This is a genomic window from Nitrobacter hamburgensis X14, assembly GCF_000013885.1.
GTDB lineage: Bacteria > Pseudomonadota > Alphaproteobacteria > Rhizobiales > Xanthobacteraceae > Nitrobacter > Nitrobacter hamburgensis.
The window spans coordinates 1,305,746-1,421,088 of record NC_007964.1 but is presented as its reverse complement, the minus strand read 5'-3'; the positions used below and the strand labels follow the sequence as shown (position 1 = coordinate 1,421,088).

Below are 115,343 nucleotides of genomic sequence, written 5' to 3'. Positions count from 1 at the left end.
GACGCTGACCATAAGCTATCGCTAGAGAGAATATGGTTATGACGCCGGTAACAAACGCGATCACAATGATTGATTCGGTTGGCATGCCGATCTCCCTTTTTGATTTCGACGGGCCAAGAATACATTCAACTCACACGCATGTTTTTCATCTAGCGCAAAGACGCCGTTATTCTCTCACACAGGATGCTCTGCGGCGTCAGGAATGGATATCTCTTCGCAACTATGCGCTGCGGTTTTGCTGACGCTGGGAGATCGACTTGGTGATGGAGTGAGCACAACGCCTTATTGATCTAGAACAAATTATACAAATAGAAGGTATGTTAAATGAGCGAACTGCCGGTGGAGACTCCGGCGACATCCGGACCCGCCGTGGGTCCGTTCCTCCTCTGACTCGGCCCGACGCTTCACGGCGTCGGGCCTTTCTTTTTGGCTGCAGCTCGCTTCGCCTTGAACCGTCCGGTTTTGTCGACCGCGGCTCACTGATCGGCGGCGACGCGGGCCATGAACTTGTCGATAGAAACTGATGCGGGCGATAAACCGGCCGTCGTTTCGACTATTGCTTCTTCACGAGGCCAAGGCCGGGTTATGGCGCGCCATGCAGGGCTCCCGGCGTGAGGACCGTTCCGCTTAGCCGGCGCATTGGCGAAGCGCCTCGAGATTCAGAATGTCGATGTGGCGGTGCGAGGAAATCTGAATCACTCCGACTCGCCGCAGCCGCGTGAGCTCGCGCGAAACGGTTCCAATCGTCAAGCCGAGAAAGTCGCCAATTTCGGTGCGCGTAAGCGGAAGATCGAAAGCCGTAGCGACGTTGCCCCCTGCAAATGGATCGATCTGCCGAACCATCATCATAAGAAAGCTCGCTACCTTTTCGTGTGCCGTCTTTCGTCCAAGCGCCAGCATCCACTCGCGACCCTGATCGACCTCACGCAAGGCTTGGTGCAGCAGTTTCGCTTCGAGGGCCGGATTTTCTTCGAGCATCTTCCGCAGCGCGTTCCTGGTTATGCTGCAGACCTCAACATCCGAACAGGCTTCGACCCGGACAGGGCTCTCATCTTGATGAAGTCGTCCGACGAAATCGGGCGCGAATTGAAGTCCGACGATTTGTTGGCGACCATCGGCTATAGTCTTGGTCAGCTTGAGCACGCCGCGCATGACATTGGCATAGGACCTGATCGGCCCCTGCTCCTGCAAGAGAACGTCGCCGGCGGATACCTTCGCGACACGCGTGAGTTTGGCGAAATCCACTAATTCGTTGGCGTTGAGCGCGCCGCACATACCCTTGTGCCGTACATCACAGCTCTGACAGAGCCTCGGCACATCGGAGTTATGGATATCCTTCCGGGGCGTGTTCATACTTCTCTAGCTTGAGGGTAATCGTCTGCAGAATTGAGACACCGTGACGAGCTGCCGGTTCTCCGGGACGGACCCTGCATCCCATAAACTTTCCTGTCTTTGCGATCGCGCAAAGGCGGGCCTGAATTATTGCGCTACCGCAACCTCATCTTACCCCGGTGGGGCGCGGGACGCGTTCCTCATTCGGACCAATGTAGGGGCAATGCACAGCGGCTAGTTCAGAGACGAGAAGGATCGAGAGTCCCTCGGCTTCTGTTTTCGATGTATAAGCCGATATGTCCCTCAGTCCGCGCTAGACGCTCGGCGCGCATGATCGCAGAGTTTTGCGCTCGTGCATTCAACTGCTTCGCGTGGCTCGGGCCCGTCTTCGCCAGCGCCAAACGGCAGCGCTACGTAATAGGTTACATCAGCCATGGTTGCGTCACCCGAATTGCGCGCCGACATAAAGCGCTAACAGTGCAGCAAGAACAGCGACCTGCTCATAATGCAGAGGGAGATGACAGCAATGGCCGTTCACCACGCCAGCCCCGGAGAAGTTTTTGACCTCGCGCCATTGGGCTCGAATCTGAAGGATGCGCGGACAACCGCCATCGTCAAATCGGAAGCCTTCGAAGTCGTACGCCTTGTCGTTCACGCCGGCGTAGATATCAAGACGCACCAAGTTGATGGCCCCATCACGCTGCATTGCCTGGAAGGCCGGGCATTGCTCGGCTTGCCTGAAATTACTCTTGAACTTTCCGGCGGCCAATGGGTGTATCTCGAAGGGGGCATCCCGCACTCGATTCGGGGAATCGAGGATGCCTCGCTGCTGCTCACGATCCTTTTCATTTCTGGGAGTTCGGGAGCATCCCCACGGAAGCACGCGTCAAGGTAATAGGGTGGTGTGAGGCTATGCCCCCCGGATATGCTCCGCAGCCGCGTGCGGATGCGGCCTTCTCGGTGGAGATAGAAGCGTAGCTAAACGATGTATGCAGCCGCACAGGCCCGTTACGGCTTGCTCAAATCGTCCGGCACTTCGCCAAACGACCGCAACACAACAGCTTCCCCAAATTCACCGCTGGCCCGGATCGCCTAACCTGCAACGCAATAGCGCTCCATGAGCGTCGAGATTCTTGGGAGAAGTGGTATGACCAACACCTCCATCGCACTCACCCTAATTGGCGGGCCAACCATCCTCATCGAGGTCAACGGCTTTCGTCTCCTGACCGACCCGACCTTTGATCCGCCTGGGCTCTATCAAACGGCCCCGGTGCATTTTGAAAAACTTACCGGACCTGCACGCTCAATCGAAGAAATCGGAATACTCGACGCGGTTTTGCTCAGTCACGATCAGCATCTGGACAACCTCGACCGTGCCGGGCGGGCAATGCTGCCCGATGTGCCTGTTACGTTGACGACAAAAGCCGGCAGCGAGCGTCTTGGCGGGAATGCGATTGGTTTAATGCCTTTCGAGGCTTACGAACTTGAGAAGCCGGACGGAAGGCGGCTTTCCATTGTCGCCGCTCCGGCGCGGCATGGTCCGATCGGCATCGAGCCGATTTCGGGTGATGTCATCGGCTTCCTGATCGGGCTGCACCAACCGGGCGACTGCTGCTACGTGACCGGGGACACAGTGTGGTTCGACGGAACGGCGGAGGTTGCCCGCCGATATACGCCGAAGGTCGTTGTGCCTTTCGCAGGCTCGGCCGAACCAAGAGGACGCTTCCATATGACCATGGACAGCAACGACGTCCTTTCGCTTGCGGCGGCTTTTCCGAACGCCGTCATCGCGCCGGCTCACAACGAGGGCTGGGTCCACTTCAAGGAAAGCGCCGAAGACCTCGAGCAAAGTTTCAGCACGCTCGGGGTTTCGAGGCGGCTGACTGCGCTTGTGCGCGGCGAACCCGTGCAGTTAGCAGTTTGACCATCGCGTCAATCTTCGAACATTCCCCTGCCCGCAGTTCGTACGCCATTCGTTCAGCACTACGTATCGCAGCGTTCTAGTCACCGACGCACATAATAGGCAGGTGTTGACCTAAGAAAGGTCGCCAAACGTTAGCGAGCACCACCAAAGCAAAAAAGTTCCGGCACCAGTTCTTACATACGCTCGATTAACTATTTCACTGGATGGTCGCGCGAGACATCTTAACTAAGCAATCCTGCTTTGTGCAGTGGAGTCGCCATGCGTCGGTTTTCGGTTCTTATGATCGCGGTTGGGGCTGTGACCGTGGCAAGCGTCAGTGTCATCGCGGTCACGGCAAAACATTTTCTCGGCTCAACCGCCGTCGAGATGGCCTCAACCGCGAAGCCGGAACTAACCACCGGCTCAATTGAAGCGCGTTGGCCCAAACCAGGCGTGGAACGCCAGCCTGCAGTCGCCGAAGCTGCACCGGAAGTCGCTGCGCCGAAAGTCGCTGTGTTGGATGCTGAGCCGGCGCCGGAGCCCGAAAAACGAGTGGTCGTGGCCAAGCCCACCTGCAACAACCCGAATGCATTAGGCGTGTCACGCACGGTGCAGATCGACACCACGGGTGGACCTGGCTTCGGCATGTCGCAATATCGCGATTACGATTTTCTGCAGCCTGGCGAAGTGGTTCTGACCTTCGATGACGGGCCCTGGCCAGTGACGACGCCGATGGTGCTGGCGGCGCTGAAAGCCGAGTGCCTGCAGGCCACCTTCTTCCCGATCGGCAAGCACGCTACCTGGCACCCCGAAGTGCTGAAACAGGTGATCGCGGCGGGCCACACGGTGGGCTCGCACACCTGGTCGCACCAAAATCTTGCCAGTAAACCGCCGCAAGAAGCCAAGGATGAAATCGAGAAGGGTATGAGCGCCGTGGCGATGATGGCTGGCACACCGATCTCGCCGTTCTTCCGCTACCCGCAATTGCGGCAAACCGCCGATCTCAAAGCTTACCTTGCCCAGCGCAATGTCGCGGCATTCTCGATCGATATCGATTCGGAAGACTTCAAGATTAAGAAACCCGACGTGCTGGTGAGGTCGACGATGGCCGCACTGAAAAAGAAGGGCAAGGGCATTATCTTAATGCACGATCTGCATAAGTGGACCGCCCTTGCTGTGCCCGAATTGCTGGCCCAGCTCAAGGCGAATGGCTACAAGGTTGTCCACGTCCGCGCCAAAGACACGCTCGCCACCCTACCGGAATACGACGCGATGGTTGCGGCTGCGATGCAGCCAGTCAAATCAAGCAACGCACGCGCGATCTCCGCAGTGGTGCAGACCGTCGACTGAAGGCGACGGCGGACATACGAGCGTAATTCCGCCATGCTGAGGCTTATTTGTACACGGGAATCTCCCCCTTGCTTGCCTTTTCCATGTCCGCGACCGCTTCGCGCCAATACGCCACAACAGCGCTCCAATCCACATCACTGCGAAGGTACGGGAAATCTTCGTCGTCAAACATCACATACTTATCGACGATTGAACGAACCTTGTCGCGGCTAATGGAGGTCCCGCCGCCATTTGAGTAGGCATGTAAATCATGAATCGCAGCGAGTATGTCGTCAGTCAGCAACGCGGCCGCGAAAACCATTTCAAAGTCCATCTTCTAAAGTCTCCATGGGCGGAATACCAGCGCGCTCCCTATCACGTCAGATCAAGACAGGCGAGCGCGTCAAACGCGACGGCCTGTGGCACGTCTACGAGTTCGCGGTGCAGCTAGACGCGATTCAGTTTTGGCACCGCTTCGACGGTGACTTCGCGGCGACGAGTTCATCTATCCTGATGGGCCGAAAGGCTTGCCGCAGATTCGAGCTGCCGTCCGACAAACAATCTGTCTCGACACCATGACTATCGGGCAATGCCTTCTACGGCAAAGATATGAAACTTCCCGTATTGCTCGCCAATTTTCCGCGCTTCAAGATAGGCAGGGGAAGTGTAAGCGGCCTTTGCCTTGTCTAAACTATCAAACATAGAGACCACAATTCGCGAGGCGGGTACCGCGCGAGCAATGGCAATCGTTTTTCCGCCAGACGCGAGCCTCTTTTGACCACTGTCAGCTAAGGCTTTAGTCGCTAGAGGCGCGTACTCTTTCGCGTATGCCTCGGCATTTGTAACTTTGAAAGCCAAGGATCAAGCGAAATGACAGCCAACCGTCTTCTGATCGCAGCGATTGTCACGCTCGTTTCGTCGCCTGCTCTCGCCGAAACGATTATCGGCCAAGCATCTCTCATCACATTCGCCTATCAGGCATAGACGCACCCGAATCTTCCCAACTCTGTCGTGGTGACGATAGCCTGCAATATCGCTGTGGTGCCAAGGCGGCGAACGCACTTGACGAGTATCTTGCGGGAAGGCCCGTAAGCTGCGAAGGCGTCGGCCGGAGTCACCGCCGGCCAACAGTGTCACTGTCCATCCGCTTGATGGCCGGCGGATTCCATACACCAGTCAACGCCTCCGACTTCGGCGCATAGAGACGCATGGTGAGATTGAACGGGCCTTTAGGTGCAGGCAGCCAGTTGGTTTCGTGATCGCTGCCGGGATTCTCGTTCTGGACGTAGAGCGTCAACGACCCGTCGGCGTCGCGCTTGAACGGCATCCAGCTACTAACCGCAAAGCGATTAGCCGGATTCGCAACCTGGAAGCCTTCATTGTCATATAGGGTGACAGACCAGAATGCGCCGACCGGCGGCAGCGCGTCTTTAGCGAAGCGGATGATGTACTTGTTTGCACCGTCGAGCGGTTTTCCGTTTTCATCGCCGATACTGACCGGGTAGATCGCATCTTCCGGCAGATTAGCACCAAGTCCAATCTGCGCTACGATCGCACGCTTCAAATAATAGGTCCCGTAAACGCCCATCGTGTCAGTATTCATGGACCAGTAGTTTGCTACGCGCGCCAATGTCGGGACCTTCCATGCCATCAGCTTGTGACCTTGTGCCGGCGCGTCTTCGATGGCTTTCCTTGCGGTTGCGTCAACTTTGGTAATGTCGAAGCTCCTGCCCTGTTCGAGGCCAATCCGCTTCATGCGCGCAATAATCGGCTCATCGGTGATGTGCGGCGGGTTGACTTTGAGTAGCTCGGCTGCATACGCAAAGAACTTATCGCCCGCCATCGTATCAACTTGCGTCTTCGGCGGAGTCTTGACATCGACGCTGGGGTCGATGGTTTGCGTGACGGCGACCGGGGGTTTGCCCCATCCTGATAGCGGCGTGATCCTGTAGCCCTTCTGTACTTCGTGGACTGAGGCATAGTCGGCGGGACCATCTGTCCTGGTGCGACCGATTATCCAGACATGGGGCGTCGGCGCATTGATGCGCGTAACGCCCTCCGGCACGCTCCCATTCCAGCCTGGAGGTGCAACCAGGAAATTGGCCGCCTCGGTGCCTGTCGTGCGCGATCCTGGCGACGCGAACACATCTGTCCACATGTCGAGCATCGGTAGCAGGTAGTAGCGGCCGCCGGTATCAGGAACCGAAACGATCATGGGCTCGCGCGTCAGGTCCAGCCAGGCGCTCGAGTACAGCGTGTCGAAGTTGGGTCGTACCACTGCCCTGGTGTCCGCAGTGGGGTAGGCCTGGATATTATTGAACGCGTTGGGAGCGCCGCCGATACCTGCGGTCTTCGGATCGGAATTGTTGAGCTGCTTGCGCGTCACGTCCATCGTCACGAGCGGATAGAAGTAGACATACGCCTCCACAGCGATAGCTTGTGCCTCGTTCGCGAAAATCGATTGGGCAGCGCTCGGAGCCAATGTCGAGACTATAAGGGTTAGACCCGACAATACCGCAGCAAGCGACGACAGATGCTTGTTCATGATGGCTCCTTATGGATATCCCCGAGAGGACGGCTGGAGCCAAACAAACAACGAAATACAGCCTTTTGGTTGATCTAGATCAAGGAACCCCGCCACGGGTCAAAATGCGAAGAACGGTTACGGCACAGTTCGCTCACCCGGTCGGAGATGATCAGGCCGTCACCTTGTCCAAGGAAAACCTGACGCGATTTAGAAGCGGCTGGGCGCGGGCATTTCTATGCTCACGGCTAGTGGTCCCCCTCGCACCACTGTTCTCGCAGGAATACATGCCTGCTTGCCGGCCTCGCGGTTGCCGACCGCTCAACCGGCATTGTCTTACTCCCCGTCCTGCTGTGGGAGATGTGGCTCGGTCGCGATCAGAAGCCATTTTTCCAGCAGCGGCGCTCTGTTCTTGAATGCGACATTGTTTGCCCGTCAAATCTGGATCGGGTGAATGGCTCTCGACCGTCATCACGGTGGGACAATGTCTTTGACACACCGCCGCTCTGTCGGACGATCCGCCTCTCGGCTGTGCCACGCGGTGCCAGGGCTACGGCGTATCTTTCTCGACAAACTTGATGGTTGAAACCGGCCACTTGCCATTGTGCCCCCGGACCGAAATGCGCAAGCCGTGAATGTCGTCGAGCCAGACGTGCTCGACCGTCCCGGCCTTGCCGTCTGTGAGCACCACGGTCTTGCCGACCAGTTCGGCTTGGGCCTCGCCGAACGCGCGAAGAATTGTTGACGCGTTACGCGTGGCATCGGGCATCGTTTCCTCCAACGATGGCGCGATCTGGCCCGCTTGGGCGACGGAGTCGGTCTTTCACGCGACCGTAACCGTTGATGATCATCGGACACTGGAAGATGTGGGGATGGCTCTCGTCCGCGACCACTATCCGATCCCTGTCTGGGCGCGAGACGCCAGCCATTCGGTTTGTTACGCCGCCGATATGGACTCTGTGTCAGTAGCGAGCAATTCGGTGGGGCTTGTGGTGGGATTAGACAAACCAAACCGGCAACGGTCCGGCTTGCCGATTTTACTGTCTAATATCTTATTGATATTGTTTGTCTTTTGGTACAGTTGGGTGGGCTCGAACCACCGACCTCCTGTTCCACAGACAGGCGCTCTAACCAACTGAGCTACAACTGCATCATGCTCGCGCCCTGAAAAACGGGTTGCGAACGGGGCGGAAACTAGGTGTAACGCCCTGCTTTGGCAAGGCCGCAACGATCCGTTATCGAACCGGCCGCTTAGTTGTTTCTTGCGTCCCTGCGAAAACAGCAACCCGCGACCCTTCGGCATTTGCCTGCCGATGCCAATGGTTCGGCTCCTGCGCAGTATCGAGAGCATTCGGTGCACCGGTCCCCCGCGGGAGACAGCACTGAAACGACAAAACCCGGGCCGACCCGCCCGGGTTTGTCGCGGATCGCGAACGGTCCGTTCGATCAGGCGGCCGGCTGGAACAGCTTTGACGCGCCGGTCTTGATCGGCTCGGCGGTTTCGACCGCGATCTTCTGGGTCAGTTCGGCCAGTTCCTTGGTCTGGGCTGCAAAGGCCTGGATCTGCTTGCGGGTATGGGTACTCCACACCTCAGTCGCATCGGACAGCGACTTCGCGCCGACCAGCTCCTGCAAAAAATCGAAGCCGGCGTTGGCATTGGCCTGACCGAAGTCGAGCAGCTTGGTGGAATAGGTGTGTGCGCCCTTGCTGGCGGCGCTGAACACGGCCTCGATGGCGCCGTTGCCGCTCTGCGCGGCTTCCTTGAATTTCGCGTAGTTGTCGCGGGCCTGCGAAACGCCTTTTTCGGCGAATGCGCGTACCTGCTCGGGGACTTCAAACGGATCGGTTGTGCTGGCCATGACAATACATCCTTCGCATCGGGTGAAACCGGTGTGACCCTGCAAACGGCCATTTGCCCTGGAATCGGCTGGATCGGCGGAAGCGGACCACGGATGCCCGAATCCCGAGATCGTCGATCCCGAGTGCCGGGCAGGCAACTCCTATCCTTATACCATGACAGTTTTGTGCATTGCAATATATATTGCGGCGCGAAACGGCGTTCCGAAGGCTCGAAGGAAAGATTCGAAGCGCTCGGTTTCGAGCCGTGGCATGGCCTCAGCTTTTGGGCTTCCCTGTGTCCATCGCGGCCCGGCCCATGCTTTGCCCTATTTCGCTGGCCTGCTCGCTCAGCGCCCTCATCTGACTCTGCACATAGTCGGTGTGCAGCCGCATCACCTCGGAGAGATCCGTGGCGCGGACAAGGTTCTCGGCGTAGTCCAGCGACGCGGTCACGTTCTGCTGGGCGAAGGAGATCGCCTTGCTGCTGATGTCTCGAACGCTGCCGCGAACGGCCTCGTTACGTTCCTCGATCGAACTGGCGGTCTGCTGGGCTCCGCTGAGAAAGCTCTCGAAGGCCTTGCGCGCCTGCTCAAAACCGGCTTCGGCCATTGATCGCATTTCTTTCGGAATTTCGAAATGGTCACGCCCTTCATCACTCATGGTCGCCACTCCCTGTTGCACGCCCGCCCGCTGGTTTCTTTCGCGGGTGTCTATCGTGAGCCCCTTGCTCCCTTTTGCAACACCTCAACGTGCTGCGGGCCGCAGAGGTCCATGACCGCCGGCCAAATTAAGGTTATCCGGGCTTTAGCGGGGATTACGGAGCAAGAGCCCTCAGTCGGGCCGGACGCGATACTAACGATCTGTTAGGATTATCGCCCGTGAAAGCCGACATGCGTAGCCGCGGCAGGCAACAACCAGAGGCGTCGAACGCACGGTGCCCATGACCAGCGCCGATTTCCAGATGCAGGGAATAGCCGATCCACGGCTGGCCGTTCATGCGGCGAGCGCCCTGCCGGCGTGGCTGTGGTCGCTCGACGGCGCCCGCATCCTGTGGGCCAATCCGGCCGGCGTCTCCGTGTTCGGTGCCGTTCACGCCCCCGCTCTCGCGTCGCAGAACTTCGACCCCGCCGATCCGCACCGGCGTCAGGTGGCGCAGATCGCGGGCCGGCTGCCGCCAACAGGCACGGTGCGGCTTGAACGCCTGCGCGGCTTCGGCGCCCCACTCGGCCGCCTCATCATCTGCGCCTGCGCGCGGCTGAATTTCTCCGACGGCAGCAGCGGCATCCTCATCACGGCCACGGAGCCGACCGGCCGCGCCATGCCGCTGGTCGAACGATTGCAACGACTGATGGACGGCGTCGATACGCCGATCGCCGTATTCACGCTCGACGGTTTGCTGGTCGGCGCAGGCGACGCCGCGCGGCCGCTACTCGGCTTTCGCAGTCTGACCGAGGCCGGGCTCGACGGCGTACGCGAAGACGCGCTGCGTATCGGCCGCGCCGAGACCTCGATCGGACCGGCGCACATGGTGCTGCAACGTGTCGGCAGCGGCGTCGATGTCGGACTTGTCGCCCTGCTGGCGCCAGCCGCCGCAGGCCGCTCCGCCCCGCTTCACACGCCGCAAGCTGTCGGGTCGGCGGGGCATCCCGTCGTCGAGGGGCTGTCCGAACCGGACGATACCCCGTCGCCCGATCACTCGCCGCAGATGCGCCGCCATCCCCTGCGCTTCATGTGGCGGATGGATGCCGAGGGCCGCTTCTCGCTCGGGTCCGACGAATTCACCCGCGTGATCGGCACGCGAACCGCCGCGGGCTTTGGCCGGTTGTGGAGCGAGATCACGGAGGTGTTCGGACTCGATCCCGACGGTCGCGTTGCGAAAGCGGTCGCCACCCGCGACACCTGGAGCGGCATCACGCTGCTTTGGCCCGTCGACGGATCCGGCGCGCGTTTACCCGTCGAACTGTCGGGGCTGCCGATTTTCGATCTCGCACGCAATTTCGCAGGCTATCGCGGTTTCGGCGTCTGCCGCGATCGCGAAGGTCTTGCGCGCATCGCAGCGCATCGGCGTCACGAATTTTTATTCAGCGAGACTTCCCATCCGCTGCCGGCGAGCACATCGACGTCTCCCGACGCAGCGCTCGCCGCTCCCGACTCCTTGCAACCAGCAGAACCGGACACCGTTGTGGAAACGCCCAAGAATGTCCTGCCGTTCAGGTCCCCGACCGACCTGAAACCGCCTTCGCTCACCCCTGTCGAGAACAACGCCTTCAACGAACTGGCGCGCCAGCTCTCGGCGCGGCTGGAGAGCGAGCCGGACACCGCCGCGCCCGATGCTGTCGCCGAACAGCCGGTTGCGCCGGAACCACCCCCACCCCCGGAACCTCCGCCGCAACCACCCGATGTCACCGGACCGCAGGCGGACGGATCGTCTTTGTCCGAACCCGCACCGCAGGCCGGCAGCGCGGGTGACAGCCTCGATCACGATGATTTTGGATCGAATCGATCCAAAATCATGAACGTGATCGATTCCAATATTATTTTAGAGCGGGATGCGGGCGGAAAACCGCTGCACACTTTTCCTCATCCCGCTCTAGTGCTCGACCTGCTCCCGACCGGCGTGATGATCTACCGGCTCGACCGCGTACTTTACGTCAACCCGGCCTTTCTCGCGCAGGTCGGCTACGACGGCCTGCTCGCGCTGGAACAGGCCGGCGGGCTCGACGCCCTGTTGGTCGAATCCGGCATGCCCGCCGCCGACAGCACGCCGGCCACCGGCTCTCCCGTCACCATTTCGGCAACGCCGCCGTCAGGCCCACCGCAGCAGCCGATCGCCGCCCATCTCTTCGTGATTGCCTGGGACGGCGAGCCTGCACATGCGCTGATCTGCGCGGGTGCATCGGCGCCCTCTCCCGTAGGGCACGCCACTGCCGAGGAGCTGGGCGCCATCCTCGACACCACCGCCGAAGGCATCCTGATGTTCGACGACGGCGGGCGCATCACCGCCTGCAACCGCAGCGCCGAAGCGCTGTTCGGCCACTCCGGCGACAGTCTCACGCAGTTCAATCTCGCCGATCTCTTCGCCCCTGAAAGCGAGGGCGCGGTGCGCGACTATCTCAACGGCATCGTGGGCAACGGCGTCGCAAGCCTGCTCGATCACGGCCGCGAGGTATTGGGCCGCGTGCGCGAGGGCGGCTTGATCCCGCTATCGATGACGATGGGCCGGACGCAGGCCGATGGCCCCAACTTCTTCGCCGTGTTCCGCGACCTGTCGCAGGCCAAAAAGATCGAGACCGAGCTGTCGCAGGCGCGGCGGCAGGCCGACCGCGCCGCCAACGCCAAGGCCGACGTGCTGGCGCGGATCAGCCATGAAATCCGAACGCCGCTGAACGCCATTATCGGCTTTGCGGAGGTGATGACGGACGAAAAATTCGGCGCGCTCGGCAACGAACGTTACGTCGAATACATGAAGGACATCCGCGCCTCCGGCGAACGCATCATCGCGTTCATCGACGACCTGCTCGACCTGTCGCGGATCGAAACCGGCAAGCTCGATCTCGCCTTCGTCAACCAGAACCTCAACGAACTGGTCGAGCAATGTGTCGCGGTGATGCAGCCGCAGGCCAATCGCGAGCGTATCATCATCCGCACTTCGCTCGCCCATACGCTGCCGCCGATCGTGGCGGACGCGCACGCGCTGCGCCAGATCGCGCTCAACCTGATCGGAAATTCGATCCATCTCGCCAACGCCGGCGGTCAGGTCATCGTCTCGACGGCGCTCAACGATTTCGGCGACGTCGCACTGCGCGTGCGCGACACCGGGCACGGCCTCAACGAGAACGAGCTGGCGGCGGCGACGGAGCCGTTCCGCACGCCGGCGCCGAGCGATCAGGCATCAGAAAGCGCCGGCGTCAGCCTGTCGCTCACCAAGGCGCTGGTGGAAGCCAATCGCGCGCAATTCAACATCAGGACCGGGCCGCATTCCGGCACGCTGATCGAGGTGGTGTTCGCGCAAGCGAAAGCACTGGCTTCGGAATAGCCACGGCCGCTGGCCCGCTGGCCTCTGACATGTCTGTGGCGTATAGTTGCGAGACTGGTCACGGAGCCCGGATGTCGACGTTCTCAGGCAAATGTAGTCTGTTTTTAGCGGCCGCACTCTGCCTGAGTTGGTCCGCCGCGCGCGCTCAAGGAGCGCCCGTGAAATACTGGATTCCATTTGGACCGTTCGGCTTCGGCGGCGGCGCCGCTGAATCCACCGGCGTGGAGACCTACAGCAACTTTCCAAGCTTTGACGTCGAACAAGCCGACAAGGGCGGATTTTCTGTCCGAGCCTACAGCGCCCCCGCCGGCCCGCTCGCGGGCTTCGGTTGGAACAGCATCGGCGGCGCGTTCGGCAATTTCGGTTCGCTGTCTTATGACAGCACGCAGCTCGGCTACAGCTTCAAAGGCGCGGGCAATATGCCCGTGACGGTGTTCGGCGGTGTCGATACTCTGAAATACGGCCCGGACGCCTTCAACACGATCACGTCCTTCAGCCCCAGCGCCGGCGCGGCAGCCGCTTCCGGCGTCCACGCGGGAGTCGAGATCCGGCCGACGTCCAACCTCAGTCTGTCGTTGTCGGCCGGCTATACGCAATTCCAGCCCGGTCTTGCAGGCGGCGACATCAGTTCGAGCCTCCTGCCCAGAGAACTCGGCGGACGGCGTTAGACTCCGTCACTGTCAGATGGACGCTGGACGTTGGTTCTCTTTCACCTTTCCCCACCGGGGAGAGATGGCGATCTTCCTTACCTGGCGAGTGCTCAGTCCGAATTGAAGAAGCTGGCAAGGCATGGCGTTGCAGTTGCGCTTCAGCCGTCATTCAGCGCGACGCGGAATTCGCCTTCGGTCTTCGCCTTGACCTCGTCCAGCGTAACGCCGTCGGCGAGTTCGATCAGCACCATGCCGTCCTTGCCGTGCTTGTCGATGGTGAACACTCCGAGGTCGGTAACGACCATATCGACGACCTTTTCGCCGGTCAGCGGCAGCGTACACTGCTTGAGCAGCTTGGGGCCGTCCTTGGCGGAATGCTCCATCACCACGACGACTCGCTTGACGCCGGCGACGAGATCCATCGCGCCGCCCATGCCTTTGACCATCTTGCCGGGGATCATCCAGTTGGCGAGATCGCCGTTCTGCGCCACCTGCATCGCGCCGAGGATGGACAGGTCGATATGGCCGCCGCGCACCATGCCGAACGAGTCGGATGAGGAAAAATAGCTGGTGGTCGGCAGTTCGCTCACCGTCTGCTTGCCGGCGTTGATGAGGTCGGGATCCTCCTCGCCCTCATAGGGAAACGGACCCATTCCGAGCATGCCGTTCTCGCTCTGGAGCTGAACGTCGATACCGTCGGGGATAAAGTTCGACACCAGCGTCGGAATGCCGATGCCGAGATTGACGTAATAGCCGTCGCGCAGCTCCTTGGCGGCACGCGCCGCCATCTGTTCGCGGGTCCAGGCCATGGGGGCTCCTGTGCTTATCCAATTCCGCCAATCGGGTCGGCGTTCATTTCATTTCGGCACGATCTGGTTCGGAAAACCGGAAGGCCACTTTCGGGATCATGCCGCCGGTCGCGGACGGGTGTTGCGGAATTCGATGTGCTTCCTGGCGGCGCCGACCTCGACGATACGCTGGACGAAGATGCCGGGCGTGTGGATGTGATCGGGGTCGATCTCGCCTGCGGGCACCAGATGTTCGACTTCGGCGACGGTGACCTTCGCCGCTGTCGCCATCATCGGATTGAAGTTCCGCGCGGTCTTGCGATAAACCAGATTGCCGGCGGTGTCGCCCTTCCAGGCGTGAACGATGGCGAGATCGGCGAACAGCCCGCGCTCCATCAGATATTTCTCGCCGTCGAATTCCCGAACTTCCTTGCCTTCGGCAATCAGGGTGCCGACGCCGGTCTTGGTGAAGAACGCCGGAATGCCGGCGCCGCCAGCGCGGATGCGCTCGGCCAGCGTGCCCTGCGGATTGAACTCGAGCTCCAGTTCGCCGGCGAGGTACTGCTGGGCGAACAGCTTGTTTTCGCCGACATAGGACGAGATCATCTTCTTGATCTGACGCGTTTCGAGCAGGCGGCCCAATCCGACGCCGTCGACGCCGGCGTTGTTGGACACGATTGTCAAGTTCTTCACACCGGAGTCGCGGATCGCATCGGCCAGCGTCTCCGCGATGCCGCACAGGCCGAAGCCGCCGGACATGATCATCATGCCGTCCGTGAGGGTGCCGTCGAGGGCCGATTTGGCGTCTGGGTAAACCTTGTTCATGGGGGCGACCTGAAGGAGGAAGGCGCCGCCTGCCAGCGCGCCGGGCACGATTGATGGCGCGTATTAGGGCAAAATCCTCGCGGTGCGTCAATTGGCGGTATGGGCCGTTCTCACGGCCTTGAAAGCGTCAAGAAAACCAATCAAGTTGCGGGCGCGCCGGACCGGTTCCCGACCGCTCGGCGAGCGTCACTCAACCCCGGATATGTCATTAGACGATGGCCCAAGGAATGAAGCGCCTGGGAATATCGGTCGCGGCCATTCTGGGAGTTGCGCTGATCGGGCTGACCGGGCTGATCTCCATGTCGCGGCTGCTCGACCGCGACGCCTTGCGCCAGGCGGTGGAAACGCAGATCAGCGCCGTAACAGGCCTCGACTTCGTCGCCGACGGCCGCATCGACGTCTCGGTTTTTCCCGGCAGCTATGTCTCGTTCCATGATGTCCGCATCAAGGGCAGCGACGCCGGCGCTCCCGCGCTCAGTGTCGATGTGCTGACCGCCAATCTGCGCCTGCTTCCGCTGCTGATGCAGCGCTTCCAGATCGCCGACATCATGTTGTTGCGCCCTCACATCCGCGTGACGCGCGCCGCCGATGGCCAAAGCAACTGGATCCCGTTCGTGGAAACGATCGCGCGAACCATGAAGCCCGGAGCCGACAGCCCGGTCTCATTCTCGGAAATCCGGGTCCAGGATGGCGAACTCAGCTATGAGGATACCGCCAACGAGGTTTCCGAGAAACTCGGCGACATCGACCTGTCGCTGGCCTGGCCCTCGATCTCCCGCTCGTTCGCCGCGACCGGACAGTTCGACTGGCGCGGCGAACGCATCGACGGCAGCATCAGCCTCAGCGATTTTCTTGCCGCGCTGTCCGGCGAACGATCCGGCCTGAAGGTCAAGGTTGCCAGCGCGCCGCTGAAATTCGCGTTCGACGGCACGGTCGCGAACCCGGTCAGCCTGATGATGGAAGGTACGCTGACCGCCGACAGCACCTCGTTGCGCGAGGCGCTGCGCTGGATCGGACAGCCTCCGCCCGGCAGCGGCGGGTTCGGCCGCTTCGCGCTCAAGGCACGCGCCAGCATGATCGGCGCATCGATCGCGCTGACCAACGTCAACATCGAGATCGACGGCAATGTCGCCGAAGGCGTAATGACCTACGCCAACAACGGACGGCAGACCCTGCAGGCGACGCTGGCAGCCGGCGCGCTCGATTTCACGCCCTATGTCCAGACTATCCGTCTGCTCGCCAGCGGCGCCCGCGACTGGAACAGACAGTTGTTCGATCTGCATGCGCTGTCCGCAACCGACCTCGACATGCGGCTTTCGGCGGCGAAGGTTACCGTCGGCTCGACCCGGCTCGGCAAAACCGCACTCGGCGCCAACCTCCGCAACGGAACGCTGGCGCTCAGCATCGGCGAGGCGCAAATCTATGACGGAATCGCCAAAGGATCGTTCGGCATCTCGCGTGCCGACGCGACCGCCGACGTGAAGGCGCAGTTTCAGCTCACCGACGTCGATCTGCAAGCCTGCGCCAGCGATCTGTTCGGCACCGGCAGGCTCTCCGGGCGGGGCAACCTGAACGTTTCGCTCGAGGCCAAGGGATCGAGCCCGTTCGGACTGGCGCAATCGCTCGACGGGACAGCGACCCTGACCGGGCACGACGGCGCCATCAGCGGGTTCAACATCGAGCAACTGCTGAAGCGGCTGGAGCGCCGGCCGCTCTCCGGCGGCGGCAATTTCCGCAGCGGCAAGACGCCGTTCGACACGCTGAACATCGCCCTCAGTTTCAACGACGGCATCGCAACCGCGACCGATGTGCGCGTCGAGGGGCCGGCCGCGCGTCTCATCCTCACCGGCACAGCCTCGGTGCCGGCGCGCGACTACGATCTCAAGGGCATCGCAAGCCTGACGCCGGCGGCGAATGCCGACAATTTCGACCTGCCGTTCGTGATCCAGGGACCGTGGGACGATCCGCTGATCTTCCCCGATCCGGAAAGCCTGATCCGCCGGTCCAAGGCGTCGGCGCCGCTGCTCGATGCGGTCAGGGACCGCAAGACCCGCGACGCGGTCCGCTCGGTGATCGAGCGTCTGTCCGGTCAGAAAGAGGTTCCCGAAGCGGCCGGTCCAGCCGCCCCGGCAGAGCCCGGAACGTCGCGCACGAACTGACGCTGCTCGCTGCAAGCCAAGACTCGTCGGCCCGGCCTCACAACGGCGCTGCGCTTTCGCCCTGCCGGCTCGACAGTTTCGAGGCCAGCGATGCGGCGATGATGACGACCGCGAGCAATCCGATGATCAATGTGCAGATCGCGTTGACCTCGGGCTTCACGCCGAGGCGCACCTCAGAGTAGATCCGAATCGGCAGCGTCGTCGAGCCGGGCCCGGTGGTGAAACTCGCGATCACCAGGTCGTCCAGCGACAGCGTAAAGGCCAGCATCCAGCCCGCGGCGATCGACGGCAGGATCAGCGGCAGCGTCACTTTAACGAACGCTCGCAGCGGATCGCAGCCGAGATCCATCGCGGCCTCCTCGAGGCTTCGATCGAGCGATCCGAGTCGCGACTGCACCACCACGGCGACGAAGCACATGGTCAGCGTGGTATGCGCGATCGTGACCGTCCAGAACCCGCGCTCGGCATCGACCGCAACGAACAGCAGCAGCAAGGACAGCCCGGTGATCACCTCGGGCATCACCAGCGGCGCGTACAGCATTCCGGAGAACAGCGTGCGCCCGCGGAAGTTATCGGCGCGCGTCAGGGCTACCGCGGCGAACGTGCCGAGGATGGTGGCGGCCGTGGCCGAGACCGCGCCGACCCGCAGGCTCATCGCGGCCGCGGACAGCATCGCGGCATCGTTGAAAAATTCGAAGTACCAGCGCAGCGACCAGCCGCCCCACACCGTCACCAGCCGCGAGGCGTTGAACGAATAGATCACGAGAACGACGATCGGCAGATACAGAAACGCCAGCCCGAGCGCGAGCGAGGTGACGTTGAACGGCGACAGTCTGGCGAGCGCTGGCTTTGCCATCACCGCCTCCCCTCGAGCTGGCGGCGCTGCATCCGCTCATAGACGAGAAGCGGCGCCAACAGCAGCACCAGCAGCACGACGGCGATCGCCGACGCCACCGGCCAATCGCGGTTGGTGAAGAATTCCAGCCACAGGGTCTGCCCGATCATCGGCGAATCCGATCCCGCCAGCAGATCCGGAATCACAAACTCGCCGACGATGGGGATGAAGCACAGCAGCGCGCCCGCGGCGATACCCGGCAGCGACAGTGGAAACGTCACCAGCCAGAACGTCGCCAGCCGCGAACTACCGAGATCGGCGGCGGCCTCCAGCAGCGCCGAATCCATTTTGGCCAGCGTCGCATAGAGCGGCAGGATCATGAACGGAAGATAGGAATAGACGATACCGATAAACATCGCGGTGTCGGTGGACAGCCACACCACCGGCGCCGACACCAGATGCAGCGCCAGCAGGACCTTGTTCAGAATACCGTCGTGCTGGAGGATGTTGATCCATGCATAGACGCGTATCAAAAACGAGGTCCAGAACGGCACGATCACCAGAATCATCGCGAGCGGTTGCCACCGCGCCGGCAGCCGCGACATGCCGTAGGCGATGGGATAGCCGACCGCGAGCAGGATTGCCGTCGATGTCAACGCGACGACAACGCTTCGCAGGTAGGACAGGATGTAGATATGGTCCGACGCGAGCAGCCTGAAATTCTCGAGCGACAGCGCCGCGACGGCAGTTTTGATGGCGGCCATGCCCTGGGTCGGATCGAACACCGGCAGATAGGGCGGCTGTGCGATGGCCGTGTGGGACAGGCTGATTTTGAGCACGAAGCCGAACGGCAGCAGGAAGAACAGCAGCATCCACAGAAACGGCGCGACCGACGCCCTGCGGGCCGGAACCGAGAAAAGACGCCGCCCGCTCATCGGTCGAGCACCACGCAATCGTCCGGCGCGAACCACGCCACCACGCGCTGCGCGGCATAAAAGGCATCGACGTCGAGCCGCGCGGTGTTGGCGACCGACGCGCACAGCAGCGTGCCGCAGTCGAGCCTGACCTGATAGCGGGTCTGACCGCCGAGATAGCTGATGCCGGCGACGACGCCTTCCAGGCGGTTGATCTCCGCAGCTTGGCCCCCATCCGGCGCCCCCTCGCGCCGCGACAAGCGAACCTTCTCCGGACGGATCGCAACGCAGACCTGGTCTGCCGTCAACGTCTGCAAGGCCGCCGCAGCGGTCACGCGGCCGGCTGACTGTGTCGCGACCGTCACGCGGCCGGCGTCGCGCGATTCGACCTTGCCCTCGATGATGTTGATGCCGCCGACGAACCCGGCGACCCAGCGCGAATTCGGCGCTTCATAGAGCTGCCGCGGCGTCGCCACCTGTTCCAGACGCCCCGAGTTCATGACCCCGATGCGATCCGCCATCATCATCGCTTCCTCCTGATCGTGGGTGACGATGATGAAGGTCATGCCGAGCTGGCGCTGCAGCCGCATCAGTTCGGCTTGAGTATTGTCGCGCAGCTTCTTGTCGAGCGCCGCGAGCGGCTCGTCGAGCAGCAGCAACCGTGGACGCCGCGCCAGCGCGCGCGCTGCCTCTGCCCGCCCGAGAGCTGGTCGGGCTTGCGCTTTTCCATGTCCTCGAGCTTCACCAGCGCGACCATTTCCGCAACGCGGCTCGCGATTTCCGCGCGCGGCAAGCCCGCGCGCTTCAGCCCGAACGCAATGTTGTCGCGCACGCTGAGATGGGGAAACAGCGCATAGTTCTGGAACATCATGTTGACGGGACGTTGATGCGGCGGAACGCCGGCGATGTCACCGCCATCAAGGAGGATTCGCCCGGTATCAGGCGTCTCGAATCCGGCCAGCATCCGCAACAGTGTGGTCTTGCCGCAACCGCTCGGCCCAAGCAGCGCGAAAAACTCCCCTGCCCTGATGTCGAGCGACAGCCGATCGACCGCGGTAAATCCGTCGAAGCGCTTGACGACCGCATCGACCTGCAACAGCGGCGTGCCGGCCAGCCCGGCCGCATCGGGGCTAAGTCTCGCCTCGTCAGTCATTCCATCCCGTCTCGTTTCGTGATGAAGGTCCGTGATCCGATTCCAGCAGTCGCAATTTCAGCGCGCCTCCTTGCGAATGGCGGAATCAAACGACCACCGGCAATACACGTTGCCGGCGGAGTTTTGGATGCGGCATTCGCGCCCGGAGATTGCGCTTGAGTGGGCAGCGAATGTCAAATCCGCTCCACTAGAGCCTTTTCGCTTCTGATGGAGTCAGAAGCGGGCTCTATGATTTTGATTTGACGCGTTTTCTTCACGCGAACCGGTATCCACTTCGCTCGAAAACGCTCTATTCTAGCGGTGAATGCGGTCTCAGCCGGCCTTGCGGCGGATCGCTTCGGGAATGCGGGGCGGACGCCCGACCAGGGTGGCGTAATGCGCGATCGGCTCCGGTTTGCCGATGAAAAAGCCCTGGACCGCGTCGCAGCCCTCGTCGGCGAGGAAGCCGAGTTGCTCCTGCGTCTCGACGCCTTCCGCGACGATCGATACGTCGAGGCCGTGGCCGAGGCCGATCACCGCCCGGACGATCGCCGCGGACTGCGGATTGCGTCCGAGATACATGACGAACCCACGGTCGATCTTGATCTTGTCGAACGGGAACGCCTGGAAGTAGCTCAGCGACGAATAGCCGCTGCCGAAATCGTCCATCGCGATGCGAACGCCCAGCGCTTTCAGCCGCCGCAGCAGCGCCAGGCTGCGCTCAAAGTCCTCGATCAGCACGCCTTCGGTGATTTCCAGTTCCAGCCGGCTTGGATTGAGTCCGGTTTCCAGCAGAATAGAGTGCACGAGGCCGACCAGGTCGCCGTGAATGAACTGCACCGGCGACAGGTTGACCGCGATCTGCTTCGGGCTCGGCCAGGACGCCGCCTCTCGGCACGCCTCGCGCAGAATCCACTCGCCCATTGCCACGATCAGGCCGCTCTCCTCCGCGAGCGGAATGAAATCGCCGGGCGGAACGAAGCCGCGGGTCGGATGACTCCATCGCGTCAGCGCCTCGAAGCCGATCACATCGTCATCAACGAGCTTGCGGCCCGTGCGTGCCTGCGGCTGATAGTGCAGCGACAGTTCGCCGTTCCGCATGGCGTTCGACAGATCCCGGTGCAGCACGCGGCGATCCCGGATCTGCCGATCCATTTCCGGTTCGAACACGCAGATGGAGCCGCGCGATTTCGCCTTGGCGCGGAACAATGCGACGCCGGCATTGGCGAGCAGCGATGCGGGATCGGTCCCGTCGCGCGGGAACAGCGAAATGCCGGTGGTAAGGCCCGTCCGGACGGATTTATCATCAATCAGAAATTCCGGAACCATTGCCGCGACGATCTGTTGGGCGAGCGCCTGGCCAACGGCGGGCTGCTTGCCATCAATGATCACACCGAACTCGTCGCCGCTGAGCCGGGCAACGAGGCCGCCATGCGCCGCGCTCTGAATGCGGCGCGCCACCTCGATCAGCAGGCTGTCGCCGACCGCGTGGCCGAATACGTCGTTGATCTCCTTGAGGCCGTCAAGATCGAGCGACAGCACCGCGAACTCATCGTCCGTGCCCTGACACGCCTCGATCATCTGCGACAGCGCTTTCAGGAACGCGGTGCGGTTCGGCAGATCGGTCAGCCCGTCGTGATAGGCCATGTGCGCCATGCGCGACTCGGTCTGGCGACGATCGGTCACATCCTCGTTCGTCTTGATCAGATACTGCGGTTCGCCGTCATCGCCGCGCACCGTAACGCGGCGGGTCAGGAACAACCGCAGCCCTTCGCTGGTGCGGATCGGGTGCTCTTCGGTCAAAAGACCGCCATTCCCGACCGCCATTTCGTCGCGGGCAACGATCAGCTTCGCATCGCGCGGACCGAAGATATCGGATGCGGTCAGCCCGATTGCATCCTCGCGGCGGCGATTGAGAATCGTCTCGGCCCGGCGGTTGGCGAGCAGGTAATGGCCGTCGCTGGCGCACTGAACGATCAGCGACACCGGAATGTTGTCGACGACGGTTTCGAGGAACTTCTTGGCGTTCTCCAGCTCGCGCGACAGCGACTTGCGCTCGGTCACATCCTCGAACAGGGCGATCAGAAACACCGGCTGACCGGCCTCGTTGCGGGCGACCACCTTGTTATTGGCGAGCGTGCGCTTCTCCGAGCCCCGCTCAAATACCATTTCGCTGTAGTAATGACTGTCGGGCGAGGCCAGCGCGACCTGGTCGGTCGCGGCGATATTGGCGGCCGTCTGGGGTTGGAAGATTTCATCGGCGCGCCTGCCGACGATGAAATCGCGCGAGACGCGGGAGAAACGCTCGAAGGCGCGGTTGACCAGAATGTAGCGGCCGTCTTCGATACCCTTGGCGGCGATACACACCGGCACGTTGTCGATGACCGATTCCAGAAACTGCTTGGTGGTCGCCAGTTGCCTGGCGAGCTTGCGCTGCTCGCTGCAATCCTCGTGCGTCGCAACCGAGCCGCCGTTCGGCAGCTTGAACCGCTTCACTGCGATCAAACGCCCGTCGGGCAGTTCGGTGAAGAGGCCATCGCAGGCATTCGACAATCGATAGAACTGGTCACTGCAGGCGTCGAGCACACCGCGCGCGCGCCGCAGATCGCCAAGTTCGGGGTCCGTCATAGCCGGGCGGATATCCGATCGAAGCAATCCATAGATTTCGAGATAGCGGTCGTTGCAGAAAATGATCCGCTGACGCGAATCCGTCATCACCACGCCCTGGTTGAGATTGTTCAGCCCAGAGCTGACGAATGCGTGTCTGCGCAGAGAGCGCCTGGCCTTGCGCAGCACGGACGTCACCCAGATGGCGGCCGCCGCCAAAAAGGAAACGGCAATAAAGCCGCCGGTGAAAATTTCCCAAGCCACGCCGGCATCGGTCCCGGTAATATGATTGTCCGTCGACAATCCGATGGCCGCAGCCCACGCGCTCGCGGGCGCCGCAGCGACAGCGGCGTATACGAGCCCCACCGCAGCAGCGACGCTCTTGCCGCCCTTGCCGCCCGCCTGCCAATCCTTGCCAGTCATCGCGCACCCGAGATTTGCCGGCAGAGTGTCTGGCCTCACGGGTTTGAATCAGGTAAATGCTTACCCCCGCGATGGGAAAATGCGACCTGGATTGCACAATTGCTCTCTCATGATTAATACCCGGCTAATGGGAGACCGGCCGCGCGAATTGCACCGGTGCGCCGTGAGAACCGCGGGAGCGCTCTCTTTCACCGCAAAGCTTTCTCACGACCTCACCGCGAAACCTCCTCACAGCGGTCAGAAATCGATCCAGGCCGCGTATGGACAGGGTTGAGTGCGTAGTCGTCGGCGCAGGCGTGGTCGGACTTGCGATCGCGCGACGACTCGCGCGATCCGGCCGTGAGGTCATCGTTCTCGAGGCCGCGGACGCGATCGGAAGGGCAACGTCGTCGCGCAACAGCGAGGTGATTCACGCCGGCATCTACTATCCCGCCGGCAGCCTGATGGCGCGAACGTGCGTCAGTGGCCGGCGCGCACTTTATGCGTATTGCCGCGAGTACGGCATTCCATACCGCAATTGCGGCAAGCTGATCGTCGCGACGACGGAGCGGGAGGCCGGCAGGTTGCGGTCCATCAGGGCACACGCCGAGGCCAATGGCGTCGAAGACATGCAACTCCTGAGCGGCGACGACGCCCGCACGCTCGAACCGGCGCTGCACTGCGTGGCCGCGCTGCTGTCTCCATCGACGGGTATTATCGACAGCCACGCTTTTATGCTGGCATTGCGCGGTGACGCCGAGCGAGACGCTGCGGCGTTCGCTTTTTACACGCCGCTGTTGCGCGCCAAAACGACGCCACACGGGTTGGAAATCGAAACCGGCGGCGACACGCCGATGACGCTCGCTTGCGATCTGCTGATCAATGCCGCCGGCCTTGGCGCTGCGGCGGTGGCGCGCAGCATCGAAGGCATGCCTGTGGACCGGATTCCACCGGCTTACCTCGCCAAGGGAAACTATTTCAGTTGCAGCGCCCGCACGCCGTTTTCGCGCCTGATCTATCCGGTGCCGGAGCCCGGCGGCCTTGGCGTGCATCTTACGCTGGACCTCGCGGGGCAGGCCCGCTTCGGTCCCGACGTGGAATGGATCGACACTCCGGACTATGATGTCGATCCGGCGCGGGCGACGCGGTTTTACCCGGCGATCCGGCGCTACTGGCCCGAACTGCCCGATGGCGCCCTGATCCCGGCCTATTCCGGAATCCGGCCCAAGATCGTACCGCCGGCCGTCGCGCAGCAGGATTTCGTGATCGAGGGGCCCGCCGACCACGGCGTGGCCGGGCTGATCAACTTGTTCGGGATTGAATCGCCCGGCCTGACGTCGTCACTTGCGATCGCGGACCATGTCGCCGCGCTGGCCGGGAGGTAACCCAGACAAGCCCGGCTTCGGCGCGCGGACCGGCAGCAATCAATCGGCGGCGGCGGCAGGCGCCACGGCCCCTCAAAGGCAGGGAATGCGAGAGTTTAGTGGAGGGTCCCGACCGTACCGAGTTTCAGTCTTTCGATCTCGTCCCTAAGCATGAGTTTACGGCGCTTCAATTGGGCGATCCTCAGGTCGTCGGTGGAAAGATGCCTGCGGGCATCGTGCAACTCGCCTTCCAGGATCCGATGTTTCCGTTCCAGTTCAGCGAGATGCGCCTGAATTGCCATTCGAACCTCCTCGGTAGGATTAACCTCAGATTCGCTTCGGATTCTTGAGTGTACATGAACCGTGGCGGCTGTCGATGGGACAGAAAAGCGCGTCAATAATATTTGCGGGATTATCAGAAATGGACGGTGAGCGCGGAACCCGGCGACTTGCGCGGCGCGCGGGCAAGGGTGATAACTCGCAAGGGTGATAACTCGCAAAGCTGAAACTCACAACCCTTCGCAAACTCTTCGCGATTCAAGTCAGTGCGTCATCATGGCCGACGAAGAACAGCGCGAACTCGGAGCTGAGCTCGCCCGGCTGCAACAGGAACACCGCGACCTCGACGCCGCCATCGATGCCCTGCATCAATCGCCCGCGCCCGATTTGTTGCGGCTGCAGCGGTTGAAGAAGCGCAAACTGCAACTGCGCGACCGCATCGCCTTCATCGAAGACCAGATCACGCCGGATATCATTGCCTGAAGCCGACCGCGGCAGGCGGGGCGTGCAGAATGCGATGCCGGCGGCGCTCGAAAAGTTGTCGCGAGTGAATGGCAACGCAGCCTGAGCGTTCCGCTGATGCGACCGCCTCTCAATCGCCCCGCCGCTGCGCCTTGCGGACGTACATTGCGCAGTCGGCCTGCTCCAACGCCGTGCCGGCGTCGGCGTGCGGTCCGAGGATCGCGACTCCGATCGATGCGCCGGCCGTGATCGGCCGCCCGCGGAAAGTCAATGTCAGCCGGTCGATGGTCTCTTCGAGCACCGACGCCTTGGCTTTGGCGTCGGTCTCGCTGAGATTCCACAACAGCAGCGCGAACTCGTCGCCGCCGAGCCGCCCGATCAGGTCGGAGGATCGCACGTGTCGAGACAGCGCCGCAACCACGGCCTTCAGCACCGCGTCTCCCGCCGCGTGACCGAGAGCGTCGTTGATGGGCTTCAGACGATCGACGTCGAGCACGAACAGCGCACCACTCGCATGATAACGCCGGATATAGGCGACCGAGCGGCGAAGTTCGCGTTCGAAGCCGCGGCGATTGAGGACGCCCAGAAGAAAATCGGTCTCCGCGAAGGCCTCAAGATCCGCGATCCGTTCCTGCGCCGCCGCGAGCTGGGATTTGAGGCGGCGGATGGCGCCTCTGGCGTCGGCCGCGACGTCACGTTGTACCGTTTGGCGCTTGGGTGAGAGCGCCGCCAGCCGCGCGGCAGGTGCGGCCTTGCGGCGGCTCGCCTTGCGTTTCGCGGCCGTGGAGGTGGGCGCTTTCGGTGTCTTTTTCATCGTCACAAGGCTTGCCGCCGTTCACCAAGAAAGGATAGTTCATTCCCGGCTGCTTGCCTCGTCAAGACGCACTCCTATAATCCGGGTTGTATTTCTGGATTCCCGAAAGAAAATACTGAATGACCGCCGTCGCCATCATCATGGGAAGCCAGTCGGACTGGGAGACCATGCGTCACGCCGCGGAAACGCTGACCGCGCTTGACGTGACGAGCGAGACGCGAATCGTGTCCGCGCACCGAACACCGGAAAGGCTGTTCGCATTCGCCAGGGGCGCCAAGGCTGAGGGCTTCAAGGTCATCATCGCGGGCGCGGGCGGCGCCGCGCACCTGCCCGGCATGACGGCGTCGCTGACGGAGCTTCCGGTGCTTGGTGTACCCATCGAATCCAAAGCACTTGCCGGGCTCGACTCGCTGTATTCGATCGTGCAGATGCCGGCCGGCATTCCGGTGGGAACGCTCGCGATCGGCAAGGCCGGCGCTATCAATGCGGCGCTGCTGGCGGCGAGCGTGCTCGCCCTCAACGACCCGGCGCTCGCCAGCCGCCTCGCGGCATGGCGCAAGCGGCAGACGGATGCGGTGAGCGAACGCCCGGAGGGATCGGCGTGAGCGATTCTCGGCGGGTGACGCTTCAGCCGGGCGACACCATCGGAATTCTCGGCGGCGGACAACTCGGCCGGATGCTGGCGTTGGCGGCGGCGCGCCTGGGCCTCAAGTGCCAGGTGTTCTCGCCAGATCCGGACTCGCCGGCGTTCGACGTCGTGCAGAACGCCACCTGTGCCGAATACGCCGACGTCGAGGCGCTGGAATTGTTCGCAGCCGACGTCGACGTCGTCACCTATGAATTCGAGAATGTCCCGGCGGCGACCGCGATGGTGCTCGCCGCGCGCCGGCCGGTGCTACCCAACCATCGCATTCTGGAGACGGTGCAGGACCGGCTGGTTGAGAAGAACTTCATCACCGGACTCGGTATCGGCACCGCCGCCTATACCGACGTGGCGTCGGCGGAGGCGTTGCGCGAGGCGATCGAAATCATCGGCCTTCCGGCGGTGATCAAGACCCGCCGCTTCGGCTACGACGGCAAAGGTCAGGCCATCATTCGCGAGGGAGACGATCCCAGCCAGGTGTGGGACGATCTCGGCACCAAGGCGGCGATCCTGGAAGCCTTCGTAGCGTTCGAGCGCGAGATTTCCGTGATCGTCGCGCGCAGCGCCGATGGCGGCGTCGAATGCTTCGACGTGACCGAGAACGAGCATCGCGATCACATCCTGAAATATTCGCGCGTACCAGCGGCGATCCCCGATACGCTCGCCGCTCAGGCGCGCGACATCGCGCAAAAGATCGCGATCGCGCTCGACTATGTCGGCGTACTGGCCGTCGAGATGTTCGTGGTGCCGGGCGCCGGCGGGCCGACGCTGCTCGTCAACGAGATCGCGCCGCGGGTCCACAACTCCGGGCACTGGACGCTCGACGGCGCCTCGATTTCGCAATTCGAGCAGCACATCCGCGCGGTCGCCGGCTGGCCGCTCGGCAAGCCGGTCCGGCACGGCAGCGCAGTCATGACAAACCTGATCGGCGACGACATCCTCGACTACGGGAAGTGGCTCACCGTGCCGGGCGCAGCCGTGCATATCTACGGCAAGGGCGCGCCGCGCCCCGGCCGCAAGATGGGCCATGTCACCGAGATCAAGCATGTCACCGAGGTCAAGGGCCGCGGCTGACGATGGGACGCGTTGTTCGGCTTACTCCGGACCTGTCTTGTCATGCCCGGACTTGATCCGCGCATCCATCTTCCCAAAAGGATGAATTACCGGGTCATAGGCGAGCGCAGGCGATGCCGTTCTTCGCATAGGCGAGCGAAGCGACGCCGTCCTTCGAACGGCCATGCCCGGCAATGACACGTAACGCTATTTTCCCGCGACGACGCCTTCCGGCTCGTCGCTGAGCGCGCGATAGACCACGCCGCCGATGACGCCGCCGATCAGCGGCGCCACCCAGAACAGCCAGAGTTGCTGCAGGGCCCAACCGCCGACGAACAGCGCCGGACCGGTGCTGCGCGCCGGATTCACCGACGTATTGGTGACGGGAATGCTGACGAGGTGAATCATCACCAGCGCGAGCCCGATCGCCAGCGGCGCGAAACCCGCCGGGGCCCTGCCGTGGGTCGATCCCATGATGACAAACAGGAACATGGCCGTCATCGTCACTTCGGTGATGAAGCCGACCATGAGGCTGTAGTGACCGGGCGAGTGCTCGCCGTAGCCGTTCGACGCGAAGCCCTTGGCAACATCGAAGCCCGGAGCACCACTGGCAATCACATAGAGCAGCGCCGCCGCCGCGACCGCGCCGATCACCTGCGCAATGACGTACGGCACCACCTGGCCGGCCGGAAACCGGCCGCCCGCGGTCAGACCCACCGTGATCGCCGGGTTGAGATGGCAGCCCGAAATGTGCCCGATCGCGTAGGCCATGGTGACGACGCTCAGACCGAAGGTAAAAGCAACGCCCAGCAGTCCGATGCCGACCTGCGGAAACGCCGCCGCGATGACCGCGCTGCCGCATCCCATAAAAGTCAGCCAAAAAGTGCCGATCAGTTCGGCCGCGTATTTCCTGACATCCATGACACGCCTCCCTTGGTTGGGGATCAACCATCCCGATCAGGAACCATAGAAACGTGGATGTGAAGCATTCCTGACCCAATAGCGGCCCTTTTCACCTGAATTTTCGACGTTTTACCGCGGATCGAACCACCGCCCAACGGTGGACATCCGCGCTTTAATCTGGTACATCCGCGGCCTCGACACTGAGGGCTCGGCCTTTGTCGGCCTTCCGCTGTCTGACGAATTCTCAATTTGTACAATTAAAGAGGATGCCGCGTGCAGGTTCTCGTTCGCGATAACAATGTCGATCAAGCCCTCAAGGCGCTGAAGAAGAAGATGCAGCGCGAGGGGATTTTCCGCGAGATGAAGCTCCGCGGTCATTACGAAAAGCCCTCTGAAAAGAAGGCTCGCGAAAAGGCCGAAGCCGTGCGCCGCGCCCGCAAGCTTGCGCGCAAGAAGATGCAGCGCGAAGGCCTGCTGCCGATGAAGCCGAAGCCGGTTTTTGGTGCTGGACCCGGAGCAGGTCGTGGTGGCCCGGGTGCCGGTGCGCGCCCGCCTCGCTAAAAACAGACATTCGATTTGAATACGAAAAACGCGAGCCCCGGGGCTCGCGTTTTTCGTATCGGCGAAGTGTTTGTCAGGCCCGCGACTAGAGCCTTTCCGCTTCTGATAGAAGCAGAAGCGGGGCTCTATGATTTTGGCTTGACGCGTTTTCTTCACGCCAACCGGTATCATCCTCGGGTCAAGCCCGAGGACATGCTTCGCTCGGAAACGCTCTATCGCGGCAGCACTGTCTGGAAGACCGATTTCGCGGCCGAAAGCATGTCGTCGGCGACCGTGGTATGGGTGCGCATCGCCGGCGGCGCCACGTTGGCCTCCAGATCGAGCGGTCGCGACGCTTGTGGAATATCCGCGGGCGGAACCGGCAGCCGCGCCCGGTCGCCGCTGCTGACCTGCGATTCCTCCATCCCCGTCGCGGCGGGCGTGAGCATTTCGACAGCCGGCGTCGACACCCGGATCGCAGGCGGTAGCGGTTGCATCGCCGGCTGAGGTGCGGCGCGCGTGACCTCCTGCAGGCGCGGCGACGTGGATTCGACCGGCTGACGATCGGTGTCCTGCTGCGCTCGAGAAACCTCTGATCGAGGACGCGACGCCTCGACCCGCACGGGCGCATCGTTCGCACCGCGCAAGCGATCGATCGCGGCACGCGCAAGATCGTTGGCATCGCGATGATCGTCCGGAACCGAGGCCGTCTGGGTCGGAGCAGCCGGCGTGGGCGTGACCTTGGCGGCGGCTTTCTCGCGCCGCGCCGTTTGATGCTTTTTCGCATCAGTCGGCAGGCCCGCGGTTTCCGTCCTCTTCTCCGCGGGTTTTGCCGCAGCCGTCTCGGGCTGGACCTTCCCGGCCTCAGCCTTCGCGACCGCCTTCTCGGAAACACCCTTCGCCCGAACCCCGGCCTCGGAATTGTTGCTGGCGGCCTTATCGGGCATCACGGCGGGCGCAGCAGCCGTTAGTGGCGCGTCGGCAGGCCTGTCGGCGATGTAGTGGTTGACGATGTAGGCGGCTGTCACTGTCGCGAGGACAGACGGCAATATCTTCTCAAAGAAAAATTTCAAAGCGAGTATCAACATGACCGGCCTCTCCCACGCTGTCTGATGGGAAAACTTTTTGGCCGATTAAGGGATCAATCGCGACCGACCGGTGGCAAGTGGGTGATAAGCTGTAACGTTTCGTGTCCGTTATAGCGTTTTCGAGCAAAGCATGTCCTCGGGCTTGACCCGAGGATGGATGCCGGTTCGCGTTTGATCCAATCAAAGCCGGAATAGCTCCAGTGTCAGAGCGACTCGATCCGACCGAACGCCATGAAGCCGGTAAGGTCGCGGCCATAAACCGGTTGCAGGTCGGCCGGCAGCAGATAGCGGTTGATCAACCCGCCAACGCCGAACCTGGCATGATCGGTGCGGATGAAATCGTAGATTCCTCCGACCGAGACTTTGCCGACGACGAAAGCCCCTCTGCGAGGCCGGCAATGTGGTGGGTCGGTTCATTTTCCGCGACCCGCTCCGCACGCATCCTGCTCGCGGTAACGCCGGCCGTTGACGGGACGAAGGTGATACCGAGACCGGTCGCAGCAGCGAAAAACCAAACGGCCAGCGCACGAAAAATCCACGCCGACCGGCATTGAAAGGTGCCGGCTCATAAAGCCGGCAAGCGGCTATCTGGCGCGCTTACGAACGCTCTTTTTTGCCTTCTTCACCGTCCTCTTCTTTTTGACGACTGTTTTCTTTTTGACGACTGTTTTCTTCTTGGCGGCTGTTTTCTTCTTGGTGGCTGTCTTCTTTTTGACGGCCTTCTTGGGAGAGAGGTAGACGCCGACCTTCTTCGAGGAGCGTCCGACCGCCTTGACCGCAGCGCGGAGCCTTGCGGGCGTCACCTTGAACCTCTTCGACCAGTAGCTGACTTCGTACGGCTGGCTCAGCGCTATCAGCGCCCGATCCTCCGGCTTAAGCTTTTGCAGCTTGAGGTAGGCTTCGACCTTCCTGGCGGAGCGGCCGGCAGCCTTGACCGCGGCCTTCAGCTTCAACGGCGTGACTTTGAATTTCCTGGACCAGTAACGGACCTCGTAGGCCTCACTCAACGCTATCAAGCCGCGGTCGCTTCCGCCTCGCTTCGCCTTGTTGTCAGCCATATCGGCCTCCCGCTGTTGAGTATCGCCGTATTACATTCCCTTGACGATATTCTCCGTCATCTTCTTGGCGTCGCCAAGCAGCATCATCGTATTGTCCCGATAGAACAGTGGATTGTCGATGCCGGCGTAGCCCGATGCGAGCGAACGCTTGATGAACATCACGGTGCCGGCCTTCCAGACCTGCAACACCGGCATGCCGTAGATCGGCGAAGACTTGTCTTCCTCCGCCGCCGGGTTGGTGACGTCGTTGGCGCCGATCACGAAGGCCACGTCGGCCTGGGCGAATTCCGAATTGATGTCCTCAAGCTCGAACACCTCGTCGTAAGGCACGTTAGCCTCGGCGAGCAGCACGTTCATGTGGCCGGGCATGCGGCCCGCTACCGGATGAATCGCGTACTTCACCTCGACACCCTCCTTCTTGAGGTTATCGGCCATTTCGCGCAGCGCGTGCTGGGCCTGCGCCACCGCCATGCCGTAGCCGGGCACGATGATGACCTTCTGTGCGTTCTTCATGATGAAGGCGGCGTCATCCGCCGAGCCGAGCTTGACCGGCTTGACCTCGCCGCCGGCGCCACCGCCGGCCGCGGCGGTCTCGCCGCCGAAGCCGCCGAGGATCACCGAGATGAACGAGCGATTCATCGCATGGCACATGATGTAGGACAGGATCGCGCCGGAGGAGCCGACCAGCGCGCCGGTAATGATCAGCGCCGAATTGCCGAGCGTGAAGCCAATGCCGGCCGCCGCCCAGCCGGAATACGAGTTCAGCATCGAGATCACGACCGGCATGTCGGCGCCGCCGATCGGAATGATCAAGAGAGCACCGAGCAGCAGCGCCAGAATCACGATCAGCCAGAAATCGAGCACGCTGCCGGACATCACCAGCCCGACGACGAAGAACACCAGCGCCAGAGCGAGCACGATGTTGATGATGTGACGCGCCGGCAGGATGATCGGGGCGCCGCTCATGCGGCCCGACAGTTTCAGAAACGCGATCACCGAGCCGGTGAATGTCAATGCGCCGATGGCGACGCCGAGCGACATCTCGACCAGACTCTGCGCATGAATATGGCCCGGCGTGCCGATGCCGAAGGCTTCCGGCGCATAGAACGCGCCCGCGGCCACCAGCACCGCGGCCATGCCGACCAGCGAGTGGAACGCCGCGACCAGTTCCGGCATCGACGTCATCGGCACCCGGCGCGCGATCACCGCGCCGATGCTGCCGCCGATCGCGACCCCGAGAATCACCAGCAGCCACGCCACGCCGTCGGCGGGCGGATGCGACGCGAGCGTGGTCGCGACCGCGATCGCCATGCCGATCATGCCGAGGAAATTGCCGCGGCGGCTCGACGCCGGGCTCGACAGCCCGCGCAGCGACAGGATGAACAAAACACCGGCGACAAGGTAAAGCAGCGCGGAGAGATTGGCGTTCATCTAACTAAGAGCCCCTCTTCTGTCATCATCCGCGAAAGCGGATGATCCAGTCATCCGAAACGGTCATGACTAGAGCCTCGCTTCTGATTGAATCAGAAGCGAGGCTCTATGATCTTGATTTGACGCGTTTTCTTCACGCGAACCGGTATCCACTTCGCTCGAAAACGCTCTAGACAGGCAGTCACGACCTATTGGATGCCCCGCCTCCGCAGGGCTTGACGACATTTATTTGAGATCCCCGCTCACTTCTGCTTCTTCTTGTACATCGCCAGCATTCGCTGGGTGACAAGAAAGCCGCCGAAGATATTCACGCAGGCGAACACCAGGGCGACGAAACCGAAGGCCCGCGCCCAGCCCGATCCCGACGAGATCATGCCGACGCCGACGGCGAGCAGCGCGCCGACCACGATCACCGACGAGATCGCGTTGGTGACCGACATCAGCGGCGTATGCAGCGCGGGCGTCACCGACCACACCACGAAGTAGCCGACGAACACGGCCAGGACGAAAACCGACAGCCGGAACACGAAGGGATCGACGGCCTCAACGATATGTTCCATGGGGACGTTCCTATTCGTCGTTCCGGGGCACGCCAGGCGACGAACGCCTCGCGTTCGCGCCGATGGCGTGCATCGGGAATCCGCTGGTGAACCCGCGCGGCATGCCCCACGGGATAACCCGTTCGCCGGCTGTGCACCTAATCGTCATGCGCTTTTCGGCTGGAAATTCGGATGAATGACCGCGCCATTCCTGGTCAGCGCGGTGGCCTTGACCAGTTCGTCGTCCCAGTTCACCGCGAGCGCCTTGGTCGTCTTGTCGACCAGCGTCTCGATGAACGAAAACAGGTTGCGGGCATACAGGCTCGACGCCGATGTGGCGACGCGGCCCGCGACATTGGTAAAGCCGACGATCTTCACGCCATCGAGATCGACGATCTTACCCGCCTTGACGCCCTCGATGTTACCGCCACGCTCGACCGCGAGATCGACCAGCACCGAGCCCGGCTTCATCGAGCGCACCATCTCCGCGGTCACCAGCTTCGGCGCCGGGCGTCCGGGGATCAGCGCCGTCGTGATGATGATGTCCTGCTTCTTGATGTGCTCAGCGGTCAGCGCCGCCTGCTTGGCCTGATACTCTTTCGACATTTCCTTGGCGTAGCCGCCGGCGGTCTGTGCGTTCTTGAACTCCTCGTCCTCGACCGCGAGGAATTTGGCGCCGAGGCTTTCCACCTGCTCCTTGGTAGCGGGACGCACATCGGTCGCGGTGACGACGGCGCCGAGGCGGCGCGCGGTGGCGATCGCCTGAAGGCCGGCAACGCCGACGCCCATGACGAACACCTTCGCGGCCGGCACGGTGCCGGCTGCGGTCATCATCATCGGAAATGCGCGGCCGAACGACTCGGCCGCCTCGATGACGGCGCGGTAGCCGGCCAGGTTTGCCTGACTCGACAGCACGTCCATCACCTGGGCGCGCGTGATGCGCGGCATCAGTTCCATCGCGAATGCCGACACGCCGGCATCCGCTATCGTTTTTAGCGCCGCCTCGTTGCCGTAAGGATCCATGATCGCGATCACCAGTGCGCCACGCTTGTATTGCGCAAGCTCGCTGGCTTCCGGCCGCTTCACCTTGACGACGACGTCGGCATCCTTGAGCGCATCAGCGCTGACCACAGCCCCCGCGGCCACGAAGTCCGAATCAGGCAATCCCGACCTGATTCCGGCGCCCGGCTCGATTGCGACATCCGCGCCGAGCGCCTTGAACTTCTTCACCGTATCCGGCGACGCCGCCACCCGCGGCTCGGACGGATCGATTTCCTTCGCTATGGCAATCTTCATGATGCCCCCCGCAGTCAACTGCTGCGCACGATTAAAGCACCAGCCACATTGCTAGCGAATGAAAATCCCAGACGGCCCGACAATCAGGTGAGGAAGATCGCCATCAACGAGACAATGACAATCACGGCCGCAGTGCCGTACGTCGACGCTTTGATGAACGTCTTATATGTATTCTCGTGCGCCGGGTAATCCATTCCGTCCGCCGTCGAGTAAACGATTTCGCCATGATCAGACACGTCAAGTCTCCTGCCAAGGTTAATCTGCCCGCGAGGAGTTAGCGCAATCGGGAAGACAGAGCAACGGTGTGGCGATCATGTTGGCGAAGTCATCGTCCTTTAATGTACAAAATGTACAAATCGAGCGGCTCGAGCCGACAATTGCCTGATTTTCGCGCTCAGATCCCACCGTTTGCCTGATATTTGGACAGGGTGGCCGCGCCCTGAGTCGGCCGGGGACCGGAATCATGTCCAGCCCGCCTTGCCATTTGGCCTCCAGACGGGCCGTGCGCGGCATAATAAACAGCTTAAGGTTGATAAAAACACGCTATAGTTGTAATGCTCGATCCAAGCGATCTACGAGCTTTCCGGTTTGTGGGCTTTCCGGTCCTACTCACTGCGCCATTTTGCCACGGGCGCTCGGGGCAGCCAGTGCGGCGCGCTGAATAGGGCTCTTTGTTCCGGCAAACGGCAACGCGCGACTCAAGGCCCGCGGCGACATCTGTTCGCGCGAGTGCAATGACGCACGGCGCTCCACTCACGGCCAGTTGTCCCCGATTCGGCGCGTCAGACCCTTCTCGCTTGTTAGAGCGTTTTAGAGCGAAGTGGGTAGCGGTTCGCGTGAAGAAAACGTGTCAATTCAAAATCATAGAGCCTCGCTTCCGATTCCATCAGAAGCGAAAAGATTCTGGACGAGACGAAAAGCAGGCCAATGGCCTATCTCATCGTCTCCAGCTCATCGATCATTCCGGCAATGACCGACAATCCACCGTCCCAGAATTTCGGATCCCTGGCGTCGAGCCCGAACGGCCTCAGCAGCTCGGAATAGTGCCTGGTGCCGCCGGCGGCGAGCATCGCGAGATAGCGATCGGCGAACCCTTCGGACGCGTGCTCATAGACCGCGTAGAGCGAGTTCACGAGGCAATCTCCGAACGCATAGGCGTAGACGTAGAACGGCGAATGGATGAAGTGCGGAATGTACATCCAGAAGGTCTCGTAGCCCGGCCTGATCTCGATCGCCGGCCCGAGGCTTTCGCCCTGCACACTGAGCCAGAGCTGGCCGATGCGTTCGGCGGTCAGTTCGCCGTTCTTGCGCTCGGTGTGGACGGCGCGCTCGAACGTATAGAACGCGATCTGCCGCACCACCGTGTTGATCATGTCCTCGACCTTGCCGGCCAGCAGCGCCTGCCGCTGCTTCGCGTTCTTCGTCTGCGCCAGCAGACGCTTGAAGGTCAGCATCTCGCCGAAGACTGACGCGGTTTCCGCAAGCGTCAGCGGCGTCGGCGCCATCAGCGCGCCGTTCTTCGCCGCCAGCACCTGATGCACGCCGTGACCCAGTTCGTGCGCGAGCGTCATCACGTCGCGCGGCTTGCCCTGGTAGTTCATCAGCACGTAAGGGTGCGCCGACGGCGTGGTCGGATGCGAGAACGCGCCCGGCGCCTTGCCGGGACGCACCGGCGCATCGATCCAGCGATCGGTGAAGAACTGTTCGGCGATGCCGGCCATTTTCGGCGAGAAATCGCCATAGGCGGTCAGCACCATCTTGCGCGCGTCGGTCCACGGAATGACGCCGGTGGCGGCGAACGGCAGCGGCGCGTTGCGGTCCCAATGCGCGAGCTTCTTCTTTTTGAACCAGCGCGCCTTCAGCGCGTAGTAGCGATGCGACAGCCGCGGATAGGCCGCGCGCACCGAGGCCACCAGCGCATCCACCACCTCGCGCTCGACGCGGTTGTTCAGATGGCGCGAATCCGCGACGTCCTGAAAGCCGCGCCAGCGGTCGGAAATATCCTTGTCCTTGGCGAGCGTGTTGGTGATGAGCGCGAAGGTTCGCTCGTTGGCCTTGAACGTCTTCGCCAACGCCTGCCCGGCCGCCTTGCGCCTTTCGGGGGAGCGGTCCTGCAACAGGTTCAGAGTCGGTTCGATCGCCAGCTCCCTGGTCCCGACCCTGAAGCGCAACCCGGCAATGGTCTGGTCGAACAGCCTGTTCCAGGCGGAATAGCCGGTCTGCGACTTCTCATGGAAGAGCCGCTCGACACGATCCTCGAGCTGGTACGGCTTGTCCTTGCGGCTGTCCTCGATCCACGGGCGGTAATGCCCAAGCTCCGGCGTCTGCATGGCGCGCTCGATCACGTCGTCGTCGATGCGGTTGAGTTCGAGCGCGAAGAACAACAGATGCACCGAGGCCGTCGTCAGACGCTCGGAGACGTCGCCGTAGAATTTCGAGATCGCCGGATCGACGCTGTCGCCGGCGTGGATCAACCCCGCATACGAACCGAGCCGCCCGGCGAGATCGTCGATCGCCTCATAGCGCCGCACGGCGTCGGCCAGCCACGCGCCGCCATCGGGTTTCGCGGTCTCTTCGGCGAGCTTGCCCTTGTAGTCGGCCTCGAACGCCTCGCAGTCCGCATCGACCTTGTCGAGATCGCGCGTCACCTCGGGCGCATCGATTCCGGCATAGAGGTCCGCGAGATTCCATTCCGGCAGACGTCCCGCATCCGGTTTCGCGACGGCAGCCTTTTTCACGGCGGGCTTGCGATGAGAGGCGGGGTTGCGGGGGGCGGCGGGTTTGCGTGAAGCGGAGGGAGAACGCGAAGCCATTATCGATCCAGACTTTCTCAGGAAGAAAACTGTTGCATGACGACCGGGCGGCAAACCTTAAGAGCGCGTTAATCCCCGTCCGCCAGTGTGCCCCGATTCGGTACAGATAGTTGTAGCGTGCGGGGAATGCCATGACTGCCACCATTTTGATCGCGGACGATGACGCAGTGCAGCGCCGACTCGTCGAAAACATGGTGCGGCGGTGCGGCTATGACGCGATCGTGGTCGAGGGCGGCGATGCCGCCATCGCCGCACTGACGGCCTCCGACGGCCCCGTCATCGATGCTCTCATCCTCGACCTCGTGATGCCCGGCCTCGACGGCATGGGCGTGCTGGCGAAAATCCGCGAAGCCGGCATCAGCGTCCCCGTCGTGGTCCAGACCGCGCACGGCGGCATCGACAACGTGGTCTCGGCGATGCGTGCCGGCGCGCATGACTTCGTGATCAAGCCGGTCGGCATCGAACGTCTGCAGGTGTCCTTGCGCAATGCGCTCAACGCCAGCGCGCTGAAGGGCGAATTGCGGCGCGTCCGCCACAGCCGCGAGGGCCGCCTCAGCTTCGCCGACATCATCACGCGCAGCGAGACCATGGCCAACGTGATGAGGGTCGCGAGGAAGGCCGCGAGTTCGTCGATCCCGGTCCTGATCGAGGGCGAGTCCGGCGTCGGCAAGGAGCTGTTCGCGCGCGCCATCCACGGCACCGGCGAGCGCAGCGCCAAGCCGTTTGTCGCCGTGAACTGCGGCGCGATCCCGGACAACCTCGTGGAGTCGATCCTGTTCGGCCACGAGAAGGGATCGTTCACCGGCGCAACCGAACGCCACACCGGCAAGTTCGTCGAGGCCTCCGGCGGCACCCTGTTTCTCGACGAAGTGAGCGAACTGCCGCTGACCGCACAGGTGAAGCTTCTGCGCGCGCTGCAGGAAGGTGCGGTGGAAGCGGTCGGCGGCCGCAAGCCGGTCAAGGTCGACGTCCGCGTTATCTCGGCCACCAACCGCAGGCTGCTCGATCGCGTCAAGGCGGGACAGTTCAGGGAAGACCTGTTCTATCGCCTCCACGTGCTGCCGCTGACGATCCCGCCGCTGCGAACGCGGCGCGACGACATCCCGAACCTGCTGCGGCACTTCCTCGCGCGCTTCTGCGCCGAGGAAAACCGGACGATCAACGGCATCAGCGGCGAAGCGATGGCGGGGCTGTCGCAGCTCAACTGGCCGGGCAACATCCGCCAGCTCGAAAACGCGGTGTACCGCGCGGTCGTCATGAGCGAGGGCGAGCAGCTTGGCCTCCCGGACTTTCCGCTGATCGGCGCGCAACCCGCGACAGACGCCGAGGCGAACGAGCCATTGATTATGGAGCCGATGCTCCGGCGACCGTCGCCCGACGTGGTCTCCGGTAATGAAATACCCATAGCGCCGCTGCCTGATGCAGGCAGCCTGGCGATGCTGACTTACGACGGTGAAATACGTCCGCTTGAGGAGCTGGAAGCAGACATCGTTCGCTTCGCGATTTCACACTATCGCGGACAAATGTCCGAGGTGGCGCGTCGGTTGAAAATCGGGCGGTCCACGCTCTACCGCAAACTCGACGACATCGCCGCGAAGGAGGAACAGTAACAAGCTCCAATGCATTCGCATCACAAGGGTTGCGTTCGAATCACAGGAGAGTGACAAGCTTGAACCGTTGCGGGGCGGTGACAGACTAACGGAAAACACCTTCCTGAAACGCACGGTGCGTTGCCAATAGCTAATTTTGAAGTCAGTTTGTCGTGAGCTGCCCCTTGCGGCGCTGGCTGCCCGAATCGAGCGCGTATAACGTCCGCGCATGAATCGTGAAAAGCCGAATCAAGGCTCACGAAAAAAGCTTGGGCGAACGCAGGACAAACCATCAGAAAATTGTTCCACGCCGGGACAGTTTCACCCAAGGGGTGCGAGAATGCGAGACTATTCGACTAACCGGACCGGATTCGACCGGATCCTGACGGTCCTTGCCGCGACGTTTCTAACGGTGTCCACCTCGGCAGCATTTGCCCAGACCGACATCGCGAAGAAGAGCGCCAGCGAACTCGCAATCGACGCCGCAATTCCGATGCCGGAGCCCGCGAACGTTCCGCCGCCCACCGCAGCCGATTTCAAGATGGACAATGTGCCGCCCGCGCCCCCGATCGTCGGCGCGTCGAAACCGGCTGACCACAAGACCTCCGATACGACAGCGACCGATACGAAACCGGCTGATACCAAAGCGGCCGGCACTGCGGATTCCGAGGCGCCTTCGAACGTGACGGCTGCCTCCGACACAAAGGCCTCCGGCGCAACGACGACTTCGTCCGACACCAAAGCTTCCGACAGCAAGGCGGCTGAGACAAAACCAGCGGATGCCAAACCGGCCGATGTCGCGGCCACTCCTGCGGACGGCATCAAGACGAACGAAGCGACCAAGGACGAGCCGAAGAAGGACGCGACCGCGACGATCACGCCCGCCGCTACGCCTCCAGCGGCGACCGCCACTGCGCCGGCAGCCAAGCAGCCGGGCGAACCCGTGAAGGCCGCGAGCAATGTCCCGCCGGCGGATCAGCCGGTGGCCGAAAAGCTGCACGAATTGCTCGATACCAAGGCCACAAAACTCTTCGACCGCAAGGCCGAGCGAACAGCAATCGAGACATTCTACGCGGCGCGGAGCTATGCGCCGCTATGGACGGAAGGCGGCACACTGAATGCGCAGGCCAAGGGCGTGATCGCGCGTCTCAAGGACGCCGCGGCCGACGGCCTCGATCCCGCCGACTATCCGGTGCCCGACTTTGCCGCAGCGTCATCGCCGGACCAGTTCGCGGACGCCGACCTCAAGCTGACCGCGAGCATGATGAACTACGCCCGCCAGGCCCAGAGCGGCCGGATGCACTGGTCGCAGGTCGGCGCGGATATCCAGTATCCCGAGCATCCCATCGATCCCGAGCAGGTTTTGACGAACGTCACCACCGCGAAGGATGCCTCCGCGGCGCTCGACAGCTACAACCCGCCGCAAAAACTCTATCGCGAGCTGAAGCAGAAGCTGGCCGAACTGCGCAAGACGTCGGAAGGCCCCGTGGTCGAAATTGCCGAAGGTCCGAGTCTGGTGTTCCGCAAGAATGCCGTGATGGAGGATCCGCGCGTGCCGCAGATTCGCGCCAAGCTCGGCGTCACTCAAAATCCCGACGATGCCCACTTCGACGCCGATGTCGCTGCCGCCGTGCGGGAATTCCAGACTCGCAATCACCTCCAGCCCGACGGCATCGCGGGCAACAACACGATCCGCGCCCTGAACGGTCCGAGGAAGGGTCACCAGATCGACACCATTATCGTCAACATGGAGCGCTGGCGCTGGCTGCCGCGCGAACTCGGCGCTCCGTCGCTCGGCAACGCCTACGCCATCCTGAATATTCCTGACTACACGCTCAAGGTGATGCAGCATGGCGCGCAGCTCTGGAGCACCCGCGTCGTCGTCGGCAAGCCGGGAATCCATGCCACGCCGCTGCTGACGGAAACGATGAAGTACATCACCGTCAATCCGACCTGGAACGTGCCGCCGTCGATCATCTACAAGGAATATCTGCCCGCCTTGCAGCAGGATCCGACCGTGCTGGAGCGCATGGGTCTCAAGCTGGAGCGCGACCGCAACGGCGGCATCCACATTTCGCAACCGCCCGGCGACCGCAATGCGCTGGGCCGCATCCGCTTCAATTTTCCGAACAAGTTCCTAGTGTATCAGCACGATACGCCGGACAAATACCTGTTTGCCAAGGAGAAGCGCGCTTTCAGCCACGGCTGCATGCGGGTTCAGAACCCCGATCAGTATGCGGCGACGCTGCTCAATATTGCCCTGCCGCAGGAGCACTACACTCCGGAGAAAATCCGAGGCATGTATGGCCGGAAGGAATTCGACATCAAGTTCCCGACTCCGATTCCGGTCAACATCACCTATCAGACCGCGTTCGTGGATCATGCCGGCAAATTGCAGATCCGCCCCGACGTCTACGGCAGCGATGCCAAGATGCTGGCGCTGCTTCGCAACCCCAAGGGCCGCGATCTCGAAGCGGTGATCGCCCATGCCCAGCCGAACTATTCCCGCCCCAAAGGGGACATCCCGCAACAGGGCGTCGCCTTCAATGAAAACCGCGGGTTTGGCGGCGGTTTCGACAACGGCGGCCCGTCGTTCTTCGAGCGGCTGTTTGGATTCCAGACCCCGCCCCCCCAGGTCGAGGACCGCCGCCGCAGGATTTGGCGCTAGCCTCACGATCTGTCGAAAGGCAGGTTTAGTTGATTAAAAACAAGGGCTTCATCGCAGGATGAGGCCCTTTTAACGTTAACCATTATCCACCCCTTCCCAACCCCCTGGCTCTTTTCTGCCACAGTCGGCGGGCTAGTTATCCTTTAGGAGCAGGCGAGTTAAGGTAAATCTGGATTTAACCCTCCTGTCCTACGACTTGAGTTTAGCCCTTTCACCACACGGGGTCGTGGAAGGGTCCCTCGACTAAATCGTCCTCCGGGTGGGCTCATACGTGCTTGCTGGTTTTGCACGCGTTTTGAAATCGTTGTCGATTCCACGCGCCGGTTATCACATCGGCCTGTCGTCGCTTCTGCTGCTGGCGGGCGCGGGATCGGTGCATGATGCCGCCGCGCTCAACGAAACGCGCACCCTGTCGTTTCATCACACCCATTCCAGCGAAGACCTGACCGTCACCTTCAAGCGCAACGGCCGCTACGACGAAGCCGCGCTGAAACAGCTCAATCACTTTCTCCGCGACTGGCGCAGCCAGGAGCAGACCACCATGGATCGTCACCTCTTCGACATTCTCTGGGAGGTCTACCGCGATGTCGACGCCCGGCAGCCGATCAACATCGTCTCCGCCTACCGCTCCCCCGCCACCAATGCCATGCTTCGCCGCCGCTCCAAACACACCGGCGTCGCGCGCTTCAGCCAGCACATGCTCGGCCACGCAATGGACTTCTTCATTCCCGGCGTGCCGCTCGAAAAAATCCGTTTCGCCGGACTTCGCCTGCAACGCGGCGGCGTCGGCTTCTATCCCAAATCGGGCTCGCCCTTCGTTCACCTCGATACCGGACATGTGCGGCACTGGCCGCGCATGACCCACGACCAGCTGGCGCGCGTCTTCCCGAACGGCCGCACCGTGCATATTCCCTCCGATGGCAACCCCCTGCCCGGCTATCAACTGGCGATGGCCGACATCGAGAAGCGCGGCCAGAACGCGGATGAAGACGGGGCGGTGAACAGCAAGCCGTCGAATTTCCTGCTGGCGCTATTCCGCGGCAAGTCCGCCGACGAGGACGATGAACCGGATGGCGCGCCGGCTGCACGGCCGGCAAACCAGACCACGGTCGCCTCCGCAGCACCGGCTGCGTCGGCCGACCCGGTCCCGCTGCCCCGGGCGAAGCCGCCCGCGGCCTTCAGGCTCGCATCCGCTGACGTCCTGACCGTTCCGGCCGCACAACCCACCACGAAACAGGCCGCGTCCGGCAAACCCCAGACCCCGGCCGACATCATCAATGCCCGCGGCTTCTGGGATGAAATCCCGTCGGCCCCGAAGCAGGCCACGCCGCAGCAGGTGATCGCGGCGATCAGCGCCCGCCAGGCACTCGCCAAAGCCGACCCGCAACCGACCTCCAGCATCTCCGATACCTTCCAGGCGCTGGCCTATGCGCCGCCACCGGCGAAGGACGTCCGCCGCGCACGAATCGTCGCGGCGACCGCATCGATCCCGCCCGTCCGGCGCGCCGCCCCCGCGCGCAATCCGATGGCCGTCGGCGGCGTGACCACCGTCGTCGCCAAAGGCGCACAGGGCCAGGGCACGGTCGTGTCCACCTCGCGCCGACTGGCGCCAGCGGCCACGCGCGACAGCGATGTCTGGATGCGCGCGATGATCCTCGCCCCGAGCGCGAGCCGCACGATGTCGGCAACGGCCCTCGGCGACCAGGACATGACGTTGATGCAGGTCTATTTCGAAAAGCCGGACCGGGCGATCACAATGACCTTCTCCGACAATCCGCAGATGGGAATCGTCTGCAATCGATTTACCGGATCGGCTGTCGCCAGCCTGACCACGACGGCGCTCGCTAATTGAGCCGTCATGCCCGGCACTCGGGCCCGGCCCTTGCCGGCCCGAGCACAGGTCCATTGTGCCGGGCATCCACGTCTTAAACCTTGGACTCAGATCAAAGACGTGGATCGCCGGGACATAGGCGAGCGAAGCGACGCCGTTCTTCGCACAGGTAAGCGGAGCCGACGCTGTTTTTCGAACGGCTATGCCCGGCCCTGACGCGTTGGGATATCAGACCGCCCTTCACAGCATTCCCAGCGCCTGCATGTAGGTCTCCAGGATCGTTTCCTGCTCGGCACGCTCGTTGGCGTCCTGCTTGCGCATCCGCACGATCGTCCGCAGCGCCTTGACGTCGTAGCCATTGCCCTTGGCTTCGGCATAGACGTCGCGAATATCGTCGGAAAGGGTCTTCTTCTCTTCTTCGAGCCGCTCGATGCGCTCGATGATGGCCTTGAGCTGGTCCTTCGCGAATCTGGTCGCGGGCTCTTCCTTGGCGGCGACAGCGGTGGCCATCCTGCTACTCCTGAAATCAACCGATGATAATGGAATGTGAGCTTGGACGCGCAGGCCCCATCACACTTGAAGGCCGACACTCCCGAGCGGCGCGCCTGGCGTCAAGGCGGCATCGCGCTCATCCACAGCAGACCCACAGGCTGCGCGGCGACAGCCCGCCCAAAACGATCAGTGACCGCTTTGGCTCTTCTTCATCGCTGCGAGCTGGTCCGGCGTCGCCGCGCCCTGATGTTGCGCCTTCCAGGTCTCATAGGGCATGCCATACACCGCCTCGCGGCTGTCGTCCTTGGTCATGACGGCCCCTTTCGCGTCGGCGGCCTCCTTGAGCCAGTTCGACAGGCAGTTGCGGCAGAAGCCGGCGAGGTTCATCAGGTCGATATTCTGAACATCGCTACGGGATTGCAGATGCGCGACCAGACGCCGGAATACCGCGGCTTCCAGTTCCGTTTTTGTTTTGTCATCAATAGTCATGGGCCGATCTCACCATCGCCTGTCAGGACAGGGTTAAGTTGGAACTTGTCATAGATTTTACCATATCGCGGCGCAAATAGGATTTTGCAGGCTGGAAAAAACGCACCTTGGCGTTAAAAGCCGGTTCCAGCCGTTGACAGGCCGCGACGGTCACGCGAAATCACGGCGAAACGATTTGCCCCGCTAAATGACAAAATCAGACCAATGCCTTCCTCCACCGTTCTCGCGGCGCGTGAGCACTGCGGGCCTCTTGCCTGCGCTCGGCATCCTCGTCGTCTGTCTGTGGTCGGCGCCCGCGGCAGCGGACTTCCGGCTCTGCAACAACACGCCGGGCCGCGTCGGCATCGCCCTCGGCTACAAGGACGCCGAGGGCTGGACCACCGAGGGCTGGTGGAACGTCTCATCGCGTGCCTGCGAAACGCTGCTGCGCGGCACGCTCATCGCACGTTATTATTATATTTATGCTCTAGATTACGACCATGGCGGCGAATGGTCGGGACAGGCTTTCATGTGCTCGCGCGATAAAGAATTCACCATCAGAGGTACCGACAATTGCCTCGCGCGCGGTTTCGACCGCACCGGCTTCTTCGAGATCGATACCGGCGACCAGCGCGCGTGGACCGTGCAATTGACGGAGTCCGGCGAACACGGACCGCAGCGCGTGCCAGGGTTGCCTGCGCCGGGCGCGGTTCCGAGTCTGCCCGATCCCGCGGGCGGAACGCCTCCAGGCGTAGGACTGACGCCAGATGCGTTGCCCGGACGCAAGCCATGAGACGTCTGCGCCGTATTAAGATCCTCGCCACGCTCGGACCGGCTTCATCCGACAGCGCCATGGTCCGCCGCCTGTTCGAGGCGGGTGCCGACGTGTTCCGCATCAACATGAGCCACACCACGCATGACAAGATGCGCGAGCTGGTGGCGACGATCCGCAATGTCGAGGGCAGCTACGGTCGCCCGATCGGCATCCTGGTCGACCTGCAGGGACCCAAGCTCCGGATCGGCTCGTTTGCCGATGGCCCCATCCAGTTGAGCAATGGCGACACGTTCGTGCTGGATTCCGACAACAGCCCCGGGGACAAGACCCGGGTTCACCTTCCGCACCCGGAAATCCTGGCGGCGCTGCGCCCCGGTCACACGCTGCTGCTCGACGACGGCAAGGTGCGTCTGATCGCCGAGGAAACCTCGCCCGGGTGCGCCGTGACCCGCGTCGTCGTCGGCGGCAGGATGTCCGACCGCAAGGGGGTCAGCCTGCCCGATACCGATTTGCCTATGTCGGCGATGACGCCGAAGGACCGTTCCGATCTCGACGCGGCGCTGGAAGCCGGCGTCGACTGGATCGCGCTGTCGTTCGTGCAGCGCGCCGACGATGTGGCCGAAGCCAAGAAGATGATCCGTGGCCGCGCCTCGGTGATGGCCAAGATCGAGAAACCGCAGGCCATCGACCGGCTGCCCGAAATCATCGAAATGGCGGATGCCCTGATGGTCGCGCGCGGCGATCTCGGCGTCGAACTGCCGCTCGAACAGGTGCCCGGTCTTCAGAAGCAGATGACACGGCTGGCGCGGCGCGCCGGCAAGCCGGTCGTGATCGCGACGCAAATGCTGGAATCGATGATCCTGTCGCCGGTGCCGACCCGCGCCGAAGTCTCCGACGTCGCCACCGCAGTTTACGAAGGCGCCGACGCCATCATGCTCTCCGCCGAGTCAGCGGCCGGAAAATACCCGGTCGAAGCCATCGCGACCATGAACCGGATCGGCGAAGAGGTGGAGCGCGACCCGACCTATCGCGGCGTGCTCAACGCGCAGCGCCCCCAGCCGGAGCCCACTGTCGGCGACGCCATCGCCGACGCCGCCCGGCAGATCGCCGAAACACTCGACCTCTCCGCAATCATCTGCTGGACCAGTTCCGGGTCGACGGCGCTGCGTGTGGCGCGCGAACGTCCGAAGCCGCCCGTGGTCGCCATCACCCCGAACCTCGCGACCGGCCGCAAGCTGGCGGTGGTGTGGGGCGTGCATTGCGTGGTCGCGGAAGACGCCCACGACCAGGACGATATGGTCGATCGCGCCGGCTCGATCGCTTTCCGCGACGGATTTGCCAAGGCAGGCCAGCGCATCATCATCGTGGCGGGTGTGCCGCTCGGCACGCCCGGCGCGACCAACATGACACGCATCGCCTTCGTCGGTCCGAACGGCGAAACCGGCGTTTAGAGCGTTTTCGAGCGAAGCATGTCCTCGGGCTTGACCCGAGGATGGATACCGGTTCGCGTGAAGAGAAGCTCACACTAGGCTAGGGTAGCTGCCGCATAGGGCGCTGATGTTCGCCTGTCGGCTCGGGCCGGCCAACAAGCCGTTGCGGCGCGGCAGCCATCTGCTCGATCTCGCGGACGACCAGACCCGGCACCGCGTTCTGCACCATATGCCCGACGCCGGGCAGCACGATCAAATTCGCGCCGGGCACCGCCGCGGCGAACGGGCGCGAATGGATGTCGAGCGACACGGTCTCGTCCGCATCCCCGTGGATAACGACCGTCGGAACCTTGATGGCTGCGTAACGCGGCGCCTGCCCGGCGACCGCCGCCTTGAGCATGACGAGATCGCGCGCATTTGCAAGAAACTCGCGTGGCCTGAGCACCAGCGCAATCGCGGCGGCCCTGACGTAATCGAGCGGCATGGCCTGCGGCAGGAAGACGCTGCGCGTTCCGGGCCGGACCAGTGCCAGCCCCAATGGCAACGTGATGGTGTAGGCCAGCAGCGGTCCGATCACCGGTGTGGTGACGACTTTGTTGTAGGCGCCGACCCCGCCCGGCCACGGATAGGCGACCGGCGCCAGCATCACCAGACCGGCGACGCGTTGCGGATAGTTCAGCGCCATCAGCGAACCGAGCGAGCCGGCCCACGAATGCACGACGAGGACAGCCCCGGTCACGCCGAGCTTGCCGAGCGCCTCCTCGATCATGCGAGCTTGAACCGAGGGCGTGGAATCCGACAGCCGGTCGCGGCTGCTCCAGCCATGACCCGGCCGGTCGATCAGGATGACGCGACGGTTTTTCGCCAGCATGTCCCCGACCGGCAGGCGCATCGTTTCCAGATTCGAACTCGCGCCATGGATCATCACGACCGGCGGCACATCGCTATCGCGCGGCCCGATGTCCACGACGTGAATTCGCGCCCCGGCGACGCCGATTATTTTGCCTGCCGCTGAATGCATGCGGTTGAGGACAAGCACGCCGGCCTGCGTAATCAGCGCCAGAGCCGCCAGCGTCGCGGCGATAACGACAACGATCATGAATAAAATCAGAAAGACCTTTCGTACCAATGAGATAAGGCGGAGCGCGCGAACCTCTTTCGAACCGCGATACCAGCGAGAACATCGAGCATCCGGGATTGGGCCCGGCGCGCTTCGGCCTTCCGCCCCAATCAGGCTTGTTTATCCACATTATCCACAGGAACACGAATCGGCTCGCAGAAATTATTCATATTCTCGCTGGAGAGTGAGGCGGCTTGAACCGGAGTGTATCAGATGAGTTTTGAAGCAGGCGAAGCCGTGATCGACGAGATCGTGGCGTCATGCGACGGCGACATTCGCGGCGCGCTGATGGCGCTGCTGATGGTCAACGAGCGGCTGGAGGATGAGCTGCAGCGGCTTTACGCGGCGGCGCGCGAAGGCAAGACATTGCATTAAAGCGTTTTCGAGCGAAGCATGTCCTCGGGCTTGACCCGAGGATGGATACCGGTTCGCGTGCGTTAAATCAAAATCACAGAGCCCCGCTTCGCTTCTGTTCCGTAGAAGCGGAAAGGCTCTAGATTGGTCGTGGCCAAAGTCAGCACCGCGGCGCGCTGACACGCGCGCCGAGACTACGCCAAACCACGCTGCGGTCGCGGGCCTCCTCTGCGGACCCGCAAATATCAGATATCGCGCCCCTCGACCTTTTCGGTCAGCGTCTTGACCAGCTCCCGCACGTTCGCGAGATGGGGATTGACGGCGAGCGCCTTGCGGAAGGCATCGAGCGCGCGCCTGTCGTCGCCAAGCTCCTGCATGATCATGCCGAGACCTGCGAGCGCCCCGAAGTGGCGCGGCTCGCGGATCAACACCTGCTCGATGTCCTCAAGCGAACGCTGGTAGTCGTTCCGCATGTAGTACAGTGTCGCCCGCTGGCTCCATCCCTCGATGTAATCGGGATGCAGATTCAACACCGCGTCGAGCAACTTGAGCGCAATGCCGAACTGTTGGGCGTCCGTCGCAACCTTCACCCGCTGCATCAAAAGTACCGTCGTGTCGCTCGAAGTCCGACTCCACAGCGCCAGGATCCGCGCTTCGACATGGCTCGCGCTCTCCTCGTCCGGTGCGGCCTTGAGAGCGCCGAACAGGAAATCGAGTCCGCGGACCTGATCCTTGGGGATTCCCGGTAGCTTCGAGGTCGGCTCCGGCAACTCGTTGGGCTGAGCGGTCTCGGGCGGCGCAAGCTGCGGGCCGCTGTGCGGCGGAGCCTGGGCGGACGCGACCGCAGGCATCAGGGCTCCAGCGACGGCGAGCAGAATTGCGAGGCAAAACCACCCGATCGCGGGGAATCTCTGTGGCATTCGCGAAGTCCAGACAATCAGGCGAGCTTCTCAAGCGAAATACTATAGCGTTTTCGAGCGAAGTGGGTACCGGTTTGCGTGAAGAAAACGCGTCAAATCAAAATCATAGAGCCCCGCTTCTGATTCCGTCAGAAGCGAAACGCTAAAAATACAACGAAACGCGCCGCAAAGCGCAGGCGCGTCGAAGAGCTGTGATGACGGATTACGGACGACTGTGGCGCGATGCGCGTGAATCAGCCCTGACGAGCCTTGAAACGGCGCTGGGTCTTGTTGATCACATAGACCCGGCCCTTGCGGCGGACCAGACGGTTGTCCCGATGACGCGCACGCAGCGATTTCAGCGAGTTACGGACCTTCATGGGAACGTTCCTGATTTTCCAAAGGCCGTATGCGACAGGCCGAAAACAGCAAAACATGATCTTCCCGGCTCGCGGCCAAGCCGCCCGGACGCGCGATTTCTAAGCCATGGAGCCCGGCGATGTCAATCCGGACAGGCCGATAACGGCCTGTTTCGATGCGGAAATCTTCCGCGCGGATCATGGACAGGCAGGGCCACCTCGATTCATCCCGATTGCCGGACAGGCACTCGCTGCCCTGAAAGGGCGCAATGCCGAGAGCTAGGCCAATCGACATTCAGTGTGGCCAGATCATCCTTCACATGTCGATTCGCGTCCGATTCGGGTCATCCGGTGGTGGAGAGCGAACTTAACGGTCCGCATGCAGCGATCTATCGCGCCATTGCCGGGCGTATACGTGACCAGCTCCAGGGTGCGACCGCCGCTTTGGGAATCCTGAATGTCGATTGGCCCTAGGTCCTCCAGTCCGCAGCCGCGCGCGGCCTGGCGTGAGGTCAGACGTCACCCGTGACGCGATAATTACTGAAACACTGCGTCGAATAGCTGCGGCCCGATAGCTGCGGTGCTGCGATGGCTTTTGCTGACCTTGGCAGCGTCCTGCGTTGAGGCTTTCAGATATTCTGGTCGATGATTGGGAGAAGTACCGGCATTTGTGGATCGCCCGGGGCGGCCGATGGGTGATGCATGTCACCGCTCACTTGGGCTTTCGTCACAACCACTGTCATCGTATGGGTACAATGGATTGGGCGGGAATATCGATCTCGACCCTCAGTCCATCAGCTTCCCAATGCCGTTCGACCTTGCCGTGCATCTGCCCTTCCACCATCAGCGTGAGAAGCTTCGACCCAAAGCCTCCCAAGGTGGATGATCCATCGATCGCTGTCGATCCTGTTTCTTTCCAGGTCGTCTGCAAGCGGCCACCCTCCAACTGAGTCTTGAGTAGAACGTGGCCATCCGGGACAGAAAGGGCGCCATATTTCGCAGCATTGGTGGCAAGCTCATGAAAGACCAGCGCGAAGGATGTTGCGGCGCCCTCGCTGAGCGGGACGTCCTCTCCCTCACAGAACAGCCGTGATCCATGCGCGCCCGCATAGGGACTGAGAAGGCGTTGCACGAGCGCTTGGAGAGTCTGCGCCGCCAAAAGCGCTGATGTAGGCCGCACGAAATCATGAGCCTTGCTGAGCGCCATGATCCGGCCGGTCAAATCGGTAGCGTAGGTTCCGACGTTCTGCGCAGAGCGCGCCGACAGATTGACCAGCGCGCCGAATATGGAAAACAGATTCTTGATGCGATGATGGAGTTCATGCGCGATGATTTCACGCTCGACAGCAATGAGCTTGACTTCATGAATGTCAGTGCTCGTGCCAAACCAGCGGCTGATGTGCCCGTTCGCATTCCGCTGTGGTAGGGCCATGACTAAAAGCCACCGATACACGCCGCTATGGTGACGGAAGCGGTATTCGATCTCATAGGGTTTGCCGGTCTCCCGCGAATTGCTCCAGACGGCGAAGACCCGCTCCCTATCTTCGGGGTGAATGAGATCTTTCCAGATATCGGCGTCGGCAGCAGGGTTTAGCCCGGTGAATTCGTTCCATCTGTTGCTGAAATAATCGTGTCGTCCATCGCCGTCGGAACTCCAGATGATCTGCGGGATGGTGTCCGCAAGGGTACGGAAACGCACTTCGCTTGCGATAAGCGCAGCGTTTGCCTCCACCTGTGCGGTCACTTCCACCGCGACTCCCGGGAAACGTACGGGTTTGCCTGCGGCATCATTGATCACCCGACCGGATGCGAGAACCGAATGCATCTTGCCGGCACTGTCGGACACACGATATTGCGACCGGAAATCGGCGCCGGTCTTGATCGCGGCATCGATTTCGCGGATGACACGATCGCGGTCGTCAATATCAATACGCTCTGTGAATGCCGCGAGCGGAGTGCCCTCGGAACTTCGCGCTCCCTCGATACCGAACAGCTTTATGAATCGGTCATCGACCATGACCATGCCGGTCGTCAGGTCGAAATCCCAGATGCCGATCATGCCCGACGCGTCGAGCGCCAGCTGCAGCTGCTCTTCCGAGCGCTGGAGAGCTCGCAGAGCGCGGACCTTCTCGGTTGTTTCGAACGCATGGACCAGTACGGCGCTGTGGGTGCCGTCACCTTCGATCACCGGTGTGAAGTCGAGATCGAACCAGGCGGTTTCGCTGCCGCCATTGCGGTCGATCTTGAGGATCCGATCACGAAATGAGGGTGCCTCTCCAGCCGCACATAGAGCGATGATTTCACGATAGAAATCAGAGGCGTCGGGCAGGACGTCGAGCACCGACCGACCAAGGCCATCGGCGCCGATTCCGCCGAAGATTGTCTTGATCGCGTCGTTGTAGATCAAGACCCCGGTCGGTCCTGCAAGAATGGCGAGAGGAGTCGATGCGGAGAAAACAAGTCTGGCTGTAGCTTTCAACGATTCCGGCCAGTCGTCGATCGGGCCAAGGTCAGTCGCGGACCAGTCAAATTCCAGCGCTCGGTCTAGCATATCGCTTTCGGCAATCCGTCGGCTTTTATCGCGCAATGGCAAGGAATAAAATATCCAGCATCATAACCCTCTTTCAGCAACTCGAGAGTCCCCAAAAAGTTTCAGGCAGCCGCTACGGCTGGCTCAGGCTTGCCGATGAGAGATCATGGCAGGGCACTGTCTGGACGTGGAACGTCAACGTGGCGCTCCCGATCCCGCCACGGTGCAACGGCTCTGCTGATGGTCAGGAAGAAGCCGAGTTTAAGACCGCGTGGGAGCGGTTCTATGCGAGCCTGACGCCAGATGACATTGCCTCGTGAGTACCTCGCCGAGGCGAATGCGTCGTGCTGCTCCAATTCGGTCGCCGCCGCACCAAGTCTCGCTATGCCGATGACAAGGCTGTGGATGACTTCGCACGGGTCGCGAAGGATCAGGGCTTGCCGCTCGAGACAACGACAAGCGGCTGGCCTATCTGCTCAGCAGCGACGAGGACCCGACCGGGAATTTGAAAGAGATCGCTAAGCTGTTAAGGTCTGCAACCAATTCTGGATTCAAGTTGTGAGGATCGATGCTCTTTCTTATCGTTGTGGCTTTGGTGGCGACCTACTCGATATCGCGGCTGGTTCGGCTGGCTGCCAAGAGGTGGCCGGACACAATCGGCAAGGCCGTATTCGTCAATGCCGTGAGCGCTATAATTGTCATAGTCGCGGGAGCGTTAGCCTCCGCAGCAGACGGCAGCCAGCCGCAATTCTATTTGGCGTTCTTGATATACGGCGGCGCGCAACTGATCGTGCTGACTTTTGATGTGGTCCGGCTAGTCAGATAAAAACCCCGCCGGCCGGAGCGACGCCGTCAAAACAAAGGTCTGAAGTTCTTCGTGGGTCGTCAGTTCTTGGGGTTGGTTTCATCCACTGCTGGTAAGGTCGTCCCGTTGCCCGCCTTTTGAACCGCCGATACCAGCGCGCTGACGCTGATAAACGTTGCCACGGTTAGAATTGCTGCCATGACGGTGTTAATTTTCGTTTCGCTTTTCATGTCACCCCTCTCCTTATAACGAGCGGTGCGCATTTCGCTGGGCTCCCTTGCCGAATGCCCAAGATCGCTATCTCCACGCTATCGAACGCGCGGATTCCTGCCGCACGACGATTCAGTCCCTAACGCCGTTGCTATGCATTGTTCATAAGTCGAAAATTGGCAGTTGCCGGGGTAGCCCCATTTTCCTCCCTGTAAGCAATAGGCACCGTTTTGGGCCATCATGAGTGTGCTGGCACCAACCAATGTTCCGACGCCTAGGATTATTAACAGGGCAAGTCTCACGTCGTCTCTCCCTTCTACAATCCAACAGAGAGAAAGCGCGCAGGTTCCAAGAATGTTCGGATTGTAAAATCGATAGAAACCCCGATCCCAGGACCCGAATTGGCCCGCTGTTGCTCCCCTGTCCGGCGGGTTTTGTGGAAGGACGTTCATGCCGACTTGGGAACACATCGCGCTATTTCGCGTTGATGCCGGATGCTGTGCCGGTATGTGGGCCCTGGCTGACGCAAGGAACATTGTTGGCGCCACCATGTAAGGATCATCATGGATGAAGACAGGGAAGACCCAATGCCCCAGGGACCGACTGACAATCTGTTCCTTTTCGCAGGTGGTTTTGGACTTATAGCAGTCCTCGTCGCGGTAGGATTTATTGTGGCGGCCAGCCTCGGACTTTTACGCTGACAGTACCACATCACGAACGGCCGGCTGTCGATGTCTTAGGCCCGTCAGCTGCCCGGTCGGCTTTTTTGCAAGATGGCGAGAGACCGCTAAAACGAAAAAAGCCGCCAGCATCCCGAAGGACACCGGCGGCAAGTTGTGGAGAAACAGGCCCTGATGGGGCCGAGCCGGGCAGGTTGCCGGGCGATTAAGTCTGGCATGGCTGAAGGCGATCGTTCTTGAGCTATCGCAAACCGAGAGCGATCTCGTCCGGCGCCGCTGCTCATTCTCCGCCCGCTCAACAGCACAGTTCGCCACCTCACGACTTGAGATAGGCGGCCCCCCGCCGCGCACCGCGCATCCTGCCATGTCGGCCTCGGTCGGGCCGTATGGGCCACAGCCAGCCACGACGACCAACGCCACGGCGGCCCGAGATCAGGATGGCGGCGTGGAGGATCATCAGCAGCCCTCCCATACGCCGTCGCGGAGCCAACCGTGCCAATGGCCGACGTGATGCGGGATGATCTTGCCGACAAATAGAGCGACGCGCCGCAACCGCAGTATCGCCGCGGACAGCTGGCGGGACCCCTCCGTCCACCCTCCCCGCCCCTTCGGCCATGACGCGGCGGAGACCGGGACTTATCCGTCTCGCGCCTGCACGATCTGCAGGTTTGCGCCTGACCTGCACCACCTGCACTTTTGTGCTGAACCTGCTGATATCGCAACGGCCTGCCGAAAATCGAACGATCTGCAGATCGCACGGCCTCATGACCGGATCGGAGCAGCCGACTGATTGCCGGGTTCAGGCCGGTAATTGTCGTGCCCGTGTTTGGACCTGGCATAAGACGCAGACGCATAGCAGCGTCGCCAAAATGACAATAACTCATATGGCTTCTCCTCAGATATACTTTAGAGGCTGGTTAGTAGTGTCTCCGGCAATGGGGCTGCCGGCCTTAATACCCTTTGGCTGACAGCCCCGATCTTACCTACCGCGCCGGCCGGATTGGCGAACAGCCGCGGAATAAAGTGGCCCCCTCACCAGACAAAATGCACGCAGAGCTGCTGCGTCACGACCTTTGTGTCTTTATTCACCGATCGTTTTTACAATTAAAATCTTCGACCAGATTTCTATCAAACTGGTATATCGAGGTAATGGCGGCAAAGCTGGAAGACGTCAGACGGGGCGCCTGCAAGCGTCTTATTATCAATATACCGCCACGCCACCTCAAATCCCATGCGACGTCCATTGCCTTTCCAGCATGGTTGTTGGGACATGACCCGTCTAAGAGCCTGTTTGGAAAATCAGGGATGAGCGTTTCTGCGGATGAGGACGCCGCCGATGAGATATGGATCATGGCGGTTGAGACATCGATGCGACGTTCGTAATCACGCACGAGCCGGCGCCAGCGGATCATCCAGCCGAAAGTCCGTTCGACGACCCAGCGACGCGACAGGACTTCGAAGCCCTTCTGCCCGTCGCGGCGTCGGATAATTTCGAGTACGAACTGCAGATAGACGGCTTTGTCCATCAGTTTCAGTCGGTCGTAGGCGGCGTCGGCGAACAGATGTTTCACCCACGGCCAGCGTTTGCGGATCGCATCGAGGATCGCTTGCGCGCCTGCGCTGTCGCGTCCTCCTGTAAGGATGGCACCTCTCTTTAGGAAAGACCGTCCCTTCTGTTATCCGTCAGCCGCTGGCGTCAAGCCATTTTGTAGGCGTTACTTAATAGCGCCCATAGTAAAGTCGGTCACAAAGCGGGTGACGAAGAAATTATAGATAATCGCGATTGGGACGCTCGCAATCAGGCAGGCTGCCATCATCGAGCCCCAGAAGTAGACATCGCCTCGTACAAGAAAGGTCGGCACGCCGACACTCACCGTATAGCTCGACGATGCGGTGATGAACGTGACGCCATAGACAAATTCTTGCGTCACCAAGGTGAAGGCAAAAATAACCGCGGTCAGCATCCCCGCGATCGAAATCGGCACCACAACCTTGACGAATGCGCCAAAACGGCTCAGCCCGTCGATCATGGCCGCCTCCTCAAGATCACGGGGGATCGCCTTGAAGAAGCCCATCAGTAGCCACGTGCAAAACGGCACCGTGAAGCTCGGATAAACGAGGATGAGCGACCACACCGAATCCTGCAATCCCAGCATCGCGATGATGCGCGAGAACGGGATAAATAGAATCGTCGGCGGCACCAGATAGGTGAGGAATATCGCCACGCCCAAGGTTTGCGCCCAGGCGCCAGTCATGCGCGCGAGCGCGTAGCCTGCCGGGACGGCGAGCAAGAGCGTGATGATGACGACGACCACTCCGACGAAGCCCGTATTCAAAAGCCATTGCAGATATTGGGTATCTTCGAACAGCACCGAGAGGTGCCGGAGCGTCGGCGGGCTGTTGAACAGGTACGGATTGTTTTGAGTATTGTACAGATCCTGGTTGGTTTTGAAGGTGGTGATCATCATCCAGTAGAAGGGAAAGGCGAGAAAGGTCACAAAGAAAACGAGCACGGCGGCGTGAGCGGCCTTGTCAGCAATATGTCGCGCGCGGGCAAATTCAGGGGCCATCCTACGTGACCTCGGTGCGTCCGGCCAACCACAGGAACAGGATTGCAACGCCGGCGAGGACGGGGAAGAGGAACAGCGAGATGGCCGCTCCTCCCGCCAGATCACCACCTTGAATTCCTGTAAAATAGGCCCAACTGGCGATAACCTGTGTGGTGTCGTAGGGACCTCCGCGCGTCAGCACGAACACCACAATCATGTCGGTGAACGTAAAGATGATGCCGAACAACAGCGCCACCAGCGTGATCGGCAGAATCAGCGGCATCGTGATCTGGAATTGGTGACGCCAGAAGCCAGCGCCATCCACCTCCGCCGCGTCATGAATATCCCGCGGAATCGACGACAGGCCGGCGAGGATAATGATGGTCGCCAGCGGCAGGATGCGCCATACGTTGACGATGATGATCGATGCCCTTGCCAGAGTCGGTTCGCCAAGCCAGATCGGCCATTCGTTGGGCCCAAGCAGACCGACCGCGCGCGCGGTCCAGTTGATGACGCTATAGATCGAATCGAAGATCCAAAGCCAGCCGATGCTGCCAAGCGAGATCGGCGCCACCCACGGCAGCAGGATCAAAAACCGCACCAACCATCTGCCGCGGAAATCAACAATAAGCGCCGCCGCCAAAATGTTGGCGAACACGAGGACGAAGAACTGAGAAACGGCTGTGATGACAATCGTATTCTGCAGCGAAAGCCAGAACGTGCTGCTCTCCACGATGCGCCGGAAATTTTCCAGACCTACAAAATGCATGTCCTGGCTGGCGACTGTCACACTCGACACGCTGTAGTAGAGCGAGAGCAGGAAAGGAAACCCGACCAGAAGAACGATGTAGAGGATCGCGGGTGCCAGCATGGCGCGCCACAGCCAGCGATCGTTGTCGGCGAAACGTGACAGGGCGCTAATCCGGACGCGGGTTTTGCCGGCAACTCCTGTGGTCGTGGAGGTCATGCGGCGCCTCCGTTCACGCGCTTGCCGCCTTCGCGCTCAAAGCGCGCGATATCCTGCCGCCGCACGGTGAAGTCGTAGACGTGTCCGGCATCGATGTGCGTGCGAATGTTCGTTGGGATCTTCGAGATCAAACGCGTCTCGGGCGTTCGACCATCGATCAGGCCATAGACCAGGCGCTCGGCGCCGAGGTACTCGATGCGGGTGATGCGGAACGCAAAATCCACGTTGTCGCCGTCAGGTTCAACCTCTTTCGGCAGGAATGCCTCTGGCCGGAATCCGATCCAGGTCTTGCCGTCCTCGATCATGTTCATCGGTGGCGATCCAATGAAAGTGGCGGCAAAGATATCTGCCGGATGGCCATAGATTTCATGCGGGGTACCGATCTGGCGGACACGGCCCTGGTTGAGAACGGCGATGCGATCGCCCAAACCCATCGCCTCGGCCTGATCGTGAGTGACGTAGATGGTGGTGGTACCCAGGCTGCGCTGAAATCGCTTCAGTTCATCCCGCGCGGAATTGCGCAGCTTGGCGTCGAGATTCGAGAGAGGTTCGTCGAGAAGAAATACCACCGGCTCGCGCACCACCGCGCGCGCAAGCGCGACGCGCTGGCGTTCACCGCCCGACAACTGACGCGGCTTTCGATCAAGGAAGCCTTGAATGCTGAACATCTGCGCCGCCCAAGCAACTTTCTTGCGGATCGCATCCCTCGGCATGCCGACCGCACGCAGCGGAAACGAGATGTTCTTTTCGACGGTGAGGTGCGGATAGAGCGCATAGCTTTGGAATACCATGGCGATATTGCGTGCGCGCGGTGGCAACTCGGTCACGACGTCTCCGTCAATCACGATATCGCCCGAGGTCGGCCGCTCGAGGCCGGCGATCAGGCGCATCAACGTCGTCTTGCCGCAGCCCGATGGGCCGAGCAAAACTAAAAATTCGCCTTCCTTGGCGATGAGGTTGATGCCGTCGACGGCGCGAACCCTATCGAAAAGCTTGGTGATGCGCCGGGTTTCCACAATGGCCATCAGTGAGTCTCGATTGCTTCAATCTGCGAATCCGTTCGCTAGAATGGCTTCGGCCCAAACATGGTCCGAGGGAGACTCAGAATCCCGAGTTCCCGTCGTCAATGCGCGGCGAGACGATCAAATCATCTTTCGATCTTTCCATTTGGCCCAGATCGCCTTCATCTTGGCTTCCGCCCGCTTGAGAGCGTTCTCCGGAGTTTCGGCGCCCGCGGCAGCTTCTGCGAACATGGTATTGATCGCCCAGGTGTTGAAAGTTTCGTCGATCGCGGCGTTGGAGTAGCCGGGATAGCCGACGTTAGTTGCCCAATCGAGCACGTCCGAAAGCACCGCGTACTTGTCCGGCGGCACGGCCTTGGAATCCCTGGAGATGATCTGTGCCAGGTCGGGAACGGTCTTCGAGAAGCAGGGGAAGTTGTAATACTCGCTGGCCATGAAGCCCTGCTTGAAGTTGTCGATGTAGTCGACCAGGAACATTTTTGCGCCGTCAATGTTTTCGGAGAATTTCCAGATCACGTAGCAATCCATCACGTGCTCAAGGCCGATCTGCCGAACCGAGCCTTTCGGCGGCTTGGCGAGCGCAATCTTCTCGTGGATCGGCATCTTGTCGTTTTCGCCCGTGCGCGTGACCGAAATCGCGTTCAGCACCAGAGATGACCTGCCGGCGAGCATCTGCCGATTGTTCGACGACGGATCCCACGCGAAAACTTCGGGCGTTTCCGTTTCCTCGAACAGCGCTTTGACGAATTTGAGGGCTTCGAGGGTTTCCTTGGAATTGATCGCGAGATTGCCATCGACGTCCTGCTCGTGCGCGCCGAATGAATACATGATCGCGCGCATTGCCATCGCGGTGTCGAGCTCGGCGGAGAGGCCGATGCCGACCGGGATTCCGGTCTTGTCCTTGATCTTCTTGCCGCCGATGCGGACATTGTCCCAGCTATCGGGCTTCATGCCGACGTCGCCCCAAAGATCCGAGCGGTAGTTGACAGGATCGGGGACGAAGCTGTCGGAGAACGCGAAGTACTTCCGGGTCTTGGGGTTGTAGGTACTCTTTACGGCGAGATCGATCGGCTTGCCGTACTTTTTCTCGCACGCGTCGTAGACATCCTTCATGTCGACGACCTGCTCTTCGTAAACCGAAGGCGGGGCGAGGAACATCACGAGGTCATGCCCCTTCTGCGCCGATACTTCCGCTGCCGCACGCGAAGGGATCAGGCCGAGGTTGATGTTGTCGACGACCACTTCGGTGCCATGCTGGGCGCCCCATTCCTTGATGTAGGTGTTGTTGAACCACTTGTCGTAGCCGGGGACGAAGTGGCTCCACTGCAGGATCTTCAGCGTCTTGGCCGCACGAGCCGGCGCAACATGGAAGAATGGGCCGACGGTGGCGGCCGCACCCACAGCGGTCTTGATGACGTCGCGGCGCGATAGGCCATAGCGACGAGATGCATGGGATGCCATGTTTTCCTCCCATTACCTGATTTTCAGCGGGAGGACGTGCGCTTGCCTAGGCGGTCGAGACAAGCTCCCGCTGACATTAGCTCGCCATAATTATCCCACGGCTGACAACACGACAACAAACCGGCGTGATCTCTTGCTGGGTAACTCGAATTTGTTCCTATCGACTTAGAGGCCATTTTGAAAATCGGTTGATGGAGGTTTTGCGGGCTGTCGATCACCGCCCCGGAGGGGCTCGTCTCGCGTCCGGCCAGTTCGCGATCCAGCATCAGAACCACGTCGTGAACCGTCTGGAAGAGAAAGCGCCGCGCCAACTCCCGAAACCAGCCGTAGACCGTCTGCAACGCTCCAAACCATAAACGTCGAAATGATGGGCATGGATATCAAGGCGCCCGAACTGGTCGATGCGGCCAAGACGGTCATTGCCGAGATGTCGAAGCTTGCAGCGCCCTAAAGCACGATGAGATTAGCTTCGATAGCCTGAGTTTGCGAGATAGTTAGAGCCATTTCGTCGACCGCGGGCCGACCGCCAGATCGACCGGCAGTTCCCGGCCGTTTGTCCAGATTTTCAGCTCCGAAAGACGCTCGACGTCGCTTCGAATCTGTCCCCCCTGCTGGGTCTGCTTTATTCGCTTCATCTGCTCCTCGACCGTCGCCGTCGGAGGAGGCAGGCCATTGATCCGCGCACGATCTTCCAGATCTTTGATGGATTCCTTCGCTTCGGTCAGTAACGCCACCTTGTCCTTCTCCGTCAGGGCGATGAACTTCGCGCCGAGACCCCGCGCAGAGGCGACGCCACTCTTGGCCTCGAACACCGCGACCGCGTGCAAACGGTCCTTGACGAATCGGACGGTCATTCCGTCGGCCAATCGGCAGATGGTCGACATCCTCAACGCGGTGCTGACCGACGGACTGTCGGCAGTCGAGGCGGCTTGCGCCGAGGCAATCGCCCACGGTGTCCATTCCGCCGATGTCGTTCTCAACATCCTCGCCCGCCAGCGTGAGCCGGCGCCACCAGCCAACATCCTCACCCTGGCGGCACTGACCTTGCGTTATGCGCCGATCGCTGACTGTGCCCGTTACGACAACCTCAGGAGACCGGTCTGATGGAACGCACTCAACTCTTCGACCTCATGAGCGAACTCAAGCTCTATGGCATGAAGGCCGCCTTCGACGAGATCATGGCGACCGCCGTCAAGCGCCAGCACGAACCGCAACGCATTGTCGGCGACCTGCTCAATGCCGAGATCAACGAGAAGCAGGCGCGTTCGATCAAATACCAGCTCACTATCGCCAAGCTGCCGCTCGCCAAGGATCTCGATGGCTTCCAGTTCGAGGGCACCCCTATCAACCAGACGCTGGTCAATGATCTCGCCGGCGGTGGCTTCATCGCCCAGCAACGCAATGCCGTTCTGGTCGGCGGTGCCGGCACCGGCAAGACCCATCTGGCCATCGCCATCGCCCGAAGCTGCATTCGATCCGGTGCCCGCGGGCGCTTCTACAACGTCGTCGACCTCGTCAATCGTCTCGAGATCGAGACCCGCAACGGACGCCAGGGTCGTATCGCCGAGCATCTGACCCGAATGGACTTCATCGTCCTCGACGAACTCGGCTACCTGCCATTTGCCCAATCCGGCGGACAACTTCTGTTCCATCTCGTCAGCCGGCTCTACGAGCGCACCTCCATCGTCGTCACCACCAATCTCGCCTTCGGCGAATGGCCCAGCGTGTTCGGCGACGCCAAGATGACCACCGCGCTGCTCGATCGTCTGACCCACCACTGCGACATCGTCGAAACCGGCAACGACAGCTGGCGCTTCAAAAGCCGCGACGATGATCAAACAACCCGCGCTCGCTCCGTCTCCGCAATCCCGGCCAGCTCCGACGGACCGAGCGCTACCGCTAAACCCCGTCGATCAAAGGGGTCAAATTTGGACGCCAATACGGGGTCAAACTTCGGCGCCGATTGACATGAGCGGCAGATCTTTCGGCATCGCCTTCCATTGGCAGCCGGTCGACAGCACATAGAAGATCGCGTTTTACACCCCGCGTACATCGACCGAACGGCGGCGTCCGCCTCGTCGCGCCGGCGGGATCATCGGAGCAACAAGCACCCACTCCGCATCACTCGAATCATTGGGATACCGAAGGTTGCGCCGCTCGGCCGTCAAACGGTGTTCAGGCTTCCACATCGGGGGCTCCTTGTCTCGAATTGCTCCGAGAAAGGGAATCACAACCAACTCATCTGATGACTCAAGTTCTTCCTGGATCGGCTCTCAGCGAAATGAGATCGCATTCACCAATCTCCGCATCGCCGCCACTCGGGGCCGGCCGCGACGGTTCTTGCAGGGCATATATGGGGCGATCATCGCCCGCTCTTCGTCTGTCGTATCGCTTGCATAACGCAGCCCATCTCGACAATATTTCGGGCGGGTGATTTCAGTTCAAACCAACTTGTGCCCCCGTCGTAGCTCGCAACCACGATTGAATCACATGCGACTGAAATCACTCAACTTAATTTCGGAAATCCCTGATCCGTCTCAAATCATCTGACGACGGACACGAGCGACTGATTGTGGTTGCCGGACATCTCCGCGATAACAAACGGTGGATGGCCCGCTCCGATTTTGCGATTCGCGATGGTGATTTCTTGGCGAAACGATGTCAGCTCCTTAGATCGGTTTCTGTTGAATGTGAGAGTTGATTTTCATGAGCTCCGGGTGCGCTTTCAGCAAAGCCTTTAAGCCCGGGTAATCCATCTCGGCCGCATGATGGTCTTCAATCAAAAGTTTGGCGAGTTTGAAGTCGTCGACGGTGTCGACGGTGATGCGCCAGTCGCTGAGATCTTCTTCATCCGTGCAGTGCTCGTGGCGAATATCTGGCATCGACGTGCGAATACAACCTGTCACATGCTCGCGCTCGGACGGAAGCCTGGCATGCTCCGCGGCGAAGTCGAGCGAGCGTCGGGAAAAAATTTCGAAATCCATGCCGCGAGGATAGGTCCGCCTTTCGCCGTTCGAGAGATAAATGGACTCGCTCTTCAAGCCCAAATAGACGTCGAGGCCGGCGCAAATCACGTCTGGACAGATGAGTGGGCAGTCCGACGTCACGCGGATTACGTGGCGAGCCTCGTGTGCGCGCGCCGCTCTTTGGTAACGTTCCAGTACGTCATTCTCACTGCCGCGAAATACCGGAACGTCGAGTGCGGCGCAAAGTTCGACAACGGGACCGTCGGAGAGATTCGTTGTCGTCGCGACGATCACGGGCACGCCGACATCGGCGAGGCGATCGAGATGCGTTTCAAGAAGTGTACGTTCCCCGGCGCGCATCAAGATCTTGCCCGGGAGACGAGTGCTCGTCATGCGCGCCTGAGTGATGATTACAACTTCATTCGGCATCGTAGAAACCGAGACCGGCGTTCATCACATAGTCGACGTCTTCGTCAGATGGCTGCGGGAACATCGGCAGGCTCAGCGTGGATTGTTAATAGAGCGATGTGTTCGCAAGTTTCGGCGGTCGATAGCGCTGTTAAGCAGATCAAAGTCGTTTTGGACTGCTAGCACGATATATCCTCGAAGGCTGTGCTCTCCTAACATCGTCAAACGCATTCCGGCAATCCTGTGAAATACTCAACCTGGCAAGCCTATCGATGTAGCGCGCCGATATTCCAAGGATTCGTGAACGTTCCGTTCCAAATCCCGGCTCGATCGGTCTTTGCTAGCTGCTCCGCTTTATATCGACCCTTGGAGGACTTCGCATAGTCGACGGCATAGCCGCTCCGTAACAACCGCGCGCCAATATCTTGGCGGTGTGCGTAGTGCAGATCGCAACGACCCGCTGATGCTGTATTGGCGGATTAATCAGGACCGCTTTTCCATCAGGAACCACGTCAGGTCGTCAGCAGGGAATGCCGGGTCTCGATGATAGATAAACCCGTAATCGACAAGTTTTAAATCAGGGTACTTGTCCATCATCTCGCCGGCAAAATCCCGCTTCCACAAACGGCCACTGTGACCGCGATAGCTGATCTCGACCACGGAGGGATTGTAGTACTCCGCCACGAGGACATAACGATTGCTGGCCTCATAGAGCCTTTCATAGGCCACCGGCAACATGTCAGGATTGATGTGGATCAAGACACCGGCGGTAAACGCCAGATCGACGCTTGACCACTCGACTGGTTCGAACAACGTCGTATTGGAAGCAGCTATTCCGGGTATCGTCGCTAGCCTTTCGAAGGCCTGGCTGTTTATTTCGATGGCTTGGAACGTTGCGTATGGAAGCAGGGTCTTGAGGGCCAGAATATTAAGGCCGATGTTGGCGCCAAGCTCTCGAACCGACCGGACATTGCTGCATCGCTGGACAATTCGAGCAAACATCGCGATTTTGGCGGCCAGCACTTCCTGACTTTGATTCCGGTCGATGTAGTTGTCGCCAAACTCCCCGGCCCAGAATTCCTCTTGTGCTGTGATCCGGGTCATACGTGCTAGTTCCCCTTGAAGTTCGCATGGTCCTTACAACCACAACGAGCGGCGGACCATACTATTTTCGATAGTCCCATGGATTGATGAACTTGCCTTGCCATATTCCAATGCCCGCCGGCAGCATATTAGAGTATTTTTGGATTGAACTGACTCGTGCTGGGATTCACGGGAAGGCTTTTCCGGTTCAGGATTCGGCGCTCCTGATTACCAGCCCGCGGCCTCTACCCTCACGCTGAGGCGGTCTATCGAAAAATTCTGATTCTGCCGATGTTCCCGACGCTGTCTGAAACTGACCAAGAGTACATCTTCAGAACCGTGGCCGCACTGAAGCACCTTTGATGAGATCTGGAGACCGTGCATTGTACGCACTCTCGTCACGAACCTGCTGAAGACCAACGTTCCTTCCATTGGATCTGGGCGTGCAGGAGAGCTATTAAACCCTCGGCAATGTCAGGCGAGCCGCGGAAGAGGCAAATGGAAAAGGCTATTATGGATCGCGAGCAGGTCAGGGCTCATTGGCGGGATTGGGCATCGAAATTCGGCACCGCGCTCGGCGCCACCACCAGAACCGGAACCGCGAAGATGCTCGAGATCGACGCATTGGCGCGCCGAATGTCTGCGATCGGGCTCGGCGATGCGCCGGCACACGTTCTCGAAGTCGGTTGCGGCAATGGCTTGAATTGCTTTGGCCTTGCCGCACAATTCCCGCGCATGCAACTCGACGGCATCGACTATACCGCGGAAATGATCGACGCCGCGCGTGAAGCAGCCGTTGCCAACGGCTTCCAGGACAGGTCCAGCTTCCGAATCGGCAATGCGCTCGAACTTTCGGCGGCGTCAGGATTGCTGGCGCAATACGATGTCGTTTTTACCGATCGCTGCCTGATTAACATCGAATCGGTCGAACTGCAGATGCGTGCCATCACCGACCTTGCCGCAAGGGTGCGGGAAGGTGGACATCTGATCATGATCGAGAATTCGATGGCGACCTATGATCGGCAAAATCATTGCCGCACCTTGCTGGACATGCCTGCGCGCACGCCCGCCGAATTCAACCTGTTCTTCGACGAAACACGCATCCTGCCGCACCTCAAAACGCTCGGCTTTGAGGTCGAGATCGAGGATTTCATTTCGCTTCACGACCTGATGCTCTATGTGCTGGTCCCGGCTATCAATGGGGGCACCGTAGATTACGACCATCCGCTGGTCCACGCGGCAACCCAGCTCAGCATAGCGGTATCGGCGGAGATATCGAGCGCCTTCGGCGCCTTTGGGCAAGGCCGGATGTTTGTCTGTCGGAAACCTTGATGCCGGAAGCTGACGCCAGCCCGCTCCACAGCGGCCTATTTCTGGATCTTGACGGCACGCTCGCTGACAGCCTGACGGCGCTGAAAAACGTCTACCGTTCCTTCCTCGCCTCCTTCGGCGCGAGCGGCGACGAGGTCGAGTTTCAGCGGCTCAACGGACCGCCGCTTGGCGTGATTATCGAACGGCTGAGGATGGCTCACAAGCTGCCCGGAACACCGGCCGATCTCCTGCAAAAATACTCAGCCATGGTGTCGCAGGCGCAGCAAAGCGCGCGTCCCGCTGCCGGCGCATATGAATTGCTAGCGCACGCCCGGACGTGCGGGTTGAAGATCGCCGTAGTTACGTCGTCGCCCAAATTGTCCGCGCAAAGATGGCTCGCATTCGGAGGGCTCGCCGACAAGATCGACGATGTCGTCGGCGGCGATGAGGTAAGCGCAGGCAAGCCCGCTGCCGAACCCTACATCAGGGCATTGAGGCGGCTGAATTGCTCGGCCGCCCTGTCGCATGCCGTCGAGGATTCCCGCATCGGCGCGATGTCGGCAGTTGCCGCGGGGCTCAAAACGTGGGCATTGGCGCCGCCGAACGATCGCGCCGGGTGGCCCGGTCAGGTCGTGTTCATCGAACGTCTCACCGATCTCCTTGGAAGAATACCGGCATGCTGAATGTTCACCTGCTTCAGTCGGAGCCGAGAGTAACGCTGGGAGCGGCAGCGCCAACCATCGGCCCAGACATCGAGGCGCGCGTGGGCGAAATCTGGCAGCGCGAAAAAGAGCTGCGCTCCCACGATCTCTACAACGGGCGATTGTTCAGCGTCGATTATTGCGATGCCAAAACGATCGTTGGCTGGATTTCGGAATACCGCTACTTCCTCGCACAACGGCGCGAGCCGAGCCTTCATGCCGCGCTGAAGATCAAACCGCTCGCCGTCACAGGTATCCTATCTTGTTCGGATGGCGTTTTATTCGGCCGGCGCAGCGGTCGCTCGGAGATGGACGCCGGGTGCTGGGAGCTGGTGCCGTCAGGCGGCGTTGACGACGCGGCAGTCGGGTCGGCCGGACAGGTGAGCCTCGAACGATGCATTCTGATCGAGCTCGAGGAAGAAACCGGCATCGGAGCGTCCGAGCTGTCGGCGCATTCCAGAGCCGTTGCGCTCGTCGAGGATCCGCAAAGCCACGTCATCGACGTCGGAATCATGCTCGCGATCGCCTCATCGACCGCGCAAATCCAGCGCCGCTTCGCGGCGCTTGAGAATCGTGAATATTCTGAACTTGAAATCGTTGCACCCGCCGAGTTGCGGGCGTTTCGGCGCAACCGGGCTGATTCGTTGGGCGCTGTTTCCGCCGCCCTTTTGGATACTCTGATGCAACCCGGCTTGTGCTCCGGCTTCCTGAGCAGCGCCTTTGAACTCGCGCAGGACAAAACCTATAAGAACTTGAAATAACTTGTGAAAATCGTCAAAACCTGCGGTAACCTCGATGCAGCTTTGCCGCCTCGGCGGCTGGTTTATCAGGTTTGCGCGGCGATGGGAGTTTCGTTGCTGCGAACCGAGCCTTCCAGTTCGCACCAGGAGCGTAGATTGTGATGCAGAGCCCGGAACTCACCATCGGGGGGCGCAAGATCGGCCCGGACTGTCCTCCTTACATCATCGCCGAACTGTCGGCGAACCATAACGGCAAGCTTTCGAAGGCGCTGGAGCTGATCGAAGCAGCCGCCGCCACCGGCGCTGACGCGATCAAGATCCAGACCTATACGGCCGACACGATGACCATTCCTCACGATGGCGAGGAGTTTTTGATCAAGGGCGGCCTGTGGGACGGCTACAAGCTCCACCAGCTCTACCAGCAGGCTCACACACCATATGAATGGCATGGGCAAATGTTCGCGAAGGCGCGTGAGCTTGGGATCACGATCTTCTCTAGTCCCTTTGACGAGACCGCCGTCGACCTGCTCGCAGGGCTCGATGCGCCCGCCTACAAGATCGCATCGTTCGAGGTGATCGACCTGCCGCTGATCAAATATGTCGCCAAACAGGGCAAACCGATGATCATCTCGACCGGGATGGCCAATCTCGGCGAGATTGAGGAGGCGGTCGAAACGGCGCGCAGCAACGGCGCCGGCGGCATCGCGCTGCTCCACTGCACCAGTGCCTACCCGGCTCCGATCGAGGAAGCGAATGTACGCACGATGGCGCATCTCGGCCAGGCCTTCAACGCCGTGTCCGGCCTTTCCGATCATGCGCCGGGCTCTGCCGCCTGCGTCGCCTCGATCGTGCTGGGCGGCTCCATAATCGAGAAGCATTTTACGATCTCGCGCGCCGACGGTGGTCCAGACGCAGCGTTTTCGCTCGAACCGCACGAGTTCAAGCGGCTGGTCGACGACTGCAAGTCGGCATGGTTAGCGCTCGGATTTGTCGACTATGGCCTCGTCCAGAGCGAGAAGGCCAACACGCGGTTTCGCCGTTCGATCTACGCAGTCAAGCCGATCAAGGCGGGGGAGCTTCTGACGAGCGAGAATATCCGCGTGATCCGGCCCGGCTTTGGCCTGCCGCCAAAGCATCTACCCGACGTCATCGGCCGCACCGCCGCGCGCGACATCGCCTATGGCGAAGCGCTAAAGTGGTCAATGATCGCGTGACGATCGTCGGCTGAACAGAGTCCGGAAGAGATTAATCCTGGTTGCAAAATCGCTTCGAACTCTTCACGGGAATGCCTCTCTCGAAACCAGCATTGGCAAGTCATCCCGGAGAAACGACTTTAGATTTATGAAGAGGGGATCTTCTTCCAATCTAAAATTCGACAACGCCAGCGTCGCACTGCGAAAATATTCTTCAGGAGCCCAACGCTTATCGGGAACTAAAATCGATTTACTGCGAAATCCCTGGAGCATGCAGTAGGAATAAGCCACTGCGCGCCGACGCTGATCCACCGGCATCGACCAAGTCTTTCGCGACACATTCAACAGAATGCTCCTCAGAGCTTCCATGCTAGATGCCTCCTCGATAATACCAAGGCCAGAAAACTTATCTTCGCCCGTCGCGATCATTCTATGTCCAGCCGCGGCCATTTCGTAGAGAACCGTTCCACGAACCGTGAGACCAGCATCGCAATGCTTCATGACCTCACCAGCGCTGAGGGCGCCATTTGCAAATCCGATATTTCTGATGTCGGCGCAGTATTCACGCAGCGAATCCCACGAACGCTTCCCATCATAGCTGTCGTTCAGCGGATGCGGCTTAATAATCAAGTTGAGATGTGTCAGTTGCCGCGCAAGGTCAACGACGTCGACAACAGCTTGCCAGTAATCGTCCGATAGTTGCTTTGGCCGCGTCAGCGGGGCGTCTTGAAACGCATGCGCAAATACGCAGACCGTAGGATTCTCGGGGTTAACACCGCAGCTCTCAAGGAAGGCCTCGCGAGAAACCGGTAGCTGATCAACAACTTCACGGTTCAATAGCGGGTCGATAGTCCGCGCCAGCGTGCCTTCAACAGCGCCGTCGAATAGGTCAAGCCTGGGATCATCCAGTAGAGCTCGATCGAAAGCGCACCTTTCCAGCATCTCTTTGCAGTCGCTGGGAAGACCGGACGACAAGTCGGTTAGATCCCGATATCGCGTAACAGCAATTGGGATATACTGTTCTACCAGGAATGTTGGTGCGCCGTGCATGGCCGAAAAATCAGCCAGCTGTCCCGATACCGAATAGCAAATGTGCCCCAATACACTCGCTCGAATTGAGGACTTTCCAAACATCATGGGAAGGGCCTCGTAGTCGGCCAACACGAGCTTTGCAACTGCGATGAGTTCGTCGCTCAAATTGTCGATGGTGCCGAAGCCAAATCGTCTCAGAAATTCATTGTAAATCAGAAGACCGCGTCGTGGGGATTTCGGTTCTGACAGTGACCGAATTGCTTGCCTGAGCGAGGATCCCGATTTACCCTGTAGTCGCTTGCGAAGGTCACTCTCTGCATTGGCTGACCAGACCGGATCAGACAGGCGACGATTGCGAAATTCGGAAATATTGTAAAAGCGACTGACGCCAAACGAGCGAGCGAGCGCCTGGTTCGCTTCAACGTCTGTCCTTCGAACATCACCAAAGTCATCGGCGAAAATCCCGACGATTTCACCTCCCCATATGTGCTGTATGCACTTTGCAATTACACAATTTGCGAACAGGTGGGAGTGCACATTGGCATTGTGATAAAGGTCAAGAATTATAACGCGGTCAGACTTGGGCGAGGTAGAGGATGTCCAGAATCGCCGATTTTCTTTCAGAAACTCGCCAATATTCATGGTGCCACGAAGATCCCTGCGATCTGTTTTTCAAATTTTTGATCGCGCAAACCAACCCGAAAAGATCACGTTCAAGTTTCGAGCGCGTGAGATAACCGTTCCATAACGTAATCTTGCTGTTCGGCGCTCAAGTTTGGGTGAATAGGCAACGTCAGCGCGAAGTCGTAATATTTTTCGGAAGCCGGAAAGTCGCCACGGGCGAATCCCAAGGCCCGGTACCATGGTTGCAGATGGACCGGGATGTAATGGACGTTGACGCCGATACCTGAAGAGCGCATCGCCGCAAAAACCTCAGCGCGAGTACGCCGCACGGTTTCATCCAGTTCAATGACATATAGATGCAACGCCGAGAGAGTGCCCTCCGGCACGAACTGGCGAATCACGGGAAGACCAGCAAGCCCTTCGTGATAACGCGCCGCGATCGTCTGCCGCCGGGCAACGAATTTGGCGAGGCGATCAAATTGCCTCACACCGAGCGCCGCCTGGATGTCGGTCATACGGTAGTTGAAGCCGAGCATCACCTGCTCGTAGTACCAAGGGCCTTCGGGAACAGCGGTCATATCAGCGGGATCGCGCGAAATGCCATGGTTGCGCAGCAGGCGCATGCGATGGGCGATCTCGGCAGAACGCGTGGTCGCCCCACCGCCTTCTCCTGTCGTCACAATCTTGACGGGATGGAAGGAAAAAACGGTAACGTCAGCGAGCTCGCTCGAACCGACGGGCCGATTCTGGTAGTATCCGCCAACGGCATGGCTCGCGTCTTCAAGGATGCGGAAGCCGTATCGGTCAGCCAGCCGGCGGATAGAGGCAAGATCTGCGGAAGTACCGGCGAAGTCCACTGGAACGACAACCTTCGGCAGGGTGCCGTCGCGCTCGGCCGCTTCGAGCTTGGTGGCTAGTGCCTCGACATCCATGTTTCGGGTCTTGGCATTGATATCGACGAAATCGACGATCGCTCCGCAGTAGAGACCGCAGTTTGCGGATGCCACAAAGGTGTTCGGCACCGTCCAGAGTCGATCCGATGGGCCGAGCCCGAGCGCAAGACAGGCGACGTGCAGCGCCGCAGTCGCCGAGGAAAAGGCTACCGCTTCAGGCGCATCGACTGCCCGCGCCAACGTCTCCTCAAACCTGGGGACCATCGGCCCTTGGGTTAGGAAGTCTGACCGAAGGACTTCGACGACCGCCTCGACATCGGCGCTAGAGATGTCCTGACGACCATAGGGAATCATGTCTTGGCCCGCTCATAAAATTCCCGGATTTGTTCCACGGAGTATAGGACGGGGTTTGTACCGGAGTTGTACTCGAAACCCCGCGCTACAGGAGCACCAGTCTCACCGAGACGGTTCTCCGAATAATCATAACCGCGATCGTGGAACTTGATCGACGGCCGAATTACATAATGATCACCGAATTCAAGCGTCAAATGGCTATTATCCGCAGGGCATAATATCTCGTGCAGCTTTTCGCCCGGCCGGATACCAATCAAGTTCTGTGGCAGGTGCGGCGCCATCGCCGTTGCAAGGTCAACTATCCGGATCGACGGCAACTTCGGTACAAAGATCTCGCCGCCATGCATACGTTGGAAGCACTTCAGAACGAAGTCGACGCTTTCCTGCAACGATATCCAGAAACGAGTCATATCGGTGTCGGTAATCGGCAATGACGTCGCGCCTTGCGCTATCAGTTTTTCGAAAAACGGGACGACCGATCCGCGCGAGCCGGCAACGTTACCGTAGCGCACGACCGAGAAGGCGGTACGTCGTTTGCCTGCCATATTGTTAGCAGCAATGAACAGTTTATCCGATGCAAGCTTGGTGGCGCCATACAGGTTGATCGGATTAGCCGCTTTATCGCTTGAGAGCGCGACCACCTGCTCAACGTCGTTGGCAAGCGCGGCTGCCACAATGTTCTCCGCGCCAAGAATGTTGGTGCGGATACATTCCATTGGATTATACTCAGATGCTGTCACCTGCTTCATAGCGGCAGCATGAACGAGATAGTCAATCCCACGCGTCGCTTCGATCAAACGCGCACCGTCACGTACATCGCCGATTAGCCAGCGAATACAGGGCGCGTTTACCTCCTGCTGCATCTCGAATTGCTTGAGCTCATCGCGTGAATAGAAAACGAGGCGCGCCAAGTCGTAGCGCTCGAGTAGTATATTCACAAATTTGCGTCCGAAAGAGCCCGTACCACCGGAAACAAATACGGATTTGCCGTTGAACACTTGGACCTCTCTCTTTACCTGGGAATGGCGTAACCGAAGTCCGCGCGATGTCAATGACGGGTCAGTCAGACTAAATCAACGAAGGGGCAAGTGGTGGTGGTTAGCCAAAATTGGACTATAAGAGAATTGAATTCATTCTCTTCAAAGGGCTGTCTTGAAACTCGCCGTTATCCCCGCCCGTGGCGGGTCGAAGCGGTGAGGAAGAACATTCGCCCGTTCCACGGACGTCCGATCATAGCCTGGCCAATTTCCGCTGCGGATGACACCGGTGTCTTCGACCATGTGATCGTCTCCACCGCCTACCCTGAGATTGCAGAAGTTGCGGCGCACGAAGGCGCGGAGATCCCGTTCCTGAGTCCAGATGCGCTCTCCAACGACTAGGGCCGGCACCAACGTCGTAACTCACGCGCTTTCCTGGTTCACCAACCAAGGCGAGCCGGCCAAATTGGCCTGCTGTCTTTATCCAACAGTTCCCTTTGTAACCGTCGCCGCGCTGAAGGAATGCCATGACCGACTCGTAGCGCGCGGCCGAGTTTTCACCTTTTCGGTCACCAGCTTTCCCTCTCAGATCGTCGTTCGCTCTACGTGGTCGAGGACTTTGCCGCGGGTGAGGTCTTCACTGAGTGCAACATCCGCGCAATTCGGCCAGGATATGGATTGGCACCGTACCATCTTGACCTGATTCTCAGCCGACGCGCCGCCCATGTGATGAAGCGCGGCACGACGCTCACATTCGACGACGTCTTAGGCTCAAAATCCATTTTTGACTAATTTCCTACAAACCGCTCCTGACATCGGCGACAGGAGGGCCGGTAGAATACTGGCGGCGTTCTATAGCAACTGATCGGCCAAGTCTACGACGGTACCATCGATGATGGTCACCACCAATCTCGCATTCCGTCGTAAGCGCGAAGGAGACCGCGCATGGCGCGGTTGATTGAGATCTGAGAATCTCCAGCATCGGTGAAGCTAGACAGTCGGCAAATACTCGATTTCTCTTGTAGCCGATTACGATCACTATGCATACATAACGCTCGCGAGAGACCATGCGTCGAAAGAAATAGAGATTGCGTGCGACCTGTCAGCAGAAACGTCGGCTCTCGTGCCAATGGAAACAGCTGCATCTCACGCGGTTGACGCCCGGCTTCAGTATACGCGCCCAAAAAAATGTTCGCCGTCAGGGCCCCTGAGACCAATTGAGGGACTTCACGGAGGGAGGATTTCTGGTTCATCGTAGCCGCAAGGAGCGCCGATGAAACAGAAATCCGGACCGGGCAAAGCGCCGGCAGAACAAGTGCTGAAGGGACATCCGGCGCCAGACTCGCCGGCAGTATTCGGCGGAAGAGAAGATCCGTATCGTGTTGGAAGGGCTGCGCGGCGAGGAGAACATCTCCGAGCTGTGCCGCCGCGAGGGCATCGCCGCCTCGATGTATTACGGCTGGTCGAAGGAGTTCCTGGAAGCCGGCAAGCGCCGTCTGGCGGGAGACACCGCCCGTGCTGCCACGTCCGGCGAGGTGAAGGACCTTCGTCGCGAGGCCACCGCCCTCAAGGAGGTCGTGGCCGATCTCACCCTGGAGAATCGCCTGCTCAAAAAAAGTCTGAACGGGTCCTATCGGTGAATGCTTCGCATTCCCCTGCCGGGTGAGAGATGGGGAGGACGAGGCATGAGATATCCAGCGTCCGAGAAGGCTGAGATCATCGAGCTGGTCGAGCAATCGCATCTGCCGGCCAGGCGCACGCTGGACAAGCTCAGCATCCCGCGAGCCACGTTCTATCGCTGGTACGATCGCTACCGCGCGGGCAGCGTTGAGGCCGATCATCGGTCGCGGCCGGACCGGGTCTGAAATCGCATCCCCGACGATGTGCGAGGCCAGATCATTGGACTGGCGCTGGAACTTCCGGAACTGTCACCGCGGGAGTTGGCGGTTCGCTTCACCGACGAGAGAAAGTACTTCGTCTCCGAGGCTTCGGTCTATCGGCTGCTGAAGGCGCGCGACCTCATCACCAGCCCGGCCTATGTGGTGATCAAGGCGGCGAACGAGTTCAAGGACAAGACCACCGCCATCAACCAGCTCTGGCAGACCGACTTCACCTACCTCAAGATCACTGGCTGGGGCTGGTACTACCTCTCGACCGTGCTCGACGACTTCTCGCGCTAGAGCGTCGGGCGATCATTTGGAATCGCGGCGGATTCACAAACGAGGCTCAAGGTGATTCAAAGTCTGCGGGGGTGATTTGCCATGCCGCATCCTTTGTCGAACGATCTGCGTGAGCGTGTTGTTGCCTATGTCGAGGCGGGGAACTCGTGCCATGGGGCTGCTGCCCGTTTTGGGACTTCGGTATCTTTTGCGGTGAAGCTGATGCGGCGCTGGCGGGAGACGGGTCGGGTCGATCCGCGTCCGCGTGGCGGGTTCCGGCATGGCAAACTCGGTCAGCACCGCGACTTCATTCTTGCGACAGTCGCGGCCGAGAGCGACATCACCATGCCTGAACTGGCGGAAAAACTCGCCAAGGCCAAGGGCGTCAAAGCAGACCCGTCGAACCTGTCGAAGTTCTTGATCGCCTGCGGGCTCAGCTTCAAAAAAAACTCTGCGGGCCAGCGAACAAGACAGGCCTGAACTGGTCAAGGCTCGGGCCGAATGGAAAGCGGGCCGCCAGCCCATCATGCGCAAGCAGCGCGAGCGGCTGATCTTCATTGACGAAACCGGCACCACCACCAAGATGGTTCGCCAGCGTGGACGATCGCTGAAAGGAACGCGGCTGAACAGCAAGGCTCCATTCGGTCACTGGGAAACGCAGACCTTCGTAGCAGGCCTCAAGTGCGATGGCCTCGTCGCCCCCTGGGTTATCGATGCCCCAATGAACCGGATCATCTTCGAGACCTATGTCGACACCCAACTCGCGCCCGCCCTCAGGCCCGGTGATGTCGTCATCCTGGATAATCTCTCCAGCCACAAGAGCGAGAAGGCCGAAAAAGCCATCCGCGCACGGGGCGCGTGGCTCCTGTTCCTGCCGCCCTACAGCCCGGATCTCAATCCCATCGAAATGGCCTTCGCAAAACTGAAAGCTCATCTGCGAGCCGCCGCAGCCAGAACCATCGACGCTCTCTGGAAAGCCATCGGCAACATCTGCGCGCTCTTCTCTCCGCAAGAGTGCTCAAACTACTTCAAAGCCGTAGGATACGGATTCAATTGACTACCCGATGCTCTAGGCCGGATCGACATTCAGCGCAGCCAGATCATGGCTGCGGCGAGGTGGATGAAGCCTGTGAAATGAACGGTGCGCCTGTCGTATCTGGTGGCGAAGCGGCGAAAGTGCTTGAGACGATTGAAGCAGCGCTCGATCCGGTTGCGGTGTTTGTAGAGGTCGGCGTCATGCGGGATGACGACTTTGCGCGTCCTGTTTGACGGGATCACGGCTTCGGCGCCCATGCCGGCGATGAGGGCCCGCAAGGCGTTGCTATCGTAAGCCTTGTCGGCGAGCACGGCGTCCCCGGCCTGGCCTTCGAGCAGCACGGGGGCTTGCGTGATGTCTCCGACCTGCCCGGCGGTCACGATGACACGCAAGGGGCGGCCCAGCGCATCGGCGAGCATGTGGACCTTGGTGGTCAGTCCACCTCGGGACCGCCCCAGCGCCTGATCCTTGGCCCCCCTTTTCCGGTGGCCGCCTGCTGATGGGCGCGAACGATGGTGCTGTCGAGCATCAGGTATTGGTTGTCGCGGTCGGCGGTCAGGGTGGCGAACACCCGTTCCCACACGTCGGCATGGCACCACCGGCTGAACCGCCGATGCACCGTCTTCCACTTGCCATAACGCTCCGGCAAGTCACACCAGTGCGCGCCGGAGCGCAGCACCCACAGACAGCCGTTCACGAACAGCCGATTGTCCGCTCCCGTCCGCCCTGGATCACCCGCCTTGCCTGGCAGCAACGGTGCAATCGTTGCCCACTGCCGATCGCTCAGCTCATACCGCTTGATCCCCATCGTGCAGCTCCGTGCCAGAATCACGGAACCCTATGAAATCAGCGATCAGACCGCTTGGGAATCCTGAATGTCGATCCGGCCTAGTCCTTCCGCAAATGAAAGAGGCCGCCCAGTGAGACGGCCTCTTCTGTTTCAGTCGCAAGCGTCGCAGACCGGCCCTTGATGACGAGGCATCGGGTTCTGGCAAATAATGCATAAAGGTCGATCATCGATCGGACGCAGGCCAATATTTTCAAGGTGCCGTTCGATCTTCTCGCGCTCGCGCTTGTTTGTGTCTTTGGACATTTGGACCTCTCCATTAGGGGATGGAAATCCCAGCCAGTTGGGAGGCAGTTCAGGCTTCAATGAAGCCCCTGAAGCGGGTCTAGCCGCGCAGCAAAAGTAATTTAGGACACTGGTGCAAACGTCACGCACGTCCAAGAATCATTGTGAGGTCATCTTTCGCTCGCTGCTGCTTACCCCATGCTTACCCAAGGGCAGGACTACGGAGCGAACCGAAACGGCGCAATGTATCGTTCTGACATTGCTAGTAAAATGGTGGCGGACGCAGTCGGATGCGAACCGGTCTCCAGAGCTTTTCCGGAAAATACAGGGGAAAATACGCCTATTGGCTCAAGGAACGACGGCCTCTGTTCAAAAGCGCAGCATTTATTGGGCTTTTTAAGCAAATATCGAAACAAAGTATCAGGGCATTTTTTTCGAAATAACAGGGGATGAGCTTTAAATAACAGGGGACGCACGACCCCAATAACAGCGGAAGATCGGCAAACCCTGGGGCCAGTAGATCTCAATCGATTCATCGCCAGGTAAGCGGCGCACAATGACGTCGCTGCCGCGTATTGGAGGTCCGCCGTTGGCAGCCCTGAGAATTTTATACAAGGCTCCCGCCGCCCTCGAACCGCGGCCAAAAAACCCCCGCACTCACACGGCAAAGCAGATCAAGCAGATCGCTGCTAGCATAAAGGAGTTCGGTTTCGTCAATCCCGTTCTCATCGACGGTGCAAACAAGATCCTTGCAGGACACGGCAGGGTCGAAGCCGCGAAACTCCTCGGCATGGGCGATATTCCAACCGTGCGTGTTGATCACCTGTCCCCCAGCCAAATTCGCGCATACGTCATTGCCGACAACCGGCTGGCTGAAAATGCTGGCTGGGACCACAAACTTCTGGCGCTAGAACTCCAGGAGATATCTGTCGACTTGAATTTTGATGTCACGGTCACAGGTTTCGAGACCGCGGAAATCGACATTCTCGTTAGCGAACTGACAGAGGCTGACGATGAGGTCGATAAATTACCCGATATCGATCGCGCCGCGCCCGCCGTTACGCGGCTCGGCGATCGTTGGCTACTCGGCGATCACGTCCTGCTTTGCGGTGATGCCCTATCTCGGACCAGTTACGCCGCGCTTCTGGGATCAAAAAAGGCGCAAATGGTCTTCACAGACCCTCCCTACAACGTGGCCATTGCTGGCCACGTTTCCGGTCTGGGTCGAATAAAACACCGCGAATTTGCCATGGCCTCTGGCGAAATGACCCGGCCCGAATTTACCAGATTTCTCCAGGCGACGTTTGAACATCTCGTCCGCTCCAGCACCAACGGTTCCATTCATTTCATCTGTATGGATTGGAGACACATCTATGAGGTTATGGAAGCTGCAGCGAAGCCATATAGCGAGCTCAAGAACCTTTGCGTCTGGACCAAGACCAATGCCGGAATGGGAAGTCTCTATCGATCGCAACATGAACTGGTGTTTGTAATGAAGAACGGCACCGCGCCTCACATCAACAATGTAGAGCTCGGACGTTTTGGCCGCACTCGCACAAACGTTTGGAAATATGGCGGTGTAAATGTCTTCGGCAATAACCGTGATGAAGAGCTCGCCATGCATCCGACCGTCAAGCCGCTCGCGCTGGTGGCCGATGCGATTCTGGACTGCTCCAAGCGGGGGGGGAATTGTCCTCGATGTCTTCGCGGGTAGCGGCACGACGCTGATCGCGTCAGAAAAAACGGGTCGGCGGGGCTACGGAATTGAAATCGATCCCCACTACGCGGATGTCATTATTCGCAGATTCAAGCAAGTCTACGGCATCGAGGCGATTCATGCCGCCTCCAAGCTTGATTTCCAACAAGTGAGCGCTGAACGGTTTAGCCATGGAGGGAAGCGAGTTGGCAAAAACAAGGAAAAAGATAATCAGGAAAAAGCAAGAAAACTCAGCCGCTCCAAAGCCTGGCCGTAATCCGCCCAAGGAATACCAATTTAAGAAAGGCACCAGCGGCAACGAGAAGGGACGACCGCCGGGGTCGAAGAATCTTAAAACCATCGTCATGGAAGCCGCCGCCGACCAAGTTACGGTGACGATAAATGGAAAATCACGCAAGATATCTAAGTTGCAAGCCACGGTGATGCAGCTCGCAACCAAAGGAGCCACTGGCGACCAGAAAGCCATGGGAAAATTCGTCGAATTAGTCGACGAGATGGAAATGCGGGCCTCTGCTTCCAGGCCTGCACAATTCCCGCTAGGCGAGCCAGACCTCCAAGTTTTGCGCGCGATCTATGAGCGAATGAAGCAATGCCGCACAGAGGGGGCCGCAGAATAAAATGGCACCCTCGCCCGACAAAATGTACGCAGAACTCCTGCGCCACGACCTTTGTGCCTTTATCCACCGATCGTTTTTGCAATTAAACTCTTCGACCAGATTTCTATCAAACTGGCATATCGAAGTGATGGCGGCAAAGCTAGAAGACGTCAGACGGGGCGCGTGCAAGCGTCTTATCATCAATATCCCGCCACGCCACCTTAAATCCCATGCAACATCCATTGCCTTTTCAGCGTGGCTGTTGGGGCATGATCCGTCTAAGAGGATTTTGATCGTCACGTATGCGCAAGACTTCTCGGACAAACTTGCCCGGGATTCAAGAGAGTTGATGCGAAGTTCATTTTATCAGGCTCTGTTTGACACCAGACCTTCGAGCGAGGCGATTGCCGAGTACGAAACAACGGTTGGCGGGTATCGACTATCCGCGTCGATCGGCGGCGGCATAACAGGTCGCGGCGCTGACATCATCATTATCGATGACCCCCTCAAGGCCGATGATGCGCTGTCGGATAATCGGCGAGGTTCTGTAAACGAGTGGTACGACAACACGCTTCGTAGCCGCCTTAATAGTCAGGAGGACGGAGCGATCATTATTGTCATGCAGCGCCTGCATGTTGATGACCTGGTTGGCCATGTCACGGCGCATGAAACCTGGGACGTTCTCTCAATTCCTGCCATTGCAGAACGTGATGAAATTTACGAATTTCGTACACCGTATGGTGTCCGGCGCTTTCTCCGAAACGATGGCGACACGCTGCAACCCGATCTCGTGTCACGGGACAAACTAGAACTGCTACGTCGCGGAATGACCGAGTATAACTTCGCCGCACAATTTCAACAGAATCCAGAGCCGCCGTCTGGAAATATCGTCAAGCGCGAATGGCTTAAATTTTATGAACCGCCTGAAAGGCCGCAGAAATTCGAGCAGGTGGTTCAAAGTTGGGACACCGCAAACAAGGATACCGAGCTTGCCAACTATAGCGTCTGTACGACCTGGGGCCTAAAAGATCGCCGCCTGTATCTGCTCGACGTGTCTCGCCGAAAACTCGACTTTCCGAGCCTTAAACGAGCAGTCAAAAATCAGATATCGCTGCATTCGCCGAGTATCGTACTCATTGAAGACAAAGCCTCGGGGACATCGTTGATCCAGGAGTTACGATCAGAAGGACTTTCTAAGGTTCAAGCAGCTCCGGCCATTGACGGCGATAAAATCATGCGATTGCGAGCGCAGACAGCGAAGATCGAAGGCGGCTTCGTTCTCTTGCCAAAAGAAGCGTCCTGGCTCAATGCTTACATCCTCGAGCTGATTTCCTTTCCAAACTCCAGACATGATGATCAGGTCGATTCGACCGTGTTTGCGCTCGCTTGGCTCGGGCTGAATCAATCGAGTTACGGTTGGACTAAAGAAGGGCTGGAGGCATTAGGAAGAATCAGCGGCCTCACGCCATATGATCAGCTGATGCGAAGACTTGGACGGCTATGACGGAAAGCGAAGTTTGATCCAGCCGAGAGTTAGAGTCCTTGTCATCTGAGCCGTTGTGGCTCGGCGGTGTAATGGGCGGAACGCGGTGCAATGCCGATCGTGACTGGACCGAAACTATCTCATTTATTGAAAGCGTGTTAAGAGAATTGCTCGGATGTGCAATGGAGTGCCGCTCACATGCGTTTACGCTCGATTGTCATCGGAGCCGTCATTGCACTCGTCTTCATAGCTCTCGGCGGGATCGCCTGGACTTGGCGTTCCGCAATCGCTCCGATTTCCGCTGGTGGAGCAGCGATCAATGACCACCAGATCATCAGCCGTGGCGCGGATCTGGCTGCGATCGGCGGCTGCGGCACCTGCCACACGGCCGATGCTGGTAAGCCGTTGGCAGGAGGCCTGCCTCTCCCCACTCCGTTTGGGACTATCTTTTCGACAAACATCACGCCTGATGCCGAAACCGGCATCGGCACGTGGTCGGAGGCGGCATTTCAGCGCTCGATGCGCGAGGGGGTCGACCGGGAAGGCCGGCATCTTTATCCGGCTTTCCCCTACGATCATTTCACGCGGGCGACGGATGACGATATTCGGGCGGTTTATGCGTTCCTAATGAGCCAACCGGCGATTCGCAACGTCGCCCCCTCTGACGACCTGGTCTTTCCGCTCAACTTTCGTCCCCTCGTTGCCGGTTGGAAGGTCCTGTTTCTCGATCGGGGCCCTCTTCAACCGGATGCCAGTAAGAGCGCCGAGTGGAATCGCGGACAATATCTAGCGGACGGTCTCGGGCACTGTGGCGCTTGCCATACACCGCGCAACGATCTGGGCGCGGAGAAGAAGGATAGCGTTTTTGCCGGCGGCTCGGCCGAGGGATGGGATGCGCCGGCGCTGGACGCAGCGGCCGCGCCCAAATGGACCGCCAATCAACTAACCGAATATCTCGCCACCGGTTGGCATCCGTCGCATGGGGCGGCCGCCGGCCCGATGGCAGATGTCGTCAATAACCTCAAACACGCATCGGCGGCGGACGTGCGCGCGATCGCGATCTACATCGCGAGTTTCTCATCCCAATCCGAAAGCGTGACAGCACCGGCACGCGAGAACCGGATTCCGACCGCGTCAGCCGAGACAGTCGCGCTCTACAACGGCTCCTGCGCCCAGTGCCATCGTGAAGCAAATGATGTGGGCCCATCGAAGGCGCTGCCGCTCTCGCGGAGTTCCTCATTACGACGGGCGGCACCCACGAACACCGTTCGTGTCGTCCTGAGCGGCATCCAGGCTTATCGCGGTGCCGGGGGGCCTTACATGCCAGCGTTTGACGGCATGCTGAGCGACCAGCAGATTGCCGCGGTCGTCGATTATGCGCGGGCGCGTCACACCAACCAACCGCCTTGGGTCGGCATTCAAGACGAGATCACCAAAGCAAGACAGGGAGTTGCGCAATGACGATCGCCCTCAACGTCAATGGTAAGTCGCATGACATCGATGCCGACCCGTCGACGCCGCTTCTCTATGTCCTGCGCAATGATCTCGCGCTGCATGGCCCGAAATTCGGCTGCGGCCTGGGGCAATGCGGCGCCTGCACCGTTCATGTCGACGGGCGGGCAATGTTTTCGTGTCTGCTGCCGATCGCCGCGATCGGCAGCCGCAAGATTACGACCACCGAGGGCCTGCTCGAAAACGGCAAGCCGAATAAGCTCCAGCAAGCTTTCATCGATGAGCAGGCCGCCCAGTGCGGCTACTGTATTTCCGGCATGGTCATGCGAGCCGAAGCGCTGTTGCGCGTCAATCCGCATCCGACCGATGCGGAGATCCGCCAGCATATGCAGCCAAATCTTTGCCGCTGCGGCACCCATGCCGCCATCATGCGTGCCGTCAAGCGCGCGGCCGCGTAGGGAGAAACCGCGATGACTGTCCCGTTCACATCCTCACGCCGCGATCTCCTCAAAGGCGCGGGTGCGCTTGTCGTCGCCTTTTCATTCACCGGGGCGCGCAGCCGCGCAGCCGCGGAAGGGCTGCCGGTGGCCGTGCCGGATCTGCCAGCGCCGAAGAGCGTGGCGCTCGATCAGATCGACACATTCCTTGCCATTGACGACAAAGGGTTGGTGTCGGTCTATGCCGGAAAGGTCGAACTCGGCACTGGCGTCCGCACCGGCTTCACGCAGATCGTTGCGGACGAACTCGACGTCTCGATGGACAACGTCAACGTCATCCAGGGTGACACGGCACTCACGCCCGATCAGGGCCCGACCTATGGCAGCCAGTCGATTCAGAACGGCGGGATGCAAATTCGCCAGGCGGCCGCCACTGCCCGCAGCGTCCTGCTCGACGAAGCTGCCACGCGTTTGGGAGCCTCGAAAGACGAACTCATCGTTGAGAACGGCGTCATCAGACGGAAATCCGGCGGCACCACGGTAACCTATGCCGAATTGATCGGCGGCAGGCAGTTCACACTGAAGCTCGACCCTGCCGCTTCGCCGAAAGACCCCGCGGACTACAAGATCGTCGGCAAGCCGGTGGCGCGGCTGGACATTCCCGGCAAGGTGACGGGCGCGTTCACTTACATGCAGGACTTCCGGGTTCCAGGCATGTTGCACGGGCGCGTCGTGCGCCCGACAGCGCTCGGTGCCCGGCTTGAGAATGTCGACGAAGCCTCGATCAAGGACATTCCCGGCATCGTCAAGATCGTGCGCGACGGCAACTTCCTCGGCATCGTCGCCGAAAATGAATGGTCGGCGGTGCGCGCCGTCCGAGACATCAAGCTGACATGGTCGAAGTCCGAAACCCTGCCCGAGCAGAATAAGCTCTGGGAGCACGTCCGCAAGACCAAGATCGTCAAGGACGATGTCACCGGCGATATCGGCAACTCTGCCCAGGCCATGGCGGCTGATGGCAAGAAAGTTGCCGCCACCTACGACTTCGCAATCCACACTCACGGCTCGATCGGCCCGTCCTGCGCGATTTCTGAATTTCAAGACGGCAAGCTGATTTCCTGGTCAGCCTCGCAAGCAACCCACAACCTGCGCAAACAGCTTGCCCAGATGTTCTCAATGTCGCTCGACGATGTGCGTTGTGTCTATATTGACGGCTCGGGTTGCTATGGTCGCAACGGCCATGAGGATGCCGCGGCCGATTCCGCTCTGCTCGCAAAAGCAGTGGGCAAGCCGGTGCGTGTGCAATGGTCGCGCGCAGACGAGCATGGCTGGGACCCGAAAGGCCCGCCGACCCTGATTGATCTGCGCGCGAATATCGATGCGTCGGGCAACGTCACTGCCTGGGAATCCGAGTTCTTCATTCCGCAAGGCGCCGCCGGCAATGTCGATCTCGTTGCGGCATCGCTTGCCAATCTGCCCGTTGATAACAAGCTTTCACCAGGCGGCATCACCAACGACTCGGCGATCGGTTACCGATTCCCCAACATCAAAACCGTCTGCCACCGGCTGGAGACGACGCCGTTTCGTCCGTCATGGATCAGGACGCCAGGGCGCATGCAGAATACTTTCGCTAATGAGTGTTTCATCGATGAAGTCGCCACGGCGGCGAATATCGACCCGCTCGAGTTCCGCGTGAAATATACCGACCCAGCCGATGCGCGCGGCCTCGAAGTGCTCGATCGGCTGGCGAAACTTGCCAAATGGGAGAAGCGCCCCTCGCCGCAGAAGAACATCAGCGGCAACATCGTAAAGGGTCGGGGGAGCAGCTACGTCAAATATGAACTGGTACGGACCTATGTCGGCGCCGTGGCGGAGGTGGAAGTTGACCGGCTGACCGGCGCCATCAATGTCACGCGTTTCTATATTGTCCATGATTGTGGGCAGATCATCAACCCCGGCGGGGTCAAATCGCAGATCGAAGGCAATGTGATCCAGACGGTGAGCCGAACGCTCAAGGAGGAGCTCACCTTCGACCGCAGCATGGTGACGAGCCTCGACTGGGCGAGTTATCCGATCCTGACGTTCGAGGAAGTGCCTGAGATCGTGATCGAGTTGATCGATCGCCCGGCGGAGAAACCGTGGGGCGCTGGCGAGCCCACAGCCGCCGTGGTGTCTTCGTCGATCTCGAATGCCATATTCGATGCGACCGGCGTGCGACTTCGTTCGGTCCCCTTCAAGCGGGAGAAAATGAAAGCCGCGCTGCGATCGACGTGAACGCCTGGTGGTAGGAACGGTCCACCGGCCGACGCGTCGGCCAGTCTCGCTGTGTGCAGAGCAGTGACAAAGTAGGCCATTGGAGCGTCGGCGTGCCCGGGTTCAGGAGATGGACGGCTGCGGTGTGCCCTGCGCTCCCGTCAACGATTTCAAAGATATTCTGAGCGGCCCGCATGTAGAGCACAGTTCGGCGCCTCCTACTGTTAATCGGCGCCGAACTTGGCCCCATGAACTATCGACCACAATTCCTTGTCGCAGTTGACATAACCCGCGCCGGGGTGGGGTCAACACCGGCGCCTATCGTGACCCCACTCCGACGAAGCTTTCTCAATTTCCTTCAGGACGTTACTGCTCATCGCTTCCAGCGACGTGACCCGGCGCCGATTCACACTGCAGATCGCCACCGCAACGCGCAGCGACGTTCCTGAATACCGTGCGCTGCGGCAGAGGCTCGGTGCGCTGGCGGGCGATGTGGCCGGTCGCTTCGCGGAACTCGATTGGGCGCCACCCAGCGCTCGCTCGCTGGCTTCTTTCGGCTCAGCCGTGTCGCTCTTGTCACTCCATTGCGCGACGGAATGAACCTGGTTGCCAAGGAGTATGTTGCTGCACAGGACCCAGATGACCCCGGCGTGCTTATTCTTTCGCCCTTCGCCGGTGCGGCCTACGAACTCGACACTGCCGTGATCGCCAATCCGTATGACCCCGACGCCGTCGCCGAAGCATTGCAGACAGCGCTGGGGATGCCACTTGAGGAACGATGCGAGCGTTGGCGGGCGATGATGGCGATACTGGGCCGCAATAGCATTATGGCGTGGCGCGAGAGTTTCCTTGGGGCTCTCAGCCGCTAGCTCGGGATGTCGTTCGGCAGGAACGTGGCACCGGTGCATCAGGTCGTGATAATCTGGCTCGTCAATAAAGTTGCCCCAGTCTGCCGATAAGGGGTTACCTCGAAATCATCTCCCGGGCGGAAATGATCCACGAGTGACGGGACCAGTTATATCCGTTTCATCGTCGCGCTGGACCAAATAGACCAAAGGCAAGTCGCCCGCAGCGTTCTCCGTTTTCGTATCAACGTAATACACTTCTTCTGCTGGCTTGGCGCGACGCACCCCAATCGGCGACTTCCCCTGCCAAGGCGGCCTGTGCCCGAACGTCATTCGCTTCAAGTCTTCTTGCAGCCAGTCCTCCTTACCGAGTTCTCTAGCTTGGCGAAACGTCGCGACCCCGAATGCCAGAATCGGCTGACCGTCGATCTCCAGCACGAAGACGATCGGAGGCGGCGCCTCGGCTTTCGCTGGCATCATCAAAGTCTAGTCCCTTGCGTTAATGCAATCGGAACATGCCGTCGATGGCATGCAATTCGGCTGGCTTGATCAGTTTCGAGTGCGCAACGGTAACTGCGAACAGAGGACCTTCGAGCGATTTTTCCCAGAACGCGAGGAAATCCTTTAGTGCCGGGAAAGTGGGAAACAGATCGTAGTCCTGCCAGACGTAAGTTTGCAGCAACCAGTGATGATCCGGGCGGCGATAAACGATTTCCGCTGTCGTCAGTCCGTAGCCTAAGACTTGTTTTCTGAAATCCTTTGAAGCCGCACCTTTCTCAATCGTGCTAACCTCTAGCCCAACTGAAACAGTTGCATGATCCTCAATTCGTCAAAACTGAAAACATTCAATACGTGAAAATAATCAATGAGCTAGCAGCATGTTACTTCGCCTGCTAGCAATCGCCGAGCCTTCCTCCTGATCAATCGAGCTGGAAAACATCGCGGGCCGCAGCTCTTGCGCCCTAGCATCCCGGGCTTATGTCAGGAGCGGCTGGCACTCGTGCATTACGACTGCCAATTCCAGAAATAATCACAAACAGCAAAGTAGAATCGCATGAACTTCCGTCCGCTTCACGATCGCGTCGTGGTCAAGCGTATCGACGCCGAAGACAAAACCGCTGGCGGCATCATCATTCCGGATACGGTCAAGGAAAAGCCCTCTCAGGGCGAAATCACCGCGGTCGGCCCGGGCGGCCGTGACGAGGCAGGCAACCTGATCCCGATCGATCTCAAGGTTGGTGACCGCGTGCTGTTCGGCAAGTGGTCCGGCACCGAGGTAAAGCTCGACGGTCAGGATCTCTTGATCATGAAGGAAAGCGACATCATGGGCGTTCTCACCGATCTGCCCGCCGCCAAGAAGAAGGCCGCGTAGCGCGACCAGTTTTCCTAATCCTGAGGAGCCGGCGCAGCCGGAGTCTCGAAGGATAAAGGCTCGCAATCCAAATCTCATTTCTCAAGAAACCGTCCAATCGCGCGGTCTTTGGGATCTGACGAAAACGGAGATCATTATGTCAGCCAAAGAAGTCAAATTCGGCGTCGATGCTCGCGACCGCATGCTGCGCGGCGTCGAAATTCTCAACAACGCGGTGAAGGTCACGCTCGGCCCCAAAGGCCGCAACGTCGTGCTCGACAAGTCCTATGGTGCGCCGCGCATCACCAAGGACGGCGTCACCGTCGCCAAGGAAATCGAGCTTGAGGACAAGTTCGAGAACATGGGCGCGCAGATGGTGCGCGAAGTCGCCTCCAAGTCCGCGGATGCGGCCGGCGACGGCACCACTACCGCGACGGTTCTGGCAGCTGCGATCGTGAAGGAAGGCGCCAAGTCGGTCGCCGCCGGCATGAACCCGATGGACCTCAAACGCGGCATTGACCTCGCCGTCGAAGCCGTGGTCGCCGACCTCGTCAGGAACTCCAAGAAGGTGACCTCGAACGAGGAAATCGCTCAGGTCGGCACCATTTCATCCAATGGCGACACGGAAATCGGCAAGTTCCTCGCCGACGCCATGAAGAAGGTCGGCAACGAGGGCGTCATCACGGTTGAGGAAGCCAAGTCGCTCGAGACCGAACTCGAGATCGTCGAGGGCATGCAGTTCGACCGCGGCTACATCTCGCCCTACTTCGTCACCAACGCCGACAAGATGCGCGTTGAAATGGAAGATGCTTACGTCCTCATCAACGAAAAGAAGCTATCTCAGTTGAACGAATTGCTTCCGCTGTTGGAAGCCGTGGTGCAGAGCGGCAAACCGCTTGTGATTATTGCCGAAGATGTCGAAGGCGAAGCGCTCGCCACCCTCGTCGTCAACCGCCTGCGCGGTGGTCTCAAGGTTGCCGCCGTCAAGGCACCGGGGTTCGGCGATCGCCGCAAGGCCATGCTGCAGGACATCGCCATCCTGACCGGTGGTCAGGCGATCAGCGAAGATCTCGGCATCAAGCTCGAGAACGTCACACTCGCCATGCTCGGCCGCGCCAAGAAGGTGATGATCGACAAGGAGAACACTACCATTGTCAGCGGGGCCGGCAAGAAGGCCGACATCGAGGCGCGCGTGAACCAGATCAAGGCGCAGATCGAGGAGACCACCTCGGACTATGACCGCGAGAAGCTTCAGGAGCGTCTGGCCAAGCTCGCCGGCGGCGTCGCGGTGATCCGCGTCGGCGGCGCGACCGAGGTCGAAGTGAAGGAGCGCAAGGATCGCGTGGACGACGCGATGCATGCGACCCGTGCGGCGGTCGAGGAAGGCATCGTGCCGGGTGGCGGCGTCGCCCTGCTCCGCGCCTCCGAGCAGCTCAAGCGCATCAAGACCGCGAACGACGACCAGAAGACCGGCGTCGAGATTGTGCGCAAGGCGCTCTCCGCGCCGGCCCGCCAGATCGCGATCAACGCAGGCGAAGACGGCAGCATCATCGTCGGCAAGATCCTCGAGAAGGAGCAGTATTCCTATGGCTTCGACTCGCAGACTGGCGAATACGTCAACCTGATCTCCAAGGGCATCATCGACCCGACTAAGGTCGTGCGTGCGGCGATCCAGAACGCAGCGTCCGTCGCGGCACTACTGATCACCACCGAGGCGATGGTCGCCGAGCTGCCGAAGAAAAACGCCGCTGCTCCGGCGATGCCGGGCGGCGGCATGGGAGGTATGGATTTCTAAGTCCAACCGTTGAGCAAGGAATAAGAAGGCCCGGCAGCATTGCTGGGCCTTTCTGCATTAGCTACACATCCCTCTCGACGACGATAGTGCACGGAGGTGACCGCTCTCCAGGGATCAAGCGGAGACGTGCAGCAACTTCGCCGATCGCATTATCGCCGGGCGTGGCATCCGCTATGGCCGCATGGCGATGATCCCTACCTCGGCTAAGGCGAAGCGCCGTCCGTACATACATAAGCTGACTCGCGCCCAAGTATGCTTCGGCCTGCCGGTTATCTGCGGCAACTGCGCGCGCTGGCACCTTGGATTTGGAAGATTTGCTAATTACTACCATGCGGGAAAGCATCGCCCGCACGACCCCTTCACCTGTGTGTACCGAAAACCTTATCCGAGTTGATGACGTGATGGAATCGCCTAATACCAAATCTTGGGGAGCGTGACTCTGTGGGGCTTTTCAAATCAGCGGCGGGCTGATTCAACATCGCGAACGCGGGAGGTTCACCATGTCGCCCCTACCACTCCGGGCTGATTTCAACGCACAGACGACACGGTCCGCTGCCAGGCGGTCGAAAGACGGGCCGCAGGCGCGGCGACTTCTGGCTCTGGCCGCGATCGACGACGGTGCGACGCGGACGGAAGCAGCCAGGATCGGCGGAGTGGGTGTGCAAATTGTTCGCGACTGGGTGATGAAGTTCAATGCACTCGGCCCGGACGGCCTTTTCGATCGCAAGGCGCCCGGGCAACCGTCCCGGCTCAAGGACGAGCATCGTCAGGTGTTGGCCGCCATGATCGAAGGCGGGCCGATCCCTGCTATTCACGGCGTCGTCCGTTGGCGCATCGTCGATCTCTGCCAGCGGCTGTATGAGGAGTTCAGGGTCACAGTCTCCAAGCAGACTCTGAGCCGGGAGCTGCGAGGCATGGGCTATCGCAAGCTCAGCGCCCGTCCGCGCCATCATGCGCAAGCCGAGGGCGCGATCGAGAATTTTAAAAAATCTTCCCAGCCCGAGTGGCGGAAATTGCGAGGGACAAGAGCGTCGATCCAGCCGAGATAGAAATATGGTTTGGCGACGAGGCGCGCATCGGCCAGAAGAACAAGATCACGCGACGCTGGGCGCGGCGCGGAACGCGGCCTTCGGCGCCGCGCGACCAGCGAACCGCCTCCACTTACATCTTCGGCGTGATCTGCCCGAAGGACGGCAAGGGCGCAGCCCTCGTCCTGCCCGCATGCAACACCGAGGCGATGAACCTGCATCTGGCCGAAATCGCGACCGAGGTCGCCAGGCAAGCATGCCATCTTGCTGTTCGACCAGGCCGGCTGGCATCTGTCGAGCCGGTTGATCGTTCCACCCAACATCACGATCCTGCCGCTGCCAGCGAAATGCCCGGAACTTAATCCGCAGGAAAATGTCTGGCAGTTCATGCGCGACAATTGGTTGTCGAACCACGTGTTCAAGTCTTACGAAGATATCGTCGATCACTGCTGCTACGCCTGGAACAGGCTAATCGATCAGCCTTGGCACAATATGTTCATCGGAATGCGTGATTGGGCGTACCGGTTCTGATCAGCGAGTCTTGGTATAAGCTGGCGGAATGATCGGGCTGCTCGGTTTCGTTCTTGCCGTCCTGGCCTCGCCCCAAGTGGAAGTTGAGGCTTGAGGCTGAGAATGCGGTGCTTCGACATCAGTTGATGGTCTTGAGGCGTAGGCTGCGTGGTCGCGTCCGGCTCACGACCAATGATCGCTGGTTCTTTATCCAGCTGTATCGCCGGTTTCCGTCGATCCTGCAGGTTCTCACGATCATCCGTCCCGAGACGCTGGTGCGTTGGCATCGGGCGGGCTTTCGTCGCTATTGGCGTTGGATCCCTCGGGAGGGCGACCTCAGATCGAGACGGAGCGGCGCGCGCTGATCCGGCAGATGAGCATGGAGAACCCGCTTTGGGGCGCGCCGCGTATCCATGGTGAACTGCTCAAGCTCGGGATTGAGGTCGCTCAATCAAGCGTCGCCAAGCACATGGTCAAACGGCGAGGACCGCCAAGCCAGGGATGGCGGACCTTCCTGCGAAATCATGCCCCAGATATCGCTGCAATGGACTTGTTCGTTGTCCCGACTATCGGTTTCGACTTGCTTTATGCCTTCGTCATCGTCCGGCTCGACCGCAGAGACCCCGTGTGGATCAACGTTACAACAAACCCGACAGCGGAGTGGATTGCGCGTCAGATAACGGAGGCCTTCCCTTGGGATGATGGCCCAAAATACCTCATCCGCGATCGGGATCAAATCTATGGCGCGGTCGTCACACGTCGATTGCGCGCCATGGGCATCCGGGACAAGCCCACTGCACCAGCTTCATCTTGGCAAAATGGCTTTGCCGAACGGCTGATCGGATCGATCCGGCGCGAGTGTTGGACCACATCATTGTCTTGGGCGAGGCGCATCTGTGCCGAATTCTGAAATCCTATACTGACTATTACAATGGGGTACGCACGCATCTTTCCTTGGAGAAGGATTCACCGGTCTCGCGCGCCGTCGAGCGGGCTGGGCACATTCGTTGCCGCCCGGTCCTCGGCGGACTGCACCACCAATATGTCCGGATTTGATTTACGACAGGGAACTCCTAACACACCGAAACCACAGCTTCATCGATCAATCTCCCCGAATACAATATCGAGCGATCCGATGATTGCGGAAACGTCAGCCAACATGTGGCCGCGCGTAAGGAAGTCCATGGCCGAAAGATGGGCGAAGGAAGGAGCGCGGATCTTGCACTTGTACGGCTGGTTGGTGCCATCGGAGACGAGATAGACGCCGAATTCGCCCTTCGGAGCTTCCACGGCGACGTAGACCTCGCCGGCAGGAACGCGGTGGCCCTCAGTGTAGAGCTTGAAATGCTCGATCATCGCCTCCATCGATCGTTTCATTTCCGCGCGCGACGGCGGAACGATCTTGTGGTCTCTCGTGGCGACGGGCCCCTGTCCTTCGGGCAGCCGTAGCTTCTCCAGGCATTGCTTCATGATACGCACAGATTGACGCATCTCTTCCATCCGCACGAGATAGCGGTCGTAACAATCGCCATGCTTTCCAATGGGAATGTCAAAATCGAGTTCGGAATAACATTCGTAGGGTTGCGCCTTGCGCAGGTCCCAAGCGGCGCCGGAACCGCGCACCATGACACCTGAGAAACCCCATCCCCACGCGTCTGCGAGCTTGACCTCGGCGATCCCGACATTGCGTTGCTTAAAAATACGATTTTCAGTCAGCAGGCCCTCAAGGTCGTCGCACACCTTGAGGAACGGGTCGCAAAAATCCCAAATGTCGTCGAGGAGCTTCGATGGAAGATCTTGATGCACGCCGCCAACTCGAAAATAGTTGGCGTGCATGCGCGCGCCGGACGCGCGCTCGTAGAACACCATCAATTTTTCGCGCTCTTCAAAACCCCATAGCGGCGGGGTGAGCGCGCCGACGTCCATCGCTTGGGTCGTGACATTGAGAAGGTGCGAAAGTAGCCGTCCGATTTCGCAGTAAAGCACACGGATGAGCTGGCCCCGTTTCGGAATTGTGATGTTAAGCAGCTTCTCGGTTGCCAGACAGAACGCATGTTCCTGGTTCATGGGCGCGACATAGTCGAGCCGGTCGAAGTAAGGCAGCGCCTGCAGGTAAGTCTTATGCTCGATTAGCTTCTCGGTGCCGCGATGCAGGAGACCAATATGCGGGTCGACGCGCCGGACGACTTCGCCGTCAAGTTCCAACACGAGACGCAAGACCCCGTGCGCCGCGGGATGTTGCGGCCCAAAATTGATCGTGAAATTGCGGGGCGCGGCTTCGACCATGTAGGCCTCATGAAGCTGCCGTAGTTGCCGGGAAAGCGCCTTATAACTTCGCCGGTTCCCAAGCATGCGAACCGGACGGAAGACATCTCCGTGACATGAAATCAGGTCTACGGAACAATAGCAGTTGGCTCTGAGTTCGGTGAGAAAATTCCTTGGTTCTGAACGTACAGAATTGGAAGTCCATGCCACCCACGCCACCGCCGCCACCTAGCATTGCTGGGGCATTCTTCTTCGGAAGTTCGGCCACCATTGCTTCCGTGGTGATCAGAAGAGCCGCAACCGAAGCCGCGTTCTGGATCGCTGCACGCACGACCTTGGTCGGGTCGATGATGCCCTTGGAGACGAGGTTGCCGTATTTGCCGGTTTGCGGGTCGAAGCCGTAGGAATACTGCTCCTTCTCGAGGATCTTGCCGAGGATGATGCTGCCGTCCGCGTTGATCGCGATCTGGCGGGCCGGCGCGGAGAGCGCCTTGCGCACGATCTCGACGCCGGTCTTCTGGTCGTCGTTCTGGGTCTTGATGCGCTTGAGCGGCTCGGAGGCGCGCAGCAGCGCGACGCCGCCGCCCGGCACGATGTCCTCATCCGCAGAAACGCTCATCCCTGATTTTCCAAACAGGCTCTAAGGCCGAAGCATTGCGCGATTCGGCCTCAGTTGCCAGCCGGATTAGGTTTCCGACAGGGACAGCCGGCAGTAACGCCATAAAGACAATCGAAAAAAGCCGATCGGAGTGAGGTCACGATCGGCGCCGACCGTGACCCCACTCCGACGTGGATTCCGTTACTGGTCACAGAAAACAGTTACCGCTGTAGCTTCAAGGGGCTTTGTTCAGCGCCGGTTTACATCTGATTTCGCGGAACGATACCAGGCGGCGCTGCACTTCGTCCCACAGCACAAGCCTTACGCACCGAAAGCTCTGCAGGAGCGTTATGTGACCGACCTCGTGCAGTTCAGGGTGGTCGCGCAGCACGTGCGGCAGCCGGTAGAAGGGGATACGACTGCAAAGATGGTGCACGTGGTGGATGCCGATGTTGGCTGTGAACCAGCGCAGCAATACCGGAAGATCGTAATGTGAGCTGCCGTATAGGGCGGCCTGATGCAGATTCCACCGCTCGTCGCACTCCCACGCGGTTTGCTCAAATTGATGTTGCACATAGAACAGCCATACGCCGGCGGTGGCGGCGAGCAGTATGATCGGAAGGTGCACGAGCAGGAACGCCTTAATTCCGATGAACCACGTGAGCGCGGCAACGATCAAGCCAATGGCGAGATTGGTTGTCATTGTGCTGGCCCAAGGCTGCCAACCGTCGCGCATGAGGCCGACCGGGAGACGGTGTTGCAGGAGAAACAGATAGGCTGGTCCGACCACGAACATGACCAGCGGGTGACGGTAAAGTCGGTATTTCAGACGGCCCCACCACGAACGGGCCTGGTATTCGCGCACTGTCAGGGTATCGACGTCGCCGATACCGCGCCGGTCGAGGTTACCGGTGGTGGCATGATGGATCGCATGCGTGCGGCGCCACCAGTCGTAAGGCGTAAGTGTGAGCACGCCAATGACGCGGCCGACCCAGTCGTTCGCCAGACGATCGGCGAAAAAAGTGCCATGGCCGCAGTCGTGCTGGATCATGAACAGGCGCAAGAGAAAGCCAGCAGCTGGGATCGCGATAAGCAATGAAGCCCAAGCATGGCCAAGGGAGAACGTGAACCAAGATGCCGTCCATAAAGTCACGAGCGGCAAAGCCGTGATCACCAACTCGGCAACGCTGCGCACGTGATTTGGCGTGCGATAGCTTCCCAGAATGCGCGTCCAACGCCGAGTGTCGGGCGTCGCCAGTTCTGAGGTATGTCCAATGCTCAAGATGATATCCGAAGCCTGCCGATCGCGCGCCAAGTGGGCTGAATTCTCAGCTTCGCAGCTCGCGCGGCCTGCTCCTTTTCGCACTCGCGTTGCACTTTCGGCCCAGCCGCAATCGTTAGTAGCTTGTTGACTCGCAATGTCGTCATTACTTTCTCAGTGGCGGTTGCGGACAGATTAGAATATCCGGCGTGCCGACGGATCGACCGCGGGACTCCGAAAACTACAGCTCTACCAGTACATCCGTGGTCAGAGCAACAATGGCCCTCAGGAGGCGCGCAGATTTTCAGCGGCAGATTTGCCGGTCCGGCGGTCTACGACGATATCGAAGCTGACATTTTGCCACTCATGGAAGGAGCTGACGCCGGCGCGTTCAACCGCGCTGATATGACACCTCGCGCATCCATATCGGTTTCTCGCCGCCTGGGAAGGCTTCGACCGAAAGCCACGCTGGGACTGCTTCCGCACGCGACTGGCACCGGTGCCGTCGAGGAACTGGTTGTCCTTATCGCAAATCAAATCCGGGCATATTGATGGTGCAGTCCGCCCAGAATCGGTCGACAGAGAATGCGTCCGGCTGTCTCGACGGCACGTGATATCGGCACGTCCTTGTTCAATGACAAATGGGTGCGCGTGCCGTTGTAGTAGCGCATGTACGAGAGCAGTACGTGGCGCAGATGGCGTTCGCCGACCACTGGTCTGCCCCTGAAAAGTGGTCCTCCCTGAATTAGGCTATTAGCCGTTAGAGAGGACATTGGAATGCCCCAGAAGAAGCACAAGCCGGAAGAGATCGTCGCGAAGCTGCGCCAGGTCGATGTTTTGCTTTCACAAGGCAGATCGGTTGGCGAAGCGGTTCGTTCGATCGGCGTGACGCAGTTCACGTATTACCGGTGGCGCAAGGAGTTTGGTGGCCTGAAGGGCGACCAGGTGAAGGCCTCGAGGAACTTGAGAAAGAGAACGACCGGCTGCGCAAGGCTGTGTCGGACCTGACGCTGGAGAAGCTGATCCTGAAAGAGGCTGCCTCGGGAAACTTCTGAGCCCCTCCCGCCGTCGTCGCTGCGTCGACCATGTCATGGTGAAGTTCTCCATCTCGGAGCGCTTTGCCTGCAAGGTTCTCGGCCAGCATCGCTCGACCCAGCGCAAGAAGCCGCAAAGCCGACCGGATGAAGAGGCATTGACGACCGACATCATCCGGCTGGCCTCACGCTACGGCCGCTATGGATATCGCAGGATCACGGCGATGCTGCAGTCCGAGGGTTGGACGGTGAATGCCAAGCGTGTCGAGCGTATCTGGCGGCGGGAGGGGCTGAAGGTTCCTCAGAAACAACCGAAGAGAGGCCGACTCTGGCTGAATGACGGATCGTGCGTCCGGCTTCGGCCCGAGCATCCAAACCATGTTTGGTCCTATGACTTCGTCGAGGGCCGGACCCACAATGGCGGGAAGTTCCGCATGCTCAACATCATCGACGAGTTCACCCGAGAATGTCTGGCGATCCGGATTGATCGCAAGCTCAACTCGACCGACGTCATCGACGCCCTGTCGGACCTGTTCATCCTACGCGGCGTGCCCGGCCACGTTCGTTCTGATAACGGGCCGGAGTTCATTGCCAAGGCAGTGCGGGAGTGGATTGCAGCTGTCGGCGCCAAGACCGCGTTCATCGAGCCCGGAAGCCCGTGGGAGAACGGCTACTGCGAGAGCTTCAACTCGAGGCTGCGCGACGAACTGCTCAACAGCGAGATCTTCTACAGCCTCGCCGAGGCCAAGGTCATCATCGAGGCATGGCGGCGCTACTACAACACCGAGCGACCACACTCATCGCTTCGATATAAACCGCCGGCGCCAGAGGTCATCGCCTGGCCTTCAAAGCCAGCCGGATCGCTTCCGCCAGCAGCGCAAGCAATGGCCGAAAAGCCCATCATGCATTAAGACTGAAAGCGGACCACCTCATAGGGGCAGGCCAGCCCTTGTAATCCCTTTTGCCTTCGCAAGTGTCACGCCTTCACGCTGGCGTTCACGGATCAGGGCACCCTCAATTCCGCAAACGAGCCCATGACGTTCAGCAGGAGCTGGGACATTCGCGCGCGAGCTTGTCGTATTCCCGCAGGACGGTCGGCAGCTTCAATTGCTTGAGATGATGGCTGAGCAGCACCTGCGGCGTGCCGCTCGTCGTGCGCGCCGACATCGTGTCGACTGTTCCCTTGCTCATGCTGCTCTCCCGAGAACGAGAACGGCGTAATCGGCCGCCGATGTCGTCTTCACGCTGGTCTTCGGCAGATGGGGACAGGCACTGAGATCGAGCCGCGCCGGACGGCGCTCAATGCGGGCCAGTGCGATCTGCTTGGCCGCCCCGGATCGCGCCGACGAGATGGAGGAGATCATCGCGCGCTATGGCGAGGTGCAGCATCGTTTCGAGGAGCTCGACGGCTACTCTAACAGTTTGCTGAAGAAACCCACTCGCCATCTGAGTCTCAGTTGATCCTGCGACAACCTGCCACGCTGCGCGGTGCTTGCTTCCAGTATGCCACAAATGTACGAGCACCCAGAGATAAGCCTGTGCGGCTGCGGGGACGGATTTTTCGTGTTTCGTTGGCTGCTCAGAGTGTTCCGCGAGCGCGCCAGTCGTTTACAGGCAGCGGCTCAGTGTAGACTAAGGCCATCCTGGGGAGGCGTGGCCGTTGTCGCTCTCTTCGTCATAGCCGGCGCCTTGACGTTTGATGCGTTGACCCAGCGGATAATCTCGGTCGACATTTTTTATGTAGGTCTGGTCCTCCTGGGTTTCTGGCTTCCCAAACCCAAGGCAGCTCTTGCTCTTGCGCTGCTCGCAACGACTCTGATCATCGCGGGATATTGGATATCGATCGCTGAAAGCATACCGGCGTGGCAGGAATGGCTAAATCGGACTCTCGCCATTGGGGTTGTTTGGCTTGCGGCAGTCTTCGTCTGTCGTATCCGTATCCTTGAAGAAAGCTTGCAGCGACAGATGGATATCACCAAAGCGCTTTCGCGCGAAATGAATCATCGTGTGGGAAATCAGCTGCAGCTCGTTTCTTCGTTCTTGATGCGCCAAGCCAGCAGCAACTGCAATGAAGAGGTGGGCCGCGCGCTCGAACGCGCGGGCTCACGTGTGATGGTGATTGGAAATATTCAGCGGCTGTTGTCGCATTGTACACCTTCGGCCACGATTGACTCGAGAGAGTTTATCATGACGGTCATTGACGATGTGCGCTCGATTTTGCCAAACTCCGATCGGGTTGACATAGCGGTCCATGCCGATTCCGCGGAGCTAACCTCCATGCGCGCAATCGCCCTCGGGACCTTGTTGGTTGAACTCATCAACAATGCGCTGAAATATGCGTTTTCCGAGGGTATGAAGGGGATGCTCACCGTGAATTTCACTGTTTCAGGGAACAAGAACATAATCGAGTTTAAGGACGACGGTGTCGGCATTGCTCACGGACATACCCCCGACGGCTTTGGCACCAAGAATGTAGAGGACCTCGCACGCCTGTTGGGAGGGTCGATAACCTGTCAAGCCGCATGTCAGTCAGACAGCCGGCCGGGCGCCAAATGGCGGCTGGTCATCCCGGCATGAGATAGCAAGCTCGTTCTACGGGAAAGCGCCAGGCAAGCTAGCTGGCGCCATTTGTGCGAGGTGAGTTTCGATTTCCGAATGACTCTGGAGTGCGCCTTTATGAGCGGCCCGAGACATAGGTGACAAATCGTACCGGACACATGGGTTGCACTTTTCAAGTGGCAAATCAGCGCTCGACCTTGCCGTTAAGCTGAGGCGAAGCGGTTTGATGTACGTTGGCGAATGCCCAGGTCTTCGAGATGTTGTTGAGCTTGGCGGTCGCGACGAGGGGGCAGACCGTTGCCCCGGCGCTGGGCACTGGCTGTCGGCGGAGTCCATCACGCTCGTTCTTGGAGTGGGGCTCGGCCTGGCTTTTGTCGCGAGTTAAACCGGGCGATCGACAGGACGGCCGCGAAGGCATTGGAGCATTATTATCGCCGAATCCAATGGTGACCCGAATGCAAGAACAAGCGCTCGAGTGCGACTGGTGCCGCCCAGTTTCTGGACGACACGTAGCTCGAAGCCGTTCGAAGGCACCGAAGCGATCGTCAGCGCTCGCTGGGGCCTGGCGGCTTTCGTTTGCAGGACGAGGCGTACGAATCCTAAGCGTTTCCGCGTTTGGTTTTCCGCTGTAGACACCGCATCTCATAAAAGGTTCGACCCGAGCGTGTCTACCAATTCCGCCTTCTCAGGCCATCCGCTCCGCTCAATGTAACCCCGTAGCGCCTAGACGGGCAGCGTCGGAAAGCTGACGGGGCAACCCCCCAACCATTGAAAACCAAGGAATAGTGGGAACAATTGTTCATATAATAGATTGAGTCATGGCCTCCCTCCGGAGCTGCCTTGCAGCACCGTGAGTCGCAGTGGAGGGTGCCATGACGACATCCACGTGGAAATTCAGTTCGCTCGGCTCAGGCGTAGTCGCGCTTGCTTGCGCAATATTGTTGTCGGCTGCGGCGTATGCCGGCCCGAAAGGCGGCGGCCACGGCGGCCATGGCGGTGGCTTTCATGGCGGGGGTGGTGGCGCTTTTCATGGTGGCGGCGGCTTTCATGGTGGTGGGGGCGGCTTTCATAGCGGCGGTGTTCACATGGGCGGCTTCCATGGCGGTGGCGGACATTTCGGTGGCGCGCGCGCATTCGCCGCCAGGCCGCATTTCGCCCCGCACGTAGCCCATTCGCTTGCGCGGTCAGGCTTCCATGGCGGTCGATCATTCGGCCATCGATCAGTCGCAGTCCATAACGCTCCACACGTCAACGCAATCCGCAGTACACACGGTGCACTGAGGACCAAGGCGGCGCTCGGCGCCTCGGTACTTGCCGCGAAACACGTCAGCGCGACGCGGAATGCCAAAGCCGTGGAGCACGCGCTGAACTCGCATCCGGTCAACCGGGCTTTTAGCAACACAGCCACATTACGCGATCCGAGAACCCGCGCGCTGATCACCGCCAGCGTCGCGACGGCGGCGTGGCACGGCGGAAACCGGTGGTGACGCCATCACGACGGCGGCTTCGGATGGGTTGGCCCGGTGTTCTGGCCGTTCGCCTTCTACGACATCTATGACTATGCGTTTTGGGGCTCCCCCTACTACGATCCGTTCTGGGACTATGGCTACCCGGACCTCTACGCCGGCATCTTCGTGCCCTACGGTTACGACGAACTGATGGGCTATGCGGGCTACCTGCCACGCTATGCCAGCGGAGGCCGAAGCAACGCCGACGCTTATGCCTATGTGCCGCCAAGCAACCAGGCGAAGCTAATGCAAATGTGCGGCGAGGACGGCCGCATGATCGCCGGGCTGCCCATCGAGAGCGTCCAAAGTGCGATCCAGCCGAACGAGGCGCAGCGCGCCGCGCTCGACGAACTTGTCAGCGCCTCGGAAAAGGCGGCCGCGAGCCTCAAGGCCTCCTGCCCGACCGACGTCGCGCTGACGGCGCCGCGCCGCCTTGAGGTGATGCAGCAGCGCATCGAAGCGATGATTGCGGCGGTGCAAATGGTGCAACCGCCGCTGAAGAATTTCTACGGCCTCCTGAGTGACGAACAGAAGGCCCGGCTCAATGGGCTCGCCACCACGAGACAGCGTCCGGCCCGGCCCACGGAGAGAGCCGTCTCAGCCGGGCAGGCTTGCGACGTCGCGCAATCGGGGCTGACGAGCTGGCCGGCCGCCATGATCGAGCAATCGGTCAAGCCAACCGAGCAGCAGCACATACATCTTGATGCGCTTCAGAGCGCCGCCGCCCGGGCCGCGGACATGCTCAAGGCGTCGTGCCAGAGTCAGGCAGAGGATGGGCTGACGCCGCCGGCGCGGCTCGCAACTGTCGGCAAACGGCTCGATATCATGCTGCAGGCGGTGAAGGCCGTGCACATCGCGATGCATGACTTCTATGGATCGCTCACTGACGAGCAAAAGGCTGCCTTCGACGCGATTGGCCCGAAGCGGATCGGCGCAGCCCAACCGCGTGGCGCGCGGTGACATCCGTGGACATCACGCTAGCGATCGAGAAAATGATCCGGCACACAGGATCTCGTTCGTGCTGTTGTCCCTGTCGCAACGCCATCCGGCTGGCGGTTGATCGAGAATTGGGCGATGCTGCTGCCCGATGTTGGATTTGTGCAGACTGATCTTTGGAATGGTGATCGACCTGCTGCGGTCGCGAGTTGCGCTTGAGGCAGAAGTTCTGGTCTTGAGGCAACAAATCAACGTGCTGCGGCGAACCCGTCCCAAAAGACCTCCCTTCATCTCGATCGACAGACTGATATTGGGAGGTGTCTGCCGACTGTTTCCCAAGATGTATGATGCACTGGCAATCGTCCGACCGGACACCGTGATCCGTTGGCATCGTGCCGGTTTCAGATCGTATTGGCGCTGGAAATCGAGGCGTCGCTGCGGTCGACCGGCTGTGCCGTTGGAAATTCGCCGGCTGATCCGAGAGATGAGCATCGCCAATCCGTTGTGGGGAGCGCCGCGGATCCATGGCGAGCTTCTCAAGCTGGGCACCGAGATTGGCTAGACCAGCGTGGCCAAGTATATGGCGCGGAGGAGGCTCCTCCGTCGCAGGGTTGGAACACCGTACTTCGTAACCATGCTGACGGTATCGCCGCGATGGACCTTTTTGTCGTACCGACAATCTCATTCCGGCTGCTCTATGGATTGCTGATCATGGGCCATGGCCGGCGGCAGATCCTGTGGTTTGGGGTCACCGCGCATCCGACGGCCGAATGGATCGCCAACCAACTGACGGAAACGTGTGGCTGGGAGCGAATCCCTCGTTACCTGATCCGGGATCGCGATGGCGCATACGGCGAAACATTCATACGCCGGGTTCGATCCATCGGCATTCGAGATCGTCCGACATCTCCTCGCTCACCCTGGCAAAACGCAACCGAACGGCTGATCGGATCGATCCGCAGGGAATGCGTTGATCATGTCGTGGTATTCGGCGAACGCCATCTGCGCCACGCGCTGCTCTCGTACATGAGCTACTACAACGGCACGCGCACCCATTTGTCATTAAACAAGAACGCGCCGATGTCACGCGTCGCCGAGACAGCCGGACGCATTAGCTGTCGTCCGATTCTGGGAGAACTGCACCATCAATATGCCAGGGTTTGATTTGCGATAAGGACAGCATTTGTTTGACGCTGGCTCCTGCTCGACTGGCCGCCTGCTCCGCGCTTCGACAGCCCTTACCACATTGTCATCAAGATGGACTCAAATCACTGCGCCATTCGGGTGTTTATAGGTCCGGTCTTTGTTCAGCGGGCAGTTCGCCAATCGTGCGAGCTCCTCAAACTGCTGAGCGCCCCGGCTGGCCCGCCCGGCAGGATGAGCGCGATGTGCTGGGGCTTGCACCCGTCAATCCTTCTGGCCCGGCGCCCATTCGAAAATGCCTGCGGCAACGATCGTCATAGCCCCATAAGTCCCCATCAGCACCTGTTGTGTGCGTACCTCGGCCGCCTTGATCAACGCTGTCTTCGGGTCGTCCATGGGCATAATCTCGATGTAAGGCTCCAGCATGCCGCCCAGGTTGAAGGCGAAATTTCCGATCGAGTCGGGTATCAGCGCCTTGTAGCTCGTCGTGGCGTCGGACGCATTGTAGACGAGGTTCGCGATCACGGGAACGTTCCAACACTGATTGAGCCAGTTCTCGGCGCCCGCGATAGCGAGCTTGACCAGCTTGATATCTAACGCAGCAAACGGAATGGCGATGAATCCCTTTAAGATGCTGACACCGGTGATGACGGCGTTCATCCGCGCATACCAGCGCTCGGACTCCCACATGATCATTGACGAAATATTCGGCGCCACATAGGCGACGTTAGCGAAGGCATTGATCGTCGCAATCGTCCCTGGCCAAGCGCCCCAACCTGTGCCGTCGTCGGAAAGTTTGGCATTAGCCGTCACGATCAGCACGACGCTACCGACACCAGCAAAGACGCCTTCGACCATGCCGAAGGTTCTGAGCTTCTTTACGTCGAGAGGCTGGTCATCGGCCGCGGCAAGGGCGATCCTTGATGGCTGCGCGACGGCGAATCGCTTGGTGGCGGGCTGTGCGACCACGGCCTTCGGGCCGCCGGACACGAAGAACGCGCCTTTGACTTCCGCGAAGCTGCGCGCATTGCTCAGGCGGTCAGTGAATGTATCACCATGCGGAAATGGCGCTTCACCCGAGCCCAGCTTGTAGACGATTGTCGCCGGTATCGCCGCTATCAGGCACATGAGGTCGAGGAAGGAAAGATCGTCGCCGGTCAGGTCGTGATAGAGCGTCGAGATCACCGGGATGTCGATCCTGGCTGTCAGGACTCCGAGCACGCCTTTGGCAAGCTGGGCGAGGATGTCGAGCAGGGTGGGCACAACATTTTCTGCCGTCTGCAGCACCGTGTCGCCCAGGATTTCCAGCAGCCGTTTGATGATCTCGGTCAGGCTCAAGTGGGCGAACTGGTCGATGATGTCGGTCTTGACGGCATTGAAGGTCGCCGTCATCGTGGCCTCCTCGTTCTTCACGAGCTTGATCAGATCCTCAAAGATCGCTTCGGCTGGCGAGGGCGGCTGGTAGGACGTGTCGCTGTTCCGGTAGTTGCCCTTGAAATGGTGGACGCCGAGATTGGCCGGTGCGCTGTGCAGCCCCGCAGGCGCAGGATTGGACTTCCCGACGTGCGCCGCTGTCTGGTCGAAGTTCGGGATATCCGCCCACTTGTCCAACTCCGATTGCATCTCCCTGAACAGCGACGCAACATCCGCCTTCGCATCGTTCAGGCCATCGACCACGTGGTGGACAGTCTGAACGAAGACGTTCTTCATGACTCGGTGGGTCGCCAGAATGTCGGGCCAGAGGAACAGGAACTCCAGGAACAGGATGATGTCTCGGATGATGATCTTGATGGCGTTGTAGACCCACATCACGGCGGCAACGACCTTCTCCACCGCGTCGAGTATTCCGTAGTAGACCTTGTCGGCGATCGAGACGACGAAGTGCCAGACGCCTTCCGCGGCGTCCTCGACGATCGACACTACGCCCTTGATGCCTGACTCCAGCGCGCTAAACAGGTCGCCGACATCGGTCAGGACGCCTTTGGAAACGTGCGGGAGGGCAATCGTGGGGAGCGTCTTGATGGCGAGCTTGATCTGTGGCGAAGAAGAGGAGGAGGCCGCGAGCTTCTGATAGGCGGTGTTGAGGGCGTCGTTCGACTGCGCGACCGCTTTCAGGTCATCGTCCGATGTGCCATGCGGGATGAACGGCCGCGTGCTGCCGTCCTGGTTGGTGATGACTGCGCTTTTCAGCGCCGAAACCGTGTTCAGCTTGGCGCTGCGCTGGAACGGAGCATCCATCGGGTTGATCAGCAGTTGCTGCGCATCGACCGTCACGTTGAAGCGCGTGCCCGCGAGCGTATGCACCAGTTCGACGATCGTGACGCTGCCGATCTCATCGGTGACGACCTCGATCGGTTGCGGGCCGACGACGTAGTAGAGATGGTCGATGTAGACCGACGTGACGCTCGTCGCCGTCAGCGAGACGGTGATGTTCGGCGCGGGCCGGCCATCTTCGTCGTTGACCTGGAGTCGGGTCGTGTATGATGAGATTTTCCGCGCCGGCTGCTGTAGCTCCGAGGGAGGCAGCGTGATGCTGCTCCGCGACCACATGCCGGTGTCCGGCGTCTTGATCGCCTTGAGCAGGCTGTCTCCGCTGTGCGCGAAGAACGTGTTCGCACTGAACATGCGGTCGATGTAGGGTGAGATCGCGTCGACGTCGATCAGGATCGCAATCGGCGTGTTCCACGCGCCGGCATTGGTCAGCTGCGCCCGGTCGCAGGTGAGGTAGAACACCTCGTCGCTGCCATTCAGGCCCCAGACGGTGACCTTGCCGTCGGCTGTATAGGCGTAAAGGTCGCGTACGCCCGACAGGAGGGCATGCGATACCAGGAGGACGCCGGTCGCGTTGTCCTTCTGGTTCGTGCTGGCGAAATAGTAGAGTCCGCCCTGTGCCGCCACGTAGAGGTCCGACGTGTTGTCGGCATTGCGGCACGCGGCCATGGCATCGGGCTGGACCTTGCTCGGCAGCATCAAGCGCGCGGGCAGTGCCGGCGTCGCCGGATCGAACGGGTTAAAGAGCGGCGTGTAGATGAGTTGCGGCGAGCCCGCGATTCTGCCCATCGTGTAGAGGCCGTCGACTCCGAAGGAATAACTGGCGCGGCCGAGGCACGACTTATACGAAGCGGCTTCGAGGTCGATCGAGATGTCGTGCGGCATCCACACCGGCGCTGCGGGCGTGCTAGTGTCGATGTAGAAGCGCGACACCAAGGCGTCGGTATCGGTCGGGTTGCGGATGATGTCGACGACGATGTATTCCTTGTCGCTCGCCTCAGTGACGAACGTGTCTGCGATCTTGAACGGCTTGGGCATCGGGATCGCCTTGCCGGCGCTGTCCTTGGCATTGAAGGGGCAAGGCGTCCATGCCGGCTTGTCGGTCCAGCCGGTATCGACGTCGGAATTTGTCAGGCTGAGGTAGAGGTGATCGTTGGCGTCGTCGTCGAGCACCATGGCGAGATGAATAGCGGCGGACGCGGACCCGGCAACCGCCTGTGCCGCCGCGAAGGTCTTGCAGGTGGCTCCCTTGGGGAAGTCCGCCTTGGCCTGCGCGCTGCTTAGGTCGGCATGTGTCCAACCGTGCGCCGCGGCCTGCAACTCTTTCGTGACGTTAAAGGCGTCGTCGGTGCCGATCGAGAACAGCAGCGAGGCGCCCGTGCTCGTCTGCAGCGCGATGAATTTTCTCTGCGGCTCGAGAATGCCGCTCTGGATGTAGTTCTGCATCAACTCGGCGGACGACGTCACGGTATACGCGCTCATGATCAAGCCTCGCGTGATTGAGTGTAGAGAGACGCTCTGTGTTGAATGGCGCATGCCTTTCGGCAAAGCGCCGCCGTGCGAGCGCTAGGGCGCCGCATAGGTCAGCTGCGCCACCAGATCCTGATAAGCGGAGAACGCCACGTTCTTGAACACGAACGTGCTGGAGCCGGGAAACACCCAGCCCTTCTGACTGTTGATCTCGTTGGTGACCTCGGATTCATAGGACGCGAACTTGTCGTCGAGCCGGCTGGCCAGGTTGGCCTCCACGCTCGTCAGGCCTTTCCTCAGATTGTTCTCGAAGCCGAATGTGCCGATAATGCCCTTGCCATGGAAATCCCAGCCGGCGGATTTGTCGTCCATGCTGCTCATCTTCGTAACCTTCAGCTCGCCCGTATCGGTGACGCTGATCTGGAAGGTCACAGTGAGGGTCTTGTCGTAGTAGTTCTTGCCCGGCAGATCGTCGTAGTTGATGCCTGCCTCGTGATGGTTGAACTTCATCCACGCCGCCGCATGGATGATCAGGCGAATCACATTGTCCTTGAGCGCGACGGACCCCGCGAGCATATAGTTGAAGTCGCCATGGATCGATGAGAGATGGTCAGCTGCCTCCGAGTCGTCGTGGCTCTTGTGATCGTAGGTGAGGCTCAACACCTCGGTGAACCCATCGGGCGCGCGCGCGCCGACTTTGACTGGCTGGAAGGTCTTGGGGTCTGGCGCATCGCTGCTCGAATACCTGATGTGATAGTCGTCGCCACTGTGGCTGAGTGAGACCTTTGTCTGTTGGCACAGTCTTCCGATATCCTGGTTGAGGAGGCCTGCGAAGAAATTGACGAAGATGTCGCGGCGGACCGATTGCACCCCGGAGAACGAAGCGACCTCGCCTTCTTCGACCCAGTTCCATGGGAACAACGTGGCGGTCGGCGGCACCGTGCCGGTGGTGCCGAGATAGTTGAAGGTGGCGGCGGCCTGCTGCGCCGGCGTGGGATTGGCGATCGGATTGGATGAGCCATCGAGTAATGTGCAGGTCTCGTAGGATATCGCGCCAAGCTGCAGCTTGCTGCGATCCGGTCGGTTGACCGTAACGGAGTAGCCGAGCACAGGCGTGCCATTGACGCGCATCTGCTTCATGTAGGCGTCGAGGAACACGCTTGAGATCAATTCCCATACCGCCCAACCAGCAGGTATGCCGACGATCGTCGGTTGCGACTGCAGGATTGCGGTGTCGAGGGCAAGGAAGAGCTGCTGAACGCTGAAAGCGTTTGCACCGACGGACTGGCGCAGGTCATTGATGCGATCCTTGACGGCGCTGGTCGCTTGTGCGGGCGGGTTGCTCACGTCGACCGCGCTCGTGTTCAGCGCAACATTGGCGGAGAAATACCAGGGACTTGCCGCGCCGGTCGGCTGACTTTGATTGATCCAACTGGCGCGTCCGCGTGGGCCGTATTCGAAGCCGGTGATCTGAAACTCGGCGCACAGCAGATTGAACAGGACGGGCGCATTGGTGCCGCGCGATAACGTCATGATCGGCGGCAGTTTCCCGGGTGCCACATCGGGCAGCCCGAGCCGGGCCTTGAATCCGCCGGCAAAATTCGCGTTCGTGAGATTGATCAGGTCTTGGTTGGAGTTCGGGTCGGCGCCGGCCAGCACCTGAAACGGGTCCGCTCCCTTGGCCCGCGCCTTCAGATCGGCATAACTGATCGGAATCAGATTGTTATTCTGGTCGTAAACGTAGCAACTCACGACTTCCGGTGCCGTTAGGCCAGCGAGAAACTGTTTCATCGTGGCGTTTATGCTCGCCTGCGTAACCGCGACGACAAGATCGTAGCCGAACTTGGGATCGGACAGATTGGATTGAGCGGCGCCCATAGTGGTTCCTCCCCAGCAGGGTGCGTTTGACGCGATCGGCCAAGCGGCAGAGCGCCTTGATCAGGAAAAGATCGGAGGCATGGATGGCGCGCCTGCGCCGGTGTCGCGCTGCTGCATCGCAGACTCAGCGAGAGCAACGCTCCAGCCCGACCGGAGCAGACAAGAACGCACGCTACGCGGGATACTTGGTTGAAGTGCAAACCACAGTATCAAATGGCGTGTAAGGAATGATTACCTCATTCATTCATGTAGAAATAAATGTTGATGCAAGTCGACAGGAGTACGAACAGCATTAACCGCTCGCATGGCGGACACTGGATGCCTTGCTCTGGCATACCAAGACCTCCCGTCGTGCAATGATGAAACAGGCAATCACGAAGTGGCAGACGACCATTGAGCGGCTACAGCGGGCGTTTCCAAAACATGACACCTTCTGAAACTCATTGATCTTTAGAGTCGCCTTTCTGGGATCAGCGAACCCCTTAGGCGACTGGCCTGCCCCTATGATGTGGTCCGCTTTCAGTCTTAATGCATGATGGGCTTTTCGGCCATTGCTTGCGCTGCTGGCGGAAGCGATCCGGCTGGCTTTGAAGGCCAGGCGATGACCTCTGGCGCCGGCGGTTTATATCGAAGCGATGAGTGTGGTCGCTCGGTGTTGTAGTAGCGCCGCCATGCCTCGATGATGACCTTGGCCTCGGCGAGGCTGTAGAAGATCTCGCTGTTGAGCAGTTCGTCGCGCAGCCTCGAGTTGAAGCTCTCGCAGTAGCCGTTCTCCCACGGGCTTCCGGGCTCGATGAACGCGGTCTTGGCGCCGACAGCTGCAATCCACTCCCGCACTGCCTTGATGCCTCACGGTAGTCTTTGCGGTACCGCTTTCACTGTCAAAAATCTTTCGGATTTAGGCCTTGTAATCGCGGGCCATAAGCAGTTTTTGCATTCGAACTATATTTCTTATTGTCGCGCGTTCCCCATTGTGGTCACTCGTTCAGGTCCCACCTCTATAGAGCGCCTGGAAAATAGGTTTTAGGTTCGTTTCCGGAAAGGAAACACCATGTCCAACACACCGATCGCTTCCAATGAAGCCCCGAAGACCGCTCCTCCGGGCGAGGCCAAGCCCGCCGGTCAAGACAACGCGGGCGATAGCAAGCCTCCGCCGGATGCTTCGAAACAGAAATAGTTTTGTCATTGGCAAAAGGGGAGCCCGGCGGTGCCGGGTTTTCTTTTTCAGGGAAGTTGTCATGTCAATTCAGACACCATTTCGCTTTCGAGAGTGGTTCGTTCCGCCGATTGTTGTTCCTCTGTTCCTTGGCCTCGTGATTCTGGGCTCCGTCATTTGGCGTTGGTGACTGAGCTCGATGTGGTGATCGAGATCGATCTGAGCAGGTTATCTTCTTCCGAGCTTCGAGCGCCAACGTGACTGGAGAGTGATATGACCATCAGATCCCGTAGAGACTCAGTCGTTTTCAAACATAGCTTCTGCATCGAAGGCGTTGACCGACCGTTGCCAGCCGGCACCTATGAGGTTGTAACCGACGAGGAAGAAATCGAAGGTTTGTCGTTCCTCGCGTTCCGCCGGATAGCAACGTCCTTCAGAGCGACCGAATCATCCAGAGCGCGTTTAACAACCGAGTCGTTCGATATTGATCCCGATGATTTGAAAGAAGCGTTGCGAATAGACGCGGCAGCCTAGCTACGCGATGGCTTGTCCGGCTAACAGCCCGCCCTAAACGGCTGAGGTTGTCTACCGGAGTGTGATCATAAATCGCGATAGCGCAGTGCATTTATCGAGCGAAGGAGCGTCCGATGACTTCCATGCGCAAAGTTCTCTTGACCCTAGCTGCTGGAACCGGCGCTCTGGCTCTTAGTTCCTTGGCGGCCTCGGGTGCGATTGTATGTACCGGAAACGTGTGCTGGCATACGCAGGAGCAATACAGCTACCCGCCAGACGCGAGGGTCTTCATTCACGACGATAGTTGGCTCGCGGAGCCGCATGTCACATTCCGCGAACATGAGGGGCGAGGTTATTGGAAGGGTGATACCTGGACGACGTGGTAATACGTCCTTCACCAACGCGGCGGCGGTGAATATCGGTAGAAGAGATCGCGACATGGCTTGCACGCAACGGCCTCGCGTTCGATGACCTCGGTACTCAAAAGGCAAGTACGGTAGCGCTCAGAATGAAGCTGAGCGCGCGGCCGTGGGTGTTTGGGCTGGAAGTTACGTTGTGCCCTGGAGCTATCGGACTTGCATTCGTAACGGCGGACGGCCTAGCGGGTGTTCGGATGATGCGAACTCGCAGAATTAGGCGAACCTTATGACTCACTCCCCGCCCGGCGAATGGCGTTGCGGCGATCTGTTCCCATTCATCGAAGATTGCTGTGCAGGGCAATGATGTCCATCTCAGCCTCGAAATCCGACATCAGCGGGGAGCGAAGGCATGTCCGCTAAGGGTCACTAGGCGACTAGGCAAAAGAGCCGCCGACTGAGATTTTCTGGCGCGAAGGGAAAATCACCCCATCGGTGCCCGGCTGGCTGTCGGTGCCCCAAATGTAAGGCACGGTCTGGACGGGGAGCGTCAACCCGCCGCTCCCGGCCCCGTCATGGTGCAATGGCTCGGCAGCTAGTCTGGAAGTCGCAAAGGAGGACGAGTCCAAGGCCGCGTGGGAGCGGTTCTACGCGAGCCTGACGCCGGAGGACATTAAATCCCGGCCCCGCACAGAGGGCCTCGCTAAGGCGAATGCGCCATGGCTGGGAAAGTAGATTGGCTAGGAACGGTAACAGCCCGGTGAGGTTGTTGTTCCTAAACAGGCATGGAGCATAGCATGGTAGTTTCCAGAAAAATGGCCAGTATAACTCGCGTTTACATCGGCTGGGCTATCGGCGGCGCAATCCTCGTGGTGCTGCTCAGTCTTTCCGTTTTCTACACTGGGCGCGGCACGCATCCGAAATCAGTCGATAATGCGCCGAACGCCGTAACACAGCCTCAACCGCAAAAATGAGCTTCTAAGCAAGTTCGCGGAGAGCGAGGTCGTAAGCGACGTTGACTAGCCGAACGAAAACCGCCGGCTCAGTGGCTGGCGGCTTCGCTGTGTGTCCCTTACGCGTGCGCCCACAATCCGCCGTCAGTTCCCATGGCGGGCTCGGTCTCGGGGCTGGGTGAAGGTCTCGCGAGCGTTGCCGTCATCCGCGCTCGCCTGTCGACGCTGGGCCGCCATATGCGTGAGCGCGCATTGCGATAAGAGACATAGTGAAGCACTCGCCATTATCGAGCGCAACGGGAGCGGCGTGTCATGAAGGTGACGCAAACTCCACTCACCGTCGATCGGATATACCGTATTCTGGACGCACGATGGCATTACAAGTTGCCGCGTCCCCGCGCGGGCTACGAAAGCATAACATCGAAGATGGCACCGCGTTCGCCAAGCGGATTGTTGCAACATACGTCGAAGTTGCCGATAGCCCCCGGACTGAGCGCTGAGATCGATTTCGTGATCGAAGCACAAAACCAGAAAGCCTCTATGAGTAAGACATCACTGGACCAACAGATCGCAAATGCGCTCGTCGATAACGCAGTCAATGACGGCTTTCTAATCTCCGTCAACGACGGTGAGGAGACGATCAACCGATCACGGAATATCGCCGAGATCATCAAAGCGATGTTCCGCACCAATATGGACACACTCACGCTCAATGTCGAAGAACGGCGCGTGGGTATGATCACTCTGATCTACGGCAACGGAAGAAACGGGCTCGATGTGATCGGCGATCACACTGACATCCCGCACATCAACCGTCTCGTTGAGCGCACCATGAAGGAGTTCGATCGATGAGCTACGCCGAACTAGAGCATCGGGTATTCAATTGAATCCGTATCCTGCGGCTTTGAAGTAGTTTGAGCACTCTTGCGGAGAGAAGAGCGCGCAGATGTTGCCGATAGCTTTCCAGAGAGCGTCGATGGTTCTGGCTGCGGCGGCTCGCAGATGAGCTTTCAGTTTTGCGAAGGCCATTTCGATGGGATTGAGATCCGGGCTGTAGGGCGGCAGGAACAGGAGCCACGCGCCCCGTGCGCGGATGGCTTTTTCGGCCTTCTCGCTCTTGTGGCTGGAGAGATTATCCAGGATGACGACATCACCGGGCCTGAGGGCGGGCGCGAGTTGGGTGTCGACATAGGTCTCGAAGATGATCCGGTTCATTGGGGCATCGATAACCCAGGGGGCGACGAGGCCATCGCACTTGAGGCCTGCTACGAAGGTCTGCGTTCCCCAGTGACCGAATGGAGCCTTGCTGTTCAGCCGCGTTCCTTTCAGCGATCGTCCACGCTGGCGAACCATCTTGGTGGTGGTGCCGGTTTCGTCAATGAAGATCAGCCGCTCGCGCTGCTTGTGCATGATGGGCTGGCGGCCCGCTTTCCATTCGGCCCGAGCCTTGACCAGTTCAGGCCTGTCTTGTTCGCTGGCCCGCAGAGTTTTTTTTGAAGCTGAGCCCGCAGGCGATCAAGAACTTCGACAGGTTCGACGGGTCTGCTTTGACGCCCTTGGCCTTGGCGAGTTTTTCCGCCAGTTCAGGCATGGTGATGTCGCTCTCGGCCGCGACTGTCGCAAGAATGAAGTCGCGGTGCTGACCGAGTTTGCCATGCCGGAACCCGCCACGCGGACGCGGATCGACCCGACCCGTCTCCCGCCAGCGCCGCATCAGGTTCACCGCAAAAGATACCGAAGTCCCAAAACGGGCAGCAGCCCCATGGCACGAGTTCCCCGCCTCGACATAGGCAACAACACGCTCACGCAGATCGTTCGACAAAGGATGCGGCATGGCAAATCACCCCCGCAGACTTTGAATCACCTTGAGCCTCGTTTGTGAATCCGCCGCGATTCCAAATGATCGCCCGACGCTCTAGCATGGCAGCCTGCAGATCGACAGACCAAGCCGCTGACGATTCTTTTTCTTGAGGCTAGAGGTATGGCGATGCGAAAATTCTTTTCGACATGAAGAATGGCGTTCCGATGAGAGATAAGGTCGGGATCGACTTCGAAGGCAACCCGGAAGCCGTCAAGCGCTGCAAAGAACTCGCTCGGCACTTCCGCTACAATAGCCCGCGCCAAGATAATGACCTTGAGATATCTGTCGTCAACGAACTTGGGCGTGAAATTCATCGTGAGTTTGTTCACCGCGATTAAAGCTGCGAAAGTTGGAGGCCTCGGTCATGATCGGTCACGCTCGAGGGGCTGTTTTCGCGCTAAATGCATCCCAAACGCGTGATTGGGGCACAAAAGCGTATCAAAGGTGTGTGAGGCACCCGACTTATGGTGGTAAAGTCAGCGATGTTTGAGACCGATCGTTATCGTCGTCTAGAACGCCAACCTTCTAACGGCGCAGCACGACCTCACGACTTTCTAGAGGCAGAGAATATCAGCCTTCGATTGCTGTTGGCGCAGGCCGAAATCGATGCCCAGGGTTTGCTGGCTCAGGCCGGCATTGACGCCCGCGAGCGTGACGCATCCGACAAGCTGCAGAAGCTGATCCTGGAAGAGCTTCATCATCGCATCAAGAATACACTCGCGACGGTCAGCGCCATCGCCACCCAGAGTCTTCGCCACGTGCAGGGCACCGAACACGCGCAGCACGCCATAGCGGGCCGGCTGCAGGCGCTCGGGCGAGCTCACGATCTCCTTCTACAGGCAAGATGGAACAGCGCCGACCTTAGCCATATCGTCCGCAGCGCCACCGAAGCCTTCGACAATCCGGACGTTCCGAAATTCTCGATTGCAGGACCGGACATCCAGACGACGTCGGGCGCCGTGATCGCCATAGCCATGACGCTCAACGAGCTCTGCACGAACTCCACGAAATTCGGAGCTCTGTCGGAGCCGACTGGGCGTGTCGACATCGCCTGGACGCTGGATCCAAAGACGCAGCGCGTGCACCTGACATGGACCGAAATGAACGGTCCAGTAGTTCACGCTCCGGAAAACCACAGTTTCGGGACGCGCCTCATCGAGACGCTAGGCAAGCAGCTCAAGGGCGACGTGCAGTTGACGTATCAGCCGACAGGTTTCGTCTACGCGATCGACGTGCCGTTGGCTTCCCTGACGTCAGCGGGTGGCGGCGTGATAAGCAAATATGAGGCGTGACTGTCGATGATGCTGACGGTTCCTGAGCACTCCATACCGGCGCTGTAATATTCGGGCAGCCTGCTGGTCAGCTCGGACGTCGCTCGAATCAGTAAGAGCCGCGCCATCTACCGAAGTGAACAGCGCGGCCAGTTAGCTCGATCGGCGAGAGTTTGCCTGCCCAGAGTGCGACAGATCGCGCGTCCCCGGAACGTTTCCCGCGCCTGTCGCTTAACTAGTTGCAAAGAAAGGAAAATATATGTCTATGAAAAAAGGAGAACCGACCACTTGATCGCCAGCGATAGAAAGTCTGGGAAGGCTGTCTACGGCGCCGAGAAAAAGAAGATAGGTTCAATCAAACGTGTGATGGTTGACAGGAAGAGCGGGGAAATTGCCCAAGCCGTACTCTGTTTCGGCGGCTTCCTTGGCTTCGGCGACGATCATCACATGGTACCGTGGAACCTGCTGAAATATGACGCTGATCTTGGTGTGTACAGTTCCGACATAAGCGGGAGCCGGCTGAAAGGCCGCCCGAAGCACGGCACCGAGACCATCTTTGACCGGAATGCCCGATACGCAGTGCTCGACAAGTATGATAACGAGTGGGTGATGCATCCCGGCTGAGCATTGGAACTTCAGTTACTGAAACTTACCCGCCGGGATGCCCGGCGGGTTTTGTGCGTGGCCGCAATATCGCTCAAAAAGGCCCTCACTGCCCAAGTTCGCTCGCTCGCATTACCTACCGCGTATCCGCCGACTTACCGCACCTCAGACGCGCACAATTAATCGCGTCATCCATTGGCGATCTTCGATCGATGTATTTATTGACGAATGGTGCGCTAAAGCAGCGTCACCGCTAGACCGTCCAATCATACCTCGACCCGCACGAATCGCGCGCGCATGATTCTCTACGCGGCCAACAATTCCGCACTTCCCTGTGGGCGTCCGCACCTCCCCCGTAACGGGTGGCAACGGATGATAACGGATGAATCCCCACACCCCCGCAGCGTGATCGGCTACGCTGTACAAGAACAGCGTCTAACCAACATGTAAGCTATTGATTTTGTTCGTGAATGGCGCGCCATTCAGAATAAAACTACGAACTCATATACTATTGAAATAACTATATAATTTACAAGAAATGCTTCTGCCTATTCGAAAGCTATAAGCGGCCATTCAACGCTAACTTCGTACTACCGATATGTGCCAAGGCTGGCATGGGCAAACGGTCAGATAGCGGGTTCGGTGGATCTCCTAGATCGGGCAGCGCTCGCAACCTTAGCGCGATCTCCGACCACAGTTCAATTGGCGACCTCCGGCGATGGTGCTAGGTTCAATCGGACTCTGCTCTAGATTTCGGATCTTGGCGACAGAATCTTGGAATTTGACGCTCTGGCGACCGCACTGGCGATAATAAAGAAGGACTGGTCAGTCCTGTCGTCGCGTATCCATACGGCAGAGCACGATATCGTCACCAATCACAAACATCTCAACCTGCGTCTGCACTATCCTGCACTCCGGGACGCCCAGGCTACGGTCGAAGAGCTCGTTAGAACAATTGCTCTCTATCTGACGCATTTCAGCCTTCCACGAAAGCAGGTCGAGGCGATTTATGCGACGCAAGAGACGATGAAGACAGCGTTCGAACGGCATCAAGCGATCTCACGCTTGGAGCAAGAGGCACGCTCGCTGTTTATCAGAGCGAGAAAATCATCACAGCGCACTGGAGAAGCCGGCGAGCTGCTACTGTATCTTCTTACAGAGTGGTTACTGGACGCACCGCAAATCATTGCCAAGATGTCACTCAAGACCAACGCTCAAATGCCCGTCTATGGCTTCGACGGCATACATGTCCGTTTCGACGCAAAAACTAATCGCCTTGTTCTCTTCTCTGGAGAAGCCAAACTCCACAGCGATATTACCAAAGCAATCGCGTCTGCGGTCACGTCTATCAAAACTGGCTTAAGCCGCGAAAAGATGCAGCATGAGATCGAACTCGTCCAACGGCACATTGACTTTTCCGGCCTCGATGAGACGGCGCGGACGGCACTCCTTCGCTACCTTGACCCCTTCGACGAGGCTTACAATAATCGGCTCGAGGTGGTGACCTGTCTGATCGGCTTCGATTTCACTGGTTACGCCAGGCTGTCGCCAGACGAGCTAGAAGACTTGGATACAAATTTCAAAACATCAGCGACTGCCAAACTTCGTGAGGTCGGACCGATTTTTGCGAAGGCTTTAACGGATGCTGGCCTCGCCAATCAGAGGGTAGAACTCTTCTTGTTTCCTGTACCCTCGGTGTCGGTACTGCGCGACCTCTTCCAGAATCAGATCGGCTGGACGCGCGATTAGAATGCAGCCACTCGCTGACAAGGTTTGGGCTAATCCCCACTTCCATGCCGCAGCGAGACGTCTGCAACGGGCATGGCTCTCACACGACATCGGTGTTGGTCGTGATGATCGCCCCGGCCTTGAAGAAATCGTTCGCATCGTCCGGGCTTCGGCCATTCTCGCGTGTTCGAAAAC

At 59.9% G+C, this 115,343-nt stretch carries 98 protein-coding genes, 1 tRNA gene and 14 pseudogenes (1 of these 113 cut by a window edge); 52 read left to right on the top strand and 61 right to left on the bottom strand.

Annotated elements, in window-relative coordinates:
* Positions 1-627: 627 nt before the first annotated feature.
* Positions 628-1,275, bottom strand: coding sequence for a Crp/Fnr family transcriptional regulator (locus NHAM_RS06430; RefSeq protein WP_347336452.1), 648 nt, complete (start codon positions 1,273-1,275; stop codon positions 628-630).
* A gap of 499 nt (positions 1,276-1,774) precedes the next feature.
* Positions 1,775-2,101 carry a hypothetical protein gene (locus NHAM_RS26525; RefSeq protein ID WP_157043550.1) on the bottom strand — a complete coding sequence of 109 codons (327 nt, stop codon included), beginning with the start codon at positions 2,099-2,101 and terminating at the stop codon, positions 1,775-1,777.
* A gap of 378 nt (positions 2,102-2,479) precedes the next feature.
* Between NHAM_RS26525 and NHAM_RS06420 the strand changes: the two genes are divergently transcribed.
* Complete coding sequence (locus NHAM_RS06420) at positions 2,480-3,256, top strand: MBL fold metallo-hydrolase (RefSeq protein ID WP_011509776.1); 777 nt, start codon at positions 2,480-2,482, stop codon at positions 3,254-3,256.
* A gap of 258 nt (positions 3,257-3,514) precedes the next feature.
* Positions 3,515-4,585, top strand: a complete 1,071-nt coding sequence (locus NHAM_RS06415; protein WP_011509775.1) for a polysaccharide deacetylase family protein — start codon at positions 3,515-3,517, stop codon at positions 4,583-4,585.
* Between the two features lie 43 nt (positions 4,586-4,628).
* On the opposite strand, the gene NHAM_RS06410 is transcribed toward NHAM_RS06415, so the two are convergent.
* The 7 genes from NHAM_RS06410 to NHAM_RS06375 all read right to left on the bottom strand — a co-directional run bounded on the left by NHAM_RS06410 (position 4,629) and on the right by NHAM_RS06375 (position 9,588).
* The gene (locus tag NHAM_RS06410) at positions 4,629-4,898 is read right to left on the bottom strand and encodes a hypothetical protein (RefSeq protein WP_011509774.1); all 270 of its coding nucleotides are present in this window, start codon (positions 4,896-4,898) and stop codon (positions 4,629-4,631) included.
* Positions 4,899-5,143: 245 nt separating this feature from the next.
* Positions 5,144-5,422: a DUF1330 domain-containing protein gene (locus NHAM_RS06400; protein ID WP_049769307.1), complete on the bottom strand. Its 279-nt coding sequence runs from the start codon at positions 5,420-5,422 to the stop codon at positions 5,144-5,146.
* Between the two features lie 256 nt (positions 5,423-5,678).
* The gene (locus NHAM_RS06395; protein WP_011509773.1) at positions 5,679-7,109 is read right to left on the bottom strand and encodes a DUF1254 domain-containing protein; all 1,431 of its coding nucleotides are present in this window, start codon (positions 7,107-7,109) and stop codon (positions 5,679-5,681) included.
* Positions 7,110-7,638: 529 nt separating this feature from the next.
* Positions 7,639-7,857 carry a PRC-barrel domain-containing protein gene (locus NHAM_RS06390; protein ID WP_011509772.1) on the bottom strand — a complete coding sequence of 73 codons (219 nt, stop codon included), beginning with the start codon at positions 7,855-7,857 and terminating at the stop codon, positions 7,639-7,641.
* Positions 7,858-8,161: 304 nt separating this feature from the next.
* Positions 8,162-8,238: transfer RNA gene (locus NHAM_RS06385), tRNA-His, on the bottom strand.
* A 296-nt stretch (positions 8,239-8,534) separates the two neighbouring features.
* Positions 8,535-8,948, bottom strand: coding sequence for a phasin (locus NHAM_RS06380; RefSeq protein ID WP_011509771.1), 414 nt, complete (start codon positions 8,946-8,948; stop codon positions 8,535-8,537).
* A gap of 256 nt (positions 8,949-9,204) precedes the next feature.
* The gene (locus NHAM_RS06375) at positions 9,205-9,588 is read right to left on the bottom strand and encodes a phasin (protein WP_011509770.1); all 384 of its coding nucleotides are present in this window, start codon (positions 9,586-9,588) and stop codon (positions 9,205-9,207) included.
* 280 nt (positions 9,589-9,868) lie between these two features.
* Between NHAM_RS06375 and NHAM_RS06370 the strand changes: the two genes are divergently transcribed.
* Together NHAM_RS06370 and NHAM_RS06365 are read left to right on the top strand one after the other, a co-directional pair.
* The gene (locus NHAM_RS06370; protein ID WP_011509769.1) at positions 9,869-12,964 is read left to right on the top strand and encodes a sensor histidine kinase; all 3,096 of its coding nucleotides are present in this window, start codon (positions 9,869-9,871) and stop codon (positions 12,962-12,964) included.
* 158 nt (positions 12,965-13,122) lie between these two features.
* Positions 13,123-13,632 (top strand): hypothetical protein, encoded by a 510-nt coding sequence (locus NHAM_RS06365; RefSeq protein ID WP_347336440.1) that lies wholly within the window; start codon positions 13,123-13,125, stop codon positions 13,630-13,632.
* Between the two features lie 140 nt (positions 13,633-13,772).
* Here NHAM_RS06365 and NHAM_RS06360 read toward each other — a convergent pair whose 3' ends face one another.
* Both NHAM_RS06360 and NHAM_RS06355 read right to left on the bottom strand, forming a co-directional pair.
* Complete coding sequence (locus NHAM_RS06360; RefSeq protein ID WP_011509767.1) at positions 13,773-14,423, bottom strand: 3-oxoacid CoA-transferase subunit B; 651 nt, start codon at positions 14,421-14,423, stop codon at positions 13,773-13,775.
* Between the two features lie 96 nt (positions 14,424-14,519).
* A complete protein-coding gene (locus tag NHAM_RS06355; RefSeq protein ID WP_011509766.1) occupies positions 14,520-15,227 on the bottom strand; it encodes a CoA transferase subunit A in 708 nt (235 codons plus the stop codon).
* Positions 15,228-15,442: 215 nt separating this feature from the next.
* Here NHAM_RS06355 and NHAM_RS06350 point away from each other — a divergent pair, with 215 nt between their 5' ends.
* On the top strand, positions 15,443-17,386 hold the full coding sequence (locus tag NHAM_RS06350; RefSeq protein WP_041357781.1) for an AsmA family protein: 1,944 nt from the start codon (positions 15,443-15,445) through the stop codon (positions 17,384-17,386).
* Between the two features lie 37 nt (positions 17,387-17,423).
* Here NHAM_RS06350 and NHAM_RS06345 read toward each other — a convergent pair whose 3' ends face one another.
* The 4 genes and pseudogenes from NHAM_RS06345 to NHAM_RS06330 form a co-directional block, all read right to left on the bottom strand.
* Positions 17,424-18,242: an ABC transporter permease gene (locus NHAM_RS06345; protein ID WP_011509764.1), complete on the bottom strand. Its 819-nt coding sequence runs from the start codon at positions 18,240-18,242 to the stop codon at positions 17,424-17,426.
* A complete protein-coding gene (locus tag NHAM_RS06340) occupies positions 18,242-19,156 on the bottom strand; it encodes an ABC transporter permease (RefSeq protein ID WP_011509763.1) in 915 nt (304 codons plus the stop codon). The genes NHAM_RS06345 and NHAM_RS06340 overlap by 1 nt, the downstream gene beginning before the upstream one ends.
* A pseudogene (locus tag NHAM_RS06335) lies at positions 19,153-20,288 on the bottom strand (ABC transporter ATP-binding protein). The gene NHAM_RS06340 and the pseudogene NHAM_RS06335 overlap by 4 nt, the downstream one beginning before the upstream one ends.
* Before the next feature lie 312 nt (positions 20,289-20,600).
* Positions 20,601-23,297, bottom strand: a complete 2,697-nt coding sequence (locus NHAM_RS06330) for a sensor domain-containing protein (protein WP_011509762.1) — start codon at positions 23,295-23,297, stop codon at positions 20,601-20,603.
* A gap of 260 nt (positions 23,298-23,557) precedes the next feature.
* Between NHAM_RS06330 and NHAM_RS06325 the strand changes: the two genes are divergently transcribed.
* The gene (locus tag NHAM_RS06325; protein WP_011509761.1) at positions 23,558-24,661 is read left to right on the top strand and encodes an NAD(P)/FAD-dependent oxidoreductase; all 1,104 of its coding nucleotides are present in this window, start codon (positions 23,558-23,560) and stop codon (positions 24,659-24,661) included.
* A gap of 95 nt (positions 24,662-24,756) precedes the next feature.
* Here the strand turns inward: NHAM_RS06325 and NHAM_RS06320 are convergent, their stop codons facing one another.
* A complete protein-coding gene (locus tag NHAM_RS06320; RefSeq protein WP_011509760.1) occupies positions 24,757-24,942 on the bottom strand; it encodes a YdcH family protein in 186 nt (61 codons plus the stop codon).
* 253 nt (positions 24,943-25,195) lie between these two features.
* On the opposite strand from NHAM_RS06320, the gene NHAM_RS24700 reads away from it, so the two are divergent.
* Positions 25,196-25,402, top strand: a complete 207-nt coding sequence (locus tag NHAM_RS24700) for a YdcH family protein (RefSeq protein WP_081434963.1) — start codon at positions 25,196-25,198, stop codon at positions 25,400-25,402.
* A gap of 109 nt (positions 25,403-25,511) precedes the next feature.
* On the opposite strand, the gene NHAM_RS06310 is transcribed toward NHAM_RS24700, so the two are convergent.
* The gene (locus tag NHAM_RS06310; protein WP_011509758.1) at positions 25,512-26,195 is read right to left on the bottom strand and encodes a GGDEF domain-containing protein; all 684 of its coding nucleotides are present in this window, start codon (positions 26,193-26,195) and stop codon (positions 25,512-25,514) included.
* Between the two features lie 119 nt (positions 26,196-26,314).
* Here NHAM_RS06310 and purE point away from each other — a divergent pair, with 119 nt between their 5' ends.
* Positions 26,315-26,800, top strand: a complete 486-nt coding sequence (gene purE / locus NHAM_RS06305; RefSeq protein WP_011509757.1) for a 5-(carboxyamino)imidazole ribonucleotide mutase — start codon at positions 26,315-26,317, stop codon at positions 26,798-26,800.
* Positions 26,797-27,912 (top strand): 5-(carboxyamino)imidazole ribonucleotide synthase, encoded by a 1,116-nt coding sequence (locus NHAM_RS06300; RefSeq protein WP_011509756.1) that lies wholly within the window; start codon positions 26,797-26,799, stop codon positions 27,910-27,912. Before purE ends, NHAM_RS06300 begins: the two co-directional genes overlap by 4 nt.
* 186 nt (positions 27,913-28,098) lie before the next feature.
* Here the strand turns inward: NHAM_RS06300 and aqpZ are convergent, their stop codons facing one another.
* A complete protein-coding gene (aqpZ, locus tag NHAM_RS06295; protein WP_011509755.1) occupies positions 28,099-28,812 on the bottom strand; it encodes an aquaporin Z in 714 nt (237 codons plus the stop codon).
* 255 nt (positions 28,813-29,067) lie between these two features.
* Here aqpZ and rpsU point away from each other — a divergent pair, with 255 nt between their 5' ends.
* Positions 29,068-29,355 (top strand): 30S ribosomal protein S21, encoded by a 288-nt coding sequence (rpsU, locus tag NHAM_RS06290; protein WP_011509754.1) that lies wholly within the window; start codon positions 29,068-29,070, stop codon positions 29,353-29,355.
* A gap of 212 nt (positions 29,356-29,567) precedes the next feature.
* Here rpsU and NHAM_RS06285 read toward each other — a convergent pair whose 3' ends face one another.
* From NHAM_RS06285 to NHAM_RS06260, 7 genes are all read right to left on the bottom strand, one after another.
* Positions 29,568-30,422 carry a hypothetical protein gene (locus tag NHAM_RS06285; protein WP_011509753.1) on the bottom strand — a complete coding sequence of 285 codons (855 nt, stop codon included), beginning with the start codon at positions 30,420-30,422 and terminating at the stop codon, positions 29,568-29,570.
* 584 nt (positions 30,423-31,006) lie between these two features.
* Positions 31,007-31,480: a DUF3606 domain-containing protein gene (locus NHAM_RS06280; protein WP_011509751.1), complete on the bottom strand. Its 474-nt coding sequence runs from the start codon at positions 31,478-31,480 to the stop codon at positions 31,007-31,009.
* A gap of 30 nt (positions 31,481-31,510) precedes the next feature.
* On the bottom strand, positions 31,511-32,911 hold the full coding sequence (locus tag NHAM_RS06275) for an NAD(P)(+) transhydrogenase (Re/Si-specific) subunit beta (RefSeq protein WP_011509750.1): 1,401 nt from the start codon (positions 32,909-32,911) through the stop codon (positions 31,511-31,513).
* A gap of 242 nt (positions 32,912-33,153) precedes the next feature.
* On the bottom strand, positions 33,154-33,471 hold the full coding sequence (locus NHAM_RS06270) for a proton-translocating transhydrogenase family protein (RefSeq protein WP_011509749.1): 318 nt from the start codon (positions 33,469-33,471) through the stop codon (positions 33,154-33,156).
* 144 nt (positions 33,472-33,615) lie between these two features.
* Positions 33,616-34,746, bottom strand: a complete 1,131-nt coding sequence (locus tag NHAM_RS06265) for a Re/Si-specific NAD(P)(+) transhydrogenase subunit alpha (RefSeq protein WP_011509748.1) — start codon at positions 34,744-34,746, stop codon at positions 33,616-33,618.
* Between the two features lie 83 nt (positions 34,747-34,829).
* The gene (locus NHAM_RS24695) at positions 34,830-34,982 is read right to left on the bottom strand and encodes an aa3-type cytochrome c oxidase subunit IV (protein WP_011509747.1); all 153 of its coding nucleotides are present in this window, start codon (positions 34,980-34,982) and stop codon (positions 34,830-34,832) included.
* A gap of 696 nt (positions 34,983-35,678) precedes the next feature.
* Positions 35,679-37,559 carry a M3 family oligoendopeptidase gene (locus tag NHAM_RS06260; RefSeq protein WP_011509746.1) on the bottom strand — a complete coding sequence of 627 codons (1,881 nt, stop codon included), beginning with the start codon at positions 37,557-37,559 and terminating at the stop codon, positions 35,679-35,681.
* A 131-nt stretch (positions 37,560-37,690) separates the two neighbouring features.
* Between NHAM_RS06260 and NHAM_RS06255 the strand changes: the two genes are divergently transcribed.
* From NHAM_RS06255 to NHAM_RS06245, 3 genes are all read left to right on the top strand, one after another.
* The gene (locus NHAM_RS06255) at positions 37,691-39,169 is read left to right on the top strand and encodes a sigma-54-dependent transcriptional regulator (protein WP_011509745.1); all 1,479 of its coding nucleotides are present in this window, start codon (positions 37,691-37,693) and stop codon (positions 39,167-39,169) included.
* 319 nt (positions 39,170-39,488) lie between these two features.
* Positions 39,489-41,816 carry a L,D-transpeptidase family protein gene (locus NHAM_RS06250; protein ID WP_011509744.1) on the top strand — a complete coding sequence of 776 codons (2,328 nt, stop codon included), beginning with the start codon at positions 39,489-39,491 and terminating at the stop codon, positions 41,814-41,816.
* 271 nt (positions 41,817-42,087) lie between these two features.
* The gene (locus NHAM_RS06245) at positions 42,088-43,668 is read left to right on the top strand and encodes a DUF882 domain-containing protein (protein WP_011509743.1); all 1,581 of its coding nucleotides are present in this window, start codon (positions 42,088-42,090) and stop codon (positions 43,666-43,668) included.
* Positions 43,669-43,887: 219 nt separating this feature from the next.
* Here the strand turns inward: NHAM_RS06245 and NHAM_RS06240 are convergent, their stop codons facing one another.
* Together NHAM_RS06240 and NHAM_RS06235 are read right to left on the bottom strand one after the other, a co-directional pair.
* Positions 43,888-44,157, bottom strand: coding sequence for a DUF2312 domain-containing protein (locus NHAM_RS06240; protein WP_011509742.1), 270 nt, complete (start codon positions 44,155-44,157; stop codon positions 43,888-43,890).
* Positions 44,158-44,325: 168 nt separating this feature from the next.
* A complete protein-coding gene (locus NHAM_RS06235; RefSeq protein WP_011509741.1) occupies positions 44,326-44,628 on the bottom strand; it encodes a DUF1244 domain-containing protein in 303 nt (100 codons plus the stop codon).
* 187 nt (positions 44,629-44,815) lie between these two features.
* Here NHAM_RS06235 and NHAM_RS06230 point away from each other — a divergent pair, with 187 nt between their 5' ends.
* Positions 44,816-45,400, top strand: coding sequence for a DUF1036 domain-containing protein (locus tag NHAM_RS06230; RefSeq protein WP_011509740.1), 585 nt, complete (start codon positions 44,816-44,818; stop codon positions 45,398-45,400).
* The gene (gene pyk / locus NHAM_RS06225; protein WP_011509739.1) at positions 45,397-46,833 is read left to right on the top strand and encodes a pyruvate kinase; all 1,437 of its coding nucleotides are present in this window, start codon (positions 45,397-45,399) and stop codon (positions 46,831-46,833) included. The genes NHAM_RS06230 and pyk overlap by 4 nt, the downstream gene beginning before the upstream one ends.
* Positions 46,834-46,912: 79 nt before the next feature.
* On the opposite strand, the gene NHAM_RS06220 is transcribed toward pyk, so the two are convergent.
* Complete coding sequence (locus tag NHAM_RS06220) at positions 46,913-47,911, bottom strand: alpha/beta fold hydrolase (RefSeq protein WP_041357776.1); 999 nt, start codon at positions 47,909-47,911, stop codon at positions 46,913-46,915.
* Between the two features lie 234 nt (positions 47,912-48,145).
* Here NHAM_RS06220 and NHAM_RS27500 point away from each other — a divergent pair, with 234 nt between their 5' ends.
* Positions 48,146-48,307: a hypothetical protein gene (locus NHAM_RS27500; RefSeq protein WP_011509737.1), complete on the top strand. Its 162-nt coding sequence runs from the start codon at positions 48,146-48,148 to the stop codon at positions 48,305-48,307.
* Between the two features lie 224 nt (positions 48,308-48,531).
* Here the strand turns inward: NHAM_RS27500 and NHAM_RS06215 are convergent, their stop codons facing one another.
* From NHAM_RS06215 to NHAM_RS23950, 3 genes are all read right to left on the bottom strand, one after another.
* Positions 48,532-49,206, bottom strand: coding sequence for a tetratricopeptide repeat protein (locus tag NHAM_RS06215; RefSeq protein ID WP_011509736.1), 675 nt, complete (start codon positions 49,204-49,206; stop codon positions 48,532-48,534).
* 233 nt (positions 49,207-49,439) lie between these two features.
* Complete coding sequence (gene ykgO / locus NHAM_RS06210) at positions 49,440-49,565, bottom strand: type B 50S ribosomal protein L36 (protein ID WP_011509735.1); 126 nt, start codon at positions 49,563-49,565, stop codon at positions 49,440-49,442.
* A 718-nt stretch (positions 49,566-50,283) separates the two neighbouring features.
* Positions 50,284-52,095, bottom strand: a complete 1,812-nt coding sequence (locus NHAM_RS23950) for a sensor histidine kinase (protein ID WP_011509734.1) — start codon at positions 52,093-52,095, stop codon at positions 50,284-50,286.
* A gap of 547 nt (positions 52,096-52,642) precedes the next feature.
* On the opposite strand from NHAM_RS23950, the gene NHAM_RS06190 reads away from it, so the two are divergent.
* A complete protein-coding gene (locus tag NHAM_RS06190) occupies positions 52,643-52,900 on the top strand; it encodes a hypothetical protein (RefSeq protein WP_011509732.1) in 258 nt (85 codons plus the stop codon).
* Between the two features lie 59 nt (positions 52,901-52,959).
* Here the strand turns inward: NHAM_RS06190 and NHAM_RS06185 are convergent, their stop codons facing one another.
* The 9 genes and pseudogenes from NHAM_RS06185 to NHAM_RS06150 form a co-directional block, all read right to left on the bottom strand.
* Positions 52,960-53,109, bottom strand: coding sequence for a hypothetical protein (locus tag NHAM_RS06185; protein ID WP_157043548.1), 150 nt, complete (start codon positions 53,107-53,109; stop codon positions 52,960-52,962).
* A gap of 78 nt (positions 53,110-53,187) precedes the next feature.
* Complete coding sequence (locus NHAM_RS29245; protein WP_086008344.1) at positions 53,188-53,541, bottom strand: DUF3551 domain-containing protein; 354 nt, start codon at positions 53,539-53,541, stop codon at positions 53,188-53,190.
* Positions 53,542-55,068: 1,527 nt separating this feature from the next.
* A pseudogene (locus NHAM_RS06180) lies at positions 55,069-55,394 on the bottom strand (transposase); the annotation flags it as partial.
* A gap of 90 nt (positions 55,395-55,484) precedes the next feature.
* Complete coding sequence (locus NHAM_RS06175; RefSeq protein ID WP_011509731.1) at positions 55,485-56,339, bottom strand: carbohydrate ABC transporter permease; 855 nt, start codon at positions 56,337-56,339, stop codon at positions 55,485-55,487.
* Between the two features lies 1 nt (position 56,340).
* On the bottom strand, positions 56,341-57,285 hold the full coding sequence (locus NHAM_RS06170; RefSeq protein ID WP_011509730.1) for a carbohydrate ABC transporter permease: 945 nt from the start codon (positions 57,283-57,285) through the stop codon (positions 56,341-56,343).
* Entirely contained in the window at positions 57,282-58,310 is a 1,029-nt protein-coding gene (locus NHAM_RS06165) for an ABC transporter ATP-binding protein (protein ID WP_011509729.1), read from the bottom strand. Before NHAM_RS06165 ends, NHAM_RS06170 begins: the two co-directional genes overlap by 4 nt.
* 117 nt (positions 58,311-58,427) lie before the next feature.
* Positions 58,428-59,768, bottom strand: coding sequence for an extracellular solute-binding protein (locus NHAM_RS06160; protein ID WP_011509728.1), 1,341 nt, complete (start codon positions 59,766-59,768; stop codon positions 58,428-58,430).
* 209 nt (positions 59,769-59,977) lie between these two features.
* Positions 59,978-60,118, bottom strand: a pseudogene (locus NHAM_RS24685) (IS5/IS1182 family transposase); the annotation flags it as partial.
* 144 nt (positions 60,119-60,262) lie between these two features.
* Complete coding sequence (locus NHAM_RS06150) at positions 60,263-60,622, bottom strand: hypothetical protein (RefSeq protein ID WP_041357771.1); 360 nt, start codon at positions 60,620-60,622, stop codon at positions 60,263-60,265.
* On the opposite strand from NHAM_RS06150, the pseudogene NHAM_RS06145 reads away from it, so the two are divergent.
* Positions 60,594-60,872, top strand: a pseudogene (locus NHAM_RS06145) (IS21 family transposase); the annotation flags it as partial. The gene NHAM_RS06150 and the pseudogene NHAM_RS06145 overlap by 29 nt on opposite strands.
* Complete coding sequence (gene istB / locus NHAM_RS06140; protein WP_011509727.1) at positions 60,872-61,735, top strand: IS21-like element helper ATPase IstB; 864 nt, start codon at positions 60,872-60,874, stop codon at positions 61,733-61,735. The pseudogene NHAM_RS06145 and the gene istB, both read left to right, overlap by 1 nt.
* A 6-nt stretch (positions 61,736-61,741) precedes the next feature.
* Here istB and NHAM_RS26515 read toward each other — a convergent pair.
* From NHAM_RS26515 to NHAM_RS06130, 4 genes and pseudogenes are all read right to left on the bottom strand, one after another.
* A pseudogene (locus NHAM_RS26515) lies at positions 61,742-61,957 on the bottom strand (transposase); the annotation flags it as partial.
* 90 nt (positions 61,958-62,047) lie between these two features.
* Positions 62,048-62,203, bottom strand: a pseudogene (locus NHAM_RS29240) (transposase); the annotation flags it as partial.
* Positions 62,204-62,437: 234 nt separating this feature from the next.
* Complete coding sequence (locus NHAM_RS06135) at positions 62,438-63,163, bottom strand: cytidylyltransferase domain-containing protein (RefSeq protein WP_011509726.1); 726 nt, start codon at positions 63,161-63,163, stop codon at positions 62,438-62,440.
* A 462-nt stretch (positions 63,164-63,625) separates the two neighbouring features.
* A complete protein-coding gene (locus NHAM_RS06130) occupies positions 63,626-64,246 on the bottom strand; it encodes a pseudaminic acid biosynthesis-associated methylase (protein WP_011509725.1) in 621 nt (206 codons plus the stop codon).
* Between the two features lie 477 nt (positions 64,247-64,723).
* Here NHAM_RS06130 and NHAM_RS06120 point away from each other — a divergent pair, with 477 nt between their 5' ends.
* The 4 genes from NHAM_RS06120 (at position 64,724) to pseI (ending at position 68,191) form a co-directional block, all read left to right on the top strand.
* Positions 64,724-65,557 (top strand): class I SAM-dependent methyltransferase, encoded by an 834-nt coding sequence (locus tag NHAM_RS06120; protein WP_245270022.1) that lies wholly within the window; start codon positions 64,724-64,726, stop codon positions 65,555-65,557.
* Complete coding sequence (locus NHAM_RS06115; RefSeq protein WP_011509723.1) at positions 65,557-66,219, top strand: HAD family hydrolase; 663 nt, start codon at positions 65,557-65,559, stop codon at positions 66,217-66,219. The genes NHAM_RS06120 and NHAM_RS06115 overlap by 1 nt, the downstream gene beginning before the upstream one ends.
* Positions 66,213-66,998: an NUDIX hydrolase gene (locus NHAM_RS06110; RefSeq protein ID WP_011509722.1), complete on the top strand. Its 786-nt coding sequence runs from the start codon at positions 66,213-66,215 to the stop codon at positions 66,996-66,998. The genes NHAM_RS06115 and NHAM_RS06110 overlap by 7 nt, the downstream gene beginning before the upstream one ends.
* Positions 66,999-67,138: 140 nt before the next feature.
* Positions 67,139-68,191 carry a pseudaminic acid synthase gene (pseI, locus tag NHAM_RS06105; protein ID WP_011509721.1) on the top strand — a complete coding sequence of 351 codons (1,053 nt, stop codon included), beginning with the start codon at positions 67,139-67,141 and terminating at the stop codon, positions 68,189-68,191.
* 63 nt (positions 68,192-68,254) lie between these two features.
* On the opposite strand, the gene NHAM_RS06100 is transcribed toward pseI, so the two are convergent.
* From NHAM_RS06100 to pseB, 3 genes are all read right to left on the bottom strand, one after another.
* A complete protein-coding gene (locus tag NHAM_RS06100; protein ID WP_011509720.1) occupies positions 68,255-69,844 on the bottom strand; it encodes a hypothetical protein in 1,590 nt (529 codons plus the stop codon).
* Between the two features lie 71 nt (positions 69,845-69,915).
* Positions 69,916-71,073: a UDP-4-amino-4,6-dideoxy-N-acetyl-beta-L-altrosamine transaminase gene (gene pseC, locus NHAM_RS06095; protein ID WP_011509719.1), complete on the bottom strand. Its 1,158-nt coding sequence runs from the start codon at positions 71,071-71,073 to the stop codon at positions 69,916-69,918.
* A complete protein-coding gene (gene pseB / locus NHAM_RS06090) occupies positions 71,070-72,071 on the bottom strand; it encodes a UDP-N-acetylglucosamine 4,6-dehydratase (inverting) (RefSeq protein ID WP_011509718.1) in 1,002 nt (333 codons plus the stop codon). Before pseB ends, pseC begins: the two co-directional genes overlap by 4 nt.
* 90 nt (positions 72,072-72,161) lie before the next feature.
* On the opposite strand from pseB, the gene NHAM_RS24675 reads away from it, so the two are divergent.
* The 4 genes and pseudogenes from NHAM_RS24675 (at position 72,162) to NHAM_RS24665 (ending at position 75,266) form a co-directional block, all read left to right on the top strand.
* The gene (locus NHAM_RS24675; protein ID WP_081434961.1) at positions 72,162-72,452 is read left to right on the top strand and encodes a cytidylyltransferase domain-containing protein; all 291 of its coding nucleotides are present in this window, start codon (positions 72,162-72,164) and stop codon (positions 72,450-72,452) included.
* Between the two features lie 201 nt (positions 72,453-72,653).
* Positions 72,654-72,842: pseudogene (locus tag NHAM_RS29235) on the top strand (SAF domain-containing protein); the annotation flags it as partial.
* A 481-nt stretch (positions 72,843-73,323) separates the two neighbouring features.
* A pseudogene (locus NHAM_RS24670) lies at positions 73,324-74,227 on the top strand (transposase); the annotation flags it as partial.
* 84 nt (positions 74,228-74,311) lie between these two features.
* Positions 74,312-75,266 (top strand): IS630 family transposase gene (locus NHAM_RS24665; RefSeq protein WP_430707698.1). Its coding sequence is split into 2 segments (ribosomal slippage): positions 74,312-74,631 and positions 74,630-75,266, totalling 957 coding nucleotides; the frame shifts between segments, so codons are not numbered across the junction.
* Positions 75,267-75,295: 29 nt separating this feature from the next.
* On the opposite strand, the pseudogene NHAM_RS24660 reads toward NHAM_RS24665, so the two are convergent.
* A pseudogene (locus tag NHAM_RS24660) lies at positions 75,296-76,053 on the bottom strand (IS5 family transposase).
* An 820-nt stretch (positions 76,054-76,873) separates the two neighbouring features.
* Between NHAM_RS24660 and NHAM_RS06050 the strand changes: the two are divergent.
* The 7 genes and pseudogenes from NHAM_RS06050 to NHAM_RS24655 all read left to right on the top strand — a co-directional run bounded on the left by NHAM_RS06050 (position 76,874) and on the right by NHAM_RS24655 (position 85,124).
* A pseudogene (locus tag NHAM_RS06050) lies at positions 76,874-78,290 on the top strand (site-specific DNA-methyltransferase).
* A complete protein-coding gene (locus NHAM_RS26505; protein ID WP_157043546.1) occupies positions 78,205-78,651 on the top strand; it encodes a DUF5681 domain-containing protein in 447 nt (148 codons plus the stop codon). Before NHAM_RS06050 ends, NHAM_RS26505 begins: the two are co-directional and overlap by 86 nt.
* 1 nt (position 78,652) lies before the next feature.
* The gene (terL, locus tag NHAM_RS06040; protein WP_011509714.1) at positions 78,653-80,134 is read left to right on the top strand and encodes a phage terminase large subunit; all 1,482 of its coding nucleotides are present in this window, start codon (positions 78,653-78,655) and stop codon (positions 80,132-80,134) included.
* A 177-nt stretch (positions 80,135-80,311) separates the two neighbouring features.
* A complete protein-coding gene (locus NHAM_RS06035; protein ID WP_011509713.1) occupies positions 80,312-81,574 on the top strand; it encodes a cytochrome c in 1,263 nt (420 codons plus the stop codon).
* Positions 81,571-82,023 carry a (2Fe-2S)-binding protein gene (locus tag NHAM_RS06030; RefSeq protein WP_011509712.1) on the top strand — a complete coding sequence of 151 codons (453 nt, stop codon included), beginning with the start codon at positions 81,571-81,573 and terminating at the stop codon, positions 82,021-82,023. Before NHAM_RS06035 ends, NHAM_RS06030 begins: the two co-directional genes overlap by 4 nt.
* Before the next feature lie 12 nt (positions 82,024-82,035).
* Positions 82,036-84,276 carry a xanthine dehydrogenase family protein molybdopterin-binding subunit gene (locus tag NHAM_RS06025; protein ID WP_011509711.1) on the top strand — a complete coding sequence of 747 codons (2,241 nt, stop codon included), beginning with the start codon at positions 82,036-82,038 and terminating at the stop codon, positions 84,274-84,276.
* 497 nt (positions 84,277-84,773) lie between these two features.
* The gene (locus tag NHAM_RS24655; RefSeq protein WP_347336437.1) at positions 84,774-85,124 is read left to right on the top strand and encodes a trehalose-6-phosphate synthase; all 351 of its coding nucleotides are present in this window, start codon (positions 84,774-84,776) and stop codon (positions 85,122-85,124) included.
* A gap of 105 nt (positions 85,125-85,229) precedes the next feature.
* Here NHAM_RS24655 and NHAM_RS06015 read toward each other — a convergent pair whose 3' ends face one another.
* Together NHAM_RS06015 and NHAM_RS06010 are read right to left on the bottom strand one after the other, a co-directional pair.
* Positions 85,230-85,580: a hypothetical protein gene (locus NHAM_RS06015; protein ID WP_245270020.1), complete on the bottom strand. Its 351-nt coding sequence runs from the start codon at positions 85,578-85,580 to the stop codon at positions 85,230-85,232.
* Between the two features lie 19 nt (positions 85,581-85,599).
* Positions 85,600-85,881 (bottom strand): usg protein, encoded by a 282-nt coding sequence (locus NHAM_RS06010; protein ID WP_041357764.1) that lies wholly within the window; start codon positions 85,879-85,881, stop codon positions 85,600-85,602.
* 273 nt (positions 85,882-86,154) lie between these two features.
* Here NHAM_RS06010 and NHAM_RS06005 point away from each other — a divergent pair, with 273 nt between their 5' ends.
* The 4 genes and pseudogenes from NHAM_RS06005 (at position 86,155) to NHAM_RS26110 (ending at position 90,694) form a co-directional block, all read left to right on the top strand.
* Entirely contained in the window at positions 86,155-86,472 is a 318-nt protein-coding gene (locus NHAM_RS06005) for a co-chaperone GroES (protein WP_011509709.1), read from the top strand.
* Between the two features lie 136 nt (positions 86,473-86,608).
* Positions 86,609-88,246 carry a chaperonin GroEL gene (gene groL, locus NHAM_RS06000; protein ID WP_011509708.1) on the top strand — a complete coding sequence of 546 codons (1,638 nt, stop codon included), beginning with the start codon at positions 86,609-86,611 and terminating at the stop codon, positions 88,244-88,246.
* 500 nt (positions 88,247-88,746) lie between these two features.
* Positions 88,747-89,805, top strand: a pseudogene (locus NHAM_RS24650) (IS630 family transposase).
* A 358-nt stretch (positions 89,806-90,163) separates the two neighbouring features.
* Entirely contained in the window at positions 90,164-90,694 is a 531-nt protein-coding gene (locus NHAM_RS26110) for a DDE-type integrase/transposase/recombinase (RefSeq protein WP_198137006.1), read from the top strand.
* A 185-nt stretch (positions 90,695-90,879) separates the two neighbouring features.
* On the opposite strand, the gene NHAM_RS05980 is transcribed toward NHAM_RS26110, so the two are convergent.
* The 5 genes and pseudogenes from NHAM_RS05980 to NHAM_RS05960 form a co-directional block, all read right to left on the bottom strand.
* Positions 90,880-92,070: an NADH-quinone oxidoreductase subunit D gene (locus NHAM_RS05980; protein ID WP_011509706.1), complete on the bottom strand. Its 1,191-nt coding sequence runs from the start codon at positions 92,068-92,070 to the stop codon at positions 90,880-90,882.
* 175 nt (positions 92,071-92,245) lie between these two features.
* A pseudogene (locus NHAM_RS05975) lies at positions 92,246-92,659 on the bottom strand (TCP-1/cpn60 chaperonin family protein); the annotation flags it as partial.
* Positions 92,660-92,882: 223 nt separating this feature from the next.
* Entirely contained in the window at positions 92,883-93,935 is a 1,053-nt protein-coding gene (locus NHAM_RS05970; RefSeq protein ID WP_157043752.1) for a fatty acid desaturase, read from the bottom strand.
* Between the two features lie 258 nt (positions 93,936-94,193).
* The gene (locus NHAM_RS28050) at positions 94,194-94,394 is read right to left on the bottom strand and encodes a cold-shock protein (protein WP_011509704.1); all 201 of its coding nucleotides are present in this window, start codon (positions 94,392-94,394) and stop codon (positions 94,194-94,196) included.
* A 47-nt stretch (positions 94,395-94,441) separates the two neighbouring features.
* A complete protein-coding gene (locus NHAM_RS05960; RefSeq protein ID WP_041357761.1) occupies positions 94,442-94,621 on the bottom strand; it encodes a hypothetical protein in 180 nt (59 codons plus the stop codon).
* Positions 94,622-94,685: 64 nt separating this feature from the next.
* On the opposite strand from NHAM_RS05960, the pseudogene NHAM_RS05950 reads away from it, so the two are divergent.
* Positions 94,686-95,853, top strand: a pseudogene (locus NHAM_RS05950) (IS3 family transposase).
* A 130-nt stretch (positions 95,854-95,983) separates the two neighbouring features.
* On the opposite strand, the gene NHAM_RS26500 reads toward NHAM_RS05950, so the two are convergent.
* Complete coding sequence (locus tag NHAM_RS26500) at positions 95,984-96,133, bottom strand: hypothetical protein (RefSeq protein WP_430707697.1); 150 nt, start codon at positions 96,131-96,133, stop codon at positions 95,984-95,986.
* A gap of 111 nt (positions 96,134-96,244) precedes the next feature.
* Between NHAM_RS26500 and NHAM_RS26495 the strand changes: the two genes are divergently transcribed.
* Positions 96,245-96,403, top strand: a complete 159-nt coding sequence (locus NHAM_RS26495; RefSeq protein ID WP_157043545.1) for a hypothetical protein — start codon at positions 96,245-96,247, stop codon at positions 96,401-96,403.
* 192 nt (positions 96,404-96,595) lie between these two features.
* A complete protein-coding gene (locus NHAM_RS05945) occupies positions 96,596-97,519 on the top strand; it encodes a sensor histidine kinase (protein ID WP_198137005.1) in 924 nt (307 codons plus the stop codon).
* Positions 97,520-98,409: 890 nt separating this feature from the next.
* Here the strand turns inward: NHAM_RS05945 and NHAM_RS28045 are convergent.
* Positions 98,410-98,673 carry a hypothetical protein gene (locus tag NHAM_RS28045; RefSeq protein WP_049769299.1) on the bottom strand — a complete coding sequence of 88 codons (264 nt, stop codon included), beginning with the start codon at positions 98,671-98,673 and terminating at the stop codon, positions 98,410-98,412.
* A gap of 351 nt (positions 98,674-99,024) precedes the next feature.
* Here NHAM_RS28045 and NHAM_RS28040 point away from each other — a divergent pair, with 351 nt between their 5' ends.
* The 3 genes from NHAM_RS28040 (at position 99,025) to NHAM_RS27490 (ending at position 101,109) form a co-directional block, all read left to right on the top strand.
* Entirely contained in the window at positions 99,025-99,969 is a 945-nt protein-coding gene (locus NHAM_RS28040) for a Spy/CpxP family protein refolding chaperone (protein WP_011509699.1), read from the top strand.
* 157 nt (positions 99,970-100,126) lie between these two features.
* A complete protein-coding gene (locus NHAM_RS27495; protein ID WP_198137004.1) occupies positions 100,127-100,507 on the top strand; it encodes a hypothetical protein in 381 nt (126 codons plus the stop codon).
* 92 nt (positions 100,508-100,599) lie between these two features.
* The gene (locus NHAM_RS27490; protein WP_041357755.1) at positions 100,600-101,109 is read left to right on the top strand and encodes an integrase core domain-containing protein; all 510 of its coding nucleotides are present in this window, start codon (positions 100,600-100,602) and stop codon (positions 101,107-101,109) included.
* 243 nt (positions 101,110-101,352) lie between these two features.
* Here the strand turns inward: NHAM_RS27490 and NHAM_RS05925 are convergent, their stop codons facing one another.
* The 3 genes and pseudogenes from NHAM_RS05925 to NHAM_RS05915 form a co-directional block, all read right to left on the bottom strand.
* Positions 101,353-104,841 carry a hypothetical protein gene (locus NHAM_RS05925; protein ID WP_011509698.1) on the bottom strand — a complete coding sequence of 1,163 codons (3,489 nt, stop codon included), beginning with the start codon at positions 104,839-104,841 and terminating at the stop codon, positions 101,353-101,355.
* 84 nt (positions 104,842-104,925) lie between these two features.
* A complete protein-coding gene (locus NHAM_RS05920) occupies positions 104,926-106,707 on the bottom strand; it encodes a hypothetical protein (RefSeq protein ID WP_011509697.1) in 1,782 nt (593 codons plus the stop codon).
* 525 nt (positions 106,708-107,232) lie between these two features.
* A pseudogene (locus tag NHAM_RS05915) lies at positions 107,233-107,550 on the bottom strand (integrase core domain-containing protein); the annotation flags it as partial.
* A 586-nt stretch (positions 107,551-108,136) separates the two neighbouring features.
* Here NHAM_RS05915 and NHAM_RS24630 point away from each other — a divergent pair.
* The 3 genes from NHAM_RS24630 (at position 108,137) to NHAM_RS05910 (ending at position 110,537) form a co-directional block, all read left to right on the top strand.
* Positions 108,137-108,397, top strand: coding sequence for a hypothetical protein (locus NHAM_RS24630; RefSeq protein WP_011509696.1), 261 nt, complete (start codon positions 108,137-108,139; stop codon positions 108,395-108,397).
* A gap of 1,132 nt (positions 108,398-109,529) precedes the next feature.
* Positions 109,530-109,706: a hypothetical protein gene (locus tag NHAM_RS26490; protein ID WP_157043544.1), complete on the top strand. Its 177-nt coding sequence runs from the start codon at positions 109,530-109,532 to the stop codon at positions 109,704-109,706.
* 291 nt (positions 109,707-109,997) lie between these two features.
* On the top strand, positions 109,998-110,537 hold the full coding sequence (locus NHAM_RS05910; RefSeq protein WP_011509695.1) for a hypothetical protein: 540 nt from the start codon (positions 109,998-110,000) through the stop codon (positions 110,535-110,537).
* 27 nt (positions 110,538-110,564) lie between these two features.
* Here the strand turns inward: NHAM_RS05910 and NHAM_RS24615 are convergent.
* Positions 110,565-111,519 (bottom strand): IS630 family transposase gene (locus NHAM_RS24615; RefSeq protein ID WP_430707696.1). Its coding sequence is split into 2 segments (ribosomal slippage): positions 110,565-111,201 and positions 111,200-111,519, totalling 957 coding nucleotides; the frame shifts between segments, so codons are not numbered across the junction.
* Between the two features lie 173 nt (positions 111,520-111,692).
* On the opposite strand from NHAM_RS24615, the gene NHAM_RS05895 reads away from it, so the two are divergent.
* The 5 genes from NHAM_RS05895 to NHAM_RS05875 form a co-directional block, all read left to right on the top strand.
* A complete protein-coding gene (locus tag NHAM_RS05895; protein ID WP_041357753.1) occupies positions 111,693-111,884 on the top strand; it encodes a hypothetical protein in 192 nt (63 codons plus the stop codon).
* A 144-nt stretch (positions 111,885-112,028) separates the two neighbouring features.
* Complete coding sequence (locus NHAM_RS05890) at positions 112,029-112,838, top strand: sensor histidine kinase (RefSeq protein ID WP_041358815.1); 810 nt, start codon at positions 112,029-112,031, stop codon at positions 112,836-112,838.
* Between the two features lie 267 nt (positions 112,839-113,105).
* Positions 113,106-113,441, top strand: a complete 336-nt coding sequence (locus NHAM_RS05885; protein WP_011509690.1) for a PRC-barrel domain-containing protein — start codon at positions 113,106-113,108, stop codon at positions 113,439-113,441.
* 753 nt (positions 113,442-114,194) lie between these two features.
* On the top strand, positions 114,195-115,169 hold the full coding sequence (locus NHAM_RS05880) for a HamA C-terminal domain-containing protein (RefSeq protein ID WP_011509689.1): 975 nt from the start codon (positions 114,195-114,197) through the stop codon (positions 115,167-115,169).
* 1 nt (position 115,170) lies between these two features.
* Positions 115,171-115,343 carry the beginning of a DEAD/DEAH box helicase gene (locus NHAM_RS05875; protein ID WP_011509688.1) on the top strand. Its footprint extends 2,404 nt past the window's final position, so the window shows 173 of its 2,577 coding nt (coding positions 1-173); its start codon is at positions 115,171-115,173; its stop codon lies beyond the right edge, outside the window.

Excerpts from the sequence above, each read along its gene's own strand:
- NHAM_RS06185 (WP_157043548.1), bottom strand. The coding sequence starts at position 53,109 with ATGAAAAGCGAAACGAAAATTAACACCGTCATGGCAGCAATTCTAACC.
- NHAM_RS06415 (WP_011509775.1), top strand. The coding sequence starts at position 3,515 with ATGCGTCGGTTTTCGGTTCTTATGATCGCGGTTGGGGCTGTGACCGTG.
- NHAM_RS06280 (WP_011509751.1), bottom strand. The coding sequence starts at position 31,480 with ATGGCTGACAACAAGGCGAAGCGAGGCGGAAGCGACCGCGGCTTGATA.
- NHAM_RS06355 (WP_011509766.1), bottom strand. The coding sequence starts at position 15,227 with ATGAACAAGGTTTACCCAGACGCCAAATCGGCCCTCGACGGCACCCTC.
- NHAM_RS06025 (WP_011509711.1), top strand. The coding sequence starts at position 82,036 with ATGACTGTCCCGTTCACATCCTCACGCCGCGATCTCCTCAAAGGCGCG.
- NHAM_RS06395 (WP_011509773.1), bottom strand. The coding sequence starts at position 7,109 with ATGAACAAGCATCTGTCGTCGCTTGCTGCGGTATTGTCGGGTCTAACC.
- NHAM_RS06330 (WP_011509762.1), bottom strand. The coding sequence starts at position 23,297 with ATGACTGGCAAGGATTGGCAGGCGGGCGGCAAGGGCGGCAAGAGCGTC.
- NHAM_RS06430 (WP_347336452.1), bottom strand. The coding sequence starts at position 1,275 with ATGTGCGGCGCGCTCAACGCCAACGAATTAGTGGATTTCGCCAAACTC.
- NHAM_RS28045 (WP_049769299.1), bottom strand. The coding sequence starts at position 98,673 with ATGGGCTACGTGCGGGGCGAAATGCGGCCTGGCGGCGAATGCGCGCGC.
- NHAM_RS05895 (WP_041357753.1), top strand. The coding sequence starts at position 111,693 with ATGAAGAATGGCGTTCCGATGAGAGATAAGGTCGGGATCGACTTCGAA.
- NHAM_RS06110 (WP_011509722.1), top strand. The coding sequence starts at position 66,213 with ATGCTGAATGTTCACCTGCTTCAGTCGGAGCCGAGAGTAACGCTGGGA.
- NHAM_RS06220 (WP_041357776.1), bottom strand. The coding sequence starts at position 47,911 with ATGATCGTTGTCGTTATCGCCGCGACGCTGGCGGCTCTGGCGCTGATT.
- NHAM_RS06260 (WP_011509746.1), bottom strand. The coding sequence starts at position 37,559 with ATGGCTTCGCGTTCTCCCTCCGCTTCACGCAAACCCGCCGCCCCCCGC.
- NHAM_RS06370 (WP_011509769.1), top strand. The coding sequence starts at position 9,869 with ATGACCAGCGCCGATTTCCAGATGCAGGGAATAGCCGATCCACGGCTG.
- NHAM_RS27490 (WP_041357755.1), top strand. The coding sequence starts at position 100,600 with ATGGACCTTTTTGTCGTACCGACAATCTCATTCCGGCTGCTCTATGGA.
- pseI (WP_011509721.1), top strand. The coding sequence starts at position 67,139 with ATGCAGAGCCCGGAACTCACCATCGGGGGGCGCAAGATCGGCCCGGAC.
- NHAM_RS06310 (WP_011509758.1), bottom strand. The coding sequence starts at position 26,195 with ATGAAAAAGACACCGAAAGCGCCCACCTCCACGGCCGCGAAACGCAAG.
- NHAM_RS06190 (WP_011509732.1), top strand. The coding sequence starts at position 52,643 with ATGCTCTTTCTTATCGTTGTGGCTTTGGTGGCGACCTACTCGATATCG.
- NHAM_RS06325 (WP_011509761.1), top strand. The coding sequence starts at position 23,558 with ATGGACAGGGTTGAGTGCGTAGTCGTCGGCGCAGGCGTGGTCGGACTT.
- NHAM_RS26490 (WP_157043544.1), top strand. The coding sequence starts at position 109,530 with ATGGTAGTTTCCAGAAAAATGGCCAGTATAACTCGCGTTTACATCGGC.
- NHAM_RS26495 (WP_157043545.1), top strand. The coding sequence starts at position 96,245 with ATGCGGGCCAGTGCGATCTGCTTGGCCGCCCCGGATCGCGCCGACGAG.
- groL (WP_011509708.1), top strand. The coding sequence starts at position 86,609 with ATGTCAGCCAAAGAAGTCAAATTCGGCGTCGATGCTCGCGACCGCATG.
- NHAM_RS06015 (WP_245270020.1), bottom strand. The coding sequence starts at position 85,580 with ATGATGCCAGCGAAAGCCGAGGCGCCGCCTCCGATCGTCTTCGTGCTG.
- NHAM_RS06170 (WP_011509730.1), bottom strand. The coding sequence starts at position 57,285 with ATGACCTCCACGACCACAGGAGTTGCCGGCAAAACCCGCGTCCGGATT.
- NHAM_RS06005 (WP_011509709.1), top strand. The coding sequence starts at position 86,155 with ATGAACTTCCGTCCGCTTCACGATCGCGTCGTGGTCAAGCGTATCGAC.
- NHAM_RS06215 (WP_011509736.1), bottom strand. The coding sequence starts at position 49,206 with ATGCCACAGAGATTCCCCGCGATCGGGTGGTTTTGCCTCGCAATTCTG.
- NHAM_RS06350 (WP_041357781.1), top strand. The coding sequence starts at position 15,443 with ATGGCCCAAGGAATGAAGCGCCTGGGAATATCGGTCGCGGCCATTCTG.
- NHAM_RS24700 (WP_081434963.1), top strand. The coding sequence starts at position 25,196 with ATGGCCGACGAAGAACAGCGCGAACTCGGAGCTGAGCTCGCCCGGCTG.
- NHAM_RS06115 (WP_011509723.1), top strand. The coding sequence starts at position 65,557 with ATGCCGGAAGCTGACGCCAGCCCGCTCCACAGCGGCCTATTTCTGGAT.
- NHAM_RS05925 (WP_011509698.1), bottom strand. The coding sequence starts at position 104,841 with ATGAGCGCGTATACCGTGACGTCGTCCGCCGAGTTGATGCAGAACTAC.
- NHAM_RS06165 (WP_011509729.1), bottom strand. The coding sequence starts at position 58,310 with ATGGCCATTGTGGAAACCCGGCGCATCACCAAGCTTTTCGATAGGGTT.
- NHAM_RS23950 (WP_011509734.1), bottom strand. The coding sequence starts at position 52,095 with ATGCTAGACCGAGCGCTGGAATTTGACTGGTCCGCGACTGACCTTGGC.
- NHAM_RS06375 (WP_011509770.1), bottom strand. The coding sequence starts at position 9,588 with ATGAGTGATGAAGGGCGTGACCATTTCGAAATTCCGAAAGAAATGCGA.
- NHAM_RS06250 (WP_011509744.1), top strand. The coding sequence starts at position 39,489 with ATGCGAGACTATTCGACTAACCGGACCGGATTCGACCGGATCCTGACG.
- NHAM_RS26505 (WP_157043546.1), top strand. The coding sequence starts at position 78,205 with ATGGAGGGAAGCGAGTTGGCAAAAACAAGGAAAAAGATAATCAGGAAA.
- NHAM_RS29245 (WP_086008344.1), bottom strand. The coding sequence starts at position 53,541 with ATGAACGTCCTTCCACAAAACCCGCCGGACAGGGGAGCAACAGCGGGC.
- aqpZ (WP_011509755.1), bottom strand. The coding sequence starts at position 28,812 with ATGGATGTCAGGAAATACGCGGCCGAACTGATCGGCACTTTTTGGCTG.
- NHAM_RS06420 (WP_011509776.1), top strand. The coding sequence starts at position 2,480 with ATGACCAACACCTCCATCGCACTCACCCTAATTGGCGGGCCAACCATC.
- NHAM_RS06030 (WP_011509712.1), top strand. The coding sequence starts at position 81,571 with ATGACGATCGCCCTCAACGTCAATGGTAAGTCGCATGACATCGATGCC.
- purE (WP_011509757.1), top strand. The coding sequence starts at position 26,315 with ATGACCGCCGTCGCCATCATCATGGGAAGCCAGTCGGACTGGGAGACC.
- NHAM_RS06270 (WP_011509749.1), bottom strand. The coding sequence starts at position 33,471 with ATGGAACATATCGTTGAGGCCGTCGATCCCTTCGTGTTCCGGCTGTCG.
- NHAM_RS06150 (WP_041357771.1), bottom strand. The coding sequence starts at position 60,622 with ATGACCGTCCGATTCGTCAAGGACCGTTTGCACGCGGTCGCGGTGTTC.
- NHAM_RS06345 (WP_011509764.1), bottom strand. The coding sequence starts at position 18,242 with ATGGCAAAGCCAGCGCTCGCCAGACTGTCGCCGTTCAACGTCACCTCG.
- NHAM_RS06130 (WP_011509725.1), bottom strand. The coding sequence starts at position 64,246 with ATGACCCGGATCACAGCACAAGAGGAATTCTGGGCCGGGGAGTTTGGC.
- NHAM_RS26500 (WP_430707697.1), bottom strand. The coding sequence starts at position 96,133 with ATGAGCAAGGGAACAGTCGACACGATGTCGGCGCGCACGACGAGCGGC.
- NHAM_RS06265 (WP_011509748.1), bottom strand. The coding sequence starts at position 34,746 with ATGAAGATTGCCATAGCGAAGGAAATCGATCCGTCCGAGCCGCGGGTG.
- pseC (WP_011509719.1), bottom strand. The coding sequence starts at position 71,073 with ATGATTCCCTATGGTCGTCAGGACATCTCTAGCGCCGATGTCGAGGCG.
- NHAM_RS06240 (WP_011509742.1), bottom strand. The coding sequence starts at position 44,157 with ATGGCCACCGCTGTCGCCGCCAAGGAAGAGCCCGCGACCAGATTCGCG.
- NHAM_RS06340 (WP_011509763.1), bottom strand. The coding sequence starts at position 19,156 with ATGAGCGGGCGGCGTCTTTTCTCGGTTCCGGCCCGCAGGGCGTCGGTC.
- NHAM_RS05910 (WP_011509695.1), top strand. The coding sequence starts at position 109,998 with ATGAAGGTGACGCAAACTCCACTCACCGTCGATCGGATATACCGTATT.
- NHAM_RS06135 (WP_011509726.1), bottom strand. The coding sequence starts at position 63,163 with ATGCCGAATGAAGTTGTAATCATCACTCAGGCGCGCATGACGAGCACT.
- NHAM_RS06380 (WP_011509771.1), bottom strand. The coding sequence starts at position 8,948 with ATGGCCAGCACAACCGATCCGTTTGAAGTCCCCGAGCAGGTACGCGCA.
- NHAM_RS06255 (WP_011509745.1), top strand. The coding sequence starts at position 37,691 with ATGACTGCCACCATTTTGATCGCGGACGATGACGCAGTGCAGCGCCGA.
- terL (WP_011509714.1), top strand. The coding sequence starts at position 78,653 with ATGGCACCCTCGCCCGACAAAATGTACGCAGAACTCCTGCGCCACGAC.
- NHAM_RS06235 (WP_011509741.1), bottom strand. The coding sequence starts at position 44,628 with ATGACTATTGATGACAAAACAAAAACGGAACTGGAAGCCGCGGTATTC.
- istB (WP_011509727.1), top strand. The coding sequence starts at position 60,872 with ATGGAACGCACTCAACTCTTCGACCTCATGAGCGAACTCAAGCTCTAT.
- NHAM_RS06285 (WP_011509753.1), bottom strand. The coding sequence starts at position 30,422 with ATGTTGATACTCGCTTTGAAATTTTTCTTTGAGAAGATATTGCCGTCT.
- NHAM_RS05980 (WP_011509706.1), bottom strand. The coding sequence starts at position 92,070 with ATGGTCGAAGCCGCGCCCCGCAATTTCACGATCAATTTTGGGCCGCAA.
- NHAM_RS27495 (WP_198137004.1), top strand. The coding sequence starts at position 100,127 with ATGGTGATCGACCTGCTGCGGTCGCGAGTTGCGCTTGAGGCAGAAGTT.
- NHAM_RS06160 (WP_011509728.1), bottom strand. The coding sequence starts at position 59,768 with ATGGCATCCCATGCATCTCGTCGCTATGGCCTATCGCGCCGCGACGTC.
- NHAM_RS27500 (WP_011509737.1), top strand. The coding sequence starts at position 48,146 with ATGAGTTTTGAAGCAGGCGAAGCCGTGATCGACGAGATCGTGGCGTCA.
- NHAM_RS06100 (WP_011509720.1), bottom strand. The coding sequence starts at position 69,844 with ATGAATATTGGCGAGTTTCTGAAAGAAAATCGGCGATTCTGGACATCC.
- ykgO (WP_011509735.1), bottom strand. The coding sequence starts at position 49,565 with ATGAAGGTCCGTAACTCGCTGAAATCGCTGCGTGCGCGTCATCGGGAC.
- pyk (WP_011509739.1), top strand. The coding sequence starts at position 45,397 with ATGAGACGTCTGCGCCGTATTAAGATCCTCGCCACGCTCGGACCGGCT.
- NHAM_RS06175 (WP_011509731.1), bottom strand. The coding sequence starts at position 56,339 with ATGGCCCCTGAATTTGCCCGCGCGCGACATATTGCTGACAAGGCCGCT.
- NHAM_RS06390 (WP_011509772.1), bottom strand. The coding sequence starts at position 7,857 with ATGCCCGATGCCACGCGTAACGCGTCAACAATTCTTCGCGCGTTCGGC.
- NHAM_RS06320 (WP_011509760.1), bottom strand. The coding sequence starts at position 24,942 with ATGGCAATTCAGGCGCATCTCGCTGAACTGGAACGGAAACATCGGATC.
- NHAM_RS06035 (WP_011509713.1), top strand. The coding sequence starts at position 80,312 with ATGCGTTTACGCTCGATTGTCATCGGAGCCGTCATTGCACTCGTCTTC.
- NHAM_RS26110 (WP_198137006.1), top strand. The coding sequence starts at position 90,164 with ATGGAGAACCCGCTTTGGGGCGCGCCGCGTATCCATGGTGAACTGCTC.
- NHAM_RS24630 (WP_011509696.1), top strand. The coding sequence starts at position 108,137 with ATGACCATCAGATCCCGTAGAGACTCAGTCGTTTTCAAACATAGCTTC.
- NHAM_RS06410 (WP_011509774.1), bottom strand. The coding sequence starts at position 4,898 with ATGGACTTTGAAATGGTTTTCGCGGCCGCGTTGCTGACTGACGACATA.
- NHAM_RS06275 (WP_011509750.1), bottom strand. The coding sequence starts at position 32,911 with ATGAACGCCAATCTCTCCGCGCTGCTTTACCTTGTCGCCGGTGTTTTG.
- NHAM_RS05890 (WP_041358815.1), top strand. The coding sequence starts at position 112,029 with ATGTTTGAGACCGATCGTTATCGTCGTCTAGAACGCCAACCTTCTAAC.
- NHAM_RS05920 (WP_011509697.1), bottom strand. The coding sequence starts at position 106,707 with ATGGGCGCCGCTCAATCCAATCTGTCCGATCCCAAGTTCGGCTACGAT.
- NHAM_RS06120 (WP_245270022.1), top strand. The coding sequence starts at position 64,724 with ATGGAAAAGGCTATTATGGATCGCGAGCAGGTCAGGGCTCATTGGCGG.
- NHAM_RS06230 (WP_011509740.1), top strand. The coding sequence starts at position 44,816 with ATGACAAAATCAGACCAATGCCTTCCTCCACCGTTCTCGCGGCGCGTG.
- NHAM_RS06360 (WP_011509767.1), bottom strand. The coding sequence starts at position 14,423 with ATGGCCTGGACCCGCGAACAGATGGCGGCGCGTGCCGCCAAGGAGCTG.